Source organism: Vibrio iocasae (genome assembly GCF_042245395.1).
Taxonomy (GTDB): domain Bacteria; phylum Pseudomonadota; class Gammaproteobacteria; order Enterobacterales; family Vibrionaceae; genus Vibrio; species Vibrio iocasae.
Window position 1 is genome coordinate 2,018,500 of sequence record NZ_CP145310.1, and the last position, 115,343, is coordinate 2,133,842.

The window sequence follows — 115,343 nt, forward strand, 5'->3', positions numbered from 1 at the left end:
TTCCTCAACGGCTATCGTTCTACAAACCTTTAATGAAAAAGGTTTAAACAGAACCGATGGAGCTAAGAGTGCCTTCTCGATTCTTCTGTTTCAGGACATAGCGGTTATCCCTATGCTGGCATTCATTCCTTTGCTGGCGTTGCCAGAGTTGGTAGAACAAGCCAGTGCACTGGCAGATGTGGCAGAACACCACGATGAACTCAGCCTTGTCGCCGGACTTCCGGGTTGGGCATACGCTTTGGTTATCGTTGTCTCCATTGCCGTCGTCGTCGTGGGTGGTCACTTCCTTAGCCGTCCATTGTTCCGATTTGTTGCTAAATCCGGACTTCGCGAAATATTTACAGCCACTGCTCTTATGTTAGTCATTGGTATCGCGGCACTAATGAGCCTTGTTGGTCTCTCCCCGGCACTTGGGACCTTCCTTGCTGGTGTTGTATTAGCAAACAGTGAGTTCCGGCACGAGCTGGAATCAAACATTGACCCATTCAAAGGGCTATTGCTAGGCCTGTTCTTTATCACTGTTGGTGCAGGAATAGATTTCTCAATACTGGCGAACGATCTGGTGACCATCCTGTCCCTTACATTCGGCGTTATTGCTCTGAAAGCAATTATCCTGTTTATTTTGGCTTTGGTCTTCAGAGTAAAAGGAAGTGATCGCTGGCTATTAACACTAAGCCTGGCGCAAGCAGGTGAGTTTGGGTTTGTTTTGCTTTCTTTCGCAGTAGCCAATCATGTGCTTCCAACAGACATTGCTCAGACCCTTTCATTGGTCGTTGCACTTTCTATGTTCCTGACACCCGCTCTGTTTATCATATTTGATAAGGTAATTAAGCCGCGCTTTGAAAAGGCCTCAAATGATCGAGAGCACGACGATATTGAAGAGACTGGCACTGTCATTATTGCGGGTGTAGGACGGGTCGGACAAATCATCAACCGTATGCTTGTCGCCAATGGCGTGAAGACTGTTGTTCTGGACCATAAATCGGATCAAGTCGATACGCTGCGTCAGATAGGCACCAAAACCTATTATGGAGATGCGACAAAACCAGACCTGTTGCATACGGCAGGAATTGAACATGCAGCAGCTCTTGTTGTCGCCATAGACAATACAGAATCGAGCGTAGAGCTGGTGAAGTATGTCAAACATACTTACCCTCATGTGAAAATTATTGCCCGTGCTTTCGATAGGGGCCATGGCTACCTGCTACGTAGAGCCGGAGCAGATATTATTGAGTCTGAAACCTACCATACCTCTCTGGAACTTGGCGTCCATACGATGAAAGAGGTCGGTATGCACCCCTTCCACGTTGAGCAGCAAAAAGTGGCTTATAAAAACGTCGAAGATGCGAAATCCGATATGCTTTACGAAGCATGGGCCGGTGGCTCAGAAGAAGAAAGATACGACAACAATTATCGTAAACTGTTTATCCATCTGGAAAACCACATCCGTGAAGCGATGGGCTCTGATAAGCGCGGAATTCATTCCATGGCTGAACGTGAATGGACACCACCTCCAAAAGGGTATGCGGACAAGTTTTCAGAATAAATTGGAGCAGCGTCGTATTTGTCAAACAAGGGCAACCTACTAGAATAAGAAAGTACTAGGATGTAAAAAATATCTATATTTTAATCAGTTAACAGGACGCGCTGATGTTTTTAGACTACCTTGCACTAATACTTCTTATTTTCGTTGCTCTGGTTATCTTCTATGGGATTATAGTGATTCACGATATTCCCTATGAGATAGCGAAGGAGCGAAACCACCCTCATCAGGATGCCATCCACTACTCTGGCTGGGTGAGCCTATTCACCCTTCACGCTATTTGGCCTTTTTTATGGATCTGGGCAACTCTCTGGCGAGATGATCGCGGATGGGGATTCAATAAAATACAGGCGGAACAGCAAGATCTTCACCATCAGCTCAATATGCTAAATGATCAGGTACGAAGCCTTCAGCAAGAGGTTGATAAGCTAAAAAATCAACCTCAACCTATACCTGAACCTCCCGTAGTCGAAGAAGCATTGAATAAAGAGGAGGAAAAGTAATGGATCTACTATTAATACTCACTTATGCCGCTTTGTGTATTGCTGTATTTAAGATTTTTAATATCCCCCTCAACAAGTGGACGGTTCCAACAGCGGTATTAGGCGGCATTGTACTTGTGTCTACGCTTGTTCTTCTAATGAACTACAACCATCCTTTTACTCAGATAGGTGGGCAGGTTTTTAACACTACACCAATTGTTCCAAGCGTACGTGGCAAAGTTATTGAAGTTAACGTTGAGGCCAACCAACCGCTTAGAGAGGGTGATGTTCTGTTCCGAATCGATCCGACTCCGTTTGCAGCGGACGTAGTAAATAAACAGGCACAACTTGCAAAAGCAGAGCAAGCCGTTCTGGAATTGGAAGCTGTTTATAACGCAGCTAAAGCCACCAGCATAGAAGCTCAGGCTGCAAGAGACATTGCGAAACGTGATGCTGACCGATACGAAAGAGGGTTAAAGAAAGGCGCGTTTACAGAGCAACAAGCCGATTCAGCCAGACAGAAATTCAAAGCAGCGGAAGCTGAATATACCGCAGCTAAAGCAAGGGAGAACCAATCGAAACTGGCTTATGAATCAGAAATCAACGGTGAAAACACTGCGGTTGCCAGTGCAAGAGCCCAACTGGAACAGGCACAGTTTAAATTGGATGAAACGGTGGTAAGAGCGCCATCTGATGGCTATGTCAGCCATTTAGCTCTCAGGCCAGGCATGATGTCTGTACCACTTCCGTTTTCGCCCGTAATGACGTTTGTTCATACCCAGGAGCGCTACTTCGTTGGTGCTTTCAGACAAAACTCTTCCCAACGATTAAAGCCTGGATACGAAGCAGAATTTATATTCCGCGCTTTGCCAGGGAAAACTTTCAAAGGTGAAATTGTTGAAATGATTCCCGCCATTGCGGAAGGCCAGATTCAGGCCAGAGGAGCACTGCTTGGAACTGCTGCCATCAACACCAGTGGTCGAATCATGGTTAAAATGATCATCGAAGATGATATGGGTGAGTATAACCTCCCACTGGGTAGTGCCGCAGAAATCGCGGTTTACTCTGATCACTTCCACCATGTTGCGATCATGAGGAAAATACTGATTCGAATGAAGAGCTGGCAAAACTATCTCTATCTAGATCATTAAGTTCAAATTGACTCACAACTACTAAACCTAAAATCCGCTCTCGGGCGGATTTTTCGTTATATAATGCACTCCATAGTGGCCAACTTAACTCACTCACTTATAACCATAAATTTTAGCTCTGCCACAAAAAGAAGGTGAATACCCCACTCCTATACGTTGACAATAAAAAATAAACAGCAAATATGCATTTTATTTGATTATCTATAGGAAACTCTGACAAAAATTCGCTACCATTACCTTATAGCGTCCCAATGAGATGAATAAGTCTAGTCATAAATGAGCAAAGAAGAATTCCAGAAGGCGACAGAAAACCTGAGAAAAGCTGTTCCGCTGATGATAAAGAATCAGGTGCCAACGACTCCGACAAACTATGCGTTATGGTATACCTATGTTGATCAAACCCAACCAGCTTTAAATGAAGAGCTTGATGGGATTATTGATGAATATGGCCTGTGCCTCCCAAGCCATAATGAAACTCTGTATAAGAGATACATAGCGAGCCAAACTGAAGCTGATGTTCAGGAGTTGAAGTCTAATCTTGAGATATTGATAAACGAAGTCTTCCAGTCGATGAAAGATACGATGGAAGATACAAGCTCGTTTGAAAGTATGATCAATAAGAGCTTCGAAACTCTTGAAAACATTGATCGAGAAGGCATTACTTTCGATGAAGTCATGGGTATGCTCAAGGACTTCGTTGCTGAAACTCGCGAAATCAGGGAGTCCACCCACAACTTCAATAGCCAGCTTAATACGGCTAGTAAAGAAATCGCGAACTTAAAAAAGCAGCTTGAAGAAGTACAAAAAGACGCGCTTTACGATAGCTTGTCCAGCTTACTCAATAGAGGTGCTTTCGATAAAGATATCGCTTCCTTCTGTAACACGGAAGAGTCTCAGCCTCTGTGCTTGATCCTGGTAGATATCGACAGATTTAAAGATCTAAACGACAAGTATGGACATGTTTTCGGTGATATGGTGATTAAGGCTATCGCCCGTCGACTACAAATCAACTGCCGGGATGGGATTGCTGCATATCGATATGGTGGTGAAGAGTTCGCACTGCTAGTGCCAAATAAGTCTCTCAGAATCGCAAGGCAATTTGCAGAACAAGTGAGACGATCCATTGAGAAAATTACCGTAAAAGACAAGCGAACTGGCGAAGCCGTTGGTAATATTTCAGCGTCATTTGGTGTTGCAGAGTACAAACCAGGAGAGAGCCCAATTTCACTCATTGATAATGCCGATCAGCAGCTTTACAAAGCTAAGAGTCTTGGCAGAAACCGCGTCCTACCTGTGTAATTTCACTAACAATAGATTTCAAAACAGATCCAGCGTGTAAAATCGCGCGCTGGATCATAAATAGTAAAAAATTCAGAAAAACTAACCCCTTCTTTCCGCTCTAATTTTAATTGTTTGACTAAACTTTCGGTAACTTTCACTAGAAAAGGAGCCGAGAACATCCATGGCAATAAAAAGCTTACTTTTTGTTTTCTTGTTTAGTCTCTTACCAGGAACCGCATTCGCATCCACCTCAGCAGGCCTGCCCATAGAAGGGCTGACCACCTCAACCGTTGGGTATGCATGCCTTATTGTATTTGTTATCGCTTACGCTCTGGTTATGGGCGAAGAATTTCTTCAGCTTAAAAAATCTAAGCCTGTCTTACTGGCAGCGGGTATTATCTGGATAATGATCGGCTTTGTTTATCAGGCCCACGGTAAAACAGAAATTGCCCAGGCAGCAATAGAGCACAACCTTCTTGAATACGCTGAACTACTTTTGTTTTTGCTCGTCGCCATGACTTACATTAACGCCATGGAAGAACGAAGATTGTTCGACTGCCTCCGTGCATGGATGGTCGGAAAGGGTTTCGATTTCAGAATCCTATTTTGGTTAACCGGTATTCTCTCATTTTTCATCTCCCCTATTGCCGATAACTTAACCACCGCTTTGCTTATGTGCGCTGTTGTACTTAAAGTCGGTGGTAACAATGACAAATTTATTGGGTTGGCCTGTATCAACATTGTTGTAGCCGCCAATGCCGGTGGTGCTTTCAGTCCATTTGGAGATATCACGACTCTGATGGTTTGGCAGGCTGGTATTGTCGAGTTTACTCAGTTTCTGGCTCTGTTTCTTCCTTCTGTCGTGAACTATCTGGTTCCTGCGCTGATTATGTCGTTCTTTATTCCAAACGATAAGCCGGAAGTTATTCACGAACACGTGGAATTGAAACGCGGTGGTAAACGAATCGCAGGGTTATTTATCCTGACTATTGCTACCGCGGTCTGTTTTCATGGTCTTTTCCACTTCCCACCCGTGATAGGCATGATGACAGGCTTGGCATATTTACAGATTTTTGGATTTTTCCTGCGCAAAACTCTGCCTGCCTCAATTGCCAAGAAGCGAGCCAAAGCGATTGCAGCTCATGATGAAGCCGCACTTAAGCGTCTAGGTTCTATTATCCCGTTTGATGTATTTAAGAGAGTTTCACATGCCGAGTGGGACACCCTTCTCTTCTTCTACGGTGTTGTAATGTGTGTTGGCGGACTTAGCCTGCTTGGCTATCTGGAACTGGTTTCTGACATCATGTACAACCAATGGGACCCTATTTGGGCGAATGTGATGGTGGGTATCCTGTCGGCGATTGTCGATAACATTCCTGTTATGTTTGCTGTACTGACCATGAACCCTGAAATGTCGATGGGTAACTGGCTGCTTGTTACTTTAACAGCAGGTGTAGGCGGTAGCCTGCTTTCTATCGGCTCTGCGGCAGGTGTGGCGTTAATGGGGGCTGCTCACGGTAAGTATACCTTCTTCGGTCACCTCAAATGGATGCCAGTGATAGCGATTGGATACGCTATCAGTATTGGCATACATTTAATGCTGAATTACGAGCTGTTCTATTAAAAGTAAAATCACCAGAAGCACTTATTTATTAAGTGCTTCTACTTTTTTAAGAAAGCTATCTCGAAGATGTTCCTGATCATACTCAAGATGATAGGTATTGTGGAACCCAACTTTTAGTTCCACACCGCTACCACGCATAAATACGTTGTAACCATCGTAGTCAGAAAATGCTTCTACACCTTCGTAAATCTTACCAAACTCAGTCGGTGTACCACGCTCCATTACCATTTCGTAGGCTCTTAAAACTTTGCCAGGGTCCAGGTCATTTTTCATAACAAGCTCCCAATCGTTTCCATGAACTCATTATAAGTATGGCTATGAGTCTGGATATTTGCCATTTTTTCGCCATTTCACCTCAATAGCCTATTCTTAAATGATAAAGATAATAATAAAGTCAGTTGACTCATAAAAAGAATAAAGGCTGATACACAAAGTTTAAGAGGAAGCACCTATGAACCTTACTATCCGCTCCCGCCTATGGATACTTGCCATAGTCCCGGTATTACTCATTTCTGTCTGCTCTCTATTAGTAACGCGCTATGAGCTTAGCGCTCTGAACTCAGTACAAATAGAAGCATCCAGAACTAAGTTGATGGACTCCAAAAAAGAAGAAGTAAGACAGTATATGGAGATTGTTGATACCGCCCTTGCTCCATTAAAAGCAAGAAATGCAACGATTGATGAGGTTAAAGAAACACTGTCGCAAATCAGTTATGGCGATAGTGGATACATCTTTGGTTACGATTCCAAAGGTATACGAATCGTTCAGGGGAACACGGACAAGGGATTGGGACAAAGTTTCTGGGACCTAAAGGATGTGAATGGATTCTTGCTGCTGCAGGATATTATCAAGCAAGCCAAAGGTGGTGGTGGCTATACAACTTACTATTTTCCAAAACCAGGCGGTGAAGAACCACTTCCGAAGTTGAGCTACTCAGTTTATGAACCCCAGTGGGATCTCATCATAGGTACTGGCTTCTACATCGATGATATAGAAGCGTCATTGGCGAAGATGAATCACGCTTCTCAAGATTCAATGAATCAAAGCATTGTAAACACAGCAATGATCACCGGTATCATCACTCTGATTGTTTTAGTGGTCGCTACTTTAATAAACAAAAGTATCCTACGCCCACTGGCATTGTTTGATGATTCCATTGAGAAGTTCTCTAAAGGTGAAGCCGATCTTACCGCTCGTATAGAGGATTTCAAAACACCAGAGTTCAACAAGCTAGGCCGCAACTTCAACGCCTTTGTCGAAAACCTGCAAAATATCATTGGCAGCGTTTCTCAGGTGAGCAAAAACGTTGCATCTGAAACCAACGATATGGCAGACAGAGCATCAGAAGTTGATGCGCTGGCCAACGGTCAACGAGAAGAGACTGAGCAAGTTGCTACGGCAATGAATGAGATGACAGCAACAGCACAGGAGATCTCAAACAATGCTACACAAGCAGCACAAGCCGCGACTAACGTTGAGAACAGCACCCTACACGCAATGGAAATTGTGACTAACGCTGCGGGTTCTGTTCAGGATCTTGCTTCCGGTGTCGCTCAGGCGGGTAAAGTTATCTCTGAACTAGAGAAAGACGTGCAAAACATCTCTTCTTCTCTAAGCGTTATACAGGAAATAGCCGAGCAAACAAACTTACTCGCTCTCAATGCCGCTATCGAAGCAGCTCGTGCTGGTGAGCAGGGACGAGGCTTTGCTGTTGTTGCTGATGAAGTGAGAAACCTAGCAACCAGAACTCAAGACAGTACCCAGGAAATTCACCAAATGATTGAGCAGCTAAAAGCGGCTTCCGATAGCGCGGTAAGCACGATGGAGCTCAGCCAGACTCAGAGTACAAAAACCGTAGAGGAAGCGAATGCTGCAACTGACGCTCTTCGGGAAATTCAGGATTCAATCAAGGTTATTATGGATATGAGTGATTTGATTGCCACTGCGACGGAGGAGCAGTCTCAGGTTGGTCAGGAGATATCGGAGCGCATTGAGGTTATTTCCGAGCAAAGTAACAAATCTGCTGATTTAGCTCAGGACAATCGAGCTGGTAGCCAGAACCTGAATAGCAAAGCTGATGAACTCTATGGGCTTGTAGATAAGTTTACAGTGTAAAGCTGACCATGAGTTGACTGTTACTTAGCTTTTCAAAAGCAATTAAGAATAGTGGATGTGTAATACATCCACTATTTGATAAAAGCATCACTGTTTTAGTTGCTTGTCTGCTCAAAGCACGGTAACTCTAGTATTTTCATATTCGCGCTAATACATCTACTAACATGTATTTACTAGTTTGAGAGGTTTATTCGAGAATCTGTGCCTATGCCTGAGCTAAAAATCAATGAAACTTATGGAGTCATAATAATAAAGGACTTAGAGCCAGTTTATGTCGATGACAATTATGCTCGAATATATGGTTACAACTCAGCGGGTGAGTTACTGCTGAACATCAATTCTTTCCTAGACCTCATTGACCCCAAAGATCATCAGGCAGCAAAAGATAACTATTTTTATCAAATCAGTGGAATAGAAGTTCCCCGTGGAAGAACCTTCAAAAACAAAGATCGATACGGTCGCGTTTTTACCGTATTTGCAATCGATCATGTAGTTGAGTGGGAAGGAGAACCAGCCCTGCAGGTTACCGTTGTCGATATGTCTATGACAGAGCGCATGCAGAGAAAATTAAGGGAAAATGAGCAAAAATTCAAAAACCTGATTACGAGTTCAGGTCAGGGAATCTGTATTCACAGAGATTTTCAGCCACTACTTGTGAATCAAGCCTGGGTAGATTTGATGCATGCGCCATCCATCGAGTATGTGCTGGAGAATGTCAACGTCATCGACTTTATACCTAAAAAAGATCATGGCATTGCTAAGCAAAGATACGACGACATTATCAATGAAAAACTTAAAAGTGCGCATATCCTAGTAGAAAACATCTGTTTCGATGGTCAAAAACGATATTTCAACGTTTATGACAACAAAATCGACTGGGACGGTGAACCAGCCATGCAAGCCGTTATTGAAGATGTAACAGAGAAAGTAAAGCTGGAAGAAGAGCTCAAACGACTCTCTGTCACCGACCCACTTACCCAGTTATCTAACAGGCGCAAATTAAACACGTTTTTAGAAGAAGAACAACAACGCTTCAACCGTTACTCGGTTCCGTTCTCTATCATACTTATCGACTTAGATCACTTTAAGGAAGTGAATGATACTTGGGGTCATGACTCAGGCGACAGCGTATTAGTTCAGGTGGCCGAGGAACTTAATAAAAGAGTTCGGAAGGTCGACGAAGTTGGTCGGTGGGGAGGTGAAGAGTTTTTAATTGTTTGCCCCAACACAGAGCTTTCAGGTGCACATCACCTAGCGAAGAAGCTCAATAAAGCCATTGAAATACTCCATGTAGACAAACGGTTTTCTGTGACGGCGAGTATGGGAGTGGTTGCGATTCAAAATGGCGAATCAGCTCGCGAACTCATCATCCGCGCAGACAATGCTATGTACGCGGCAAAACACAAGGGTCGCAACCAAGTGATCGTTGAAGGATAAAACTCATACTTCCAGTGCATTAGTTTGATTTAAGAAGGTTGATACTGTTACAAGTACGGTCTCTTTTTCCTTCAATTTTATCAATGTGATGGGCAATGGTTGTTTTTACTTCCTGAGCTTGCTTGATCAGATTATCCATATGCAGCGCTTGTTGCTTCAATATGTCAATCGCTTCCGTGTCGGACATTTCTTCGTTTAAAAACGCATCCAGTAAAGGCTGAATTTGCTTTAAAGACAATCCGATCGTCTTACCTTTTTTGATTAACGAAAGTCGTTCTAAAGTCTGCTCATCAAAGTCACGATAGCTCCTGCTACCAGCCTGAATTTCCGAAGACGAAATCAAACCTAGTGATTCGTAGTGTCTGATAAGTTCTTTGGAAACACCTGCTACAAGACAAAGCTCGCCAATACGCATCATAAACCTCTTGACTGTGTGGTATACCACACAGTTTAAACTCCAAAACTATCAATCTCAAATGTTCGGAGTAGTAAAACATGAATGAAAAGTGGACGGTGAAAGATATACAAAGTCTCAACAGTAAAGTCGCTATTGTTACAGGTGGGAACACAGGGCTAGGATTTCAAAGTGCCTTAACTCTTGCAAAAGCAGGTTGCGATGTGATCATCGGGTGTCGAGATACCCGCAAGGGCACAGAAGCAATGGAACGCGTTTTACAGGTAGTACCTGATGCAAATATTAAGGTTCAGCATCTGGATCTGACCGACTTTTCGTCAATAAGTGCATTCACTAGCTCTTTTACTGATCAGCACCAGAGGCTAGACATACTATTAAACAACGCGGGTGTAGTTAACCTAAGCTCGCTACAACACACAAGCCAGGGCCATGAAATGCATTTTGCCACCAATCACTTAGGCCACTTCTGCCTTACGGGCCATTTACTTCCAACAATAAAAAAGACACCCAATGCCAGAGTCGTTACCGTGAGCAGTGGGGGGTACAAGTTTGGTGAGATTCGATTCGATGATCTCAACTGGCAAATCAGACCTTATCATCGCGTCAAATCTTACGGGGATAGCAAACTTGCGAACATGTTGTTTTATCGTCAACTGCATCACCTGTTTGAATCAAATGACGTGAATGCTAAGTCAATAGCCGCACACCCAGGACTAACTGCTAGTGAACGACAACAAACCGAAGGTATAGGAGGCGTGCTTTCCCGATTTGCGGCATCCCCTATTCAATGCGGTGTTCAACCACTACTGCGAGCATGTTGCGATCCTGAATGCAAAAGCGGTGACTTTATCGGGCCAAGGTTTGGTATTAGAGGAAGGCCAGTAAAAACCTCACTTAACTCTTCAGCGACAGATAGTGAGGTCGCTGAAAAACTATGGGATTACTCAAGTGAGGTGACTGGTGTTCGATATGAGTTTTAGGCCAGCTAGCAAATGGGCTCCACGAGCCCTTTTTGCTTTCAATACGGAAAAATAAGCTAATACTGAAGACGTGGAGTAGGTGAACGGATTCGGACAGAATTAAGCATGCTATCCTCGTTCCCACGCTCTGCGTGGTAATGCATACCGTTGCTGCAAATATCCACGTAACACGCTAAAAAGCTAAAAGATATGCATTCCCACGGTGACCGTGGGAACGAGGTTAACATCAGTCTTGTTCAACAGAGGTGAGTTAACTACCCCGAATTGAGGTTAATCGAGGTACCCTGCTACCGTTTGAATGGGCAAAAATCCATCTTCTTTTGTCAGCCACACCGCCACCGCATCACTGTTTTCTGGCAGTGACTGTAAATTAAATATCCATTGTGACTTCGCAGTTTTCTGCTGTTTTTTCAGTACCACAAAGTCATGTTCCAGCTTCCTGCCCCGGTTTTCACCAGCTTTAACCTCCGTTTCCTCATCCATTGCCAGTATTGCAATATGGGCGATATAACGTTGATCGGAAGGGTAAGAAACTTCAAAACGGTTACCCGACCTCTTTAGCGTCAGCTTTTCTGCTTTCACCTGCTGCGCTTTGGGTAAGTCACTATGATAAAAGTAGCCGCGCCATTCTCTCCCATCGACCATGAACTCAGGTGTATACACCGATGAAGATGCACCGAAACTTTGATATATCCGCTGGCGCTGAGAAAAAGAAGGGTGGGCAAATTTGTCGTTCCAGCCTAAGTAGTTCCAGTAATCAACGTGAAAAGCTAGCGGAATCACCTCGGTCCATAATTCCGGCTCTGACTGAAATTGACTAAGATATTTGTCCGCTGGAGGGCAACTGGAACACCCTTCTGAGGTAAACAGTTCAATTAACTGTGCTGGCTTTCCTTCGTGCTGCCAAATCTGTTCCGCAAGTGCTGGCTGCAGCAACCCAAGCGTAATAAACAGCGATAATGCGGTGTGAAGTTTTGTCTTCATAGAAATATCCGTCTGGTGCTTTGTTCCTATTCAGACCCGCTTTTTCTTGATTTCATTTCAGAGCAGAACATTCACTACTCCGGTTATTTAACAGATATCACCTCTAGTTCCTCGTAAGCTAAAGAAACTTACACTATGATTATTAAATTGTTTCTGGCAGTAGTTTAACGAATAGCTGTTCCTTCATTATTCAGCAGTTATTCAATTAATGGATTGAAAGTGCGACGACTAACAAAACTAAAACTCGGCCTTTTTTCAGCTATTTTACTTTTATCACTAAGTGGGCATGCCAAGGAGACCATCCGGCTAACAAATGGAGAGTGGTTGCCGTTTCTATCTGAAAGCTTAGAGCATAACGGCATATTGAGCCATATCGTATCAGAAGCCTTTGATCAGGTAGGCATAGAGGTTGAGTATGGTTTTTTCCCTTGGAAGCGAGCTATGTACGTGGCTCAACAAGAGGAGTGGGAAGGAAGCATTGGCTGGGTAAAAACACCCGAAAGACTTGAAAATTTTTACTTCAGTGAATCTATATATCATAACACCACGGTGTTTTTCTCACTAAAAGAGACAGGGTTTGATTGGTACCCAAGTGAAAAGTTAGCAGGCCAAACGATTGGGGTTTTAGAAGGGACCTTCATCGAAGGAGAGATGAAAAAATTAAAAGAGTCAGGTGTCGATCTTACTTATCAACCGGTTACAACAGACCTGCAAAATTTCAAAAAACTGAAAACAGGCCGGATTGATGCCCTTATGACTAATAAACAGGTTGGATTATACATTATAAATAACGACTTCCCTGCCGAGTCTGAGAGTGAATTTTCCATCCATCCTAATCCCTATAATTCCAGCGATCTTCACCTTATTTTGGATAGGACATCCAGTCAAGGGAAAGAGCATATAGAGAAATTTAATCAGGGGTTAATGAAACTCAAAAAATCTGGTCGATTGCAACAAATGTGGGAAGATTTTAGACTGGGAAAATACGGAACAATAGTAAACAAATAGATGACAGAAAAAATATCAACCACAGCACTCGCAAAATTACGTGATACCGAGCCGAAACTATTGTTCGGAGAGTTAGCAAAGTATGGATATATCGTTAGACATGAAGATAAGTGGGTTCTGACGGATATCGGTGAGAAGTTTGGGGGAGAATATGCAACTCACCCTAAATATGGTCAGTTTGTCATCTGGCCTGAAAACCTCCTTATTGACACGGCCATCAGCGCTGGAGAGATGTTTACCGCGACTCAGTTGGGCGAAAAACTGGGACTTAACGCAAAAAAGATAAACCAGCTTCTCAATGAACTTGGGTGGATCAACAAAGAAGAGGATGGCTGGCATATCACAGAGCTGGGACTAAAGGCTGGAGGCGAGCAAAGAAAAGCCAAAAGCAGTTCTAGCCTCTACACTGTCTGGCATGACACTGTGCAAAAAAACCGAAACTTACAAAACTCAGTGAAAGAGTTTTTGGGTACCGATTCAGATACGCTCTCTACCGACAAGTCCTTTTCCAGTTTCCGACAGAAATTTGAAGCCAAACACCGTACTGCCGACGGACATTATGTCCGCTCCAGAGGTGAACTGCTTATCGACAACTGGTTATATATGGCAGGCCTTGCCCATGCTTACGAGAGAAAACTGCCTATCGCAGAAGAGAGCTACAGCGACTTTTACCTGCCTGCCGGAAAAGTCTATATCCAATATTGGGGAACCGACAACGGGCCAGTACCGGAGAAAACCAGAGCAGATAAATTAGCCGTCTACGAAAAGCACCATTTCAATCTGATTCAACTAGAAGAAACCGATCTTGATAATCTCGACGACATACTTCCAAAGGCATTGAGAAAATACGGAATCAAGGCTTATTAGCGATTTGATAACCTGCTGTTATTTAAGTAACTAAGTGAAAAAATTAACCATTCTCTAACTCAGGTCTGCAACTTGACCATGAGTTCTCAGCTTATGATCCACCTGTTACTTATATAACCAACAGGTACAAAAGCTATGAAACTCAACAACGCCGCAACTGGCATTTTTTCACTTTTGTTGTTCTGCCTTCCCGCACAAGCATCAGAGCTGCAAGAACTTCAAGACTATACCAATTCGGTGACACAGGAAATTGAGCAAGTAAAGCAAGCTGGGGAGAACGTCACTTCGAGCATCTCCCAAACAATGTTGATGCATCAGCTACAAACGCTAACAAGCGAAAGCACCACATCTGTTCTCACGTACGCAAATTCTGACGATGCAAAGAACCACCGCGAAGAGACGTTAGCCCTTCTGGATAAACAAGAAAAGCTCGTTGACCGTCAACAATCCAAAGCATCAAAAACACTTGCCACTCTTTTTAAAAAATTTGAAAAGGCAAGTATTGATGACCAGCCGATTAAATGGGTTACGGTTTCAAATGCAATAGATTACCGAACAGAGCTTCTTAACCTTGAGCAAGAGCTGATCAATATCCAGGAACAACTTGGAATCGATAAAACACAGAGTAAGAAAGCATTTAGTCGTCATCTGGAATCAATTTCATCCAACCTTTACATTGTTCTTAGCTCAAGCCTTAAACTCACCGAAGTCCTGAATGCCGAGAAAACCAATACTCCTCAGGATCAAAGAGGAGGAATAGACGCCAGGTTGAGAATGCAGGAACGTATGAATCAGACATTCAGTGACAACCTGCGAAATATGATTCCTTTATTGGAAGCGGCAAAAATAGATACCGCCAGATACAACGAGATCACATTCAGTGCAACTGGTGAGCTGAGTGATGCAATGGTGAGCACCGATGCTCTTGTCGCAGTTGCTCATAACCTTGTGCAGAATCTAACCAGCTGGTTAACCGATAATGCAAGCGGTGCTCTTTCTAAGATCGTCATCTTTGTACTGATCATTGTGATATTTAAGTACCTGTCTGGTTTGGTGAAAAAGCTGGTTGATCGTATCGTTCGTTCTCCACAGTCAAAGCTAACAACACTAGTACAAGATTTTGTGGTTTCCATGTCTGGCAAAGCGGTTATGGTTCTGGGTATCTTAATCGCTCTGGCGCAGGTCGGCCTGAACCTTGGCCCTATTCTTACCGGTTTAGGTGTTGCCGGTATCGTGATTGGTTTTGCGCTTCAGGACACATTGTCCAACTTCGCATCGGGCATGATGATCCTGATTTACCGCCCATTCGATGTTGAAGACTTTGTAGAGGCCGGTGGAGTTTCTGGCATGGTAAGCCATATGAGTTTGGTTAATACAACAATCCGAACTTTCGACAATCAGATATTTATTGTTCCAAATAGCCAAATTTGGGGTAACACTATTAAGAATATTACTGCTGAGAAAGTTCGTCGTGTGGATATGACTTTCGGTATCGGTTATGGCGATAATATCGATAAAGCAGAAGAAGTACTTGCAAGTATATTAGAAGAACATGACAAGGTATTAAAATCTCCTGCACCAACAATCAAAGTAATGACTCTAAATGAGTCCTCCGTTGACTTTATTGTAAGGCCTTGGGTTAAGACTGAAGACTACTGGGACGTATATTGGGACGTGACTAAAACAGTGAAAACTCGATTCGACCAAGAGGACATTTCAATCCCGTTCCCACAACGAGATGTCCATGTATATGAAACTAAGTAAATAATAGATTCAACTACTTACTGCTATTATTTATCCCTAAACCTTTCCCTTTATCAGCCGATATGTTGGGAAAGGTTTTCTATTTAGACCTAAATCATAGATAACCTGAATATATACTATAATATCTAGAGTTTCTTATATTAATAATAAAGCTCTTACTTCCTCACATTGAGGCAGACTTGTACACCAGGATGTATCTATGAATTTAACCATCAAAGCAAGACTGTATATTCTTGCCATTATTCCCCTGCTTATTCTCTCTTTAAGCATGATGTTTCTGACCTATAGTGAAATGCACGAAGCAACTCATTCTCAGATGATAAAGATCGAGAACCAGTTGATGGAGCAAAAAAGGTCTGAGCTTAAGTCGTATATGGAAATCGCAGATTCAGCGATTCAGGTATATAAAGATAAAAATGCCACACGTGAAGAAGTACTAGAAGAGCTATCCAACATCAAGTTCGGTTCAGATGGGTATCTATTCGGCTACGATTCAAAAGGTGTTCGCGTTTTACTAGGTAAATCTGATAGTGGTTTAGGTAAAAACTACTGGAACCTTAAGGACGTCAATGGGTTCCTGTTATTGCAGGACATTGTCAAGCAAGCGAAAAGCGGTGGTGGATATACGACCTACTACTTCCCTAAACTTGGTGGTGACCAGCCTCTTCCTAAGATGAGCTACTCAATCTATGTACCGCAATGGGACCTGATTATCGGTACTGGGTTTTACATTGATGATATTAATGAGACCGTTCTGGCAATGGAAAGAGAGATCGAAAGCGATCTGGAAAGCAGCCTCTGGTCTGTTGCGACCGTTACTCTGGTTATCGTTATTATCGTGGCAATTTTCGCTGTTGCAGTTAACCAAAGCATCATGACACCGCTGAATAAATTTAAAACTTCTATTTCCTCCTTTGCTAGCGGTGATGCCGACCTTACGGCCAGAATGGACGAATTTAAAGTTCCGGAATTTAAGCAGTTAGGTACAGATTTCAATACATTCGTTGCAAGCCTGCAATCTATCATTAAGAGCGTCAATGACGTCAGTATGGAAGTGGTATCTGAAACTCAGAATATGGCAGGCAGAGCTGCTCAGGTTGATGAGTTGGCAACAGGCCAGAAGTCAGAAACCGAGCAAGTCGCCACTGCGATGACAGAGATGACGACAACAGCGACTGAAATTTCGAGCAATGCTGTGCAAGCGGCACAATCAGCAACCGAAGCAGAAAACAATACCAATGATGCAATGAGTATCGTTGGAGCTGCTGCCCAGTCGGTACAAGAGCTGGCTTCGGATGTTGCTGAGGCAAATGAGGTTATATCTAAGCTAGAAGCAGACGTTCAAAATATCTCTTCTTCACTGGAAGTGATTGAAGATATCGCGGAACAAACCAACCTACTAGCACTTAATGCTGCTATTGAGGCGGCTCGCGCTGGTGAACAAGGCCGAGGTTTTGCTGTCGTAGCAGATGAAGTTCGTAAGCTTGCTAGCCGTACTCAGGAAAGTACGCTAGAAATTCACGAGATGATTCAGCAACTGAAATCTGCATCTGACAATGCCGTTCAAACCATGGATGTGAGCCAGAATCGCAGTGTTAAAACTGTAGATGAAGCAAACGCAGCAACCGAAGCACTGAATAAGATTCAGGAATCTATCCGGGTAATCATGGATATGAACTCTTTGATTGCAACGGCAACAGAAGAGCAGACGGTCGTTGGCCAGGAGATATCCGAACGCGTTGTTGTAATTTCAGATCAAAGTAATGAATCAGCGCAACTAGCAAATGAAAACCGCGCTGGTAGCCAGCAACTAACCGGAAAGGCTACTGAATTAAACGACCTTGTGAAACGTTTTACAGTGTAAAGCAGGTAAATATATTACGCGGGCAACGTTATCGCGACTTAAGGGAGATAGAGTTTAAGCCACTAAAATATGGTAAGTGCTTTCACTCAATTAAAATATAAAAACAGAGCCCATTTTCCGGAAAAGAAATGGGCTCTTTCACTAAAAAACGCCTCTCATAGGACAGCCCGATGAGAGGTGTTTTAGTTTTCACGGATTATATGTTCTGTTGTGCTTCTTTAAGCTCAACTTGCTGCTCATCTTCTTTGTACGCGAACTTCATGAATGCAACCATCGACAAAATAACTACCGCAATAGCAACTAGACGGATAACTGTTACTTCTTCACCAAGTGCAAATACTGCCAAAACAAATGAAGATAGAGGCATTAGGTTTAGTGCCATACCTGTGCCATCAACACCGACACGCTCCATAGCGTAGATGTATACAAGGTAACTTGTGCCTGAGATACCCACACCTAGAATACAGATACATAGAATACGTAGAGGTGAACTAAATACGTTTAGTGCAGATGAGAAGTCAGCTCCAGAAAGCGCAAGGTACGTACCAAAGCCTAGTGATGCAAAGATAAACTGATGGAACATAGTAGCAACCGAGCCATACTTCTCTGCAAGAATTGCACGGCTATAAGCTGTACATGAGAAGCTAGCAGCACTTAAAAGGCAAATTAGATGGCCAATGTTAAAGCCATTTGTTTCTGCTGTTGGGTCCATAACCAGAATAGCAACACCAGCAAATGCTCCCAAAGCAGCACCAATTTGCATTACAGTGAAGCGGGCATTATGTCGTAGAAAACCAACTGACAAGATAAGAATTGGAATCAATCCCTGAATGACACCGTTTTCTGAGGCAGTAATGTAGTCAAGAGATAGGAATGATAGATAGCTGAATGCACCTTGACCAACAATACCACAAGCTGCTGTCCAGAAAACATCACTTCTGTTCGCCCAGCTAATTTCGAATTTCTTTTTTTTCTCCATCTTGCCACTGGCAAGGCCAATATTGAATACAATACCCAATGTAATAAATGCAACTGTATATCTAACCCACACAAGTACTTGTGCATCCATAACTTCTAGTATTGGCGTTCCCACAATCCATGGAATACCCCATAGTAAACCGATAAAAATTGCCGCAAACCAGCCCTTAAATTGATTACTCATAATTTTAGTTCTCTATTGATTATTAAATTTTGATGCCCCGATCAGGGCACCGTTATATTTATTGATTTAGTAAATAGCCATAACCAGGACAGGAGGCTTTCTTTCCTGTTAAATGCATTGCATGCCAGAACATTGCTGAGTTACTACACACAACCGGGATATCAAATTTGTCTTCGATTTCCTGAATATGATCAAGTACACGCAGGTTTGTACACGACATAAAGACCAGATCAGCACCTGAATCCGGCAGTATCTTTTCTAACGCAGAAAGCATTGAATCTTTTGAAACTGTTGTGATGTCAGTATCTTTTTCGATACCAAGTGAACCAAGCACAACAACCTCAAACCCTGCATTAGTTAGCTGCTCATAAAGAGGGAAATTCACATCTGTTGGGTAGGGAGAAAACACAGCGATTTTCTTAGCTCTCAAGTGTTTAAAAGATGCTTGAGCTGCTGTCCAAGGGTTTGTTGCAGGGATATCTCCTCGATTTTGAGTCAGAAGCTGAGAGACTCTTTCTTCGCCAATAATAATAGAAGCGGAAGTACACCCAAAAGCCATAACATCCATTGGTAATCCAGTGGCAATCAGATCTGACGCATCACTAATACCCGTAGCTATTTTATCTAAAGCTTCTGGGGTCATTTCACTACTGTAATAAACACGTGAACTAAACACACCAGCTTGAGTGCCCAATAATTTAGCCCAGTCCATCTCTAACGAATGGTCAGTACTTAGCTGTACCAATCCAATATGAACTCGGTCAATTCTTGATGCTTGCACATGCTCTAGAGGCACTTCAAACTCTTTAAATTCTTCTATGTTTTTCATAAATTCACTCGAATTAAAGCGTCATGCCATAGTTTTGGCATAGTTATGGCACGACGAAAAAAGGGCTAGCCAATGACAATTAGTTCAGGTTCAGCGCGCTCACTTAGCCACTCTGCACCATCTTCAGTGATTACAATGTTCTCTTCATGAACCATTGACTTACCTGGTGCGTACACCATGCCTGGTTCAAGGGTCATTACCATACCCGGCTTAAGAACTGTGTTGTCTGTTGCTGTGTTAGAAGGACGCTCTGTCAGCTCCATACCAAGACCATGGCCTAGACGACCAACGTCGTTGCCTAGTGCGCCATTTGCTTCAAGTACTTTCCACATTGCGTTGTAGATATCAGTTGTTGTCGCGCCTGGTTTCGCCGCTTCAAAACCTTTCGTAGTCGCCTCATACGTTGCACGGTATGCTGCTTTTGTCTCTTCGCTCGCATGACCAAATGCCCAGTTACGGTCGAAGTCTGAGAAGTAACCATCACGTACTGCACCTGTATCGATGATTAACACATCACCCGGTTCAATAATGCGGTCTGTTGGACCCATGATGATGCTGTCATAACCGTCAGGGCCAGAGCCTGCGATGATGTACGGACATTCATCTGCACCTTCAAGTAGCATATCGACACGGAACTGCTTACAGATTTCACGCTCTGTCATACCTGCTTTTGCATACTCAGGAATCTTTGCGAAACCAACATTAGTAATACGGCAGATTTCACGAGTTTTCTCGATTTCAGCTTGAGATTTGATTTGACGTAACTCATGAACAGCAAGTGAAACATCTACAAACTCTTTCTTAACCATAGTTGTAAGAGCTAAGTAGTTGTTTACCGGCATACGTAGGTGAGATTCAATACCCAGCGTAGCACCTACACGGCCATGCTTACATGGAAGTGAGTTCAGAGCGCTTGCTACTAGGCTAATACCATCATCTTCCGGACGAGGTGAAGGCCAGGTAATGATGTTGTCTACCCAAGTACCTGCCATACCGCTTGCACCAATTTCTGGGATGATCGCGATAGGCTTGCCTTCCGCAGGAACCACTACAAACCATGGGCGAGTTGGGCTGTGCCAGAACTGGGTGTGGAAACCAGTGAAGTAACGCACATTTGGTTCTGTTGTAAAAATCATCGCATCCAACTTCATGTCGTGCATGATTTTTTGTGCTCTTTGCGTTCTGTTTTCGAATTCGGCTTCTGTGAAGCCTCTGTTCATGAAGTTTGTCATTACAACCTCTTCTTTTCGTAATGTAGGGCTTATGTAGCCAATCCACTTTATAGTTAAATTTTGTTTACCGAACAGGCACCATCTTAATGATGATTCCTATAATTAATGTGATCGAACCTTCATAGTTAACTATAGTTAACCAAAATAACTACCTTTTCTATAAAACAGTAAGTTAGATCACACAAAGGTTACAATAGTTAACTAACAATAAATGTGTAAGCTATAGAACTATCATTTACAAGTAGTAAAAATCGAACGAACTTATAGGTGACGTGTAAAATAAAAGTATCTAAATGCTCAAAAAGTTAACATAAGTGAACCGTATTCCACATTAGACTGAAAGCATTTAGGGGCTTAGCCAGTGGGCTTCCCAATACAAACATCAATAACAAGCCTATAGTCGGAATAAAAAAAGAGCCCGTATCCCTGAAAAGGGATGGGCTCTTTTTGAGAGGAAATGTTTTTTAGTTAAACGCTGGCTTATTTAACCAAGGCTTGTTTCTACCAGTTTGCACCAGTAACTAGCACCAATTTCTAGTGCTGCATCATTAAAGTCGTATTGTGGGTTGTGAAGCATCATACCGTGGTTGCCCTCTACTCCATTCCCAATAAACACGTAGCAAGCCGGTACTTTTTGCGCTAGAAAGGCAAAGTCTTCAGAGAAGCTCTTAGGTATACAACCTGTGATGACGTTCTTGTCACCAACAACGGCTTTCGCTGCACGTTCTGCTATCTCAGTCTGCTCTTCTGCGTTATAAGAAACCGGGAATTCCGTTACTGTAGAAACTTCACCTTCCATACCAAACGCAGCACAAGTACCTTCTACAATTTCCCTCATTCGCTTTTCTACTAAAGCAATGTTTTCATTACTAAAGGTACGAGAGTCACCCTTAATAGTGATATTTGAAGGGATTACGTTTCTTGCGCCGTCAGTAAGAACTTCCGTAATGGAAACAACAGTTGCCTCTAGCGGGTTAACTGCACGAGACACAATAGCTTGTATGCTGGACATAATCTGCGAAGCAGGAACAATAGGGTCATTGATTCTGTGAGGTGATGACGCGTGTCCACCCAGCCCTTTTACCTTAATCTCAAACAAGGTTTCACTGGCCATAGTGCCACCAGTTCGCATTTCAATCTTGCCAAGCTCAAGTCCAGGAAGGTTATGCATTCCATATACTTCCTGAGCAGGAAATCTTTCGAATAAACCATCTTCCAACATAGAGAGTGCGCCCGTGCCATACTCTTCATCCGGCTGGAATATAAAGTAAACCGTACCTTCAAAATCACCGTGCTTTGCTAAATGATGTGCTGCGCCAAGTAGCATGGTCGTATGACCATCATGTCCGCAAGCGTGCATTTTATTCGCATGGCATGAGCGATATTCAAAGTCATTCTCTTCTTCAATGGCTATGGCATCCAAATCAGCACGAAGTGCTATTGCTTTACGCTCTGGATTCTCACCCATACGTAAAACACCAACCACGCCAGTCTTGCCAATGCCTTCATGAACCTCAAGGCCAGCACTTTTCAGTGACGAAGCGACAAATGCAGCCGTTTCATGAACATCTAGTGCGATTTCTGGGTACTGATGAATATGATGTCTCCACGAAATCATATCTTTTAATAGTTCTGCTGATAATTTGTTCATTCGATAGTTTCCTAAAAAGCCTCTCTCCGCTGTGCGGGGAGAGGCTTATGATGTGACTTTAGTTTTCTAAGGATTATTGATTAAGCTTCTTGTTCTGCAGCTTTGTATTCAACGGTTTCCTCTTCTTTTTTTTCCTCTGCTACTGCAGCTGGCTTTTCTTCAAACTCTTCGCGGAACATCTTGAATGTACTCCAGATACATAGGAAGAGTACGAACATTAGCGGTAGAGCGAATATCAGACTGATGCTCTGTAGCATGTCGATACCAGTCTTAGTAGTCATCATTAGAGTAAGAGCCATTGCACACTGTGCGATTACCCAGATGATCTTCATCTTGTTACTTGGGTTTTCAGAACCGTCTTCACACATACTTGCCAGAGTGAACGTTGAGCTGTTCAGTGACGTGATGAAACATGTGAACAGAGCAATTACCACACCGATTGAGATCACAGTACCCATTGGGTAGTCCTGCAGTACAATAAATGTAGCGGCTTTAGATGATGCTGCAGCTGCTTTCAGTACTTCAGGTTCAGACTGGATACCGATTGTGCCGAAGAACGCAACCCAGATAAAGATACCAATACATGGGATAATCATTGAGCCTAGTACGAATTCACGAACAGTACGACCCTTAGATACACGTGCAATGAACGGACCTACAAACGGTGCCCATGCAATAGCCCAAGCGTAGTAGTAGATAGGCCAGCCACGGATCCAGCCAGCTTCTTCATCAGCTGCAAACGTTGGCAGCATCAGACCGTCCTGGAAGAAGTCGTTCAGGTAGTTACCAATAGAATCAAAGTAAACGTTGATCATAGTGGTAGTAGGGCCAACAATAGCTACAAGAATAATCAGACCAACCAACAGGTATGCGTTGTAGTCAGACAACATCTTGATGCCTTTCTCAAGGCCAGTTGTTGTACACAGAATAGTGATTAACGCTATAACACCAACAAGTGCAAAGATAACCCATGGTGCATCAGGCGTACCAAACAGGTAAGAGAAGCTGATACCCAGAGACAGACCACTTTGACCAAGAGATGTAGAGATACCTGCAATCGCACCAAACACACAGATCAGGTTGATGATTTTACCCATGTTACCGTTCGCTTTGCCGCGACCCCATGGAATAAGAATGTTACTGATAAGACCGCTTTCGTTCTTACGGTACATCAAGTAACCAAGAACCAGACCAACCACTGAGAATGCAGACCATGCCTGAATACCCTGGTGGATAAAGCTCTGCTTCATCGCGAACTCTGCCGCTTCTGCTGTTTGTGGATCAATACCTGTTGTAGATAGTGGGTTCATATAGTGGTAAACAGGTTCTGCAACACCCCAGTAAAGCATTACGGTACCCATACCAGCAGAGAACAGTAAAGCAATCCAAGAGAATGTACTAAATTCTGGCTTCGCATCATCGGCGCCGAACTTGATGTCGCCGTATTTACTGAATGCAAAGAAGAACATTAGCATTACATAGGCAAATGAGCCCGCCATATATATCCAACCAAAAGTATCAGTCAGATAGTTCATAGTGCCGATACCAACGGCGTATAGTGCATCCGGGAACAAAATCCCCGAAGCTACAACAAGAATGATAAAACCGATAGTTGCGGTAAATAGCATCTTGCCTTGTTTTAGTTGTGGTTGATTCGCTGACATAGTGAGTCTCCCCTGCGAATTAGTCGATTACAATTAGTTCAGGTTCAGCGCGCTCACTTAGCCACTCTGCACCATCTTCAGTGATTACAATGTTCTCTTCATGAACCATTGACTTACCTGGTGCGTACACCATGCCTGGTTCAAGGGTCATTACCATACCCGGCTTAAGAACTGTGTTGTCTGTTGCTGTGTTAGAAGGACGCTCTGTCAGCTCCATACCAAGACCATGGCCTAGACGACCAACGTCGTTGCCTAGTGCGCCATTTGCTTCAAGTACTTTCCACATTGCGTTGTAGATATCAGTTGTTGTCGCGCCTGGTTTCGCCGCTTCAAAACCTTTGGTAGTTGCTTCATACGTTGCACGGTATGCCGCTTTTGTTTCTTCGCTCGCGTGACCAAATGCCCAGTTACGGTCGAAGTCTGAGAAGTAACCATCGCGTACTGCACCTGTATCGATGATTAGCACATCGCCAGGCTCAATAATGCGGTCAGTTGGACCCATGATGATGCTGTCATAACCGTCAGGACCAGAGCCTGCGATGATGTACGGACACTCATCTGCACCTTCAAGTAGCATATCGATACGGAACTGCTTACAGATTTCACGCTCTGTCATTCCTGCTTTTGCATACTCAGGGATTTTTGCAAAGCCAACATTGGTAATGCGGCAGATTTCGCGAGTTTTCTCGATTTCAGCTTGAGATTTGATTTGACGTAGCTCATGAACAGCAAGTGAAACATCTACAAACTCTTTCTTAACCATAGTTGTAAGAGCTAAGTAGTTGTTTACCGGCATACGTAGGTGAGATTCAATACCCAGCGTAGCACCTACACGGCCATGCTTACATGGAAGTGAGTTCAGAGCGCTTGCTACTAGGCTAATACCATCATCTTCCGGACGAGGTGAAGGCCAGGTAATGATGTTGTCTACCCATGTACCAGCCATACCGCTTGCACCAATTTCTGGGATGATCGCGATAGGCTTGCCTTCCGCAGGAACAACAACAAACCATGGGCGAGTTGGGCTGTGCCAGAACTGGGTGTGGAAACCAGTGAAGTAACGCACATTTGGTTCTGTTGTAAAAATCATCGCATCCAACTTCATGTCGTGCATGATTTTTTGCGCTCTTTGCGTTCTGTTTTCGAATTCGGCTTCTGTGAAGCCTCTGTTCAGGAAGTTTGTCATTACAACCTCTTCTTTTCGTAAGCTAGGGCTTATGCAGCTAAGCAATACGTTCCGTTAAATTTAATTTACTTTACGGTGCTCATCTTAATGATAATTTCGCCAATTAATGTGACCCAGCGCATCAAAGTTAACTTTGGTTAACTTTGATGGTGATTTTATCAAAAAAACGCTGGTTTAGATCACATTAAGGCCACTATAGTTAACTTTGCTATTGCATACATAGTGCAAATGCGGTTTCATAGACAGTAAGAGTTGATCGATTGTTTGCATTTAATGCGTAAAATGAAGACAATACAGAGCATTTACAGTTAACAATAGTGGCCTGAAATGAACGCTTCCGCTTACAAATCATTCAATATAGATTTCACTGATAAGGATAGAGAACATCTGGAATCAAATTTTCGCCTAGCAGAGACCATTGCAGAGTTTATTGGTCCACACTGTGAGGTGGTCATCCATTCGTTCGAAAGTTTTGACAAATCTGTAGTGAAGATAGTGAACGGTCACCACACAGGACGTGAAGTTGGTTCTCCTATCACGGATATGGGACTCAGAATGCTAAGTGAATTTGAACAGACTGGTAATGTAACGCCAGAAAGTTACTTCACTACGGCGAAAGATGGCTCATTGTTAAAATCAACAACCTGTGTATTGGCAGGAGAAAATAGCAAACCTATCGGACTATTTTGTATCAACATGAATTTGTCTCACCCATTCCCGGAGATCATTAAGACCTTAATGCCGGATATGGTGGATACAAAGGTTGGAGTGCACGAGAACTTTAGTGCCTCTCCAAGTGAGTTGATAGAAAAAGCGTTAGATAATGCCATTCTCGACATTGAAAATGACACATCGATCAACTTAAAGGGAAAAAATAAAGCGATTACCAAGCAACTGTTTGATAACGGTATTTTTGAACTAAAAGAGGCAACGGCTCTTGTTTCCGAAAGCCTCGGTATTACTCGGCATGCAATATATAAATATTTGCGCGAGTTTCGATCTTAGTCATCAAATCAGAGAGAAAAGCGATGAAAACGACAATCCACACAGACTCAGCTCCAGCAGCAATTGGCCCTTATTCACAAGCGCAAGCATTTCAGGAGCTCATTTTCACATCTGGTCAGCTACCATTAGTACCTGAAACAATGGCTTTCCCTGAAGGTGGAATTAAAGAGCAGTCTCGTCAGTCTCTTGAAAACCTGAAAGCGATTCTTGAAGAAAGTGGCGCGTCTATTGAAACAGTAATCAAGACAACTTGCTTCCTGTCTGATATGGAAAACTTTGTTGCATTTAATGAAGTTTACACAGAAGTATTTGGTACAGAAAACGCGCCAGCACGTTCATGTGTACAGGCTGCACGCTTGCCAAAAGACGCACTGGTAGAAGTAGAAGCAATCGCTTATATCGCCTACCCAAAGAAATAGCGACAAATCTGTCTGAGAGTATTCACTATGTTGAAAACAGCAAAAAATAATTTCTATACCGGTCAGTTATCTCCTCTATTTAACAAGACGGTTGCACAAGAAACTCGTAATTTTCACAAGCAGATTGAGGGTTACATACCAACACCACTAACCTCATTGCCTCAACTGGCAAAAAAACTGGGTGTAAAGTCTGTACTAGTAAAAGACGAGTCTAAGCGTTTTGGACTGAATGCTTTCAAAGTATTGGGTGGTTCATACGCACTCGGGAAACTACTTGCGGACCACCTTGGCGAAGATATCTCCGAGATCAATCTAAAGACTGTCTCTGAAAAGCTGGACAAGCCACTGGTATTCACAACTGCAACTGCCGGTAACCACGGAACCGGCGTTGCATGGGCTGCGCGCGAAATGGGTCAAAAAGCCGTTGTTTACATGCCGAAAGGCTCTGCTCAGGCAAGTGTTAAGCGTATTCAGGGCTTGGGTGCAGAATGTATTGTGACTGACGTTAACTATGACGACACCGTACGTCTGGCTAACAAAACAGCGCAGGACAATGGTTGGATGCTTGTGCAAGACACTGCATGGGAAGGATATGAGCAAATCCCAACCTGGATCTCTCAAGGCTATATGACAATGGCAGCCGAAGCCGTTGATCAGCTAGAAGAGCAAGGCGAGAAACCAACTCATGTAATGCTTCAGGCTGGTGTTGGTGCAATGGCAGGTGGTGTTCTTGGTTGTCTTGTTGACGTGCTTGGCACTGATAGCTTTAAAACCATCATTGCAGAACCAGCGGCGGCAGATTGTATCTACCGTTCAGGTACCAGTGAAGACGGTAGCATGGTCAACGTTACTGGCGAACTGAACTCTATTATGGCAGGTCTTGCCTGTGGTGAGCCAAACCCTGTTACCTGGCCAATACTGAAAGATTGCAGCAATCTCTTTGCATCAGTTGAAGACAATGTGTCTGCAACTGGCATGAGAATGTTGGGTAATCCTCTCGCTGGCGATCCGGCAATCACCAGCGGTGAATCCGGTGCAATTACTGCAGGCCTTCTGTATATGATGGCGAATGATCCGAAAGGTATTGAAGCAGCTAAAGAAATTGGTCTAAATCAGGATTCAGTCGTGCTTCTGTTTAACACAGAAGGTGATACTAACCCTGATCGTTATAATAAAATTGTCTGGGAAGGTATGTTGTCACTGTAACAACACTATTTGCAGGCAGACTCCTACCTGCCTGCAACTCCACAACCACATTAACTCAGACAAAGTTCTCCCCCGATTTAGCAGCTATTTAGCTGCTTTTTTTTGCCTATCAAACCCTGTAACCATCTTCATCAATCCTCAATTTCATTCTTACTATTTCGTGGCTGACAATGTCACTGAAGCTATCTTCAAAACAAAATATTTCAAAACAATAACAACAACTTAACAATCAATATACCGCAGTCAACCTACCTGCAATTTCATACAAGAAACTAATTTCTCTATCCGTAACATGCTTCGACATAAACAAATGTAAGCAAATGTTTTAGCGATAAGAAGAACCTGATGAACACCTATAGAAAACCAACAACATTAGCTCTGATATTTTCGGGGCTTATTATTGGGTTGCTAGTTACCCTGGCGACAAAAATCACCTTAGAGAAAACCTCTGATACTGAATTCTGCATCTCATGCCACTCCATGGAAAACGCATACGAGGAGTATAAAAAATCCGCTCATTTTAATAATACACACGGTGTTTCGGCCGAGTGCTCAGATTGTCATATTCCACAAGACACTGTGGAGTATTTGGTAACGAAAGTCAGAGCATCGAAAGATCTCTATCACGAGTTCATTACCGGAAAGATAGATACGCAGGAAAAGTATGATGCTCACAAACTTTCGATGGCGGAGACCGTGTGGGCACAGATGAAGGCCAACGACTCTTCTACATGCCGTTCTTGCCACGATTTTGAACGCATGACCACCTCTTCACAAAAGCCTGAAGCTGTCACAGCCCACAACTCAGCCAGAGCCAATAATCAAACATGTATTGATTGTCACAAAGGCATTGCTCACTCACTGCCGAAGCCAAAATCTTCAACCGTTTCTGTTTTAGAAGCTAACACGGATGAAGTTGTTTATACCACTGCGATGATTCCTCTGCACAACAGTCCTGAACTGGAAAAGAGTCGGGCAAAGATCCTGCCTCTAACTCAACTGAATATTTTAAAAAAACAAGATAACAAGGTTCAGGTCGAGCTGACAGGTTGGCAAGAAGCAAAGAAAAAAGTGCTTTATAGCGAAAAAGGAATGCGCATAGCCGCCTCTACACTCCGTGGTGTTAAGGATGTTCAGCCGAGCGGCAACACTTATCAGGATCCAATCACCAAAAAGCAATGGAAACAAATCCAAATAAGAGGCTGGATATCAGATACCGATATCACTCAAGACCTCAACTCTAGCTGGAACAACCTCAAGTTTGAGTACGAAAGCAAATGCGGACAATGCCACCTGAAAGTAGAGGAAGGCCATTTCGCCGCAAATGACTGGCCAGCGCAATTTATGGGAATGGCAAAGCAGGCAAAGCTCGGCAAGGATGAAACACAAGCCATGCTGAAGTACCTGCAGTATCACTCCTCTTCATTTATAGAACATCATTAAAACTAAAACCCTAGGAGTTACAATGACTTTTACTAGACGTGATTTTTTGAAAACCGCAGGTTTAACTGGCACAGCAGCTCTTGCGACTCAGCTAAGCCCTCTGGCAATGGCCGCACAATATGATCCTTCATTGAAGAAAATGCTTAGTGCCTCCAAATTCGGAGCCTTTGAAGCCACAGTAAAAAATGGAGAAGTTCAGAGCGTTATACCTTTCGCCAAAGATAACCACCCAGTTGATATGGTAGAACACGCTTTTCGTATTCTCGACAACCCGTCTCGCATCAAGAAGCCTATGGTGCGAAAAGGGTTCCTGACCGGAGATAAAACCACGCGAGGCGATAATGAGTTTGTAGAAATCAGCTGGGATCAAGCTATCGATATCCTCTACAAGCAGCTAGAGCATACTCAAATCAACTACGGCCCATCAGGTATTTATGCTCACGCCTCCTGGGGACCTGTTGGTCAGCTTGGGAGTTGTAGTACAACAATGAAAAGAGCACTCAACCTTCACGGCAAGGTTTTAGGCTCTTCTGGCTTCTACTCAACAGCAGCTGCCCAATCCATTCTTCCTGAAGTAGTTGGAGATATCGAAGTTTACTCGATGCAAACCAGTCTGGATTATGTCGCTGAAGAGACCGAAATTCTTGTACTTTGGGCTTGTGACCCTCTGAAGAACCTGAAGATTGGCTTTAGCGTACCGGATCATTCGCCATATGGGCACTGGGATAAGATCAAAGAGAAAGTTGAATCTGGCAAGATGCGGGTTATTTCCATCGATCCTGTCGAGTCACACACTCAGAAGCACCTGGGCGGTGAGCAGTTATCTATTAAGCCGCAAACAGACGTGGCACTGATGATGGGGCTCTGCCACACCCTGCTCGAAACAGAAGCTGTCGATCAGGAGTTTATTGAACTCTATACCGAGGGAAGTGACGAGTTCTTTGCCTACCTTACAGGAGAGAAAGACGGCGTTGCCAAATCTGCTGAGTGGGCTGCGGCTATTTGCGGCATTGAAGCTAGCGAAATTAAATTACTGGCAAAACAGATGGCATCAAGCCGAACATTAATCTCATCTGGCTGGGCTGGTCAACGAGCAGATCATGGTGAGCAATACTGCTGGTCTATTGTTGCATTGGCATCAATGCTTGGAGACATAGGCTTACCTGGAGGTGGCTTCTCATTCGGCTATATCTACAACGATGCTGGTGCACCATACTCGAATGGAGCACGCATGGGCTCTCTGTCCGCTTCTATTAAAGGAACTAAACCTGTTCACAAGAAGAAGTACACCAGCTCTCCATATTTCCCGACATCACGTATCGTCGATGTGATTGAAAACCCAGGACTGCAAACCACATACAAAGGAAAGGATATCACCTACCCTGACCTGAAAACGCTGATTGTTTCCGGTGCTAACCCATTCTCAACACACCAAGATATCAACCGTCTGGTCACCGCAATAAACAACTTAGATTTTCTGGTCACCATTGATAATCAGTGGACAGCGACATGCCGATATTCTGACCTTGTTCTTCCATGTACAACTATTTACGAACGCGATGAACTTGTCTCATACGGTAACGCAACAAACCGCGGCGTTATCGGCCTCAAAAAGCTGGTAGAACCTATGTATGACGCAAAAGATGATTATGATATCTGGCGCATGTTTGCAGCCAAAATGGGCCGTGAGCAGGAATATACTGGTGGAAAATCTAAGCTGCAATGGTTACAGCAGTTCTATAACAAAGCTCGAGATGAGAACAAGAAGAATGGCATCGAGATGCCTATATTCGAAAGCTTCTGGGTACAAGATGCCGCTTTCTTCGAATATCCGGGAGAAAATACGTTCGTTCGCCATGCTGCTTTCCGTGAAGATCCTGATCTTAACGGGCTATCCACTGACTCTGGCTTGATTCAGCTATTCTCTGAGAAAGTAGCCAATGCAGGTCTGGCTGACTGTACTCCATACCCTAGTTGGATTCCACCTAAAGACTGGGCAGAACGCCAATCTGGCAAGTATCTACATCTGGTTACCTTACACCCTCAAAATCGACTGCACTCACAACTTTGTGGTGTGAAAGAGCTTCGTGACGCGACAAATTCAAATGAGCATGAACCACTATGGATCAACCCTGTTGATGCAAAAGCTCACGGAATACAGCAGGGAGACGTCGTAGAAACCTTTAATGGCAAAGGGAAGGTATATCTTGGGGCTATCGTTTCTGAAAAAGTCAGCCCAGGTGTTGTCGCAAGCCAGGAAGGAGGTTGGTACAGCCCTGAAGGAGATACATGTAACTATGGTAATGCTAACGTATTGACCCCTGACCGTGGTACTTCTTCGTGGGGACAGGGGCCAACGGCTCAGACCTGCTTAGTTTCAATCAAAAAGTATCAGGGCAAAAAACGAAACATTGATTGTTTTGAAGGTCCGAAGGTGGTTAAGGGATAACAGCTGTAAGCTAAACTGCTCTTAACAATGAGCTCTGACTCGATTACGTCAGAGCTCTTTTTTATGCGTTATACAGAAGAAGTGGCATAGCGCTTCGGAGTGATGCCGAAAGCACGTTTGAAGTTTCTGGTTAGATGGCTTTGATCAAAAAAACCGCACTCTAAAGCGGTATCAGCGCAACTATCCCCTTCAACAAGCATCCGTTTTGCACTGTTGATTTTCAGTACTAATAAAAACTGATGTGGTGTTAATCCATACTGAGAGTTAAAACTTCTGATAACTTGAAATTTACTAAGACCGCTCAACTCTTCAAGCTCTTCAATAGAAACATTACACTTCCAGTTTTCCAGAAGATATTCCCTCATTGCAGCATTCTTCTGTCTGTCCCGAATCGCTTTCGATGTTAGCTTTGCGTGATCACCATGCCTGCCAAAGAGCGTTTCAAAGCAAATCGTCAATAAGGATTCCTTTGTAATATCAAAAGCTGGCTCTTCTAAAGCAATATGCAACTGGCGAAGCAGACTAAAGAGTTCGGGGTCGTTCAGTATCGGAGATTTGATAAAGGGCAAAACATCCTGATCCGACTGCTCAAAATGACGTTGTATCATTTCAGGATCGAAATAAAACATTCTGTACTTCCAACCAGTATGACAGCCGGCAAAACCAGTATGAACTTCAGCGGGGTTTATGGTCACGATCTGGTTTTCTGGAATAACAATATTGTTACCACGATAATAAAGGCCTTCAGCCCCCTTTTCGATAACACCAATAGCAAGATCATCATGCCAATGCTTAGAAAACTCAAATTGTTGAAAAGATGCTTTCAGCAGTTCAATGCCTTCTAATGTGCCACTTTGCCAAACCTTGGAGAACTCCATCTGTGTAACCACTTACTGTTTTGTCAGTAAATAGAGTTTACCGTCACATATAGTCAAATAAAAGTAACTATTGCTTGAAGTGATAATTCAGATGTAGTTTTATACACACTCCAACAGCACATTTTTCATAATACAACATACCCATAACAAAAAAAGTCCCAAAACCATTACGATACAACCATCCAGACGGATGATTGGCAAAGACTACATCGGAAGATAGTAGTCAAAAAAGCCGCTGAAAAATAGCGCTGTTGATAGGTAGGCCAAACGATTTCAGTTAGATCTCAGGTCTGGATTACCATCTTTAAGTTAATTTTATTTAACTTAAGCTAGCAAAAAGTACCCACATGAACATAAAGAAGAAACTATTGATTGCCCAGGTCATCGGTATACTGATACCTATTACTATCATCTCTATTTTCGTTGCCAATATTCTAAAAAATCTTGCTCTGGATAATTTTGTATCCAGTAGTAACAACGAAATACGTCAGGTTGAAAATGCTGTTTCAATCTACTTTAAAGATATCGGGGAAAACCTGACTTACCTCGCTAAAAGCCCACAACTTGCAAATGCTGACGACAGCATTACAACCTACATGGGCAAGCCAAGCGTAGAAATGACACCGGGCAAGAATGGCCCTGCAGAAAGGGCTATCTACACGCTATTCGATCAAGTAGGCAAGACTCACCCTGAATATGCATATATCTATATGGGAACCGAAGATGGTGGTTTCATACAGTGGCCAACTGGAGGCAGTCCTGAAAATTATGATCCAAGAGTTCGCCCATTCTATAAAACCGCTAATACTTCACCTTCTGATATTGTTCGGGGGCAAGCTTACTATTGGGCTCCAGATGATGCGGTAATCCTCAGCACTACCAGAACGTTTGATTCTTCAAATGGTCGCAAAGGTGGCGTTATTGCTATCGATGTGTCACTAAAAACGCTCACAGACATCATTAAAAATATCAAGCTTGGTGAAAACGGTTATCTAATGATGATCGAAGATTCGGGCAATATTCTGGTCGACGCAGGAAAGCCTGAAAACAGCTTTAAACAAATCGATGAACTTGGTGAAAGCTACCGCACGCTTAACAATACAAAGTCAGGCCTGGTCAACATTGAACTGGACGGACAAAGCTACATGGCTAACGTGTATGAGTCCAAAAAGCTAGGCTGGAAATTCGTTGGCATCATTAGTCAGGATGAAGTAATGAGTTCCCGAAATGAAACTCTTGAGCTCATTGTCTACACTGTTTCTGCCCTTATACTTCTATTTATATTTGTCGCTGCTTTGTTCGCCAATACGATTGCCAAGCCGCTACAGATCGTTTCAGGTAGCCTTAGGGAGATCGCTTCGGGAGAAGGAGATCTCACGAAGACTATCTCTATCGACTCCAAAGATGAAACCGGAAAACTTGCTGGCTACTTCAATCAGTTCCTTGATGCAATAAAACTCATTGTGCTTCAAATAACTGAGTCAGGTAAACAGATGCGCAATACTTCAGAGCAAGCGATCGAAATAGCAGGACAAATGGCTGAAACATCGGATCGTCAGAATCAGGCTCTGGAACAGGTATCAACCGCATTTAATGAAATGGTGGCAACCGCCAATGAAGTATCAACGTCATGCGCAGCTGCTGCAGACTCAGCGACAGATGGGCAAAAGCTTGTTGATGAGGGACGTCAGCACATTGATTTGGCGGTTCAAAGTGTCCATCAACTATCTGAAGCGCTAACTCAGTCTTCAAGCGAACTAAAGAGCCTGGAAAATGATACTCATGGAATCACTCTGATTCTCGACACAATCAGAGATATTGCCGACCAAACTAACCTACTTGCGTTGAATGCCGCTATTGAAGCAGCAAGAGCCGGAGAGCAAGGCCGAGGATTCGCTGTAGTTGCCGACGAAGTTCGCGCGCTCGCGAAGAGGACCGCAGATTCTACTCAGGAGATTGATGAACTAGTAAACAGGCTTCAGGTACAAACCAAAGAAGTAACTCAACATATGGCCCATAGCCTCAATAGTTCTAGCCAAACTGTAGAGATCACTCAAGCAGTACAGAGCAGCTTCCATGGAATTTCAAGCTCGGTTGATGTTATTCATCAAATGAATCTACAGATAGCAACGGCCGCAGAGCAACAACATCAGGTCGCCGAAGACATTAATGGACATATTCATCAAATACACCAAGATGCCTCTGTCGTTAAAGATATTTCTAACAGCGCGAATGACAACGCCAAAGAACTTGATGATATCGCATCGAATCTGAATACCCTTGTTTCCAGATTCAGGACGTGAGGAGATAGGTAAGCTTTACAGTGTAAACTTATCTGTGATAACAAAAAATTCGGTATCAATTAATTGATACCGAATTTTTAATGTCTATTCATTACCGACTACGAATTTTAACCTGATGTCTGTGACAATCAGACGTGTGATGTGAGAATCCTTGTTTGATAGCCTTTGTTCCTTAATAAAAATGGATGTAATACAGTTGCCTTACTTATCCTTTTTAAACTCGCGAATAAACTTATAAATAGTATGTCGCGTAATATTTAGTTTTTCAGCAACAATAAGAACAGATTCTTTGAATTCGAAAATACCATTGTTATATAGGGTTTCACAAATTGACTTGTTTCGACGTTTAGCCGTCACATGACTAGCGTTGTCAACGGTTTCAATTGCTCGGTCTAGTGCATTTTTTATGGTCGAAGTTGGATCTGAGACAAGAATTTCACTCGCTTTTGAACTGTCATTTGGTGTAGTAAAACTTGCGATGAACTCATTAAGTGGTACAGACATGTTAATGTTAATACTGATCAGGCCAATAGGCTTACTATTGTTAGTAATTACCAGTATTGAGGACTTCAGCATAGTGTCACCAACTTCAACAAAGTAAGGTTGAACGTGTTTCTCACCTGTTGATTGATATTCAAATACAACTCGTAACGCTTTGTCTGAAATGGGATCACCTACTTTACGGTTACTAATACCACCGTTCACAATTTTTACTACGGACATTTCAACATCTTCAAGAGAGTGAACGACAACTTCGCAATGTTCACCGTTTACTGATGCCACTAGATCGGCGATATCAAAGTATCTCTCCAATACTTCTTGATCTTCTTTGTTAAAGTCAAAAGAGCGGCTTGCAGATTTGTACATGAAAATCTCCGTTTTTATTTCATTATATTTTTATTTTCACAATCACAAAATTCCAATAAATGTTGGAGTCACGTGGCTTGATTTGTCTAGTAGAGTAGGGACGATTCAGGCATAAGGAATGTTTTTAAGTCCTTAAATTACTGTGTATTAGCAGATGCAACGAATGCGTCTGAAATAGGCCTCATTATTAACAAAAATGCCTCCTGAAGCAATGGCAACTAGATGAGTTAAAGTTACTTGCTCACACAGTGCAAATACGGCGAGAACAAATGAAGATAGTGGCGTTAAGTTAAGGGTCAGATGTAGACTAGGAACTTGTATTGTTAATTACTGATTTAGCAGGCGCCCATAACCTGGACAAGAAGCTTTCTTTCCCGCTAAGTGCATGGCGTGCCAGAACATTGCGGAATTGCTGCACACCACGGGAACATCAAACGTGTCTTCAATTTCCTGAATATGGTCAAGAACACGTAAATTGGTGCACGACATAAAAACAAGATCAGCACCAGATCCAGGCAGTATTTTTTCTAAAGCCGCCAGCATTGATTCTTTAGATACGGTAGTGATATCGGTGTCTTTTTCGATTCCTAGAGAGCCAAGAACAACTACTTCAAACCCCACATTGGTTAACTGTTCATATAATGGAAAATTAACACTTGTTGGATAAGGGGAAAGAACGGCGATTTTCTTAGCGCCCAAATGCTTGAATGACGCCTGCGCAGCCGTCCAAGGGTTGGTGGCAGGGATATCATCCCGGTTTTTTGTCAGTAGCTGAGATACTTTTTCTTCACCAATAATGATCGAGGCAGAAGTACACCCGAAAGCCATTACATCCATTGGTAATCCAGTTGCAATTAAGTCTGACGCATCACTGATACCTGTCGTGATTTTATCTAGTGCTTCTGGTGTCATTTCACTGCTGTAATAAACACGAGAGCTAAATACACCAGCTTGTGTGCCTAAAAGCTTCGCCCAGTCCATCTCTAAAGAATGGTCGGTGCTTAGCTGAACTAAGCCAATATGCACACGGTCAATTCTTGGTGCTTTTACATGCTCTAATGGCACTTCAAACTCTTTAAACTCTTCAAATGATTTCATAAATACACTCAAATTTGGGTGTCATCTCGGGGGGATGATATGACCAATTATAGCGGTTTAAGCAAAGATTCTATTGTAATGCTATTTAACACCGAAGGGGATATTAACCCTCTCCGTTACCATCAAATTGTTTGGGAAGGCACTATAAGATTAACTTTCCACCATGAAGTGCGGAAGATTATCTAGGTTCATCATCTCTCTGGCCTTAAAACTCAATTAAGCACTTTCAGCAGAAATATTCTCTTTATCTACACCTAACTGGTTCAACGTTTCAGTAGCAACTTCAACCATTGCCTTGGGACCACACATATACACCTTGTACTCGTGAATATCTTCTATTTTTTCAAGGTAGTCTGTGACAAATCCGGTTTCACCACCCCAGTTGGAATCGTTCGCTACAACAGGAACAAACGTGAACCCAGTATTATCTTGAGCCAATTGTTTAAAATCCTCTTCATAGAGCATCTCATCCGAGTGATTCACACCATAAATCAAGGTCATCTGTTGCTTAGATTGGCGCTGAGCCATTTCCTGCGCGATTGCTCTGAAAGGTGTAATACCGATCCCACCTCCGATAAGCAAGATTTTATCAGCGCCCTCATCCACCAGCAGTTCATGACCTAATGGCCCCTCTAGCACAACCTCTATTCCCTGCTCGAACTTCTCAAAGACAATCTCTCCGCCATAACCATGAGGCGCCTTCTTCACCGTTACACTAAGGGTACGGCTATCCTGATCAAATGATGAGATAGAGTAGGCTCGAAACATCTCATTTGGGTGCTGTTGAACACGTACTAAAATAAATTGCCCCACTTTGTAATCACATCGCTCAGGAGTTTCAAACGTCAGTTCACGCACATCATCCTTGAGCTGATGAATTTTTATCAACTTGGCAGTCATACGCTGACGGTTATTCTCCTTATCAGTTGCTCGGCATTTTGCTATTAGGTTGTCATTTATAAACTGCGCAGTGCGTTCCGTTGACAACGTTAGTAACCCGGCAGGACAGTTTTCAATACAGGTTGAGCATCGAATGCAATTAGAAGCATCAAGCTGATTGTTGGAAGAAAACTCGGTATAAGGTGAGAGCTGCATAGGACAAACCCGTGCACATTTACCACATTTGTGACACTGTTCCGGATCAACAATGGTCACCTTTTCATCGGTATAGCTCGTCACACCAGTTGCTTTACCTAGTTTGTATGAGGCTCTCTGCATCGTCCCCATCGGGCAGAACTGGCACCATGTTCTGGGAGCGAAAAATAATCCTGTAGTGCTTCCGATTATTGTTACCGTTAAGTATGTTGCAGCAAAAACAAATCCCACCTGATCCCAAAAAGCAACGGTATTGGCTTCATACGTAAGAAATGCATTCAGCATTCCCCCACCCCAGTTATACATAAACCATCCGAAGAACAGGGCGATAAAAATCTTAGATTTGAAGAAAGCAGGAATGTCACCATTACGGCTGAATGGCATCAGAACAGCATCATATAAGCTGCCATGAGAGCAAATATTTCCGCACCAGTACCGGCCTTTAAAGAAAGCGAACAATATAAGGCCAAGCATAATCACAATGACACTTAAGCCGAGTTTTGGAAAATACAGCCCACCAAATGCCACGATGAATGTATAAATATAGAAATACTTTCTAAATGCGGTAAAAGTTCGATTGGTCTTAATATGATAGTTCTTCGTTGACATATACTTCACCCACACCTAAATTAGCGCTTGCTTATATTGTGTAATTTTTAACAGTGTGAAGCATTGATCACTGTCAATTAACTAAGTTGAACAGTTAAAAATGGGTAAGCGATTACTGATATACCTAGATATGACTCAGATATTCCCCACACAGGAAGAATTAGACTGAAAACGATAACTTATCGTGAGGTTTGAATAGATTTTACAGTGTAAATAGACCAAAGGAGCCTGTGGCTCCTTTGTTATATCTGCTCTGGGTTGATACCAAAGCTGATTTTGTGCTCTTGGATAACAACTTCACTTCGTGTTTGTATAACCCCTGGGAGGGAGCCAAGCTTAGTAGACATAAAGCTTTGGTAAGCTTTCATATCTTTCACTCTCACCTTAATCATGGCATCAAAGTCTCCCGACAATGAGTAGCACTCTTCAATCTCAGGCATTAAATCGACTTCTTTTGCGAACTTATCAAAGATCGAGAAGCTTGATTGATCAAGTCGAATATGGATAAAAACCTGAACATCTAAGCCAAGTTTTTCTGCGTTGAGCTCTGCGTGATACCCCTTAATATATCCTTCTTTCTCCAATCTCTTAACTCTATCGGAGCAAGGAGAAGTAGTAAGGTGAACCTGCTTCGCAAGCTCTACCATCGAAATACGTCCTTTCGAGTGAAGCACTCTCAGTATTTCTAAGTCTGTCCTATCTAATGTTGATGTCATGATAACGGCCATGTCCATATGCTATACGGCTGAGTATATATAAGCTCCTCGCATAAAAAAACTCCCTGCTATTTAAGCAGAGAGTTTTTAAATAATTTCGTTCGTCAGCCTAGAGTTGCGCGCCGATGTTATTCGTTGTGTTTAGTATGGCGCTATTCTTTGTTGGTTCTAAAATTACGTTTTGACAGTTGCAAGTTCTACAATAGTGCTTCGGTTCCATTTTGTAGTATTGCTTGCCTGTTACTATCTGCCCAAAAAATTCTGTACATTTTTTTGTGAAAGTCATGGACTCTTCTACGTTGCGGCGCATAACAGATTTGTGAGGGGTGATCTGTTTGCACGACTGGCAATATAGCTCAGACATTTTGTGGAACCTCGTCAATATTACTGGTTAGACGTTAAAGAATGAGCCTGATAATAATGTAAATAGGACAAGAGTTTGTCGGCTTTGTGCAAAAAAAAGACAAAAGTACGAATTAAGATCTCAAAATCAAATCTATATCACAAAAAATAAGCCCCTGGTCTAACCAGAGGCTTATTGGTTGTTTTAACAACAGAAATAGGTGAGTAATTACTCTAGTTCTTCAAGTTTACGTTCAAACTCTTCATGCTGAGCCAGAACCTCTTTGTCAGGAGAACCAGTCAGTGTGCTTACTGCCACGATAGCGATTGTTGAGAAGATGATCCCCGGTACAATCTCATAAACGTCAAACCAACCACCTGATAGCTGTTTCCAGACAACGATAGTGATACCACCAACCAAGATACCAGCTAGAGCACCGTTACGGTTCATCTTAGACCAGTAAAGGCTCAGAAGCATTGCTGGGCCAAACGCAGCACCAAAACCAGCCCACGCATAGGATACAAGCCCTAACACTGAACTATCAGGGTTCGCTGCCAGTATCGCTGCGATGATAGAAAGAACAACTACACCAATACGACCAACCTGAACGACCTGCTCAGAAGACGCTTCTTTGTTGATAAGTTGCTTGTAGAAATCCTCTGCCAATGCAGATGAAGAAACCAATAGCTGAGAATCGGCAGTACTCATAATCGCAGCAAGAATAGCAGCAAGCAGAATACCTGCGATTACTGGATGGAACATCGCGTTCACCAGAACCATAAAGATCTTCTCACCATCGGCTAATCCTTCAGGAGCAGTATTGGTAATGTAAACAAGACCAACAACACCTACTAGCATTGCACCAAGCATACTGATACCAGACCAAACAACGGCAATACGACGTGCAGTAGTCAGATCTTTGTTGGAACGTGCCGCTTTAAATCGAGCCAGGATATGAGGCTGTCCGAAGTAACCTAATCCCCATGCAGCCAGAGAGATAATTGCAATAACCGTTAATGGTTCACCTTTGGAGTCATTCCAAAGAGTCAACAACTCAGGGTTAATGGTTTCAAGGTCTGTCATTAGCTGACCAAAACCACCTTGCATTGCCGCAATTGGAACAATCAGAAGCGCAGCCGCCATCAACAATCCCTGTACAAGGTCGGTCCATGACACCGCCAGGAACCCGCCAAATAGCGTGTAAGAAACCACACACACTGTACCGATGATAAGCGCTGTCGTGTAATCCAAACCAAATACTGTTTCAAACAATTTACCCCCTGCCACTAAACCTGAGCTGGTATAGAACAGGAAGAAAAGGAGTATGAAAAAGGCTGAAATTGTCTGAATCAGCTTGGAATTATCATTAAAACGACGAGACAGGAACTCTGGAACTGTCAAAGCGTTCGTCGTGATACTGTAGGTTCTTAAGCGCTTGGCACTGAATGCCCAGTTCGCCCAGGTACCTAATAGCAGACCACCTGCTAGCCAAAAGGCTTCAATACCAGCAGCATATGCGTAACCTGGAAGACCAAGAAGCAGCCAACCACTCATATCAGACGCGCCAGCGGAAAGCGCTGCTGGCCATGGCCCTAAAGATCGGCCACCCAAAAAGTAATCGCTTGAGCTGGACGTTCTCTTATAAGCAACGTAGCCAATGACAAGCATCATGATTAAATAAGCAACAAAGGTTGCTGTAATAGCAAAGCTATTTACACTCATTAAAATTTTCCTCTATTTTTTATTCTTCCATGCCCCTCTTAAAAAGAGGGGAATGAGCTAGAAAAGGAGGGATTTAGTTCGCCCGAGAAGTCGTTAGTTTCCGCCTAACTCCAACAACGATGCGTTACCGCCCACCGCGGTAATATTGATGGTGCGAGTCCGCTCTGTAACAAAACGAAGCACCAGGTTAGGATCCTGAGAAACAGGTAACGTTTCCGAATCCGTTTCAGACACAAGCGCCACAATGGCACCCGAACGAATGGCAAGCTGCTTATGAACTTCCTGTTCAGCCTGCTTATTTCCTACCAACGCAGCGGCTCTGATATCCATCTGTAACAAGCTCTTATAGCTGTCAAATGGACATATCTGCACTAGGTTGGCAGGTAATTGAGATGCCTCGACAGACGAACTCACCTTACGGTTAAGCTCGTCAGAATCGCTGCATAAAATAACGCTGTTTCCAGCACTTAAGATGGCACTTAATAAAGCACCCGTCGCTTTCTTACTTTGACTGCCACCAGATTCAACTATCAGAACCGCTACGCCACGACCCGAAAGATAAAGCTCGTTAGTCTCACCAGTCGGTCCCGGCATAAGACTCACTTCACCACAACGAGGTAATGCCTGGTTGAGTTGGTAGTTAAATCCCAACTGAAGGTGCCCGGTAAGTTGCCCGGCAAACACATTCAATTGCTGGCTAACAATTTCATGTTCTGAAAGGTTCCAGTTTTTCCACGCTGCTACTGCATCAGAAAAACACGTTGCCAAATGATTCATTACGCTTCTCCTTCTGAATAAACAGTTTGTGTAAACCGGTAAAGATAGTTAGGGCCACCAGCTTTTGGACCAGTACCCGACAAACCTTGTCCACCAAACGGCTGCACACCTACCACGGCACCAACTTGATCTCGGTTGATATAACAGTTGCCCACTTGTGCGTGCTTTTCTATCCAGCGATAGGTCGTCTCATTTCGGCTATGAACACCCATGGTTAAACCAAACCCTGTATCATTGATTGCCTGAACAACGCTTGAGATCTCTTGCGCTTTAAAACGAACTATGTGCAGGATTGGCCCAAACTGCTCTTCTTTAAGGCAAGAAATATCATCAATTTCAAATGCAGTTGGCGCAATAAAGTCACCGTTTGAGCATTCATCACCAAGAGAGAGTTGTTTAATCAACTTCTGAGATTTTGTCATTTGCTCAATATGGCTTAGCAACTTCGACTTCGCATTTTGATCAATCACAGGGCCAACATCAGTCTGATGCAGATACGGAATACCGACACTCAACTCTTCCATGGCACCCTGAATAAGAGAAATCACTCGTTCAGCAATATCTTCTTGCACAAACAGAACTCTCAAAGCAGAACAACGCTGCCCTGCAGAAGCAAAAGCCGAACGAAGTACATCCCTCACCACTTGTTCTGGAAGAGCTGTACTGTCGACAATCATTGCATTCTGACCACCTGTTTCAGCGATGAGAGGAACAGGTTCTATATTCCTGTCAGCAAGAGCCTGATTGATCTTCTGAGCGGTACCCGTTGAGCCCGTAAAGGCAACACCTGAAACTGCCGGATGAGAAGTCAATGCTGCACCGATATCACTGCCTTTGCCTGGCAATAGCTGCGCCACACCATCTGGGAAGCCCGCTTTCTTTATAAGCTCAAAAGCTTTAGCCGCAATTAGACAAGTTTGCTCTGCGGGTTTGGCAATCACCGTGTTTCCGGTAATAAGAGCCGCAGAAATCTGCCCTAAGAAAATGGCCAGCGGGAAGTTCCATGGGCTAATACAAACAAACACACCTCGGCCTTTTTGAACAACTCGAAGAGGTTGTTCATTAAGTCCTATTAGCGCTTGTTCTGCGAATACATGATCTTGCTTGGCATAGAAGCGGCAAAAGTCGATCGCTTCACGAACTTCATCAATGCTGTCGTGGATCGTTTTTCCGGCCTCGTGGTGACAAAGGGCCACCAGTTCAGCCAGATTCTCCTGCATCAGATCCGCAAGCTTCTTCAGACACTCCGCACGTTGATCAACAGGTGTATTGTTCCAAGAAGCAAACTTCTCTTGAGCAATAGTCATTGCTTCGGAAACATGATCAAGGGATGCGTAACTCACCTTTCCGACGATTTTAGTTCGATCATATGGAGCAAAGATCGTTTCTGAACTATCTTCATCCTTGATCATCGTTCCGGCTAAAGAGTCTCCATTGATTACCGGTGCAGCAACCCAGTTACTATCTAAGTAAGTATTTACTTCCTTTTCAAATGTTTCTAACTCGCTATCAATGTCAATATTCACACCTAGAGAGTTGAGACGATCAGAGAAAATCGCAGGAGGAAGAGGGATCTTATTGTTATGCAAAGTATCCATCGATAACAGCGCATCAACCGGATGCTGCGTTAGGGATTCGACCGGACAGCGAGCATCCACTAGTCGATGAACAAACGAACTATTTGCGCCATTTTCTAGAAGTCTGCGAACCAAATATGGCAGCAAATCTTTGTGATTACCGACCGGTGCGTAGATTCGTACATCGCACTTATAAGCTTCTTTTGCGTGATTGTATAAAGACTCTCCCATGCCATGAAGGCGCTGGAACTCAAAATCGTCATGCGTTGCCATCACAGCAATAGCCGTCACTGTCTGCGCGTTATGACTGGCAAACTGAGGATATAAGTTGCCTTTAACATGATCACTCAGAAGGAATCGGGCACAAGCCAAATAAGAAACATCTGTTGCTTCTTTACGGGTGAAGACAGAATACCTTTCATAGCCTGCCTGCTGAGCCCATTTGACTTCACTATCCCAGTAAGCTCCTTTTACAAGGCGTACTGGAATCAAGTCACCTTGCTCCTTAGCAAGAGCCGTAAGCCAGGTAAGAACAGGTAAAGCACGCTTAGAGTAGGTTTGTACGACCAAACCAAACTTACCCCAGCCTTTTGAAGAGTCGCTGCGATATAGTTTTTCAAATAGTCTTAAAGAGAGCTCAAGCCTATCCATCTCTTCTGCATCGATAGTGATCGCAACATCCAACTCTCTCGCTTTTTCTATTAGCTTTTGGATAGTATTGTGAAGCTCTGACATTACACGGTCTTCACAAGCAACTTCGTATCTGGGATGTAGAGCTGAAAGCTTAATTGAAACAGAAGCGGTTGATTGTAAAGAAGAAGTGCCGATAGCTTCGATTGCAGACAAATAGTCACGGAAATACTTTTCCGCATCTGCGGTGGTTAATGCTGCTTCACCCAGCATATCGTATGAATGCCGGTAGCCAGCTTCGGTATTCTTACGACCATTATCCTGTGCTTCTTTAATAGTTCGGCCTAATACAAACTGGTGCCCCATTATTTTCATCGCCTGATGCATAGCCTGACGAATAACAGGTTCCGACATTTTGTTTACTAGTCGGTTAACTGCTTTTACTGGCGACTGGCTTTTTTCATCAGCAAGGCCAACCACTTTACCCGTTAGCATCAAGCCCCAGGTAGAAGCATTAACAAACACGGAGTCAGAGTTTTGCAGGTGAGATTTCCAGTCTGCGACACTTAACTTGTCTCGGATAAGAGCATCTGCTGTGTGGCTATCTGGAATTCGCATCAGAGCTTCAGCCAAACACATTAGAAGAATGCCTTCCTGAGTATCTAAACTGTACTCAAGCAGCAAAGCATCAATCATTTGAATAGAATTCTTATCCGCTCGAATAGTTTCGATTAACTCTGCTGTCTTTTGTTCGATCTTCTCTTTTTCTACATCGGTTGGGGTTGCTAAAGGTAGTAACTCTTTCAGCCAACTTGTTTCATCCACCATATACAATGGCGAGATCAAAGCCCAAAGTTGTTGAAGCGACTGCTCCGTAAACTCTGGATTCAACACGTTAGTTGCTTTGAACATGTGATCTCCTTAATTCACCTTCGATCCTGAAGGGTTGTGTACATGGTGAGCAGTGTATTTTGCTGATGTAGACAATAGTTGTCAAAAACTCCGGCATTTTTGTCAAAAACCCGTTTTTGTAACAAGTTCAAAACAATATCACAAATTAATGAACACCAAAGTATCTCAAAGTAGTAATTTATCTGAGTAAAAAGGACGCAACTTCCCTGACTGGTTCCTTAGGAACTACGGAAGCATGATCAAGAGAATTGTTTTTTGTACTGAGAGGGAGAGGTACCCGTCAGGCGAGTAAATGCATGAGTAAATGCACTTTGGTTAGAAAATCCGCTCAGTTCTGCAATATGGGCAAGGTTAAATGTCCCTTGCTCAATCAGAGATTTGGAAAGATCGATTCTCTTACCCAAAACATATTGATGAGGCGTCATGCCTGTTTGTTGTTTAAAAAGCAGATGGAACTGACTTTCCCCTAGAAATACACTGCCAGCTAGCTGAGCAATAGAGATCTTGCGGCTAAGGTGGCTGTCAATGTACTGATCAATCACATCCATATCTAACCGTTGTGGCTTGGACGTGAGTTGGAAACCAGAGGTGTGTCGGCAGATCAAGGCCATCACAGTATCATTACAAGCGCGACTAAGAATCTGATCTTCCGGGCTTGCCTGCATTTCTAAAACCAGCATATGAATAAGCTGCCTGATCTGTGAATCAAGCTGGAAGTAAATATCTGAACGGGATAACTCATTGATACGCTCAAGAAAAGTAGAATGAATATCGAGTTTAGAATGTAAATTCAACACCAGAATATCTGAACGACCAACCACACCACCGAAAGCATGATCAAGGCCTGCAGTAACAACACATCCCTGCCCGGGACCGATATAGTTTCCTACACCACTAATATCAAACTCTGCTTTACCATTCAGACCAATAACCACCTGAGCATAGTCATGATCATGACAATCCATATAGGAAGGCAGAGTCAATATTTCTGCGGGTTTAGGTAGTTGGTTATCGATATCTTTCATGAAAAAAGTAGGCCTATAATACTGGTCGGCTTTTGCAACAGCGATAGTGTAATGCTCAAGCTCCTCAAGAGTCAAAAAAAGCCAATAACACCAATCGATTTACTCTCTGTCACTCACCGGAACAATGATCAAGTGCACATTAATTACGGTCAATGCTTGCTCAATTTTTTATATCGACAAAGATAGCGTTGTATAACTATTTTAAATAGCTCAAAAATTGAGATATTTTTTTATATCTATATGGCAAAGGTGGTATGCTCTTGTCGTTATGGAAAATTAGAGTGATAGCTGTATTAATATGGACTATCTATATAGTTATCAGATAAGCTCACGGGAATGTTCCTCGATGGATTACCAGAGGAATTGATTTTTTGAATTGTAATTTGTAATTGCAGGAACCTATGATCACACGCCGTATCCCAGCGCTTCTACTGGCGCTAACACCTTTTTGGTCAGCGGTATCAATTGCAGCAGACGATGTACAACAAGTAGATCCTGTTGTCGCTATTGACGCGAAACTAGACCAGAAGAAAGCAGATATAGATGCTGTTAACAAAGAGTATGAAGCTGAGTCAGACAATCTGAAGCGCCTGAAGAACGAGGGAGACACCCTTAAGCGTGAAGGCACAGAACTGCAAGCAAAAAGAAATCGTAGTAAATCTGCTCTGGACAAACAGTACTCTCGCCTACTAGATGATCCTGATACCGATTTAACCAGCTTCCAGAAAGAATATCAGCAAGCTTGGGCTTCTGTTAAAGAGAACCAATCACGACAGTTGAACAACAGTCAGGAAATCACAGAGACTGAAATGCGTCTTTCTCAGGTTAAGCAGAAGAAAGCACGCTACGCGAACGAATACGAGAACCTTAAAGAGTCTCGCATTGAAGCACGTGTAAAACGTCTTGCTGCAGAACTTCGTGAAAGTGATGTCCTTGAAACGAGCTACACAACTACTTGTTCTACGACAATGACTTTGGGTGAGTGTGCGAATCAGGGTAAATACCTGACCAAGCAAAAAGCGGTTAAGTCTTTCAAATCCAAACTTCTGGATAGCCTGACCGAGTCAAATGTTGCGAAACAAAATCTGGATGGCGTACAGCTAAATATCCATGTACAGGAAAGCCAGCTAATTAAGAGTGGTTTCTCTGGTAACAACTCTTACGCGACTCAAATGCAGGCTCAGCTACAAGCTAAACCTGAAGCAACGGCAGCTTGTAAACTACTGAATGTTGAGTCTCGCTACTGTTTGAAAGGCAAGTCAAACACGTCTTCTAATAAAGATAAGCAGTGGGCAAACGTAACGGTTCGTTCTGATCAGTACAATGACTCTGTAACGATCAACGGTGTTAAATATGGCAGCACTCCGGTAGAACTTGTTCTTCCTGCGGGTCGCCATCAGGTAACCGTATCGAAAGAGGGTTACGAGACTTATAACCGTGTTATCACTATAAACGGTAACGATACAGTTTGGGTTAAGTTGCTACCGAGCAAAAAAGGCTAACTCGCGATTATTTAAGGTAAAAATCGATTGAATATATGCCTTAACTCACAATCCTGATCTTTAAACACCATTTTGTTGATTATCAATTAATGATAATTTCTGACAAAATGGTGTTTTCGTATAGAATGGGCAGATTGCCCGATTAATCAACAAAGTAGTATTACAACGATGCGACAAGGTTTACATGGATTACTGTTAGCACTTGCGCCCTGTCTAATCACCCCTGGTGTGTTAGCAGCGGATGAGCCAACAACAGTGGTGAGCATAGAAAGTGCGCTATTTTCGAAACAGAGTGAGATGGATGCGTCTTCAAAGCGAGTAGCCGAGAAGAAAGCAGAAGTCAGAGCCGCTCAAGATGAACAATCTCTGCTAGAGAAGCAGGCTGCTCATCTAGACAAGAAGCTCGAAGAATCGAAAGCTGCACTAAACCGAGACTATGACCGACTGGTTGATGAACCACAATTCGACCTCCGTCCTAGCCAGGGTGCTTATCAGGATGCATGGGCAAGCGTTAAGCAAAACCAAAAAGAGCGATTAGAGAAAGAACAGTCTATTCAGGAGCTATACGCTGAGCTCTCGCTGATAGAGGCTGAGCAGAAAAAGCTAAAATCTGACGTCGAAGCACTTGAAGAAGATCGTGTCCGTGCTCGCGTAGAGCGACTAAGAGCAGAACTCGAATCGGACATGACGCTTGCGGTTAGCTTTACAAACGTATGTAGCGACGATATGACGCTCGCAGCGTGTAACGACCAAACTAAGAACCTTGGCCTGCAAAAAGCCGTTAATCAATTCCAGAACAAGCTTGTAGAAGAGACGACCGAATCAAAAACTGTTAACCGACACCTCTCTTCCACCACACTTAACATTCATGTTGTAGGGCAAAACGTAACCAAGTCAGGTTTCTACGACGGACTTCGTTACCAAACGATCATGGACGTTACTCTCGAAGCAAGACCTGCTAAAAACGTTCCATGTAAACTGCTTAATGTTGAGTCTAAATATTGCTTCGATCAGGGTGAAGAACCTTCTGACGGTGTTCAACAGAAAGAAGTTCAGTGGATTACTCTGACAGTACGCTCTAACCAGTATCAGGATAACGTAGCGATTGATGGCGTGAATTACGGCAGTACACCTGTCGATATTATGCTACCTGTAGGCTCACACATGGTTACAGTGGAAAAAGAGGGATACCGCTCTTTCCACCAGGAATTAAAGATCAACTCGGATCACAACCTAAGAGCTGTTCTAAGAGAAAAAGACAACCTTCCTCATTCTGGTCGTGTGTTTGCTGACGCGTTAGCAAACAAGACCAAAGCGCCAGAAATGGTCGTGATCGGTTCAGGCCAATACCTGATCGGGGAACACGGTTCTACACAGGTAAATGTAAACAAAGCCTATGCAGTATCTTCTACACCAATTACCGTTGGCCAGTTTGAACGCTTTGTGAACACAACCAACTACCAGACTGATGCTGAACTGAAGAAAATCTGTATCACTGTAGAAAACTCGCAAATCATCCCTATCACTGATAGCTACTGGAGAAACCCTGGCTTTAAACAAGGCTCAGACTCTCCGGCAGTGTGTATCAGCAAGGCAGATGCAACCGCCTACACTCGATGGCTTTCAAGACAGACGGGTTACAAGTATCGATTACCAAGTGAAACTGAGTGGGAAATAGCCTCTCGCGCAGGAACCAAGACAGCTTACTGGTGGGGGAACTCATTTGGTGCAGGTCAGGCCAACACCGGCTGGGGTGGAACCAAATGGTCAAATGTGAGTACTTCACCTGTTCGTACTTTTGCTCCTAATAGCTTCGGTCTTTACGATATGGTAGGTAACATTTGGGAATGGACAAATGACGCTCGCGGAGTAACCAAAGGTGGCGCATGGAGCTTCTCTCCAAATCAGGCATCAGCGCACAGCAGACTATTTGTTGCACCTAATACCTCAGCGAACTATGTAGGCTTCCGTATTCTCAGAGAGCTATAAAAGTTCTGTAAGAATAATTCCGAAAACTAGATACAAGAACGCACTGCCAAGGCAGTGCGTTTTTTTTATTTCTTGTTAATAAAGAGCCTCAAATACCTTTAGCGGCCTCACGGCTAATCACCGTTCTTGTTACTTTACGATTTCTAAATGTAATAGAGTAAATAAAGGTACAAACAAAGAGTAAAGCCTGAGTAAGTACGATACATGCGCTTGTAGCACCATCGATATGGAAGCTCACAACAATACCAATGAAGGTTGAAACTACGGAGATAAGAAGCGCAACTGTCACCATTTGTTCGAACTTTCTTGATAGCAGAGAAGCCGTCATCCCGGGTCCAATAAGCATAGCAACAACCAAAATCACACCAACAATCTGAATAGAGGCGACGATGGTCAACGCAATCATACTCAGCAATAAATAGTGGAGCAGCGATACATTAAGGCCAGAGACCTTCGCATGACTCTGGTCAAAGCAGTACAGAAGTAGATCTTTGAACTTAATACCCACAACGAAAAGCACCAAAGCAGATACTACAATCACTTGCCACATGCCCTGTTCAGAGACACCCAACATATTGCCGAACAAGATGTGCATCAGGTGCTCTCCCGAATCGGTCTTTGCGAACATCACTAGTCCAAGTGCAAACATACTCGAAAAGACAATTCCCATAATGGTGTCTTCTTTAATTCTGCTGTGCTCTTTAATATATCCGGTCAACAATGCACACCCCATCCCAGAAATGAATGCGCCCAGAATAAGCGGTAGTGAAAACAGATGAGCAACCACCACGCCAGGTAATACAGCGTGAGAAATCGCATCACCCATCAAAGCCCAGCGTTTTAGTACCATATAACAAGATAAAACAGCGCATATCACACTAACAGCTAAACCTGCAATCAAGGCTCTCTGCATAAACAGATACTGAAAAGGTTCTACAAAGTAATCAAGCATGAGACTGCTCCTTACTCAGTAGCCTGACTTTAAACTGCCTCAGCAACCCATACTTCGGAGCCAAAGCGAGTACACTGAAGAACACCAAAGCCTGAAGCAATACAATAACACCTCCGGTAACGCCATCCAGGAAGTAACTCAAATATGCGCCCGCTAATGAAGTTGTGCCTCCAATGACGCATGAGATAACAATCATCTTCCCAAAACGGTCTGTCAGCTGATACGCGGTTGCTCCCGGTATAATCACTAATGCAATAACCAGTACAGCCCCCACGGCCTGCAATGAGGCTACCGTTGATGCGCTCAGAAGAGCAAAGAATAGAATCTTAAGTTTGTTGGTTGAGATACCAACAGAAGCCGCCTGATTTTCATCAAAAAAGGTTAACGCTAAATCTTTCCAGAACAGACCTAGTAACACCATAGAAACAAGGCCTATCAAAAAGATTTGAAACAACTCTGAATCACCTAACATCAAAATGTTCCCCAAAATGACAGATTCAATATTAATTGATGTCGGATAGAGGGAAATCATCAGGATTCCCGCAGAAAAGAAAGTGGTAAATACAAATCCGATAATGGCGTCCTCTCTCAGTGACGAGACTTGCTTTACGAACAAAATCGCCCCTGCTGCCAGAAAGCCAGAGAAAAAAGCCCCTACTGAAAAAGGCAGGCCAAGTATATAAGCGCCAGCCACTCCGGGAACGACTGCGTGGGACAGCGCATCGCCAATTAAAGACCAACCTTTAAGGACTAAAAAGGCAGAGAGAAAAGCACAAACCGTTCCTACTAACGCACTCGCATAAAGCGCATTTCTCATATATTCGTATTGCAGAGGTTCGACTAGCATCTCAAACATATTTGTTACTCCCCTGTTCCATCCCGGACAATCACTGCGTCATTATCAGGGTTCCCATAAAACACCGCTGGCTTATCGTGATCAGACAAGATAACGACACTTCGATCATCATTGTCCTTGTGTAAGGTCTGCCCTTTGATGCCCACCTGCTTAAGCACACCACCAAATGTCGCCATCAGATTTTCCTGAGTAAAGGTGGTTTCTATCGGGCCGGCAGCAACAATTGTGCGGTTAATAAACAACACTTGATCGCAGTAATCAGGAACACTACCCAGGTTGTGGGTAGAGACCAGAATAAGGTGCCCATCGAGCTGCAACTCTCGCAATAAACTCATGATGGCATTCTCGGTGGTGAAATCGACTCCGGTAAACGGCTCATCTAACAGAATGATCTTGCTCTTTTGTGCAAGCGCTCTTGCCAAAAAAACTCGCTTCTTCTGCCCTCCGGAAAGTTCACCAATTTGTCTGTCTGCAAGCGCCAGAATCCCCATTTTTTCCATTGCAGAGTGGACGGCAGCATGATCCTTGTCAGAGGGTTTTCTAAAAAAGCCCATATATCCATAGCGGCCTTGCATCACAACATCTTTTGTCAGAATCGGAAAGTCCCAATCGATGTCTTCTGACTGTGGCACATACGCCACCATATTGCTCTTTAGAGCCTGTTTGGTGCTAACACCTGACAGTTTAATATCGCCTTCAGTCAGCTTGACCAACCCCATGATGCTTTTAAATAGCGTCGACTTACCGCCACCATTAATACCTACCAGAGCGCAAATAGTGCCCGCATTGAGCTCGAAACTCACATCATGAATGGCTGTGAAGCCGTTTTTATAGACAACACTTAATCCACTGGCTTCGATTTTAGGGAGCGTTTGGTTCATAGTCCGAATCCTTTCGCCATGGTATCCGTGGTCACTCGAATAAGATCAAGATAGGTTGGTACTTTGCCATTCTTTTGAGAAAGAGAGTCTACATACAGTACACCACCGTAACTGGCACCAGACTCCTTTGCTACACGTTGAGCTGGCTTAGGTGAAATCGTACTCTCACTAAACACTACTGGTAGCTGGTTTTCGCGAACTTTATCTATTAAGTCTTTAATCTGCTTAGGCGAACCTTGCTGATCTGCGTTAATAGGCCAAAGGTAAGCTTCTTTAAAGCCGTAGTCTTTTGCCAAATAACTGAATGCTCCTTCACTGGTGACCAACCACCTTTTGTCTTTTGGAATAGAATCGAACTTGTGACGGTTGTTCTGATCAAGCTGTCGTATTTTCTCTGAATAGTTCTGAGCGTTAACGTTATATGCATCCGCATTAGAAGGGTCGTATTTCACAAGCGCTGCTCGTATGTTCTCTACATAAACAAGAGCATTGCTGGTAGACATCCAGGCATGTGGATTAGGCTTGCCCTGATACTCACCAGAATAGATCGAGATGGGCTCAACTCCTTCAGTCACCGTTACTGAAGGCACATCTTCAAGATTCGAAAAAAACTTTTTGAACCAGCACTCCAGATTCATTCCATTCCATAGAATGAGATCGGCAGATTGCGCCTTTACAATATCTTTAGGTGTAGGCTGATAATCATGAATTTCAGAACCTGGCTTAGTTATAGAAACAACTTCAGCAGCATCACCCGCAACATTTTGAGCGATATCTTGAATAATGGTGAAAGTGGTAACGACTTTAAACTCAGCATTTGCTACGGAAGGAAAAGTGAAAAGCAAGGGAAGCACAAAGGCTGCCCTTTTCGCGAACTTGATCATCTCATCTCCATGTATAACGGATTAATACACAGATCTTAGATGATAATAATTATCATTTCAATTTAATGATCGTTCTATTTTTGTGGTTTTTATCTCGTTCTATGGCGCTAAACGATCAATAGACCATTTCTCATCAGACTCTTTGGTGTAAACAAACCTATCATGCAGACGATGTTCCCCACCCTGCCAGAATTCGATATTTTGTGGTCGAACACGAAAGCCACCCCAGAAGGTCGGTACCGGAATTTCGCCTTTAGCAAACTTCTGCTTTAATTCCAGAAACTTACCCTCAAGCATACCACGAGTTGAAATACGGCTACTTTGCTTACTTGCCCACGCAGCAAGCTGGCTCTCTTTAGGACGAGATGAAAAGTATTTGATGTTTTCAGCAGCCGTCAGCTTTTCAGCAACACCGTTAATATGAACCTGACGCTCAATAGAATGCCATGGAAAATGGAGGCTGATATTACTGTTCTCGCCTAAGTCACTCGCCTTTCTGCTACCAAGGTTGGTGTAAAAAACAAACCCTTCACGATCGACATTCTTCAGTAAGACGATTCGTTGTGATGGCTGACCCAAAGCATTCACTGTAGCAACCGTCATGGCAGTGGGATCTGGTAAGTTCGCGTCCACCGCTTGTTTTAACCATGCATTAAACTGCTCTATTGGGTTGTCATTCAGATCTTTTCGGCGAAGTCCACCACGAGTGTATTCCCGACGAATATCAGCAAGTTCCATATTCTGCTCCTCAAATTTTTTGTTGATTGTGCTCCGATAACCGAACGAAAACAAGAAGTGAAATAGAAGGAGTTAGTGAAGATGTATAACTAACTGAGAAATTTAGTAAAATTTTTGGTACCTTAACATTTATAAAAACTACACATACAATAGACTTCATTGCCGCATCGAATAGTTGGGATGATTGATGAGCAAAAATAAGTACCAAAAGCTTGATGATGTTGAGCTGGATTATTTAGACGACAAAACCGCAGCCTTACTTCTTAAAACACCAAAGAATGCCCGTATTCTGCTATGGGTAATGGTGCTGTTTTTTGCCTTTGCGGTTGGTTGGGCATCTTGGGCTCAAATCGACAAAGTTACTGTCGGTGAAGGGAAAATCATTCCTTCATCTCAACTTCAGGTAGTTCAAAACCTGGAAGGCGGGCTGGTAAAACAGATTCTGGTGAGAGAAGGCCAGCAAGTAGAAGAAGGGCAACAGCTCATTCTTATCGATGACACCCGCTTTCGTTCGGATTTTCGTGAGCGTGAACAACAGGTACTTAACCTGACAGCAAGCGTGCTTCAGCTCTCTGCCTCTATCAACAGCGTACAAATAAACGAAAATGTCGCGGACAGCGAATGGGAAAAGAGTGTTCAGCTCGACTTCAATAAACTCGCTTTTCCTCCGCAGCTTGAAGAGTCACGGCTTCAGCTTGTACAACGACAAAAAGCGGAATACAAACAAGATCTGGAAAATCTCCAGAACCAGCTTTCAGTACTAAATCAACAAGTAAAACAGAAACAACAAGATCTGGTTGAACTTCGTGCCCGAGCCAAAAACCTGAGGCAAAGCTACAACTTTGCTCAACGCGAACTAGAAATCACTGAGCCGCTGGCATTGGAAGGCGTTGTACCTAAGATTGAGCTTCTAAAGCTCGAACGGCAGGTAAACGACACTCGCAGAGAAATGACCTCCACCGAGTTAAAGATCCCGACTCTGACTTCAGCAATTGAAGAAGCAAAGCTAAGCCGAATCGATGCAGCCCTTAAATTCCGTTCCGAGCAGCAAGAAAAACTCAATCAGGCTCAAGATCAGCTTTCTGCATTGACTGAATCTACCGTTGGCCTTGAAGACAGGGTAAACCGAACCATCGTTGTGTCACCTGTTAAGGGAACCATCAAAAAGCTTCATATCAATACGGTTGGCGGTGTTATTCAACCCGGAATGGATATTGTAGAAGTGGTTCCTTCAGAGGATACGCTTCTGGTTGAGGCGAAGATTGCGCCAAAAGATATCGCCTTCCTGCGTCCGGGATTGCATGCCATTGTGAAGTTCAGTGCGTATGACTTTACCCGTTATGGTGGTATGGATGGAACGCTGGAACATATCAGTGCCGATACCATTCAGGATGAAGAAGGAAACAGTTTTTATCTGGTCCGCGTTAGAACCGATGAAACAAAGTTTGGCGGAACTGAAGAGCTTCCTATTATTCCGGGTATGACCGCATCGGTTGACATCATTACTGGTAAACGAACGGTATTGGACTACATTCTAAAACCAATCATCTCTGCTCAAAAAACAGCACTAAGAGAATAGAGAACGATAGATGCGACGACCTTCAAAGACAGCAAATGTAAGATTTAAGCGTTGGTTAATACCAACGCTGCTGTCTGTCACATCTATAACCGCTACAGCGTTAAACAAAGATGAACAGTTTTGGGTAAGTGCGGTCTCCCAAACATACGGAGAACGAGCCGGAAAACGGGTTGAAACATGGCGTTCAAAACTGGCGCATCTCAGTAGTGAATCAGAAAAAACCAAGATGACAGAAGTAAACAACTTCTTTAATCAGCTTTACTTCGTCAACGATATCGATCTGTGGGGAAAAAATGACTACTGGGCGACACCGTTAGAATTTCTTGGCTCCAATGCCGGGGACTGTGAAGATTTTACTATCGCAAAATACTTCTCTCTGCTTGAGCTTGGCGTTCCTGACAACAAGCTTAGGCTGGTTTACGTTAAGGCTCTGGAGTTAAATCAATTCCACATGGTTCTTGCTTACTACGAAAAACCAAGTTCAGTCCCTTTGATTCTCGACAATATTAACCCCGTAATTAAGCCAGCAACAAAACGCAGAGATTTGTTACCGATTTACAGCTTCAACGGTAAAAACCTTTGGCTGATGAAAGAAAAGGCAAGCGGCACTCTCGCTGGAAAATCGTCGCGCTTGAGCCTTTGGAACGAATTACGCTCCCGCAAAGATGCGGTGAAGCTAAATAAACCAATAAGAAACTATGATGAGTAAGCACCATGACACTATATAGACAACTTGTCGCGGGTATGTTGGCAGTATTTATCATACTCATTGGCGCAGTGTTCGCTATCGAGTTCAATACCACTCGCAACTTCTTAGAGCAGCAACAACGCTCTGAAATGAACAACACCATTAATACAGTGGGATTAGCACTGGCGCCTTATCTCGAACAGGACGATAAAGTTGCTGTTGAATCTGTCATCAATGCGCTCTTTGATGGAAGCTCTTACTCTGCGGTCAAGCTCAGTTTTCTAGACTCCAATGAAGAAATCGTTCGTAGCTACGATGTAGCAGCAAATGGTGTACCAGAGTGGTTTGTTAACCTTCACCTATTGGAAGCACTTCACGATCGTCGTGTCGTCACCAGTGGCTGGTTACAGCTTGCAGAAGTAGAGATAATCAGCCATCCGGGAGATGCCTACGAGCAGCTCTGGCAAGCGATGGTTAAACTATCTACCGCTTTTTTCGCGATATTCATCATTGGGTTACTCGCTATTGCATTTCTATTAAGACGAGCATTAGAGCCCCTACGTCTGATAACAAACAAAATGCAAGAGATTGCAGAGAATCAGTTTGGTAAACCTCTTGAGCGCCCTGGAACAAAAGATCTTGTTGCTGTGGTCGATGGTATTAACGCAATGTCACAACAAGTTGAAAAAAGCTTCAAAGCACAGGCTCAGGAAGCTCAGCAACTGCGTGAAAGAGCGTACATGGATCCCGTATCTCAATTGGGTAACCGTTCATTCTTTATGAGCCAGCTTAGTCAGTGGTTAAACGAAGCGCCTAAAGGTGGTATTGCACTTCTACAAGCTCAGTTCATTAAAGAGACTTACGATGAGTCAGGTTACGAAGCCGGAGACAATCTGGTTAAAGAACTGGCTGATCAACTGAAGCTAACGACGTCCATAGACAATGTCACCATCGCCAGAATTAAGACTGATGAGTTTGCTTTCATTCTTCCGGGGTTAGATGAAGATGAACTGAAAGAAGTCGGTACTAACATCGTCAGCAGTGTACGAAATGTTAAGCCAGATCCAACGGGTATGAGCCCGGAAAACGCGTTCCTAGGCTTGGTTTACAATGAGTTAAACAAAGCTTCTACTGATGTACTAGCGCTGGTGGATAACGCATTAACCAAAGCGCGCTCGGAGCCTGAACTGGACTTTGGCCTGATCACCGAGAAATCTCAACAGCTGACACTTGGTAAGCAGCAGTGGCGCTCACTTGTCGAAGAAGCACTGAGCAACAATGCTGTTGAATTTAAGTTCCAGTCGGCCGTCAACAAAGAGAAAGCGATTTTCCACAAAGAGGTATTCTCTGCGATTGAGATGAATGGTGAACGATACTCAGCGAACCAGTATCTGTTTGCACTAGAGCAGCTTAATGCGGGCCATGTATTTGATGAGTACGTCATTGAACAGATGATCGCTCGCCTGGCAACGGGTGAGTTAAATGAACCACTGGCTATCAACCTGACGGTAAGTAGTGTCAGTGAGCCTAGCTTTATCCGCTGGTTGACGAAGGAACTGAGTAGACACAAAGATATCGCACATCTACTTCATTTCGAGATTCCGGAAATATGCTTTGTCAATCATCAGCACCACACTGCACTGCTTTGCCATGCCATTAAGACCTCTGGCGCACTGTTTGGCGTCGATAACTACGGCCGTAACTTCCACTCGTTAGATTACATCAACGAGTTCAGACCAAACTACGTGAAGCTCGATTATCTGTACACGCACCAGATTGAAGATGAAAAACAGCGCTATACGCTGACTTCTATCTCGCGTACCGCTCACGATCTTGGCATCACCACTATCGCATCACGAGTGGAAACTCAAACTCAGCTGGAATTCTTGTCAGAGCATTACATAGAAGCATTCCAGGGCTTTATCGTTGGAAAATAAGAAAGGTTAGATTGCATGCGCGATCCATTATTAAACTCACTCGTATACATCAGCCGATACTACGGCTTGTCTAACTCACCAGAAGCACTGGTGAGTGGCCTGCCACTATCGGATGGTCGCCTGACACCTTTTCTTTTTCCTCGCTCAGCTGAAAGAGCCGGGTTAGTCGCAAAGGAAAACAGAACGTCCCTTTCAGACATCTCAGAGCTGGTTTTGCCTGTCGTCTTGATGCTGAAAGATGGTGACGCTTGCGTACTGGTTAGTGTCAATGAAAGCACTCAGGAAGCCGAAGTTGTCACTATCGACTCTCACCTGATTCCGGTAGCGATTCCTTTAGAAGAGTTAAATCAGCAATACACTGGCCGATATTTTTTAGTAAAAAAACAATTCAGATACGATGAACGTTCACCAGAAATACTAAAAACCCGTGATGGTCATTGGTTCTGGAGCACTATCTTCGAGTCTAAACACATCTACCGAGACGTACTCATTGCCTCGCTGCTGGTCAATATTTTTGCCATTGCAGCACCAATGTTCACCCGACTTGTCTATGACAAAGTGGTCCCTAACCTTGCATTTGAAACGCTCTGGGTACTGGCATCCGGTATCTTAGTTGTCTTTGTCTTTGACCTAATACTCAAGTTGCTTCGAAGCTACTTTATCGATGTTGCAGGTAAGAAGTCGGACATACTGATCTCATCAAAGCTATTTAGCAAAGTGATGGGAATACGAATGGAAAGTAAGCCACCTTCTGTTGGTGCGTTTGCCCGACACCTTCAGGAGTTCGAATCGATACGAGAGTTCTTCACATCTGCCACAATCAGTGCGCTCATCGATCTCCCTTTTGCCTTGATGTTCCTTGGAATCATTTGGCTTCTGGCCGGGAACCTGGTCATTATTCCAATCGTTGGTGTTTGTATTCTGATTATCCACTCACTGTTAATTCAGGGACCACTGCGAAAGAGTATTGAAGAAGGTTCCCGTCTTGCTTCTCAGAAGTATGCAAACCTGATTGAAAGCTTAGCCGGTTTGGAATCTGTAAAGTTATTCGGTGCACAAAGCCAGTTCCAGTATCGCTGGGAAGAAGCTGTAACCCACATGTCCAACTGGAGCATCAAGAGCCGCAGGATCACCGACTCAATTCAGAACATGGCAGGCTTCGTTCAACAGTCTAGCAATGTTGGGATGATCATTTTGGGTGTCTACCTTATCGCAGAGGGTGAACTCACCATGGGTGGCTTGATCGCAGCGACCATGTTGAGCGGTCGCGCAATTGGACCTCTTGTTCAATTGTCACTACTTTCAACCCGTTACAATCAGGCTAAATCTTCTATGAGCATTATCAATCAGGTCATGGAGATGCCAGACGAGCAGGAAGAAGGTAAGCGTTACATTCACCGTCCAATTATTCAGGGCAAAATTGAGCTGGAAAAAGTGACATTCCACTACCCGGATTCGCCTGTTGCAGCAGTTCGGGATCTAAGTCTTACCATTAATCCGGGTGAAAAAGTGGCCATCATAGGCCGCATTGGCTCCGGTAAAACAACCCTTGAGAGGCTCATAATGGGCCTGTATCAGCCTACAGAGGGTTATGTTCGTATAGATGACACGGACATCAACCAGCTTCATCACGTGGATGTTAGACGCAATATAGGCTGTGTACCTCAAGATAGTATTCTGTTCTTCGGCTCTATCCGGGACAACATCACTCTAGGGCAACCTCTGGTTGATGACAGAGAAGTGATGGACGCGGCTAACCGTGCAGGTGTTACGGCATTTACACAACAAGACCCAGCAGGTCTGGAACGTCAGGTTGGTGAGGGCGGAGCCTTGCTCTCTGGAGGTCAGAGGCAAGCAGTCTCGATTGCACGAGCCATGCTTGGCAGGCCACCGGTACTACTGCTTGATGAACCTACCAGTGCCATGGATAACCGTTCAGAAATGCTGATAAAACATCAGTTAAATCAGATGAAAAGTGATGAGACTCTGATACTGATTACCCACAAAACAACCATGCTTGATGTGGTAGACAGGATTATCGTCATGGAAAGAGGCACTGTGATTGCTGACGGTCCAAAAGAACAGGTCCTGTCCGATCTCAAACAAGGAAAAGTAAGAGCAGCTTCATAGCTGCTCTTTTTCATCATTTATATTTTGCTGCGGTAATAAACTCACCGAAGGTTTCACACCAAACAATGACACTGTTGAAGTCCTCTGGATTTACATCGCCTGGAACATCAACAACAAAGTTCTCGAATGTTTTCACTTCACCGACACGAACCATACTTGCTTTAAGTCGATTAAAATCATCTTCCGTTTCCACAAATTCAGGAGAAAGGTAAAGCTTATAATCCGGACCAGGCGCAAGTTCTCCCATAAATGATATCGACTCAGTACCAACGCTAACCGTACCCTCTCCCCAGTGGAAAGAATCGCTATCTTTCAAATCTTTTTGAAATACTGCTGAGTATTGAGCTTTTGAAGAGGCCATCTGAACTTCGGATTCGCTCGGAGCAGGAGGAGCAATAAGAATTGGTAAAGCATAGATACCTAGCCCAAAACCTAACCCTCCCACAGCGAGGTGCGTTGCTAACAAAATTCCTATCGTACTTTTTCTCATATCCTTATTACCTATCTCAGGCTTTTTTCACAAACTTGGCTGTCACCATCATTTCACCCGCACCATCAACTTTACAATCCAATTGATGATCCTTCCCATCAACAATACGTTTTATGATTGCCTTGGTACCAATCTTAAGCACCAGAGAGCTTCCCTTCACTTTCAGGTCTTTTGCCAAAGTGACTTTGTCACCTTCACTCAATAGTGTGCCATTGGCATCTTTGATACTGATAGATTCATCAACCTCGGAAGGATTCCATTCATAAGCACATTCCGGGCAAACAAGATTATTCTGATCCTGGTACACATACTCAGATTGACAGTTAGGGCACGGTGGAAATGACATTGACGACTTCTCGATTAATTACACTAAGCTCTATGATATTTGTCATAGGCATATTTCGCGAGCTAATTATTGATTAGTCTGCTTCAATAGAAGATAAGACTCGCCATCTTGGTTGCGAATAGGTTCATTGGCATCATCGATAAGAAGCAGTCGATTCTCTTGCACACGGAAAATCATGTCGTCAACCAAAATTCCACTTCCTGATTCATTCCAAACGGCTTTCCCTTCTTCCATCACAGTGATGCTCATTTTTCCGATATGACTTCGACTCATCATGTATGAGCTATCTTTCTTTAGATCAAGAAAAATATTGGTACCATCACAGTCACTACAAGGTACCATTCCTTTATAGGTGCCAAACCAATCAAGTGAATTACGAGAGTTATGAGCCGTATCAGCGACCGGGGTAGATACTTGTGAAGATTCAGAACTCGCATTCTGCACTGACTGACATCCCATTAACGTTATGCAGCCGCACAGTGTCACCGTTAGAAGTCTATTCATCAAAAAACACCTGTTCTTTTTAATTGTTTGAAAACATTTCAAGAATACAGTTTAGACCATATGATGAATCAACGGTTCTTTCTTTGCGTTAACTAATTCACTTGTCTGTTTTTTTTAGCTTACTGAACAGACCTTCCAGCAAATCTGTTGGCATTGGGAACAATATAGTTGAGTTCTTCTCACCAGCAATTTCTGTCAAAGTTTGCAGATAGCGAAGCAATATCGCATTGGGCTCTTGCGCTAGTTTGGTCGCAGCCTCAACCAGCTTATCTGATGCTTCCATTTCACCGGAAGCATGAATAACTTTCGCTCTACGCGCTCGCTCGGCTTCTGCCTGGCGCGCAATAGCACGTACCATGCTCTCATTTAAATCAACGTGCTTAATCTCAACATTTGATACCTTGATTCCCCATCCATCGGTTCTGGCATCAAGAATGGCTTGGATGTCATCGTTGAGCATTTCCCGGTTGGAAAGCATCTCATCGAGTTCGTGCTGCCCGAGAACGGACCTTAAAGTCGTCTGAGCAAGTTGAGAGGTTGCTTGCAAATAATCCTCAACATTAATTATCGCTTTTTGCGCATCAACCACTCGGAAGTAGATAACGGCATTAACTCTCACAGAAACGTTATCCCGGCTAATCACATCCTGGCTAGGTACATCCATAACAACAGTTCTTAAGTCCACCCGAACGATCTGCTGGATGATCGGAATAACAACGATCAGGCCGGGACCTTTTACTTCCTGAAAACGACCTAAGAAAAAGATCACGCCGCGTTCATACTCTCTGAGCACATGAAATAAACTAAAGGCAATTAGAACAACCAAAATCACCGCTAAGATGGGAGTCAACATTCCGCTAGCTATCACTGTTTCCAACATGATCTTCTACCCTCTGATTCTTTGTAACCAATAAGGTTAATCCTTCAATTTTTTGAATCGTTACAGACTCATTCTGCTCTACCGGTTTATCACTACGCGCAGCCCATCGTTCGCCTCTAACCAGTACGAAGCCTTCACTTGAAAATGCTCTATCAACGACACCGACAACACCAATGAGAGATTCCGCACCGCTAACTTTTTTCTTGTGTCTAATCGTCCATAGTCGTCGAAAGATAAAAACTAGAAACGCAACTGAAATGGCTGTTAACATATAAATTAAAGGCATTGAGACTTTTAACTCAGGTATATCACTATCGATGAGAAACAGTGAACCTAAGATGAAAGCAACTACGCCTCCCCCTCCTAAAACTCCAAAGCTTGGCACCATTGATTCAGCAAGCAATAGTGCTAAACCAACGATGATTAAACCTAACCCAACATAATTAACGGGTAACAACTGAAAAGCATACATCGCAATTAGAAGACATATCGCTCCTGTAATACCAGCGATACCAAAACTAGGGCTATAGAATTCCAAAATGATGCCGTATACGCCAATCAGCATAAGAATGTAAGCAACATTAGGGTTGGTAATTGTGGCCAGAAACTGATCTCTCCAATCTGGTTTCTCTTCTACCAGTTTCGCTTCACCTAAATCTAGAGTCTGTTTTTTGTCGTTGATGGTGACCTCTATTCCCTCAACTTTAGTTGCAAAGTCTTCAGGATCATTCGCGATCAGATTAATGACGTTCAACTCCAACGCTTCATCGGATGATAAAGTTGCGGCTTCGCGAACGGCCTTCTCTGCCCACTCAACATTCCTTCCTCTTAGTTTTGCCAACGACCGAATGTAAGCGATAGAGTCATTAAGAATTTTCTTCTCCATAGCGCTTGGTTCATCACCGGAAGGCTCATCCGATTTATCATTTCCTCCGGTTCCACCCATTTGTACCGGAGTTGCTGCACCTAACGTTGTCGCAGGAGCCATTGCTGCTACATGGCAGGCATACAGAATGTACGTACCAGCACTAGCGGCACGAGCGCCAGACGGATGCACCAAACATAAGATAGGAATCTCTGAGGCAAGTATGTGTTGATTGATATCTCTTAGGCTAGTTACCAACCCACCAGGGGTATCAATGGTGATAATAATCGCGGGGGTAGAAGAGGATTGATTGGACTTTTGAATTTCTTTGATGACATAGCTACCTACTGCGGGGCCGATAGCTCCACTGATAGATAACACAGGTACCGTCCGTAAAGACTCTGCTTCAGGTTTTGATGTGTCTGCTCCGGACGGGTTGATAATGCAAATAAGACAAGCTAAGACGACGCTCAGCAGCCAAGGACGCATCCGACTTCCCCCTTTGAGACATACTAAAAGTGTAGTTCAAAAGTGAAAGTTAGACCTCTATTTGTCGCGATGCTCCCTATAACTCTTCTTCATCCTGTTCTACACCTTCAACCATCAGGCTACAGTGTATAGAGTATTGATCAAAAGAAAACTTAGCGGCGTTATGCTCTCGCTTGGTGATAACAACTTCATCACCATATTGAACGGTTACCCTAGTAAACACTTTCTCTTTTACCGTAACAGTGTTTTCTTTTAACAAGCGCTCAAGCTCAGATTCAGCCCACTCTCTTTTGTTCTTTGCTTTGGTAAGCAAATCGTTATTCTTCTGCTTGAGAGCTTCAATCTTTTCAAGCCCTTCTGGATCGCGTTCCGCTTTTGGAATTTTTTTGTACTCCATTTCCTGGCGGATCACATCCATGGTCTTGTTCTGAATTGTGGTATAGCGCTCTTTCAACTCATTTAAGCCTTGCTTATATTTGTTGAACCGAACAAATGGTTGGATAAAAGTTGCGGTATCACCTTCGACGCCAAGGTTGGCACACACAATCTTGCCACCGACTTTAGCATGACCACCGCTCAATGTTCCTTTTCTCTCAGAGGAATCAAGAACGGTTAAGTCTCCGGTACACATAACGGTGTTGTTCAGACTATGTAGTTCCAGCTCTATATCACCCATCGCTTGCAGGAAGGCAAACTGTGCATACTTGCTCTTGATGTTGCTGTTGGTCTTCACGATACAAGCTTTGTCTTCATCTTCGTCAACCGCATGACCGATTATGCCCTGGCCTACAACAATGTCCTCTTGAGCTTGAACATCAGCAGACTCTATAAAGCCGCCCACAGTGATAGAGCCGGTTGCTCTCACTATCATACCGGGTTCGATATTGCCTGAAACAACAATACTCCCCTTGAACTTAACATGCCCGGTCGATACATCGATATTCTTGAGTGATAAAGCAGGATCAACTTCCACACTGCTTTTCTTAATGATAGGCATACCGGAAATAGCAGCTCTAAGAAGGTTAGGATTAGATTTATCTACTTCTGTTCCTTTACTCGCTTTCAGTGCAGCATCCTTACCAGCAGTTGGCTTGATAATAGCCCCAAGAACGGTGAAACCCGGTGTACCTCTCGTTGCGGGAATACGCTTAAGAACCTCTTCTCCGGCTTCAACCGTTATTGTCTCTCCAAGGTCCCTCATATCAACCTGGTCAGTCTTATCACCGGTAGTCTGTGGTTTTAGCACTCGTTCGTTGGCATCATCTACGAGAGGGATAAACTGAACATCTTTACCATGTTTGGCATCAACACCAGCAGCAACAGGCTGAGTAAATTCTTCTCCCGGACCAAGCTCATTGCTTACGGTAAGAACCTTTTTCAATGCGAGTTTGTTAATTCCTTTAATCACTTTTGCCTGAGAAAGCATATGAAGGAGTTCAGGCCCGTTAATTCCACGTCCTCCGTAAGCACCTGTTACAACAACTGATGCAAGCAGGTCGTGGTTTTCTAGAATCACTTTAGCTTGAGCATTTTTTTTGCAAGCGACAACTATGCCATCGTATGCGGCTTTTTTGGTTTCACGCGCAGCAACAACAAACTGGTTAACCGCTTCTTCATCATAGAAAAAATCTGCTGCGCCTAATTCTTCGAGAACACGATCCAGGCCGGAAGCACTAAAGGTCGGACCCACTTCCTCTTTAGTAGGCAGTTGAGCGATAACGCTATTCTGGTCATCTGAAAGGCGAGTTAGTTCATTCCACATGGTTGCTCATATCCGTATATTGGGCCACAAACAGTCTATCCAATAAATGAAACTGTTGTATAAAAAATTGCCTGAAAACCCGTTACAAGTCACTTTTTGATTTACAGTGTAAATTCAATTGATCGATTTACACTGTAAACTCAAGACCATGCCAACTTAACAGCCACCTTTTATTTGGTTTTACACTGTAAATCCAAATAAATTGCAGCTTCTTTTTTTAATTGCTCTTCTACTTGTTTTCGACCAATATGCCCAAAACTTGATACTAGTCTCTTCCAACTCATCCTCTGGAATAACTTCGCAAGCAAAATGGGTGGGATTTTCTTATTACTCTTAATTACTTGTAGGCAAATCGCTTTGTACAATTCCCAAAAAATACTTTCATAACTCACCGCACCAAAGCAATAATTCTGTATCAATTTTACATTATGCGTCGGTTGATAACTGTGATTTGCGGACGAGCTTGCAAGAATGTCTGAGAGCAAAGCTGATTCTGTTTCCGAGAATACTTCCGGCATAAGCGAGATCAGTTGTTCAGGAAATTGCGCTGCTACTTCATTTATCCAAGGTTGTTCAGTTGAAGCTCTGACCATAATCAACGAGTGTGTGCCACTCGCCTGATCTCTTTTAGCACCGAGTCGAACTGGAAGAAACTCTGAACTGCGCCAGAAGTTAATAAGCTCCGAAGTCACTCCAAAGCTGGTGGCCACGTAATCAAACTCTAGCTCTTGAATATCGTCTAATTTTGAAAGGGCCTTTGAACCAATACCTGAACGATGAAGATCGGGATGAACTGCAACTCGCATAATTCTAAGACATTTATCCAATGCCGCTTGCTCAATGCCTAACTGCGTAGCCAGTGTTGATGCGATTAGATGTCCTCGAGGCCTTCTTGTTCCAGAAAGAACATCCTCAAGCAGTGCTCTACTCATACCTCCTTCTAAATGAACAAGCAGACATCCCAATAACTTGTCGCCCTTATTAATGGTTATGAGATGAGTAGACTCGTCTTCTAGCAGCTGGAGTAAGTCATTTGGTGAAGTCTGATAGTGAGCAGAAACCAAAAGAGCAAAACTGTCTCGAACAACATCTTTGCTTTCGAACATCTCTGATTTTGAAATAAGCTTGACCGAGAGATCTGCATCCTGAACGCAGAGTTCTCGGTTTACTGGTTCAATCTCAGCATCCAATAAAAAGGTATCAAACAACCAATTTTCCAGTGGATCATTTGTCCCCCATCGAATTGGAGTTTTGAGCTCAAAAGAGTTCCAGCCGGGGCGATTCTTATCTAACCACTCACTAAATTTAATGGTAAAGCCTCTCCCACACCCTTCGTAACCATGCACGGTAGTAGAGAAAACGACGCGATGATAAATCTCAACACTCGCTTTCAGCATCGGCAAAGGTATTGCTGAAGCTTCATCAACAAACAAGATATCGCAATCAGGTTTTGTCAGTAACAACTCGTCGGGCGAAATAAAGCTCAAGCTAGCTTCGCCCATAACTATCCGATTTTTGTTTTTTTCAAAAGAATTAGTGAGTAAACGCTCTGCGTGTTCAAATACAGGCTCGACAGACTTCCTAGCTGGAGCAGTGACGAGAACCTTCTTTCCTTTTTGACTCATTAACTTCGCCGCTGCAATGCCGAGAGCAGAACTTTTACCCCTTCCTCGGTCAGCAGTCAGAACCAACGGGCGCTTTCTGTGGCCATCTAATACGCGAAGTATTTTATCAACCGCTAAGCCCTGTTCTGCATACTGATCTTCATAGCTTGGAATTGACTCTTGAACTGTCTCATTTAATTTCGAGCTTTGCACAATCGAGCCATCTTCAGATATTGTCGTTAGCTCTGAAAATGCATCTACCAACCAAGGTAACTGAGCCGCTCCATGATCATTAACAAATAAGAACACGATGCCGCCACCAACCAAACATCCAATAGCAGCAGTAAAACTATTGGCGTCAAAACCATCGCTATCATCATAAATCAGCAAATCTCTTTCTCTACCGAGTAACTGATGTCCGCTCTTATAACCGAGTAATTCGATGTTATGGATTCCCTCCCCTCCCAACTTAGTCGCACCTGCGACATCTGTTGTGGAAAGGTATTTTTTTACAATACTAATTCTCCACTCGTAGCACCCGTCGAGAATCACGGCTTCTCTGTGCCTAGACGATTTTAGTCGAGAGTGAAGCTGAGCAAGATATTCAATTGGATCTGACATGAGATTGGGTCTGGTTAGTTTTATTAGATAAGGTCTCTTAACTAAAGATAGTATCACAAGGCACAAAAAAAGCCGCAATGGCTAATTGCGGCTTTGAGTGAAGAGTAAACTGAGCTTAAGAAAGCTTAGACTCAATAAACTGAAGGATATCTTCCATCATGGAATCATCGACTTTCTTAAGGTTGATCGCTAAACTGCTTCCTTTTCTTGTAAAGCTAGCACGACCTTTAACCAGCTCTTTCTTAGCAGGCGCTGCTTTTTTAGCAGGAGCGACTTCGCTTATCCACTGCTCAATATGCTCTGAGACTTCTTTAGTAACTCTTGCTACTCCCTGTTTCTCGCTCTCTTGCCAAACAGTTTTACCTTCTGTCTTACATTTTTCGAGCACAGTTTGTTGCCCTTCATTACTAAGCTCACTGAATAGCTTATGCAGTTTTACAATTGTTGGGCGACCAATATCGACAACATTCGGATATGCCTGAAGCAGTTCTAACGGCAAAGATGCAGCCTTCAGAGCACCACTCACTAACGCTTCACTACACTGGAAGATTTTTGCCAGTGCTTTTTGATCTTCAGCTTCACCGGAATCAAGCTTAGCCTGCATTTCCTTACCACGCTCATAAAGAGATAATGGCTTATGAGCATTAGCAACATCAGATAAGAACTTAGCATGCTCGGTGTTGATGCTTTCAGCTACATAAATCAGGAAGTCTTTTTCAGCAAGAATACAGGACATTCTTCGACGACTACCATCAAGAACCTCAATTTTACCTTGCTCATTTCGACGACCGACAGCTGGGTATTGCTGACCTCTCTCTTTAAGAGTGACTAAAACATCCGAAAGCGCATGCTCATTCAAAAACGACTGCTCACGAGCATTTTCTTCAAATACAGTTGTCTCTGATTCAATCTCTGATGCCGGAATCTTTACGAGTTCAAACTCGACAACCTGCTGACCTGCGACTGCCAGTTCGATAATCTGGGCTTTTTCTTTTGCGGCTGTCTGAGCTTCCTGAGGCGTTGTCGCTCTTCTTTTGTTTGCTTTTCCAAATAACTTCGCATTTAGCTCAGAAGTTTTTATTGCTGCCATTTATTTCTACTCCTGATTAAGTGAAGACCAGTTACTGTGTAATACACGCTCTAACTCCAGAGCACTTTTTTGAACAGAGTCTTGTGCATTTAGAAGGGTCTTTTTGCCCCCTTCAAAATCACCAACAGTCAAGTCAAAAACCGTGCTATAAGTATCAGCACAAGTTTCAAATGCCCTACTCCTTGGCATGGTCGCCATCATAACCTGGTCATTCAACAGATAGTTCATTTCCGTCAATACAGAAACCTGCTTCTTGTTGTCATCTTCAAACATAGTCGGAATTAGACGAACAAACTCTAGTCCTTTCCAGTCATCCGGGAACATTTCATATACCGTAGGCAAATGCTGGAAAAAGTTAACCGTCGAAGCCCAGTCCAGACGTTTCGCTGCGCATGGGATCAACAACGCGTTAGACGCATACATTGCATTCCAAACCAACGGATCAACGTGCGGACCAGTATCAATCATTATGATATCGAACTCATCACCAATCTTATCGATCAGCTTTTCTTTCAACAAACGAACAATATCTAGAGATTGGTTCTGAGATAGATTCTGCCAAGCTTCAGCATTAAACATAGCATCTTCTGGGAAAGCTGAAATAGTTTTCAGGTTAGGATACTGTGTTGGAAGCAATACATTTTTATTCAGGAATTCTCTATCTACCTCAACATCTTCAGGGACGTTGTCCAACATAATATCGACAGCAGAGTAGATATTGTCGTGCTCTTCCACACTGATTTGTGGATTCAGGAATAGACGCAAAGAGCCTTGTGGATCAAGGTCAATCAAACAAATGCGGTATCTTTTATCTAAATTCAGAGCCAGGCATGCAGCAAGGTGAACCGCCGTCATGGATTTACCAGTACCGCCCTTCTGGTTCTGTACGTTAATAACCCAAGGTTTTTTACCCGCATTTCCCTTTCTTTCATGAAACTTAGCAACGCCAGCGGCATCCATAAGCATGTGCGCTTCCTGAAGAGAAATGGAATAATGGTTCGCGTTATTCTTAGTAAATTGATGACCTTCACTCTCTAACTTACTGATCGCGTCATCTAGCTTACGGCGAGTTAAACCTGAACGGGTTTCCATAGAGGCTTTAGACATAGGTGGAAAGTGATCATCACTTCGCTCTTCAAGCACTATTTCAATGCGATCTGCTTGAACCTGTTTTGTCAGTTCTGCCAACTGATATAAGTTGTCTATCGTTTGTTCTCTTTTCATGCCATTTTCCATTTCGAGACTCAATTTTCACATTGTACAGCACTTCAAACTTTAAACAATAAAAAGCTGAACATACAACAGGGAGTAATATCACATATATATTTATACCTGTTATCAAAAAGCAAATAATTAGCGATAAATAGGCTAAAAAATGGACTGTAAAGTTGATTACTAAGACTCAACTTCGACTCTAGATTTTAAATATTACGTTGTCACTTATTTACAATGTAAATTGATATTAGTTCGGAAGAATGCTTATCGGTGTGTAAATTACGGCCAGTGGTATTTGGAATAATAAATCGATGAATAGATGTAAAGATTCTAAAATACTGAATACGATGGGTAGGAACGATGATCAAGGAACTCTCTTGATCATTCTTCCGAAGCAGCATGTAAATCAGGAAGCATGATCAAGGCATTAATTTGATTACTTTATCTCCAATCGGCCTATTTGAAAAAGATCCAACCATCGGATCGATGATCAAGGGATGTTTTCGCCGGAAGCATGTAAATTCCGATTCAAATTACGGGCAATGTCCCGTGGAATAAAGGCATGAGTCAATTAGAGTGGGATTTAACTTGTTTTACGCGGGCAATCAAACGACATACTAGTTGTCTTGATCATGCTTTCGAACTCACATTGAGTTGAAGTCTACGTACAGCATGTAACAACGTATCTAAAACTGCTAGCAAATTTTCCAGATTAACGGAAAGATGCAAATCAATGCTTCCTTGATCATTCTTTCGGATAGGTAATAGAGCCTGAAATACAGTATTAATCCTTGAAATTTCGATTTGGCTTGTGGATAACATGTGCTTTTACGATGATCATTCTTCCTAGCGATCCATGATCAAACTTTCAGACATTACATGATCATTGTTTCAGGCGTTTTTGATCATCGTTCTGTAATAGCGTTGATCAGGCTTCCAGAGATGCCTTGATCATGCTTCTGAAAGACAATTTCACAATAACCTTAATATACAAAGACTTAAGAAGGAAAAAATTCCCGGATCATTAGATCACTTAATCAATATAGATCAATATAAACAATAAGATCAGTTTAAAAAGAACAATAAGTTTTTCTTTATTTATGATCTCTTTTTCTTTAGTCTTTCGGAACTATAGCGACATTACGGCTTATTAATACTGGATAACGAATGAAATCAGAAGAAAAGGTACTGATCAAAGCGCCTAGAAGTCACAAGGATGGACACCTTTTTGAAGTCTCTGAAAATGCGGTGGATTGGATCGAGCAATACCAGCATTTTAAAGGCGTCACAAAAAGCATTATAGAGCTACTTAATTTGATTTCATTACGAAGCTTTAGTAGTAAAGATGGTTTTGTTTCTACCACTGAACTTGTAGAAGCAACAGATCGCCATCTCACCAGAGCCGCTATTCAGCAACGTTTACGAGCAGCAGTCAATGTGGGACTATTTTCGCAAATACCAGTGAAGTTTGAAGAAGGGCTTGCTGGAAAAACCATGTTGCACAGATTTGTAAATCCGGCACAGCTTGTATCTGTAATGGGTGCAACCAGTTTGATGACAGAGTCGACAAAGAAAACCGAAAAGCAGAAACGTTCGAAAGCGTTAGCTCAAAATCAGGTAAACAGACAACTGCTCAACGAGTTTGGCTTGCAAACGCCACCAGCAATGAAAGATGAGTCTGAACAGTTTGTCGTATCACCAGCCAACTGGGCGGGGATCATCGATCAGGCTCTTGCTCCCCCAAGAACTAGAAAAAATTACCAAAAATCAATGGTGTCCATTTCTGGATCCAGAGCGGTAATCGAAACAAGATCTTCTAAAAATATTATGACCGTTGACGATCTTATGACGTTATTTGCGTTGTTCACGCTGACCGTTCAGTACCACGATCATCATCAGGAAGATTATCAGATCAATGCAAAGTTAGTGCCTAACAAGACGCCTTTGTATATCACTGATATCCTGTCTATGAGGGGGAAAAAAGACAGTGGTCCGGCACGTGATGGCATACGAGAAAGTATTGATCGTATCGAGTTTACGGATTTCCAATTACATGAGTTAACAGGCCAATGGCTTAGTGAAAACATGCCTGAAGGCTTTAAGAGTGATCGATTCCGCTTTCTGGCCAGAACGATTACTGCGTCAGAAGAGGCGCCTTCTGAAGATGCTGCGGGCGAAATCAGGATCAAACCTAATTTATATATTTTGGTGTGGGAGCCTTCTTTTTACGAAGAGCTTCTAACAAAAGATTACTTTTTCTTGTTCCCACCCGAGATCCTGAAACAGCACACACTTGTGTTCCAGTTGTATTCCTACTTCCGTAGCCGTATGTCCCGCAGACTAACGGATAGCATGCTGCTTAGTGATCTAAACCAGAAGCTTGCCAGAAATATTGAGTGGCGACGTTTCTCTAATGAGTTGATCAGAGAACTTAAGAAGCTTTCTGAGGGAGAAAAAAACGATCAATATTTTGAAGTGAATCTATGGGGTTACCATTTGGCTTTGACGCTTGAAGAAGACAAAGGGAAAACCCGAGATTACCGCGTTGATATCAAGTGTAACGTAGAAGAGGTCCTTCGTTATTCGAGAGCCAGAACGACTAATGCAGGTAAACGTAACATGGCTCCTACGTTGCCAAACCCGCTTCGTAACGAAATGCTTTCTAAACAGAAGTTGGAAGAGCTGTCTGAAATTATTGATGGTGAGTTTGAGCCAATTCAGCGTAAACAGGCGTCACCAAAGGGGCGATTAGGCCGAAGAGTTAAGCTTAGAAAGCATCTGGTAGAGATCAATGCAGATGAGCTGACGATCACCTTGTCTAAGTATACCTCTCCAGAGGCCCTAGAACGCAGTATAACCGCTCTTTCTGCAATGACTGGTCATCCTCATAGTTCAATCCAAAACGAGTGTCAGGAGCTATTAGAGAAGCTTGACTGGCTAAAAGTGGGCGAGGATATTGTCCCTTATGAAACTCTGAGTAAAACGATCGAACTGTTTAACAGTCAGGCTCAAAGTAAACACTTATCGATCGAGAAGCTGATCTCAGGGCTTGCTGTAAGGAAAAAGATCTGTAAACAGATCCATGAAGGGCACATCAATGAAGAAGTGATCCGAACGTTGGATGAAGTCGCGAACGGAATATAAACACAATTCAGACCTAACGTTGACATTAAGCTGACATCAGAAGGGCCGGTTATCAATAGAATTATTAGCGAATAGACAACCTTTTGTCCTTTCTAATGAAATTGATAGATTGGCTCATATTGTTAGATTCATATTGTTATGGATTATTTGGCGGAGTAACTTATTACTTCGCCATTTTTTTATCTGCCACCCATATCAAGCCTTGATCATGCTTCCGGTAAAATGCTTTTTTTGAGGAATCGCGCAGGCTTTTCTTAAGAGAAGGTTGTTTAGAAATGAGATCTGAATCTTGCTGTTTTCCTACAGCGTAATCTTTTAAGAATATAAGTGAATCGACGACAGTGCAAAGGCACAATTGATAAATTTATAAGTCATCATTCAGAAACAAACCCCAGCTCACATTCCTGATCGAATTTCCTTAACAAGGATATTTCCCTTTGCTACATAAACCTTGTCCCTACATGGTTTTAATCGGAGGTTCAAATGTCCATTAATTCTATTGACCATGATGAAATAACCAAAGTTGCATCGAACTGGGACTTCAAGGAAGAAGACTCCAAGCAATCTACAAAACAGGTTAAATCTGCAGAAGCTCGCCGTCGGATCGAGATGTTGAGAGAAATTAAGGAAAGCGGATTAACGATGGAAGAGGCTGAGGAATTAGGTCTGTTACATCACTGATGATTGCTAAACCAATGCAAAATTACCAGGGGGCGACATTCTGTCGCCCTTAATTTTATTACTCTCCACCACAGTTAGCTTTAGAATTCTTGAGCTACCGTCTGTATATGATATATTGCTGCACCACCAATGAATGCCGACTGGAAACCACCAATGTCTATAAACTTATCGCTCTTGCCACCGGAAGAAAAAAACAAAGTGGAACTCGATAAGCAAGCCTCATTTTTGGTCTGGAAGCTCAAGCAGGCGAAGGCCGGGCCAGAAGAGATTGTTTCTGAAATGAACAAGATCAAGAGTGAAAATGAACGCGAGTGGTTTGCACAGTCAGTTGAAAAGTATAAGCGAGTAATGGGAGTAGGGTGATTCCCACAAACTGAACCAAGTACTGGTGTGAATCATTGAATTGCCCCTTTATTTTGTTAAAATCCGCCTGTTGAATTGAATCAGAGAGAACATCCCGATGGGAAGAAGTTTTGAAGTGCGCAAAGCCTCTATGGCGAAAACTCAAGGCGCAAAAATTAAAGTTTATTCTAAGTACGGTAAAGAAATTTACATGGCTGCCAAGAACGGTGGAGCCGATCCAGATTCTAACCTGTCTCTAAAGCACCTAATCGCGAAAGCTAAAAAAGATCAGGTACCTGGCCACGTTATTGATAAAGCAATAGATAAAGCGACCGGTGGCGGTGGTGAAGACTATCAACCAGCGCGTTATGAAGGTTTTGCTCCTGGCGGCGCTAGCGTTATCGTTGACTGCCTGACAGACAATGGCAACCGTACTTTCCAGGATGTTCGTCAGTGTTTCGTGAAAACGGGTGCTAAGATTGGTAGCCCAGGTGCGGTTTCGCACATGTTTGATCATCAGGCTGTTTTCCAGTTTAAAGGTGATGATGAAGAAGCGGTACTTGAAGCTCTTATGATGCAGGACGTTGATGTTTCTGACATTGAGCTCGAAGATGGTGTCATCACAGTATTTGCTCCGCACACGGAGTTTTTCAAAGTGAAGACTGCTCTTGGTGAAGAATTCCCTGACGTGACAATTGATGTAGAGGAAATCACTTTTGTTCCTCAAACAAATACTCCAGTAACAGGTGATGATGCCGAGAAGTTCCAGAAGTTCCTTGATCTTCTGGATGATTGTGATGATGTTCAGCAGGTTTATCACAACGCAGAGCTGTAATCGCTTAGTCGATACCGACAAGTACTCAGAAAAGCCGGACATGATGTCCGGTTTTTTTTGTTCTGACTCTATGTATACTACACTGTGCGGTTTACATTTTGGTGTCGATTAGAATGAAGAGTTACAGCAAGAAAATTAGTGCATTGCTTGTCTCGTTAGCCTTAGTTGGCTGCAGTAATGCAGAGAAAAAAGATTACAGTCATCTGGACTACTATTCTGATGGGAAGTTCCAGAACGAGAATCAGATGAAAGATACTGAAACATCGAAGTTTTTCCGCGCTATGTGGGCGATGATGTTTGAAACCGATCCGCTGGCCGAGCCTGAAGTTGAGATCCCTGTTAAGGCCATGACCTTACAAGGCCTGGAATATGACATACAGAGCAACGATCTTGTTCTCTATCGATTGGGACATTCGACAATCCTGATGGCTTTGGATGGTCGATTCTGGCTGTTTGATCCAATGTTTTCTGAACGCGCTTCTCCTATGCAATGGATCGGCCCCAAACGCTTCCACCAGCCACCGCTAAGTATTGAAGATCTACCTCCTCTTGCTGGCGTTATCATTTCTCACAACCATTACGATCATCTTGACGAAGACAGTATTCGGCAACTTGCTGAAAAAACAGAGCGCTTCTACCTTCCACTCGGTAACACGGGTTTGTTGGGAGAGTGGGGTATTCCTCAAGAAAAAATAACCGAATTAGGTTGGTGGGAGAGCGTTAGTAGCGGTGATGTCGAAATTGTATCAACACCGGCACAACATTTTTCTGGTCGCTCTCTCACAGACAGAAACGAAACTCTCTGGACATCCTGGGTTATCAGAACCAGTAGTTATTCGACTTACTTTAGTGGTGACAGCGGTTACTTTTCTGGGTTTAGCAAAATAGGTGAGAAATACGGACCGTTTGACGTCACTATGATGGAAAATGGAGCGTACAACTTACTTTGGCCTGATGTGCATATGCTGCCTAAGGAGACGGTACAGGCTCATCTCGATTTAAAAGGAAAGGTGTTATTACCAATCCACAACGGTACTTTTAGTCTGAGCACTCATTCATGGCGTGATCCGTTGATCAAGGTACGCATGTATTCGGATGAAATGGGTGTAAATCTGGCAACTCCTATTGCTGGTGAGCGAGTGGTAATAACTCAAGAAAAGACAGCAAAAGGTAAATATGCTAATGCGTGGTGGGAGGCGACTAGTGATGAAAAGTAAATACATCTTGGGTGCGTTACTCACAGCGTCACTTTTTGCTCCGGCATTTGTTATTGCTGAGAATCATTCAGAAAGTATTCAAGATATGGAAATCAACCATATACTGAATCACCTGAAGGCTTCTGACTGCATCTTCATTCGCAACGGGAATCGTTACAGTGGTGAGAAGGCTGCCGATCATCTGGCGGGCAAATATGATTATGCCCGCGATAAAATCAAATCTGCTGAATCATTCATCGAAAACATTGCATCTGAAAGCTACTTTTCAGGTAAACCTTACCAAGTGGAATGTCCGGATAAACCCACAGTCAAATCTCAGGATTGGCTGACGAGCTTATTAATAGATTATCGCTCTAGATAGCACTCCTAGTATTCGGTATGCTGCGGACATATATAACAAACACAAAAGGAAGTTGAAATGAAAGTAAGTTTTGTCGGTCTTGGCGTAATGGGTTATCCGATGGCAGGGCACCTTCAGAAAGCAGGTTTTGATGTTACGGTTTATAACCGTACCGCAGAGAAAGCGAAACAGTGGGTATCCGAGTTTGGTGGCCAAATGGGTGAAACTGTTCCTGAGTGCGTTCAAGATGCTGATGTAGTGCTTACCTGTGTTGGTAACGACAATGACGTGAGAAGTGTCACCACGAGCGATACAGGCGCTCTGGCAGCGATGAAACCGGGTAGTATTCTGATTGACCATACAACCACCTCTGCAGAACTAGCTGAAGAGTTAAAAACGGCATGTGATGGGAAAGAGATCCGTTTTATGGACGCGCCAGTATCTGGCGGCCAGGCAGGTGCTGAAAATGGCGTGCTAACCATTATGTGTGGTGGCGAGAAATCAGACTTCGATGATGTCCAATCTGTGTTTGATGCTTATGGTAAATCTTCTGTACTTATGGGAAGAGTAGGGCAGGGGCAACGTGCGAAGATGGTAAACCAAATCTGTATAGCTGGCGTGCTGACAGGTCTGTCTGAAGGTTTGGTGCTTGCTGAAAAATCTGGTTTAGATATCCCGACATTGGTTGATTGCCTGAAAAATGGTGCAGCAGGCTCCTGGCAAATGGAAAATCGCGCTGTAACTATGGCTGAAGATAAATTCGATTTCGGATTTGCCATAGACTGGATGATCAAAGACCTGGGTTTCTGTCTAGACGAAGCAGAAAGACAAGGTGTGAAGTTACCTCTGACAGAGAAAACGACAGCTTCATATAAAGAGCTGGCTGCAGAAGGGCTAAGCCGGATGGATACATCGGTGCTTCTGAAAGCAGTTCAGAAAGAGTCCAAAGAATAGATACAGTAGCCCAGTTAATCGCTGGGCTTTTAATTATTTACAGTGTAAAGCCACCTCCAAACCATCCTGAATAGCCCCAACCAAACCCGATACTGAATCCAGTGATGTGTATCAATACAAGATGAACTATAAATTTTAAGTAGCCCAAAAATGTAATCGCTAATAAAAAAGATAGGTCTGTAAATAAAAATTATTAATTTTATTATGAGCTCAATTTGGGGGTGACTAAGTTCTCGTTTTGACATTTACAACAACAATTATTCTCAATATGTTATTTTGAACTTCACCCAAAAATGATAACTTTCGTTGATTGTAAGAGTGATTTTTATACAAAAAAACGAAACTCAGGTTGTCTAGGTGAAAAAATACGTCCATACGCAGTTCAGCGGATTGGTAGTGGTGTTGGTTTCTGTGCTTTCCTCTGTGGCTCATTCTGAACCTGCGGGTAGACTTGCTCCTTCCACTCAGTCTGATATTGAAAACCAGCAGGCTCAGCGTCTTCAGGATATAGAAGATGCCAAACAATCCTTAGAAACCCTCGTACCCACTCAAACCTTGCCCCAGTCGGTTGTTGATGATGAGGAGCAGTGCTTTCAGGTTGAGCGTATCGAGCTTGAAGGCAACACCGTTTTTACCTCTGACACGCTTTTAGATTTGCTGGACTTTGAACCAGCCTGTATTGGCCTTACCCGCATCAATGACTATCTTCGCATCATCACCAATGGCTACGTCGAAGCTGGTTACGTCACTTCCCGTGCCTTTCTGGTACCACAGGACTTATCGTCTGGCGCTCTGAAGGTGGTGGTCCTAGAAGGCCGGCTGGAGGCATTGCTGTTTAACGGAGAGCCTCAGACATTTTTGAGTCAGGCCTTTCCGGGCATGGAAGGCGGGTTACTTAACCTGCGCGACATTGAGCAGGGGCTTGACCAGATAAATCGCTTAAGACGATACAACGCTCAGATTCAATTGCTGCCAGGCAGCAAGCAGGGATACAGCGTGGTGGATATCAAGACTGGAACCGGCACCTTTGGCAGTTTTGGGGTTGGTTTTAACAATTCCGGACAGGCGTCCACAGGCGAAGAGTTGTTGTCGTATACCCTCAGTGGGGAAAACTGGCTGGGGCTGCTGGATAAATGGACGTTAAATGGCAGCAAAAGCGCGGAGTTCATTGACAGTCGGGATGCAGAAAGCCTCTATTTCAGTTTGGATGTGCCAGTGGGGTACTGGAACATCGGCTACGCCACCTCTTACAGCACCTATAAGACCAGCATCAATAGCCGGGGGATGACCATTACCTCGAACGGTAAAACCAACAGCCACGATGTGTCATTGCGCTGGCTCTTTCACCGTGACGGGCTGGGTAAGTCCGCGCTGAGTGCCAAAGTGAATCATCGGCGGGAAAAGAACTATCTGCTTGGCAATCTGATTGAAACCAGCTCCCGCAACTTAAGCTCGGCCTCAATGACTCTGGAGCTCAGTCGCCGGATGTGGGGCGGCTTTTTTGCCCTCTCTCCTTCTCTAGTGGTGGGGACCGACTGGTTCGGTGGGGAAGAAGACGGAGAAACCGGTAAGGTACCCTCTGCGCAGTTTTATAAAAGCACCTTAACCGCCAGCGTGACTTACCCACTGCCTGCACAGCTCAGTTACACCAGCACCGTGTTTTCCCAGTGGAGCAACGACACGCTGTATGGCAGTCAGCGCCTGAGTATCGGGGGAGAGTATTCGGTCCGGGGGTTTAAGGATGTCTCTATTTCCGGGGATGAAGGGTATTACTGGCGTAATGACCTGACGTACCCATTGGGTGAGGTGCCTTATCTGGGGCATGTTCGCACTCAGTGGGCAATGGATACCGGGACCATTGTCCCCGACAGCACCGATGCATTTGAACGGGGCTCACTCTGGGGCACCAGTTTTAGCCTGTCGACGGCCAACCCAACCCTCTCTACCGGTCTCACCGTCGGCTTTCCGATGGCTGCCCCTTCCAGGCTGAAGGTGGATGACTATGTGCTCTATTACCGCCTCAACCTCACGTACTGATAAAAGGAGAGTCCTATGAAAGCGATGAACACCGACAAACCGGTCTCCTTGGTTCAGAGAGTGCTGACTTATGGGGTGCTGACCCTCTTTACGGTGCAGCCTGTGATGGCCAATGTGGTGGTCAGTGGTGGCGCTACCAGTGTGGAAACCGCGGCTAATGGGGTGGAGGTGGTGAACATTGCTACCCCGAACAGTCAGGGTTTATCCCACAACAAATATCAGCGGTTTGATGTTGACCCGTCAGGGTTGGTCCTCAACAACTCCACTGAGCAGTTCAAACAATCTCAGCTGGCTGGTCTGTTACAAAACAACCCCAACTTGAATGGTCAGTCCGCATCGGTCATCTTAAATGAAGTGACCGGTGCCAACCGGAGTCAGTTGCAGGGCTATACCGAAGTACTGGGGCCTTCTGCTAATGTCATCCTGACCAACCCTTATGGCATCACCTGTGATGGCTGTGGTTTCATCAATACGCCCAGGGTGACACTCTCAACCGGCGCGGCACAAATTCAAAACGGAATGGTGTCGGGGTTTGAAGTGGCGGAAGGTTCGGTCACCGTGGAAGGATTAGGGCTGGATGCCACCCGGCAAAGCTACTTTGACATCATCGCCCGCACCGCCGAAATCAATGCCCAGATAAACGCGAAGGCGTTGACGGTCATCACCGGTAAGAACCGGGTGGATTATGAGAGTAATGCGGTGACCAAAAGAGCCAGTGAGGGCACAAGGCCGGCACTGGCGATCGACTCTTCCTCGCTGGGCGGGATGTATGCCGGACGCATTGCCCTGATAGCCACTGAAGATGGGGTGGGGGTCAATGTCGGGAGTCTGGCTGCGTCTCAGGGCAGTTTGCAGATAACCGCTGATGGCAAGATTGTTCTGGGTGATGCCAGTGCAACGCAAAACATCGAGCTGGTGACGCAACATGACCTGGCCTTGTCGGGGACGCACAGTGCAGGCAATGACGTATCGGTCTCTGCGGCTCAGGTGACGGCCACAGGCAGTCAGAGTGTGGCAGGGGGCGAGTTAAGCCTCAGTACCCAGTCGGCCACGTTAACTAATGCTTCTCTGGAAGCAGGCACACTGACTTCAAACGCCGCACAGGTTACTTTAGACAGTCAAAGCAGTCTGAAGAGCCAAACGGCGAACCTGACCGGGCTAACCACACTGGATAATGAGGGGACGGTGTCTGCCAATACCGCACTGAGTGTGAGCGGTAATCAGGTAACTTTATCTGGCAGTGGCCGTGTTGAAGCCAATCAGGTCGATATCACCAGTGATGCGCTGACGCTCGATACCACACTGCGTGCTCAACACCTGAACGCAGACAGCAAAGGCGCACTGAATCTGACTGCTCAGGCAACAGTCAGCGCCAGTGATACGGCGAGCCTGACCGCGCAAAGCCTGACTCAGAGCGGTGAGTTATCAACGACCAATGCATTGAACTTGAAGACCAGCCAAGCGATATCCAATACAGGGAACATTCAAGCGGGGTCGATGATTGTCGAGGCGGCGAGCATAGATAGTACGGGGACATTAGCCGCTAATCAGACCATGGTGCTCAAAGCGGACGATGTCACTCTGGCTGGTGAGGTCGGCGCTGCGGATATCACGGTAACATCAGAACAGTTGGCTATAAATGGAGCGATCTCCGCCACAGGGCAAAGCGCCCTCACCGCCAACCGCAGTCTGACCGTATCCACCAGTGCAAAGGTTACCTCTGGCAATGCCATGACCATCAACACCGCCAGCCTCACGTCACAAGGTGTGGTTCAATCCAATGATTCGCTAGGAGTAACCGCCAACACCGCCAATGTGCAAGGTACCCTCAGTAGTCAAAACGCCATGACCTTGTCGGGTGGCACGTTAGAGCAATCTGGTACTCTGTACTCCGGTAGCAACCTGACGCTCACTCAGACAGACTCGGCGACCCTCAAAGGCAATGTGGATGCAAAAGGGGCAGTCGTGATAAACGCAAAATCACTGGATTCGCAAACCCGATTGGTTTCAGAGCAATCCGTCACTGTCACAGCCGATAATACCACAACCGCTGGACTGCTTAGCGCTACACAAGCACTAACCATCAACGCAGATACATTGAATCAGTCCGGTGAGATGCTTACCGAAGACAACCTCAACATTCATGCCAGACAAGTGACGCTGGGTGGTAAAGCTGCGGCAGACAAGGTATTAAGCGTTCAGTCGACCGGCAACATCACCACCTCAGCGCCAGCGTCCGTTTATGGTGCAAACAGTGTTGATGTGGATGCCGTTTCCCTAACACATCAGGGATCATTGCTGCACTCCGGTGGCAACCTCAGTTTGACGCTTGGCTCTGGGCTGATAACCAATCAGGACATCACCGCAGATGGTGACCTTAACCTGACGGCCACCTCGCTAAACAACAGCGCGGAAATCAGTGCCGATGGGCAAACCAATATTACGGTCACCGGCGCGTTAACCAACCAAAGTTCTGGCATGATATCGGGGCAGACCACAGCGCTTCAAGCGAATAGTGTGACCAACCATGGCCGGTTGCAGGCGCTCGACGCACTGGGGCTCACCGCCAGTTCGCTGAGCAATCATGGCGCGGTTGTCGCTCTGGGGGACGCTACCACAACGCTAACAGGAACGCTCACTAACCGGGGCGTGATTTACGCAGGCAACCACGGTTATCTCTACGCCTATGCGCTCAACAACTACAGCGATATCTTGACCCAAAAGAATCTGACCATTGCACGAAATGGCTCAAACGCCAGAAGTGCCAGTCTTTTAAACAGCTCAGCCACCATAGAATCACTGGGTGGGGACATCAATATCTATGCAGATACGGTGACCAACAAGCGCACCACGGTTAGTATCCAGTCTACGTCTCAAAATATGAACTTGTCGTCCACTCTAAGTGGCGGTGCAAGCTGGTTTGAGGTCGACAGTGACTCTGAACATGCTCCTGTTTTTACTGTGTATGATTATTGCTCCAGCAGTTGCGGCAGTCACCATACTGGTGCTGAGCAGACAACTTATGTAACTACTGTAGCGAGTGGGGATACGCATTCTGAACTGGTGAGGCGAGATAGTCAGGTGTTAAGAAGTGCAAGCTCAGCTTCCCGACTCGTAGCAAAAAACAATGTTTCAATCACAGGTCAAACGGTTACTAACGAAGCCAGTCAGATAAGTGGTAGCGGGGTGACCATAAATGCATCAACTTTAACGAACAAAGGTTATCAACTTTCCTCAGAGAATGTCTACTACGACTATAAGCTCGACACGAACGACTATGAGCAGAGAACGAGTCGGAACCCGATATATGGTGGTGTTTCATTTCGGTTTAATCGAACGGGTGTAAGAAGTGTTGGTTCAGGTGTAACCGAAGCTCTAAACGCCTCCATCTCTGCCACTGGCAACGTCACCCTGAATGTGGCCAACAAGGTGAACAACTCCACCATTCAATCGAGAGCGTCCCGAGTCGCGCCAACTGGCAATAGTAAAACAGCGCAAAACACCAGTGCAGCATCCGGTCATGTTGGTGCCGCTGATGTGGTAGCCATCGGTGAAGCCGCGATTACCCTGCCTACTTTCAACACTGTGCCCTACCCGGACTATCGACTGCCGACCGGACCAAACGGCCTGTTCATCTACTCGACAGGTCCCAAAAGCAAGTACCTGATTGAGACCAACCCGCTATTGACGGATTTGGGGAGCTATCTAGGCTCAGACTACTTTCAGAACAAGGTGGGGATTTCACCAGAACAAGATGTCACCTTCTTAGGTGATGCGTTCTACGATACCCGCGTCATTACACAGGCCATCTTTGAACAAACCGGTAAGCGCTACCTAAGCCAAGATGTTGGGTCCGATTTAGGTCAGATGCAGTCATTGATGGACGCTGCGGCTAAAGAAAAAACGTCGCTGGACCTAACGGTGGGGGTTTCACTGACGCAAGAGCAGATAGCGCAGCTCAGTAGCAATATTCTCTGGTATGAACAAATAGAGGTGAATGGCCAACAAGTACTGGCACCAAAACTCTATCTGGCGCAGGTGACTAAAGACGATGTATCAAACGGTGCGCTCATAGCGGGCAGTAACGTCACCGTTCAGGGTGGCGAGATTGAAAACATCGGCCAGATTCTGGCAGACAACACCCTGAGCCTGACCAGTGACGGTAAAATCACCAATGATACCGGCACCATAAAAGCCGGTGGGGATGCCACACTCAAAGCCGAAGAGGACATCACCAATCTCAGTGGCACGATATCGGGTGATAAGGTCAGTGTGGTGTCGACGAAGGGTTCGGTGGTGAACAAAACCCTGAGTGAGCAGGTTGAGTACGACAAGGATGCAACCCGAACTTATCGAGGGAAAACAGCGAGCATTACCGCCTCAGATACCATGACGGTTTCTGCTGGAAAAGACATCATCAGTCAGGGGGCAGACATGCGTTCTGGCGGTGATATGGGCCTGGAAGCGGGTGACAATGTTGTCTTATCCGTGAACGAAGCGAAGTATCACAACCGCACCTATGGTCATAATGCTGTAAACGACGCTCTGACGGTTAAAAATCAAGGCTCCAGTATCACCACAAATGGAAACCTGACGGTGAAAGCGGGTAAGGACATCAAGCTCACCAACGCAGCGATTTCCAGTGGTGGTGATACCCGTGTGGATGCCGGGCAAGCGCTGACCATGGATACCATTCAAGATGAATCCTACTCCTACAACCAAAAAGGTGGTCGAACTGACATTCGTCACACCAAGACACATCAGGGCAGCACATTAACTGGTGATGAGGTCCACCTGACCGCAGGTGATGACCTCTCGCTGATAGGCAGCGACATTGATGCTAAAAACAATGCTTCTCTGACCGCCTCGGGCGATGTGTCCGTGCTGGCCGTGAATGACAGTGACTATCGCTACTTCAAAGAGACCAAGAAAAAGTCGTTCGGACGCTCAAAAACCACCATCAAAGAATCGCTTCATGAAACCGTGAAAGGTTCAGAGGTTAATGCCGGGGGCAATATCGCCATCACCGCTCAGGCGAACAAGTATGCCAGAGTAGCCGGCGGTGACAGCGACATACAGGTGATTGGCTCAGAGCTGAATGCAGGCGAGGGGGTGACGCTTTCGGCTGATGGTGATGTCGTACTGGCTTCTCAGCAATACAAGGAATACTCGCGAGAAGAAACCATCAAAAAAGGCTTTGGTGGATTGAGTGGCAAACACAAGGGCAGCATTGATGATGCGACGTTACTGGAAGGCAGCTATACCATAGCTGCCAATGACATCGATATTACCTCGGGCAGAGATATCGGGGTTTTGGCCAGTGAAGTGACGGCCGGTGGTGATGTAAACCTTGATGCGTTGGATGAAGTGCTCATCAGCTCACAAGAGGCCCTTAAGCAAAGTAAGGAGTGGAGCGAAGAGTTTAGTTTCCTTAAGGGCGGCAACCTGTTTGAGATGGAAAATCAGCGAGACGGCGTACAGACAGCAACGCAACAAGCCAGTCGTATCCATTCTGACGGGAGCCTATCGATAAACAGCGGCAGCATGGCAGTGGTGGGCTCTGAGCTCACTGCAGGCGACAATGTGTCACTGGTCGCGGACACGGGCTCTATTGAGATTTTGAGCGCTGAAAATACATCCGAGACCTACAGTGACCACGAGAAACTGACGGTTGGTTTTGGGGATATGGGAGAACTGGTTAGTGTTGAAGAGGGTCAGATTCGTATCAACCTTGGGCAGGCAACGTACGACAAGGTCGACACCAAAACGAATCAAACCACTCAGACCGGTAGTACCCTTTCAGCAGGTAATCACCTTTCAGTGAATGCCGAAAGTGATGTTACGGTTTCGGGCTCTGACCTGATAGCAAACAGCAATCAAAATACCACCGGGGACCTCACCTTAGCGGGAGAAAATGTCACCATCAAGGAAGCGAAAGAGACCAGGCAGACACAAACGAAGGAAATGCATGGCAGCGCTAAAGTCAGCCTGGTGATACAACATCAGGCGGCTGAGGTGGTAAAAGCCGCGCAAGCACTGGAAAAATCCACCAAAGCGCTGAAACAGGCTGAAAAAGACTATAAGCAGTACAAAAAGCAACTGGACTCTTTAGAAAATACTTTGGCCACCTTATCAGAAGAGCTTGAGCAAGATAAACCCGGTGTCAACTTTGAAGACGTCGAAGAGCTCAACGACCTGATTGCCGACGTGAAGAGCGATGAAGCCTGGTATGTGACAGGCATTGCTCTGGCTTCTGCGGATGTGGCGTCTAAAACTACGTTGCTTTATCAACAGACGGCGGCTGCGGGTCAAAGTAGTGGCTCCTACGGTTTTAATGCTGGTCTGCATTTGGATATGGACGTATCTAAAACTGATGCATCGGACAATCAGGTCAGTTCAGTAGCGTCAAACCTGTCGGCGCAGAACATCACGATTAAAGCCGGTTCAAACAAGGGAGACTCCGCCACGATTCAGGGCTCACATTTGGCGGCTAAGGATACGGTTCAGATACAAGCAAATGAAGTGAACATTCTGGCTTCACAAGAGACTCAGAACAGCCGTTCAAATACGGAGTCAGGTAGTGTTAGTGCTTCATTAACTGTCTATGGAGCAAGCTCTGGCATTAACTTAAACACCAGTCTGAGCCGCAATGAATCGACATCCGCTTCCACGACACATACCAATAGTACGCTCCATGCCAACAACGTGGAGATAACATCGGAGAGTGATACCAACGTCAAAGGTGCAACCGTTCGGGCGGATGATACGTTAAAGCTGGATGTCGGTGGAGACCTGAATGTGGCTTCAGTTCAGGACCGACATACCTCCAGTCAAAAAGGTGCGGGTATCAGTGCGGGGCTGAGTCTTTCTGGCGGAGAGGTACCGGTTGGTGCGAATGGCCAAAAAGGTGGGGTCATTGACTACTCAAAAGGTAATCCAGGTGAACACAAGGGTTCTAGCGGCGGTTTCAATGTGTCGAATGGCAGAACCAGTAAAAAAGAAACGGTGCTCACCAGTCTGACCGGAAACCAGGTGGATATCAATGTTGCTCAGAATACCGACATCAAGGGTGCGTTAATTGCCGCGACGGATAGTGAGGGTGCCGATACCGGAGACTTGAGCCTTACGACGGATACATTCAGTTACAACGACCTCTCCAACACCAGTTACACCCAAAGTCAGAGTGGAGGCATTAATACCAGTGTGGGGACGAACGATGGCGAGATTGATGCCACTTACAACACCACCAGCATCCAATACAAAAATGAGTCGGGTTACAGCAAGAGCAAAACACTGGCTACCATTGGTCAGGGTGAGCTAACCATCGCGGACTCAGAAAACTCCGACGACACCACTTCCCTAAATCGCGACACCGAACATACAGAAAAGGACCTGTTCACTGTTGACCGTAAGCAGGGGGATTTTGATGTTACGGTTGATCACCGGCTGCTGACCGAAGAGGGAAGGGCGCAGATAAAAGAGGATGTTAAGCGGACGGAGTTAATGGGTAAATCATTAGCTGATGTTGCGCTTGAGGACTCCGTTAAGTTGGCTGATACCTTCGAGCATATGGATGTGGTGCAGAAGGAGTTGGATGTACAACTGCTTATTGCTCAGAAGAAGGGTGATGCAGCGGTCAACATTAATAATCTTGAAAATGCTACCGCTCAACAGAAGCAAGATGCGATTAATGATTACGCTGCAGCTTACTCCGAAGTATTCGGTATCTCTATCGAGAGTGCCTTGGTTATCGCGGTTAATAAATCGATTGGTGGTGCGCACTATACAGGCGACAAGGGCAGTAACATTGTTCTGAATGATAAGGCAATGAAAAATGCCCAAGACTATATGAAGACTTTGGCTCATGAAGTTACTCACGGGTTAGAGAAGCAAGGCATTATCGGAAAGAAAGGAGAACAAGGGGAAAACTACGCTGAGCTGATTGGAGGTTATGCCGAAGGTAACTATGAGTTCGCACTAGAGAACAGCGGTCTTGGCAAGGTTAATAAAGGCAATACTAACTCTCATATTGGAAATGATTCTAAAGCCGTTGTGGATGCCAGTGAGCAGTTTAAAACAGTACAGAAGTCAGGAACGGAAATTGATTATTACCTTACTCAGCCTGAGGCAAGAAGAAAAGCGGAGCTTACAGAATTTCTGTTAAATTGTACCGACTCCAGTTGCAGAGACACTGAGGAGTTTAAATCAAAACAGAAAGAACTTGTTGCTCTTAATAAGAAAGATGAGGAGCGAGACTTAGCTTACAAAAAAGCGTGTTATTCAGGTAGAGGAGAAGAGTGTAATAGTGAATCTGCAAAAGTTGTAGCCGCTCACGATACTTGGGATAAAGAAACAGCCGTAAAAGATAGCTCTCTTACTTCAGAATACATTGATATTACGTCTAAGAATGCTGAAGCAGAAGCTCGCCCTTGGGAATTAGCAGCAGGTAGTGCTCTGGCAGAAATGCCGACTGATGCGTTAATAGGTGCTATTAGTGCAGTTCCTGAAATGGTAGATCTTGCAACAACAGCATCTGCCGCTATGCAAGGTGATGAGGGGGCGCAGCAACAGCTTAAAACGATGTATGAATCAGCAGTTGAGACGATGTCTGATCCTAATGGTGCTGCTGACAAATATATTGCTGATATTCAGGCTAAGGAAGCGAGTGGCGAGATTTCATCGTTTGAGGCTAAGAAGCAGATATCTAAGTTCTATATATCTGTTGCAGCTGCTGCAACGGGCTCAGCACATGGGGTCGTTAAACTTGGAGATACTAGTTTAAATGCTATAGCGAAAGCGGGAGATTCTGTAAAAGATATTGTTCGAGGGGATAGTAGTAAAGTTGCAAAGATTACTCATAGTAGTGAGAATGGGTCCCCATCAACAGAAAACTTTCACCAAGAAAACAATTTTGATTTATCAAAAGTAGAAGTTCTAAGCATAAAAGATGCTAGAAAAATGACAGGTGAAAATTCTGGATTGATATTTGTACAGGAGCCACAGGGTAATTTTGATAAGAACTTTGTGCAATTTGAATCTGGGACTAAAGGCGCTTTCTCGGATGTGCCATCAGAGAGAAAAGCTGTTCCCGCAATTCGATTCGATAATCCTAACCCAAGGGGGAACAACTTTGTTAAGTTTGATGGTATCGAAGATGATGGAACAACTTTAATTGATCGTAAAACGGCACTAACGACATTTGATAAGCAATTACAAAGTATTCAAAGAGTATCCTATGCCTTAAAACAAAACCCTGGGTTTAAAGGTGTCTTTGAGTTTCCAAATCAAAAGGCAGCTGATAAGGCAATGGATATACTGATTAGAGAGAATATAACTAATATTACAGTGAGGGTAGCGAAATAATGGTTAAACTTAACTTGGAGCTACGTCATAGGGCAAAACCCAATGAATCTTATGATGAAAAGCACATTAGGTTTTTAGAAAGTATTGCGGACTTAGGTACGCCTTGGAACCTAGAAGGGTTAATGCCCCTTCCAGATATTGGTTCTGAACTTGTGATAAGCGTTTCTTTAGATAAGCTCTTAGGCGCAGGCGTTAAAGGCAATATTACTTATAAGTACCGAAGTGAAAAATACCTTGAAGACAATGCTCAGTTCGATGACCACATACAAATTGACTTTAATGAAGGGAAAATCTCGCTAAATGAGATCATAAGAATTCTAAAGTCATATATCCCAGCATTTGATTGCTATAGAGCAACCTTGCGAAACTGGAACATCACGAAAAGTGATTGGGCTAAGATAGTTGAAGAAAGTAATAATACGGGCAAGGATGTTAATGGAAGAGATGGAGTGTATCGAATAAATCCAATTAACTACTTTGACCGAGAACTATGCCTCAGGGCATTTGGGTTATCTCCTGAGCAGATTATTCAGCGTCTTGAAGGTAAAGTAGAATCGGTTAGCCTGCTTCACGGTGGTGTTCTTTTAATTTACAGCACACTTCCTGTAGAACAAGGCAATTTTGATAATATTGATGAAGAAGTTAAACGCCTTCTTCAATGATTAATTATTACCGTGCAATTAGCCACTCATCCGAGTGGCGTCCCTCTTCCCAGAACCACCCACCACAACCACAGAACCCTCTCTCGCCACCAGAAACGGCAAATCCCTACGGTATCAGCCACGGGAATATATTGTTAAACCCTGCGGTATTGGCGCTGTGAATCGGGGTGTTTTGGTTCTGGGTGGGAACTGGGTTAACGGGTAAGGTATGGGACTTACAGGGTGGATATGAGGGGAATTCGGTAAAGGGGGGCAAGATGCCAGAGAATCTTTATATCTTGTCCAGTATCATTGGTACACCTAAAGGTATAACAATATATACAGAGAAATTGATGTTAATTGATCACGCTACAGGGTAGGCCGTGCCAGTTGATGAGACTGGCACGAAGTATTACCGCAATTATGATCAGTTCCTTTTTCTAACTTTTCCCTGAAGTTCATCTAAGTAATTGCTTAGCTGTTTCAGATCCGCCTCAATTTCTTCAACTGTAGGGTAAGGATCACCCACAGCAGGAGCGCTATCATGTCCTGTAAAATAAGTGCTGCATTTGGTCATGGCAGTATCAACCATTGCGATATCAGCATCTGTAATATCAGTCAATCGTCTTAGTCTCTGTGTTTGGATGCCACGCTCAAACCTATTTACAACTCGGTTTAGTAGCTTTTCTTCAATCAACCTTTCCCAACTTTCTCGTAATCGACCATAGAACTCACGTGAAGCCTTCCTAAACTCAGCTTCTGTTCCCTTTTTATCAATCTTTTTTATATCCTGTAACTCGACATTAAGGGCTTTCAAACGCTTACTAGTTGTTAAAGCTTCCCACGGAGCATTTTTACTTACTATTCCGGCTAGATTTTGCCGTGAACGTTCCAATGCGGAAGTGTCATGATTAGCGTTTAGCCTTTCAGCCGCTTCAAGTAAGAGTTTGTAGAATACAATATCATGTGTAAAGACAATTACTTGCCTTTCAAGCGACTCTGAAACCAACCTTTCAGCAACACGACTTCGCCATTGATGGCTAAGCGAATTAACAGGATCATCAAAGATTACAGCAGACTTTCTGTTATCGGCTTTCATCTCCGCTAGAAAAGCAGCTATTGCAATACAGCGTTGCTCTCCTTCACTGGCAATTGTTGATACTAAAGGCTCGCCACCGTCTTCAACCACAAGTTTAAGTTGTTGATTTCCTGCCCTGTTTCTGGTCTTTGCTTTGATTGAAAAACGGATAAACCCAAATTGCTTCAACTCATTCGTGAAAGCCGCCAACAATGGGGTTACCGCACTATCTTGATAGATTTGAGATGCTAAAGTAGAGACAGCCCTTGTATTGCACTCTCTCCCAAGAGCTTCCAACTTGGCAATAGCTTTGTATCTGCGAATGTTACTTTCGATTGATTCGCGATTGTCTAATACAAATTTCTTATCTTCCAGTAACTGTAGTTTTATTTCTTTTGTTTGAATTAATGTTAATAGATCAGCGTCTGATTTGATGTTTGAGTGTTGTGACGTAATGGTTTCAATCAATCGCTCAAGATCACTCAGCACCGTCGTATCCAGAGTATCAACCGACTCAGGGAGGTTCGTGGTGTTGAGGAACTGGGGTTTTCTTGTGCTCAGTTGTTGAAACAAAAATTCAAACCGTTTTTCTGACCCTGGTAAAAGTTTCTCAAGTTCTATTAAAGCAGCTTTGTGCGCTTTGAATCGACCAGCCTCCTGTAGCCACTAATTTGAATTACAATTAGTAGTCCACAGGAGGGCAAATGAATAAGCAGTTTACCGAAGAATTTAAAATCCAAGCCGTAAAACAAGTCACCGAACAAGGCTACACGGTAGCAAGTGTGTCAGAACGCCTTGGAGTCTCCACCAATAGTCTCTACAACTGGATGAAGAAGTACGGGTCAGACAGCAAGCACTACCAGCAAGCAAATGAGCAAGAAGCGAAAATACGAGAGCTGGAAAAAGAGCTGAAACGAGTGACACAGGAACGTGACATCCTAAAGGAAGCAACTGTATTTTTCGCCAGCGAGTCAAAGAAAAATACGCGTTTATAAAATCCCGACTCAACAAATATCCCGTACGTTTAATGTGTCAGGTCTTGAATATTCAACGCAGTGGTTTCTACGCATGGATAAGGAAGCCAAAATCTGCCAGAGCTATTGAGGACGAGCGCTTACTGGGCTTGATTAAGCACTCTTGGCTTGAAAGTGGTTGTGTCTATGGTTACCGCAAGGTTCAAAGTGATCTACGGGATTTAGGGGAGACATGCAGCAGGCACCGAGTCGCCCGCCTGATGCGACAAGAGGGACTGAAAGCTCAAGTTGGATATAAGAAGCGTCGTGGCATGTATAGTGGTCAGCCAGCACTTATTGCTGAAAACATATTAGACCGTGAATTCTCGCCATCTGAGCCGAATCAATCTTGGGTAACAGACATCACTTATATCAGAACACACGAAGGTTGGTTGTATCTAGCAGTCGTGCTCGACCTTTATTCGAGAGCGGTGGTCGGTTGGTCAATGAGTTCAAGGATGGAATCAGAGTTGGTAACACAAGCGCTTCTCGCTGCGGTATGGCGTCGAAAGCCTAAAAGTACAGTGCTAATCCATTCTGATCAGGGAAGTCAGTTCACGGGCTATGAATGGCAGGCGTTCTTAAAAGAGCATAACCTGATACCTAGTATGAGTCGCAGGGGAAACTGTCATGACAACGCAGTAGCAGAAAGCTTCTTCCAGCTTCTAAAACGTGAACGGATTAAGAAAAAGATCTACCAAACAAGAGAAAAAGCACGTTCAGATATTTTCGATTACATTGAGATGTTTTATAACTCTAAACGTAAGCACAGCCACGCTGAGAATATGCCTCCACTGGTGTATGAAAAGCTTGGAATTTACAACTAGTCGCTGGTATACAGGAGGCTGGTCGATTCAATAAGCCCTTCGGAAACTAACCCATATTAATCGAGGTACTCATGGAAAAGGACAAAAACACTATCCAATGGCTAAACTTAGTTTCTTCATCTCCAATGTTCGTAATTAAAGTAGGAAAAGAACATGAAGCTTCAAAAGTGGTTGCGGTCGCATTAATACCTAAGAATGATGGGGAATACTGGGTTGCGGGAGAGACTGTATTCAAAAATGGGATGAAGGTTCCGTCAGTATTTAGAGTGGATACGGATGCAGGGGGAAGCTTAATGGATGTTTACTGGAAAATTAATAGTGATTGGTGGGATTACCAAAACAGACCATATGTTTATGATGCTCTAGAGTTACCCGAAAGCGAGTTGTTTCCATTTGATTGGAGTTACGCGGTTAATTTGGAGGACGATAATTTTCACCCTTCTCATTAGATACAAGTCAGAAAGACAACTAAAGAGGAATCATAAGGTCGGAATCTTGAATCAATTAGAAGTAATGGCGAACCCAACTGAAGCAACTAAAACGCTAAATAGTTATGTCACACAGTCAAGAGCAGGTCTAGAAACTAGGTCTGGAAATTTCCGATGGGAAAAATAATGAAATGGGATGAAAGTAGTGATAGTGGTACGAAACTATACCAAGCAGAAGTGAGTAAACTCGAAGAGGACATTACTGTAAAGGTTTGGTCGCAATTTCTAGACGTACTTTCCAAGCAGAAGCTCAAAAAATGGGATGCCGTTAGAATCGAGTTTTGGTCTGATTCTGGGAGAATAATTATGTTTCCGGCAGCAGCATCTAAAGAAGATAGAAATGAAGCGTTTTGCTTAGAACTCTACACTAGGGAGTACTATGAGTTTTGGGAAGAGTTATGTGACAGCGAACTGGAGGATGAAGAGTTTGACAATAAAGTAAGTATACGAATTAACGATCTTATTCGTACTTTCAACCTTGCTTTAACGAAGGCTATCGGTTCGAGAGTAGGAAGCGATGAGTTTAAGGACTTAATGATACTTTATTGCGATGCAGATGAAGTAGTAGCTAAAACTAAAATATGAATTACATCACATCAAGAGTAAGAGAAAGTGCCACTCAACCAAGGGAAAGATCTGAGAAGAGTAGTGAAGACATTTCAGTAATTAAAGAAGCACTATCAGCATGTCAGAAGCGAATTAAAAAGTACCCAAGCTTTTCGCTGCTTCTATCTATTGAAAGGCAAATTGTCTATGTAAGGGCGGTTGTAGAAGGTTCGGAAAAAGACAAAAGTAGACTCAATGAGCTTACCTTGGGGGTATACGCTGTTAGAGAGTTTTTCGATACCGATAGGGAGTTTGCAGAGCTACTCGTGGACGTGAACGATATTGCCAATAGGCTAAAATTTGACAGAAATAAATAGGGGACAAGTGTGAACTCTTGGGGATATACAAATTATTTGATTTCGATAAAGCAAGATATGAATTTAGCTATGGACGAATTAGGAATGTCACCTATTCAGTCCTTTGGCTTCGCGCACAACGAACTAACATACCGACTAGAGATCTTTCCAAATGAAGTACCGTTGGCGTTAATAGCTTTGTCAGTTTGTCTACTCGAGTTTCATCATTTAAATGAATTAGATCCTGATATTGGATTCATTCCTGAACTTATGGAGAATATGGTTGATTCTCGAATTGACGTAGCAGTACGAGATTTAGACAAATCTGATATGAAAGAATTCGATGCTGCACTTGCGAAAGTAAAGCTGGAGATATCCTCTGAAACACCTCTATAGTTAAAACTACTTCAAAACGCCACTCATCCGAGTGGCGTCCCTTCCCAGAACCCCCAATCCACCCACAGAACCCTCTCTCGCCACCAGAAACAGCAAATTCCAACGGTATCAGACACGGGAATATATTGTTTAGCCCTGCGGTATTAGAGCTGTGATTTGGGGTGTTCTGATTCTGGGTTGGAATCGGCTGAACGGGCAAGGTATGACTCCGACAGGATAGATATAAGAGCGGTTTGGTACGAAGAAAACCTGACTCTAGTGGGTATAAGCGGGCGGTTTCGGGTTTCTTCCAGCTATTTTTTCGCCGGATAGCGAGTTTAAAAAGCCATATCTTGCATTTGATTTTCCAACTTACTTTTGGACTAAAGCTTCTTACGATTTCTGACAGATTGCGAGTCTTCGGATAAGATCCGTTAGGGATAATAAGTAGCTCAGGCGATAGCCCAACTAGGCACCATCGCACATTTTTCATAAATAAGTGGCTTCGAGTTTGCTCAACGCCTAGGCTTCAGAATTGGCCGGTGTTTTTTGCCTTATTCATCAGTTCTCATAATGCAATTATGAGACATTACGTACAAACTCCCTATATCACTCTTAACCTATTGTAACGCTTATCAAAAGAGGAAACTAAAGGGACAGGCACCTTATGAAAATTGAGAAAACGACAGCTTCATATAAAGAGCTGGCTGCAGACGGGCTAAACCGGATGGACACATCGGTGCTTCTGAAAGCAGTTCAGAAAGAGTCCAAAGAATAGATACAGTAGCCCAGTTAATCGCTGGGCTTTTTCTTTTTACACTGTAAATAATTGCTATTTTTCAAACAGATAATCCCCATCCTTTTGTTATAGGCTTACTTTTCTTAGCAAATCACAAATCTTTTTCTATTCATCATTAATGACCATTTGTATTAATTCGAAATACGAGGGTGAGTACTGTTATTCGCATAGACATTACATTTGACGCGTTAGCGATTAACCAACTTATCTAAGTGAGATGAATTATGAAAAAGACTCTTCTGGCAACCGCAATTGCACTTACAGCATTTGGTGCTCAGGCCGCAAAAGTAACATTCCATACCGAGGATAAGGCAATGCTTGAGAGAACGGCTCAAGTTGGAATTACTCAGGCTAATTGGGACTCAAATGAGTTTGCATCAATGTTCTTTATTGAGCCGCAACGTGTAAGTGAACATGCTGTGATGGCGAAGAGCTCAAACCCACGTACGTTTGATCAATCGGATAAGTCGTTGGATCTCTCATCTATCATGGTTCAGGATGTCGATGGTTTTGAACTGCCGCTATATGACTTGCTTCGTGACCGTATGCACAACCGCTCTATGGTAGTTTTACAAGATGGCAAGCTAGTGCATGAACATTACTGGTCCGGTACAAACAAAGATACAAAACAGTTAACCATGTCAGCAGGTAAGTCGTTTACGTCTTCTCTGGCGGGAATCGCTCAAGCTGAAGGTTACTTTAACTTCAGTGATAATGTGGAAAAATGGTTACCTGAAGCAAAAGGTACCGTAATCGGTGCTTATCCAATACAGTATGTGTCTGATATGCGTTCTGGTTTTGCTCTTATTGATGATGTGAAAAATGTTTACGGAGACGATTGGGACACTTCGATGGAGCATGCAATTTCATGGAAAGGGCATACTGATTCAGAGTGGGTCGGCATTAAAGACTACACTTCACATCTGACAGAGCTCTCTTATGAGCAGGGTAAAAAGTACGAGTATCACTCATATAATACGGAAGCTCTGGCGCTTGTTACCCAGCGTGCAGTAGGTAAACACTGGACGGAATATTTCCAGGAAAAGCTTTGGGAAAAAGGTCAGTTCACCTCGGACACCACAATAATGGTTGATAAAGAGCAGACTGTTATCGCTTGTGGCTCTATGGGGATGACGACACGCGACTTTGCCAACATGGGAGATATCTGGGCGCACGATGGTAAATCACAGAATGGTGCTCAGGTTGTTCCTAAAGAATGGCTGGATGACGTGTGGGCGGGTAATGAAGAAGTTCGAGCTGCATTCCTAAAAGGTAAAGAAGCTGCACTTGCTGAAGGATTTTACAAAGATCAGTTCCGAGTCTTAGATCTTGGTGGTGAGCAATGGTTACTTGCTATCGGTGTTAACGGTCAGGTTATTGCTGTAGAAAAAGAATCTAAGACAGTGATTGCAATGTTTGGTAACTACAACCTTCCATCAGATGCTCGTTGGGCCGTAAACACGCTTCATACGGCAATACCTGCGATAAAAGCGGCAATAAACTAAGACTCACTTCTCAAGGCCAGGCTCTCCTGGCCTTTTCAGATCTTATACATACTCCGTATTTTAAGTATTGCGTTCACATTTTGATAACATCCAACTTCCCCACAAAAGTAAATTCGCTAGAGTAGAAGCACTAACTTAAGCAATATCGTCAGAGAAGGCAGACATGTATCCGTTTTTCAGGTTTATAAAAACGACTATCCAAGCGAAGAAAAGAAGCAAAATCAGTTTTACCGATCAAAGTGCCATCCGTTTCTTATGTCATCCATGGGATATCGATTTGTGGGGTGAGATGAACAATGGTCGTGTACTCACGTTATACGATATCGGTCGGATGGATGTGGCTATTCGTTGTGGGCTGGACAAAGCACTGTTAAAAAATAAGTGGGCGCTGGTGGTTGCTGGTAGCTCAGTCAGGTATCGAAAGCGAATTAAGATGTTCGATAAAATCACGATGAAGACGCAGTGTGTCGGTGTTGATGACAAATGGTTTTATCTTGAACAGTCTATGTGGGTTAAGGACAAACCATGTTCTTCTGTTCTGATAAGGGCTGGAATTACCTCTAGAGATGGCTTGGTTCATCCATCATCGGTTGCGAGCGCAATAGGCGCGGATTATGTCGAAGGGGAACTGCCGCTTTGGGTAAAAGAATGGGTGGACTCAGAGCAACATAGACCGTGGCCGCCTACAAGCAACTGAATTTAGTGTTTTCTTAATATTTACACTGTAAAACACTTTTGGTGCACGTTGGTTGTGTTTGTATTCCCTTTATCTGCAGCTATGATGAATAGTTCTAGCGAAGCGATATACAAAGGGACCAACTATGCCTGAACCATTTAAAAACCTTCTAGGACCTGCACTTGTTAATGGTATAGCTAAAAACCTTATAAGGGTGCATCCACATTTTGATTCTGATGGGTTTGTTCAGGCAATTATTCCAAAGCTGGATGACTTGGAGCTTAAGCAGCGAAGTGATCTTATCTGCGAGCAGTTGTCAGTATTTCTACCAAAGGAGTTTCCAGAAGCGGGAGATATACTCCTGAAATCACTAGGAACATCTCTTACTGGTGAATCTATGGAGAGCAAAACGGACGAAAATGGAATTGCTGGCTGGGCTATTATGCCTGTCGCAGACTTTGTCGCTCGCAATGGGCAAGAGCACTTTGAGTTATCTATGACGCTGCTAAAAGAGATGACGCGTCGATTCAGTTCTGAATTTGCTATTCGTCCTTTTCTGGATACTCAAACCGAAGCAACGTTGGAAGTGGTTCATCACTGGGCTGTCGATGAAGATCAACACGTTCGGCGCTTAGCCAGTGAAGGAACCAGACCAAGGCTTCCATGGGGAATGAGATTGGGTAAGTTTGTTAAAGATCCCAGCCAGATAATCCCTGTATTGGAAAAACTCAAAGATGATGAAAGTGAATACGTTCGTCGTTCCGTTGCCAACAACCTGAATGATATAAGTAAAGATCACCCAGATCTTGTGGCCGAAGTTGTTGAGGAGTGGCTTGTCGATGCAAGTGAAAATCGAAAAAAGCTTGTTCGACATGCGTGCAGAACGCTTATAAAGTCGGGCCATCCTGCTACATTGAGCATACTTGGTTTTAAGAATCCTAAGCTTGCTTCCTGCACACTTAACTCTTCCTCAAATCAATTGATATACGGTGGCTCAGTGGATCTAAATGCTCTGATAGAGTCTGATTCAGATGTTGCTCAACCACTAATGATTGATTACGTGGTGCATCACCAGAAAGCAAATGGAACAACATCTCCGAAAGTGTTTAAGTGGAAGAGCGTTGATTTGCTTCCGGGGAAAAAACTGGCGATAAAGAAAAAACACAGCATCAAACCCGTTACTACAAGGGTTTACTATCCCGGCCTCCATAAAGTGGAGTTACAGATCAACGGTGAAGTGGTCGCTGAAACAGGGTTTGAGCTGATCATGCCTGATAAGTAGCTAGTAGGAATGACTAGTTTCAGCGTCTTAAGTCACGGGCTAGAATCAGTGCGAGTCCAAAGATCTGCAGGAAGATGGATAGGTTCTTGTATGTATCATTAGCGGTATCCAGGCTGTGTACTGTCTCCATCAATGAAATATTGTTCAGGTAGATATCGTCTATTCGTTCACGTTGTTCCGTCTGAGCCTTATTGATAATCCCTGTCAGGGCATCAAGATTTTCGGGAAGTACATCTGGAATGTCCGACTGAGTCCAGATCGATAGCTGTTCTTGAATACTCTTGCTTACTTCAGTGTTATGCGGATTACTCTGACCGATATGCAGTACGAGCAACTCCTTTTTACGTTCGAGAGTCGCGATCTGATGAGAAGCTAGTTCAATCGAGCGGTTTTGATTTCTGATCTCTTCGTTGAGCAATGTAATTTGCTCTTCATTTTTGTCGATAACCAGGCTAGATAAAAGAATCGCCAAAATGTTCAGCAGCAACCCGGAAAGAACCAGAACCCAAGGTTTTGGATAGAGAGTTTTCAACCTCCTTTTACCTCCATATCTCAATATTCAGTAGTACTAAGCTTAGTAAATAATGGGTAGGGGGAAAGAAACGGTCGTTTTTGATGATGTGCAGTTTCTGATAATAGGGCCAATTAGGGTCTTTTAGCAGAGGATGTAAAGACGAAACTGGCCCTGACAATGGTTTACTGGGTGATCAGCGCTGAGATCACCCCAATTAATCCACCAAATACACCGCCCCAGACAACAAGCCAGCCCAGGTGCTGTTTAATCATATCCTGAACCATCTGCTTCACGAGCTTAGGAGTTAGTTCATTCAGACGCTGGTCGATGATGTTTTCAATGTTCTCTTGAATCTCATTCATCATTTGAGGCTGTTCAAGCTGATCTTTTAACGCTTCTTTTACGCTTTCACTCTGGCTGATCTCAACCACAGACTCTTTCATCTTTTCAACAAACGGTTCTTTCAGTGGTTGCAGAGCATCTGTACCACCGAACATGGCAAGCATTCCGCCAAATGAAGAGTTTGCAATCACTTCAACCAGAGAGTCGAAAGTTGGAGCAAAGTCGATGCGACTGATGACGGGTTCCAGTTCAAGTTTCACACCGCCTGACATCTCATTACTTAAGAACTTGTCGATGTTTTCGTTTGTGAAGAACTGATTCATCATCAGGTGCTTAATCGCTGCTTTAAACTCTTCGAAGCGAGCTGGGATAACACCGGACCCATACAATCCTGGAACTTTTTCGAAAAGCATGTGGATTGCCAGTGAGTTAGTGATGGCACCGGAGAAAGCGAAAAGCCCTGCATAAAGCACCAAGGTATTGGAAGTTTGATAGCCGATGGCTAGAACCATCAAAGCAATCAGGTTAGTAGCAATGTTTTTGTTCATTTTACTGCCTACAAGAAACGAGTTTGGCGGGATTTTAGAGAATCTGGCTGAAGAATGAAAGTGTGAGTAAAAACACAATAAATAATACAATACTATGTTAGATTTCTCGTATTGGTAGTAACTTTGGATATATATCACACTAACCCAAGTAGTTCAGAGTTTCTGGCTGAGATCTGTCTGGGTAATAGCTATATTTGACCCGTTTTGAGTAAGTATCTCTTGTATTATTGTTACTATAAAATAAGATAGCTCTCAGCAAATAGAGAATACTTTGGTGACCTCAGGGTACAGAGTTCAGATCTGTATTTTTAGAGGGATAGAGTATATTTATAATAATGACAATATTAGGAGCGATACATTGAATAGTTTCGGAGCGATATCTGGCTCGAAACGCAGCCTGCATGTTCAGGTAGCGAGAGAGATTGCCAGAAGCATAATTTCAGGGGATCTGCCGGAAGGCAGTGTTATTCCTGGTGAGATGGCACTTTGCGAGCAATTCGGCGTGAGCCGAACCGCTTTGCGTGAAGCAGTTAAGCTACTTACTTCGAAAGGGCTTTTAGAGTCTCGTCCTAAAATTGGTACTAAGGTTGTGGAACGCGCCAATTGGAACTTCCTTGATTCTCAGTTGATTGAGTGGATGGAAGGGCTGATGGATATCGACGAATTCTGTATCCGTTTCCTTGGCCTTCGTCGTGCAATTGAGCCGGAAGCTTGTGCATTGGCTGCAAGGAATGCTACTGCGGAACAGAGAATGGAGCTTTCCAGTGTATTCCAGCAGATGGTTGAAGTTGCTAACGCAGAAGAGTTTGACTCGGAAGCCTGGACTGACATAGATATCAAATTCCACAGATTGATTTTCTCAGCGACTGGAAACGACTTCTATCTTCCATTCGGTAATATCCTGACGACGATGTTCGTTAACTTCATTAAGTACTCTTCAGAAGAAGGCAGCACTTGTATTAAAGAGCATCAGGACATCTATAACGCCATTATGGCTGGTGATGCAGACAAAGCGCGTGAAGCATCTGCCTGCCATCTACAAGCGACTAAGCACCGTTTGCCAGAAGAAGCAGCCTGATAGTGTAAAGGTAGCTTTCTATAGAGGCTTTCAGCCTTAAGAATTAAAAACCAATGCTTCGGCATTGGTTTTTTTAGGGAAAAATTATGTCCGAAACTCTATTGCCTAATATTATTCAGTTTATTTCGTCCACTGATCCTTTCGATAAACTTCCCAAACCGCTCCTCCGCGAACTTTCTGCAACGATAAAAATTGCTTATAAAGCATCGGGTTCCGTTATTGATCCTTGCGAGGTTGAAGAAAAATATCTCTACATAATCCGTACTGGTGCAATAGAGCAAAGAAAACCAGATGGCGTTTTACGGGCGCGTCTTGGTCCTGAAGATATCTTTGGATTCTCTTTTATCGGTTCTGTTGAAGATCTTTCCGAGAACAAAATGTACCGAGCGGTGGCTCTCGAAAACTCGATTCTTTACCAGATCCCCCACAGTGCCATTACCAAGGTAATGGAGAGTCATCCTGAGTACGCGGAACATTTTGCCTCTCAGGCTCAAAAGAGAATGCGTTCAGCTCTGAATGTTGTCTGGTCGGATAAAGAAAAAGGTCTTTTCGTAAAGAAAGTATCGGAAGTTGCCTCTGACAGAGTGGCGGTTGTAGAGTCTGACATGTCCATCAAAGAGGTCGCGATGGAGATGGGGATGATTCAACGATCCTCATGTGCAGTGATAACCAAAAATGAAAAAATAGTCGGTCTGATGACAGATAAAGATATGACTAAGCGCGTGATTGCAAAAGGCATAGATGTCGAAAGCCCTATTTCAGAAGTGATGACCCCTCAACCCATCACGGTTAAGCCGGATGATTTGGTTCTGCAGGCCGCATCGCTAATGATGCAGAATAATATCCGAAACATTCCGGTAGTCGAAGAAGGTGTTGTTAAGGGGCTTATTACGACTACGCATTTGGTTAGGAATAATCGAATTCAGGCGATATTTCTGATTGAAAAGATCAACTATGCCAGAAGCATTGAAGGGCTGGCTCAGCTGTCTTCAGAGCGACAGGCAATATTTGAAGCGCTGGTGGAAGGCAAGGTTGCCATAGATAACATCGGAAAAATGATGAGCCTTATCTATGACGCCTATACCCGACGTATTCTGGAAATTGCGATTGATAAGTTCGGGTCACCCCCGTGTGAGTTTACCTGGATGGTCGCGGGTTCCCATGCAAGAAATGAAATCCACATGCTGTCGGATCAAGACAATGCGTTGATCTTGTCGGACGATGCAACAGCAAGCGATAAGATCTATTTTCGTCATTTAGCCGCTTATGTAGTTAACGCTTTGCATACGTGTGGCTATCCATTGTGCTCCGGCAACTACATGGCAGCAGTAGATAAATGGTGTCAGCCGCTCTCCACCTGGAAACAGTATTACAAAAAGTGGTTCAGAAATCCTGAGTACGAAAAACTACTGAACATTACCGTTTTTCTTGAGATTCGAGCGGCATATGGCAACACACGGTTTGTAAAAGAGTTGCAGGACTCAATAAGACAGCACACAGGCGAGAATAGAGAGTTCTTAGGCATACTGGTAAGGGAAGCAACGTCGGTTCATCCGCCACTCAGCATATTCAATAACATTGTGTTGGAGAAAAGCGGTAAAGGGCGCAAGACGCTGAATGTAAAGCGGTATGCTCTGAACCCGATTATCGATCTGGCTCGTATTTATGGTCTTGCGAGTGGCGAGTTTGCTGAAAACGGGACCGAAGAGCGTTTTCGTAAAGCGAATGAAAAAGGGCTGCTGAGTGACGATTACTATAAAGACATCATAGGAGCTTATCAGTTCATCTCCCAGTTCCGGCTAAAGCATCAGCTATGGGCACTAAAAAATGGCGAAGAGCCTGGCAATGATATCGAACCAAATCAGTTTGGCAGCTTTGAGCGTAAACACTTAAAGGATGCGTTTAAAATCATCGATAACCTGCAAGAAGCGGTCAAGATAAGGTTCTCAGGGATTGAGTAAACAGAATGATTAAGTACTTTCATCCATTATCTAGGCTTTTAAGGCAGCAGAACAAGTTTTTGTCACGGGATCTTCCTGACGCTATCAGACAATGCCTGAACACTCCGGTTATTGAGAAAACGACTGTGATGGAGTCTCTTTCTTTTCTTGTATTGGATATTGAAACGACGGGGCTGGATGCTGACAGAGACCAAATTCTGAGTATTGGATGGGTTGAAGTAAATAATCTGCTTGTCGATCTTTCTACGTGTAAGCACTTTTATATTCGTGGCGCTACTGGAATAAACAGTGAATCTGCTGTTATCAACCACATCACACCAGAACAATTGGAATCGGGTATCTCATTAGATGAGGCTTTTTCAATGCTGCTGCAAGATATGCAGGGAAAAATCATGGTTGCCCATGGCAGTATGATTGAGAAGTCGTTTTTAGAGCGATTTGTTCGGGATAAATACGCGCTTTCTTCATTGCCTATAGTTTGGGTCGATACTCTCTCTCTTGAAAAGAATTTTGCTCATTTTCGTGGGGCAGAAGCATCTGCAGACTTTCGATTGAGTTCAGTAAGAGAGCAGTATGGACTGCCCGAGTATGCGACTCATGATGCCTTAACCGATGCGGTGTCTTGTGCTGAGTTACTTTTGGCTCAGGTTGAACGCTATTTTGCTCAGGATGCCAGGTTCTTCTACTCTCTCTATCCTCTAACGCAAAACCGACATCAATAGAACGCGATACTGTTTCATGTCTCTCATCTGATACTCTTATTTGAATTGTACAAGATGGTGGAATACGCTTATTAAACACAATAATAAGAGGATAGCGCCATGGGTTCGTTAAGTTCTGATCAGAAACGTTTTATTCAAGATTTGCCTAAAGTAGAGTTACATCTTCATATAGAAGGCAGCTTAGAGCCTGAGTTGATGTTTGAGCTGGCGTCCAGAAACAAGATAGACATTCCCTTCAGCTCACCGGAAGAGGTAAGAGCCGCTTACCAGTTTACTAACCTGCAATCTTTTTTGGATATCTATTATCAAGGTGCAAATGTGCTGGTGCATGAGCAGGACTTTTTTGACCTGACCTGGGCTTACCTACTTCGTTGCAAACAAGACAACGTTATGCACACCGAAATCTTTTTTGACCCTCAAACCCATACCGATCGTGGTATCAGCTTCGAACTGGTATGCGACGGAATCTATAAAGCGCTACAGAAAGCCGAATCAGAGTTGGGCATAACCAGCAAACTGATTATGTGCTTTTTACGCCATTTAAGTGAAGACGAAGCATTTAAGACGTTAGAACAAGCGTTGCCTTTCAAAGATAAGATCATTGGTGTCGGGCTTGACTCTTCTGAGCAGGGGCACCCACCAGAAAAGTTTGCCAGAGTATTTAAACAGGCTGAAGAGGCTGGCTTTAAGCTCGTAGCTCATGCCGGGGAAGAGGGGCCCGCTCAGAATATATATGATGCGCTTGATATCCTGAATGTCGATCGTATTGATCATGGTGTGCGCTGTACTGAGAGTGAAGAGCTGGTGGAAAGGCTAATCAGCAGCCAAATGGCGCTTACGGTATGCCCTCTATCAAATACCAAGTTAAAGGTGTTTGAAGAGATGCATCAGCATAACATTGTCGACATGTTGAGAAAGGGCGTATGTGTCACGATCAACTCAGATGATCCCGCTTATTTTGGTGGATACGTGACAGATAACTTCATTGCGGTTGCCGAAGCCTTTGATATGAGCAAAGAAGAAATTGCTCAGTTTAGTCTTAATGCGGTTGAGGCATCATTTGTTTCGCAAGATGAGAAGCAAAAGATGAAGGACACAATACTGACTTATAGCCGGTTGTAGAGTTTGAGAAGAGCTATATCTAATACGTGTATATTTTGTAGTATAAAATTATCAAGAATGTAAACAAAAACTAAATATACTCAGAACCAATCTTTGTTTGTAAAAATCCGGCTTGTAACAACAAGCCGGATTTTTTTCGTCTCTACACCTTCCTTAGTACCCTTAAATCAAAGGATATCTGCCTTTGATCACATATATCGACTCTAATTTCGCTTTGATCTCTTCTAATGATTGCGTTGCTGCAGGTAGAAGTATATGCTATCCATCATAAAGTAATACAATATGACGTTAGAGGAATGAAAAATGACTAAGCCTGTAATCGGTTTTATCGGTCTCGGCCTTATGGGCGGGAATATGGTTGAGAACCTGCAAAATAGAGGTTATCAGCTTAATGTTATGGATCTGAACGAAGAGGCAGTTGCAAAATGCGTTGAGCGTGGCGCTAAAACACCTGCTACAGCGAAAGAGCTGGCTGAAAACTCAGACATAGTAATGCTATGCCTGACAACATCTGCCGTAGTGGAAAAAGTCGTATACGGTGATGAAGGTATTCTTGCGGGTATCAAAGAAGGTGCAACGCTTATCGACTTTGGTACTTCTATCCCTGCTTCGACTCGCCAAATTGGTGCTGCTCTGGCAGAAAAAGGCGCAGGCATGATTGACGCTCCTCTTGGACGTACTCCTGCTCATGCTAAAGATGGTCTGTTAAACATCATGGCTGCAGGTGATATCGAGACTTTCAACAAGGTTAAACCTGTTCTTGATGAGCAAGGCGAAAACGTGTTCCACCTGGGCGCTCTGGGTTCTGGTCACGTAACTAAGCTTGTGAACAACTTTATGGGGATGACAACAGTCGCGACTATGTCTCAGGCATTTGCCGTTGCTAAGCTGGCTGGTGTTGATGGACAGCAACTGTTCGACATCATGTCTGCAGGTCCGTCTAACTCTCCATTTATGCAATTCTGTAAGTTCTATGCAGTAGACGGCGAAGAGAAGCTTGGTTTCTCAATCGCTAATGCTAATAAGGATCTCGGTTACTTCCTGGAAATGGTTTCAGATCTGGGTACCGAATCTCTAATCGCTGAAGGTACGTCTAAGAGCTTACGGGCTGCTGTTGAAGCTGGCCTGGCACAAAACGATGTACCAGTGATGTTCGACTACTTCACCGATCTTAAGAAGTAAGTTCGAAACGAATATTACCTTACTACGGTATTTCGCTGTGGGGGCTTTAGCCGTAGTAAGGTTGTTTACTCTTGATGTTACACTTTGAACTTCTGAACCTTCTCTTTCAGCTCAACTGATGAGCTCGCCAGATTCTCTGCTGATTTTAAACTTTGTTCCGAGCTGTTCGCAGTTTGTAGTGCAATATCGTTAATGCTGTTTATATTGGCATTTATCTGTTCTGCAACCACACTCTGTTCCTGTACGGCACTTGAAATCGTGTTGCTGTAATCACCTATTTGAGCAATGGACGCAGAAATTGTCTCAAAGGCTTCTCTGGTCTGAACTGCGTAATCTACCGTTGCTTTTGCGTTATTCCGGCTTTCATCCATTGCTTCAACCATGTTGACTGTGCCCTCTCGCAACTTCCCAACCGTGTTTTCAATTTGTTCGATAGAGTCCTGAGTTCGCTGAGCGAGCCCTCGAACCTCATCTGCGACAACGGCAAAGCCTCGGCCCATTTCTCCTGCCCGGGCAGCTTCTATGGCTGCATTTAGTGCCAGTAAGTTTGTTTGTTCTGAGATGTCTTTAATCACATCTGCGATTGAGCTGATGTTTTCCCCTTCACTCGCCAACTTATTTGCATTGTCAGTACATGACTCCAGTTTTTGAGAGAGTTTATCTATCGCTGTCGAAGACTTCTCAACAACCGCCTTCCCTTCATCAGCGTGGGCGATTGATGCAGTGGCCAGATTCGCGGCTTCCTCTGTGTGTCTGGCAACCTCTTTTATCGTTATTGCCATTTGATTCATGGCTGCGGCTACCTGCTCTGTTTCTGCTTTTTGTTGCTCTATAGCCGTCATATTCTGATTGGAGCTGACAGACATCTCGTTTGAAGCATTTGATACAGATTCTGTGGACTTGTTTACATCGCGTATTAATCCGGTGAAATTTTCGAGCATGGAGTTTAGTGCAACGGCCATGTTTCCAAGCTCATCTTTTGTTTTCACCTTACTGCGGTGCAGCAAGTTGTTTTCGTTATCTACCCGAACGAGCAAGCCACTGAGTTCGATGATTGGGTTGGTGACGGTACGTGATATCAACATACCTAAGATAACAACCAGAATAGCGATCGAGAGCAAAACAATGGCAGCCTGAGTGTAAATAGTGTTCTCTAGAGTTCTGGCGCCGGAGAAGGCTTCATCCTCGTCTATTTCACTCAATATCACCCACTTCAAGCCTTGAATATTGACAGGTGTGAATGCGGAAAGAACACTAATGCCTCGATAGTCCGGAAAGATATCGAATCCTGTAGAACCAGAAACTGCAGCGCTGACACCGGGGGAGTTGATCTCTTGCAATCCTATATTACTTCCTCTGCTGATAATCTCTTCAGCAACTGATGGGTTAGTACCAGACTCGATTAGGATATCCTTGTATCCATTTGGATCCTCAAGCAGAAATCTACTGATGCTTTTTGCTTTCATATCCTGTCCTACAAGATAGGTTTCACCGCTTAAACCTAGCCCGTTTTTCTCCCATTCACCGCCACTGGTCATCAGGTGGTTTATTTTTTCTATAGGCATCTGGAACACTAATACACCTGAGATGCTTCCTGTATTGTCTGCAATCGGAGAAGCAATAAATGAAGCCTGAGCACTGTAAGAGGGCACATAGGGCGCAAAGTCAGTAAGCGCTATAGCGTCAGGGTTTCTGCTGTTGGCTACTTGGTTGAAGGCGTTAGCTAAGCCGGAGTTTGAGTATGGGCCGTTCTTTAATGAAGTCGCAAAATCCAACTCTTTAAAAACGGAGTAAACCACATCCCCAGTCGCATAATCGACAAGGAAAATATCATAGAAACCAAACTTCTCCAGAAAGTCGACGAACTGATGATGATACAACTCATGGGTTTGATTATAGGTATTGTTTCCGCTGGCTTTGTTGAGTTCATGCTTGGAACCGAGTGGGTGCTTGTTCTCACCAATATACTGCCATTGCCAGTACAACCCTGTATCAGAAACCTGATTGAGTAAGGTGGTTGTGGATATGCTGTTTCCTAGGTTCTGGTTTGTATATTGAGCACCAAACTGGTTGCTGTAATAGTCGTTGAGATTTTCTCTCAAAGCGCTGGTTGATTGGTTATGATTTATTTCATGGAATGAGCTGGAAAAGGCGCTCATTGCATCAGCGACCATTTTGTTTTGGGACATGGTCAGAATCTGATTGCGGATAGTTTGGAAGTAATCTTCTATCTGAGTTTTCCGGGCGTCGCGTAAAGCGACAAGCTGATTTTTATTGGTTTCTCTTAGGGCTTCACTTGCAAGTTTAGATGATGAAGTGCTTATTAATGCCATAGAGGCAACAAGTGGAACAATGGATGCAGCAACCATCCAAAAGGTTATTTTTTGCCTGATCTTCATACTAATAACCCCAATAATTTGGTTTTTTTTAGTTGAACGTCATTTTGATAAAATTATCACTTACATTAACCCTAATACATATCACAGAAATTGGTAGGTTAAGACCTGTCTCAAAGCTCGGCTCTGTTTGAGATAAAGTGGACTTATTAGTTTAAAGACAAAGCAAAAGTCAGAATTAAGGGAAGGGTGAAAATGGCAAAGAAGTTACCAAACAAAACCATAGAGGCGACGTTTTCAGGCTCAACTCTAAATCGCTCTGCGAAAAGGTAGTTCATGACAGCTGGTGGCAACATAGCGTAGAGAACCACCATCTGCATATGCAGAGTTGGGAGAGGGATAAAAAAGTACACCACGGCAAAAGCAATGGCACCGGTGATAAGTGAGAAGAGAGTACAGGTTACCCCCATTTTGAGTCCGCTCAGTCGTAAGTTACACATCTGACTACCCAGAGAAAGCAACATTACGGGTACAGCAGCTTGTCCAAGCAATGCTGTCGCTTCATAGAGTGGATTCCATACTCCAATACCCGATAAGTTAAGCATTAAGGCCTGGCTGGCGGCGATAAAAATAGGCATTCGAACAATCTGTTTAACAGGATTTCCTTCGCTAAGAAGGCTTAAACCCACGCTGATATGGATGCAGGCTGAAACCACGAATAACAATACGGCAGGAGCAAGAGCAGTATCACCAAAAGTATACGTAAAAAGCGGAATAGCCAGATTTCCACTGTTACGAAACATTTGAGGGGGAGCCCATGCCTTGAAGTTCAACTTAAGCAGGTAGCAGATCGGAAGCATTAGAATGCCAGGTAACAATAGAGCAATGAGAGCTGCGCTTATCAAAGGTACCTGAGTTACATCTAGTGGCATTGCCACTAAAGAGGAAAACACCAGAGCAGGGGTAAATGTGTCCATATTTATGCGGTTGATAGGCCCAAAGTCCGGTTTAAACCGGCGAGCGACCACATACCCCACTAGGGTCAGTGAAAACACTGGAAACAGTATTCCAACTATCTGCTCTAACATGTTGTTCCTTAGTAAATTTTATTACAACAACTATAAAGGAGATGGCTTCTAATAATTGAGAGCATTCGCTTGTTCTTCACCAAACTCTTTTACTGTTTTACGGGCCAGATGCCTGAATGGCAGCGCCTTTATAAGTTCTTCAAAAGGCTGGATGGCAAATGCCCAAAATATTGAGCCGTCGAAATGGAAAATAATCAGCGCAAGCAAGGGCAGAGAAATAACCCACTGGCCTGTGAAGTTTATCTTAAACACCTCTTTTGTTTTACCGACGGCTCTTAAGATATTGCCATGTACGGTGTTGTAACCCCGGACCAGAGGCAGAAAAATATAGAGCGGGGCAATCACAGCCATAGCGGCATAAGTTTCTTGCGCGAGGTTAGGGTAGACATATGGAAACGCAAAATGCAGACCCACAAACAATACGCATGAAATCAGTGAGATCACCACTGCTGCATCTATACTTTTGTTTACGCTACTTTCAAGCTTGTCGAGGCTTTTTGAGCCAATATCCTGACTAATAAGGATTGCAGCTGAATGAGACCATGCAGTAATAAACTGGCCTCCGACCCGAATCCAGGGGTAGAGCAGGGTAATCGCTACATACTCATTGATGCTGAGTTGAGAAAATAGTAACTGATATACCGTAATCCCTATCGCTAAAATGGTGATATTAGCAGCAAAAGGGAATATTTCAGACATATGTTTTTTTATAGACTGACTAAAAAGCGTCCTGTTTTCCGGTAAAGCCAGAGCGATACCAGCATCGCTTTTCAGGCATAACGTTAGATACAGCGTGCGAACCATGATTGCCGTCAGGCTTCCTAAGGCTGCACCGCTGACCCCCAAATCGAAAACGTAGATATAAATGTAAGAGGCTGCGCAGTTTAAAGGCAGTTCGATCAGGTAACCCTTCAATGGAATACGGGTTTTGGCAAATCCGTTAAACAACGCGGTAATTGTCTGCGTGATTGCGGTAAAGACAATCAGGTAGATAGAGATATTTAAGTACTCTTGTACTTTGGCGCGCAAGCTAATGGAGTCAGTAAGAAAAGAGATGATGAAATCGTCTGACGAAACAAGCAGGAGCCAAAACAGCGATGCGGTAGTAAGGCTTATTGTGAGTCCGCCAAAAAAGTTGTTACTAACCGTGCTGATATTCCCTGAACCGTAAGCACGGCTGAGAATCATTTGGGTGCCATTTGCCAGCGCCATCTGGATACCCAGGAAGAAAGCAATAATTGCTGATGCAATACCCATAGCAGCAACAGACTCTTCTCCTAGCGGGGAAACCAAAAAAGTGTCTATCATTAACATAGACTGCATTAACAATGCGTTTAAGGCCAATGGCCAGGCGACTGCGAGGTTACGTTTAAAGAAAGGGCTGGTTGAAAACACAAGGATACCTCCGTTACTTGCGTGAATTGTATTACAATAATCTTGTGTTATGTACTTTTATTTGAATCGATGGCATGACTTTGCTTCTGAGTTTGTAGTGTATTACTGGTGTTAAACCTAGTGTTTAAAGGCTATGTGGCTATTTTTGGTACGAGTTTGGAGTAAGTGGATACGCATATGTAAAAATATCTGATGGGTCATGTTTGTATGATTAATTTAAATAATTTAATAGATCCCAATCACGCAATTGGCATATTGTAGTACAAATATAAGGGGTGGAATGTATAGTTACTGTCGACACGATTAGAATGTTTGACAAAAAGGTTAATACTAATGGAACTCAATACTCTTATAGTGCTCATCTATTTCCTGTTCCTTATCGCGATAGGATGGATGTTCCGCACGTTTACAAATACGACCAGTGATTACTTCCGCGGGGGCGGTAGCATGCTTTGGTGGATGGTTGGCGCGACAGCCTTTATGACACAGTTTTCCGCGTGGACATTTACCGGTGCTGCGGGTAAGGCATACAACGATGGTTTCGCTGTTGCTGTTATCTTCCTTGCAAACGCATTTGGTTACTTTATGAACTACGCATACTTTGCGCCTAAGTTCAGACAGCTACGAGTTGTAACGGTTATCGAAGCTATTCGTATGCGTTTTGGTACAACCAACGAGCAGGTCTTTACCTGGTCTGGCATGCCTAACTCCATTGTATCTGCAGGCGTTTGGCTGAATGCTCTGGCAATTATAGCGTCTGGCATCTTCGGCTTTGATATGAACACAACGATAGTCGTTACAGGACTTGTGGTTCTGGCGATGTCTGTAACCGGTGGTTCATGGGCGGTAATTGCATCTGACTTTATGCAGATGGTTATCATCATGGCGGTGACAATCACTTGTGCTGTGTTTGCAATCATGCAGGGCGGTGGTGTTGGTGAAATCGTTGCTAACTTCCCGGTGCAAGAAGACGCATCTTTTGTTTCTGGTAACAACCTGAACTACCTGAGCATCTTCGGTATCTGGGCATTCTTTATCTTTGTTAAGCAATTCTCTATTACAAACAACATGCTTAACTCATACCGTTACCTTGCAGCAAAAGACTCTAAGAACGCTAAGAAAGCCGCACTACTCGCGTGCTTCCTGATGACCTTAGGTCCAATGATCTGGTTTATGCCTTCTTGGTATGTAGCGGGTCAGGGTGTGGATCTGTTCGCAGCGTATCCTGAAGCAGGTAAAAAAGCGGCTGACTTCGCTTACTTATACTTCGTACAAGAGTATATGCCAGCGGGTATGGTTGGCCTGCTAGTTGCGGCAATGTTCGCAGCGACAATGTCTTCTATGGACTCTGGTCTGAACCGTAACTCTGGTATTTTTGTTAAAAACTTCTACGAGCCAGTTGTACGTAAGCACAACGCTTCTGAGAAAGAGCTGGTATTTGTATCTAAGATCACTTCGACAGTCTTCGGTGTGCTGATCATCCTTGTGGCCATGTTCATCAACTCACTGAAAGGTCTTAGCCTGTTCGACACAATGATGTACGTTGGTGCCCTAATCGGCTTCCCAATGACAATCCCTGCTTTCCTTGGCTTCTTCATTAAGAAGACTCCGGACTGGGCTGGCTGGGGTACGCTGTTAGTTGGTGCAGGTGTATCTTACATCGTTGGCTTCGTTATCAACGCAGAAATGATTCAGGCGTGGTTTGGCCTTGAAGAGCTGACTAAGCGTGAATGGTCTGACATTAAGGTTGCGATTGGTCTGATTGGTCACATCTCTCTGACTGGTGGTTTCTTCCTACTGTCTACTCTGTTCTATAAGCCTCTTTCTGAAGAGCGTCAGAAGAACGTAGATAAGTTCTTCGAGAACCTGGACACGCCACTGATAGCAGAATCAGTTGCACAGAAGAAGTTAGACAACAAACAGCGCCAGATGCTTGGCAAACTTATCGCAACAGCGGGTGTTGGTATTGCACTAATGTCTCTGTTACCGAACCCACTAACTGGTCGATTCATCTTTATCCTATGTGGTGCAATCGTTGGTGGTGTTGGTCTGCTACTGATAAAAGCAGTCGACAAGAGTGTGGAAGAAGGCGTTACCGACTCAAGTGCAGCAGAAAGCACATCTTAAAATTCTTATAAACAGAAAATAAGCAAGCAGACCACTGCTTGCTTTTTTTTGTCCCTACAAAACATTCAGGAAATAAATGTCATGAAAAAAATCATTTTAACTTCAGTCGCGGTCGCTGTTTTGTCTGCGTGTGCATCAAATAAAGATCAACAACAAGAGAGCGCAAATAGCGAAAGTCAGCTTACGCCATACACTCAGTCACTTATTGCTAACCTGGACCCAAACAAACTTCCGGGTGAAAACTTTGATATGACGAACTGGAAAATAAACCTTCCTATTCTGACTACTGAAGGGCCACGCAAAGGGAAAACGGTAGAAATTCCAAAGACCGAACTAAGTAGTTTTGAAGATCCTAAATATTTTTATACTGACAAAGAAACGGGTGCATTGGTATTTATGTCGCCAAACACCGCCCCAACAACCCCTAACAGTAAAAATGCCCGGAGTGAGTTAAGGGCAATGCTTGCTGAAGATTATGGTGAGCCCGCGAACAACTTTGTGGTTTCATCCCACCCAAATGCACAAGATTATGGAGCGATTGGTGGCCGTTTAGCAGCAACATTGTCTGTAGATTGGGTAAGCACCAGCGGTAATTATGATAAGAACGGTGCATTTGCGACGGTTATTGGTCAGATTCATGGCTCAGATAACGAGCCGCTGAAGATCATTTATCGCAAGCTGCCAGAACATGAACATGGTTCTCTATCCTGGAACTACGAACTTAACCCACCAAAAGAGTTGCAGAAAACTAAGTTGCGAAAAGACATCAAACACGATGTTTTCGGCAAAAACAATTTGCGTAAAGGTTCGGAAGACCCAGCTGATGGTATTAAGTTAGGCGAAGTGTTCTCATATGAGGTTGATGTTGTTGGCGACATGATGAACCTGACATTCACTAAAAACCCGGGTGAAGTGAACGAAGAGATTAAGACCTATGCAGTGAATCTGGCTGCGGGTAAATATGAGGGGCATGAGGTTGATTTAGGGTATGGCAGTGATTGGATGTACTTCAAAGCTGGGGCATACAACCAGTGCAATACAAAACCAACATCTTCTGCATGTGAATATCGTGGAGAAGGCTCTGAAGATTACACTCAGTCCTCTTTCTACCAATTGGAACTGATTCAATAGAAGCCGTTATTCATCCGGTTAATTTCAGAAGGGAGCATGACTGCTCCCTTTTTATGTCTTTGATTTATAGGAAGTTATCTACAACCTGATGAGCATGTTTTTGTCAGGTTTATGTCAGGAAATTTGTGTACGGATCTTGTTCACAGAATCAAGTTTATATGTGTGTCAATATTATTGTAAGACAATTAAGAGTGCTTAGCTGTCTAATACAGGGCTTACTAAAAAGCCTGTTTATAAACAATATTGATTAGATGCGAACATAAAAAATGATGAAGAAAACAATTTTAGCAGCCATTGTTGCTGTTACTGCGACCAGCGTTTCCGCTGCTTCCCTGGACTTTCGTCAGGAATACAAACATGACTCAGAAGATTATGCCAGCCGTGTGAAAATTGGTGGCAGTGTTGATAACCATTACTTTGGTGTAGAAGCCAAGCAGAAGGGTAAACCGTTTTCTGAGTGGGAAGCGGGTGACAACGAATTTGAATATGGCTACCGCTTCAAGATTACTGACCAATTTATGCTTATCCCAGCTATGCCAGTAACGTTTGGTAGCGACTCTGTAACCTATAAGCCACAGCTTCGTGCTCAGTACAAGTTTGATAGTGGTATTACGGCAAAACTGCGTTACCGTCATGAACTTCGTAACTTCAATAGTGACTCCGGCAAAGATGATATCGACCGTTCAAAAGTAACGGCAAACCTGGACTATAACTGGAATAACTTCCAGTTTGGCTTTGAAGCTAACTACGAGGATAACTGGACCAATATTCTCGGAGACTGGTACGAAGGCAGCAGCTCAGATTATGGCTGGGACTACAACTTGAAGATTGGCTACAAAGAGAGTGACTGGGCATGGCGCCCATATGTTGAGTTCGGCAACGTCTCTTCAGGTGGCCCGGATAAAGGTCAGGACACCCGCCAATTACGAAGCCGTATTGGTGTAACGTACAGCTTCTGATTCAATCGCCATTTTACGTAGTA

The 115,343-nt window shown here is 43.8% G+C and carries 88 protein-coding genes (1 of these 88 running past the window's edge); 50 read left to right on the forward strand and 38 right to left on the reverse strand.

Annotated elements, in window-relative coordinates:
* From SNR28_RS08995 to nhaD, 5 genes are all read left to right on the forward strand, one after another.
* A protein-coding gene (locus SNR28_RS08995; RefSeq protein ID WP_375748871.1) for a monovalent cation:proton antiporter-2 (CPA2) family protein crosses the window boundary here: on the forward strand, nt 1–1,546 show its 3' portion. 368 nt of this gene lie to the left of the window's left edge; 1,546 of the gene's 1,914 nt are visible here — the last part of the coding sequence; its start codon lies off the left edge, out of view; it ends in the stop codon at nt 1,544–1,546.
* Nucleotides 1,547–1,650: 104 nt separating this feature from the next.
* Nucleotides 1,651–2,046: a DUF3302 domain-containing protein gene (locus SNR28_RS09000; RefSeq protein WP_375748872.1), complete on the forward strand. Its 396-nt coding sequence runs from the start codon at nt 1,651–1,653 to the stop codon at nt 2,044–2,046.
* A complete protein-coding gene (locus SNR28_RS09005; RefSeq protein ID WP_375748873.1) occupies nt 2,046–3,176 on the forward strand; it encodes an HlyD family secretion protein in 1,131 nt (376 codons plus the stop codon). The genes SNR28_RS09000 and SNR28_RS09005 overlap by 1 nt, the downstream gene beginning before the upstream one ends.
* Nucleotides 3,177–3,452: 276 nt before the next feature.
* Nucleotides 3,453–4,475: a GGDEF domain-containing protein gene (locus SNR28_RS09010; protein ID WP_375748874.1), complete on the forward strand. Its 1,023-nt coding sequence runs from the start codon at nt 3,453–3,455 to the stop codon at nt 4,473–4,475.
* A gap of 163 nt (nt 4,476–4,638) precedes the next feature.
* Nucleotides 4,639–6,081, forward strand: coding sequence for a sodium:proton antiporter NhaD (gene nhaD, locus SNR28_RS09015; protein ID WP_375748875.1), 1,443 nt, complete (start codon nt 4,639–4,641; stop codon nt 6,079–6,081).
* A gap of 21 nt (nt 6,082–6,102) precedes the next feature.
* On the opposite strand, the gene SNR28_RS09020 is transcribed toward nhaD, so the two are convergent.
* Nucleotides 6,103–6,354, reverse strand: a complete 252-nt coding sequence (locus SNR28_RS09020) for a DUF3081 domain-containing protein (protein ID WP_375748876.1) — start codon at nt 6,352–6,354, stop codon at nt 6,103–6,105.
* 178 nt (nt 6,355–6,532) lie between these two features.
* Here SNR28_RS09020 and SNR28_RS09025 point away from each other — a divergent pair, with 178 nt between their 5' ends.
* Both SNR28_RS09025 and SNR28_RS09030 read left to right on the forward strand, forming a co-directional pair.
* Nucleotides 6,533–8,197 carry a methyl-accepting chemotaxis protein gene (locus SNR28_RS09025; protein WP_375748877.1) on the forward strand — a complete coding sequence of 555 codons (1,665 nt, stop codon included), beginning with the start codon at nt 6,533–6,535 and terminating at the stop codon, nt 8,195–8,197.
* Nucleotides 8,198–8,404: 207 nt separating this feature from the next.
* Entirely contained in the window at nt 8,405–9,634 is a 1,230-nt protein-coding gene (locus SNR28_RS09030; protein WP_375748878.1) for a diguanylate cyclase, read from the forward strand.
* 19 nt (nt 9,635–9,653) lie between these two features.
* Here SNR28_RS09030 and SNR28_RS09035 read toward each other — a convergent pair whose 3' ends face one another.
* On the reverse strand, nt 9,654–10,052 hold the full coding sequence (locus tag SNR28_RS09035; RefSeq protein WP_375748879.1) for a MerR family transcriptional regulator: 399 nt from the start codon (nt 10,050–10,052) through the stop codon (nt 9,654–9,656).
* Between the two features lie 77 nt (nt 10,053–10,129).
* On the opposite strand from SNR28_RS09035, the gene SNR28_RS09040 reads away from it, so the two are divergent.
* Entirely contained in the window at nt 10,130–11,029 is a 900-nt protein-coding gene (locus SNR28_RS09040) for an oxidoreductase (RefSeq protein ID WP_375748880.1), read from the forward strand.
* A 270-nt stretch (nt 11,030–11,299) separates the two neighbouring features.
* Here the strand turns inward: SNR28_RS09040 and SNR28_RS09045 are convergent, their stop codons facing one another.
* Complete coding sequence (locus SNR28_RS09045) at nt 11,300–12,013, reverse strand: DUF1223 domain-containing protein (protein WP_375748881.1); 714 nt, start codon at nt 12,011–12,013, stop codon at nt 11,300–11,302.
* Between the two features lie 219 nt (nt 12,014–12,232).
* Between SNR28_RS09045 and SNR28_RS09050 the strand changes: the two genes are divergently transcribed.
* The 4 genes from SNR28_RS09050 (at nt 12,233) to SNR28_RS09065 (ending at nt 17,516) form a co-directional block, all read left to right on the forward strand.
* The gene (locus SNR28_RS09050) at nt 12,233–13,021 is read left to right on the forward strand and encodes a substrate-binding periplasmic protein (protein WP_375748882.1); all 789 of its coding nucleotides are present in this window, start codon (nt 12,233–12,235) and stop codon (nt 13,019–13,021) included.
* Nucleotides 13,022–13,888 (forward strand): glycerol kinase, encoded by an 867-nt coding sequence (locus SNR28_RS09055; protein ID WP_375748883.1) that lies wholly within the window; start codon nt 13,022–13,024, stop codon nt 13,886–13,888. It abuts the gene before it with no gap.
* 135 nt (nt 13,889–14,023) lie between these two features.
* Nucleotides 14,024–15,652, forward strand: coding sequence for a mechanosensitive ion channel family protein (locus SNR28_RS09060; protein WP_375748884.1), 1,629 nt, complete (start codon nt 14,024–14,026; stop codon nt 15,650–15,652).
* A 199-nt stretch (nt 15,653–15,851) separates the two neighbouring features.
* Complete coding sequence (locus SNR28_RS09065) at nt 15,852–17,516, forward strand: methyl-accepting chemotaxis protein (RefSeq protein ID WP_375748885.1); 1,665 nt, start codon at nt 15,852–15,854, stop codon at nt 17,514–17,516.
* A 196-nt stretch (nt 17,517–17,712) separates the two neighbouring features.
* Here the strand turns inward: SNR28_RS09065 and SNR28_RS09070 are convergent, their stop codons facing one another.
* The 6 genes from SNR28_RS09070 to SNR28_RS09095 all read right to left on the reverse strand — a co-directional run bounded on the left by SNR28_RS09070 (nt 17,713) and on the right by SNR28_RS09095 (nt 25,240).
* The gene (locus SNR28_RS09070) at nt 17,713–18,678 is read right to left on the reverse strand and encodes a DMT family transporter (protein WP_375748886.1); all 966 of its coding nucleotides are present in this window, start codon (nt 18,676–18,678) and stop codon (nt 17,713–17,715) included.
* A 58-nt stretch (nt 18,679–18,736) separates the two neighbouring features.
* Nucleotides 18,737–19,507: an aspartate/glutamate racemase family protein gene (locus tag SNR28_RS09075; RefSeq protein ID WP_375748887.1), complete on the reverse strand. Its 771-nt coding sequence runs from the start codon at nt 19,505–19,507 to the stop codon at nt 18,737–18,739.
* Between the two features lie 65 nt (nt 19,508–19,572).
* On the reverse strand, nt 19,573–20,739 hold the full coding sequence (locus SNR28_RS09080; RefSeq protein WP_375748888.1) for a M24 family metallopeptidase: 1,167 nt from the start codon (nt 20,737–20,739) through the stop codon (nt 19,573–19,575).
* A 484-nt stretch (nt 20,740–21,223) separates the two neighbouring features.
* Nucleotides 21,224–22,390: a M20 aminoacylase family protein gene (locus SNR28_RS09085; RefSeq protein WP_375748889.1), complete on the reverse strand. Its 1,167-nt coding sequence runs from the start codon at nt 22,388–22,390 to the stop codon at nt 21,224–21,226.
* An 80-nt stretch (nt 22,391–22,470) separates the two neighbouring features.
* On the reverse strand, nt 22,471–24,054 hold the full coding sequence (locus tag SNR28_RS09090; RefSeq protein ID WP_375748890.1) for a BCCT family transporter: 1,584 nt from the start codon (nt 24,052–24,054) through the stop codon (nt 22,471–22,473).
* A 19-nt stretch (nt 24,055–24,073) separates the two neighbouring features.
* On the reverse strand, nt 24,074–25,240 hold the full coding sequence (locus SNR28_RS09095) for a M24 family metallopeptidase (RefSeq protein ID WP_375748891.1): 1,167 nt from the start codon (nt 25,238–25,240) through the stop codon (nt 24,074–24,076).
* A 327-nt stretch (nt 25,241–25,567) separates the two neighbouring features.
* Here SNR28_RS09095 and SNR28_RS09100 point away from each other — a divergent pair, with 327 nt between their 5' ends.
* From SNR28_RS09100 to torA, 5 genes are all read left to right on the forward strand, one after another.
* On the forward strand, nt 25,568–26,245 hold the full coding sequence (locus SNR28_RS09100; protein ID WP_375748892.1) for a transcriptional regulator: 678 nt from the start codon (nt 25,568–25,570) through the stop codon (nt 26,243–26,245).
* Between the two features lie 23 nt (nt 26,246–26,268).
* Nucleotides 26,269–26,664 (forward strand): RidA family protein, encoded by a 396-nt coding sequence (locus SNR28_RS09105; protein WP_375748893.1) that lies wholly within the window; start codon nt 26,269–26,271, stop codon nt 26,662–26,664.
* A gap of 27 nt (nt 26,665–26,691) precedes the next feature.
* A complete protein-coding gene (dpaL, locus tag SNR28_RS09110; RefSeq protein WP_375748894.1) occupies nt 26,692–27,870 on the forward strand; it encodes a diaminopropionate ammonia-lyase in 1,179 nt (392 codons plus the stop codon).
* A gap of 345 nt (nt 27,871–28,215) precedes the next feature.
* Complete coding sequence (locus tag SNR28_RS09115; protein WP_375748895.1) at nt 28,216–29,313, forward strand: NapC/NirT family cytochrome c; 1,098 nt, start codon at nt 28,216–28,218, stop codon at nt 29,311–29,313.
* Between the two features lie 22 nt (nt 29,314–29,335).
* Nucleotides 29,336–31,762 carry a trimethylamine-N-oxide reductase TorA gene (torA, locus tag SNR28_RS09120; RefSeq protein ID WP_375748896.1) on the forward strand — a complete coding sequence of 809 codons (2,427 nt, stop codon included), beginning with the start codon at nt 29,336–29,338 and terminating at the stop codon, nt 31,760–31,762.
* A 68-nt stretch (nt 31,763–31,830) separates the two neighbouring features.
* On the opposite strand, the gene SNR28_RS09125 is transcribed toward torA, so the two are convergent.
* A complete protein-coding gene (locus SNR28_RS09125; RefSeq protein ID WP_375748897.1) occupies nt 31,831–32,640 on the reverse strand; it encodes an AraC family transcriptional regulator in 810 nt (269 codons plus the stop codon).
* 347 nt (nt 32,641–32,987) lie between these two features.
* Between SNR28_RS09125 and SNR28_RS09130 the strand changes: the two genes are divergently transcribed.
* Nucleotides 32,988–34,943: a methyl-accepting chemotaxis protein gene (locus SNR28_RS09130; RefSeq protein ID WP_375748898.1), complete on the forward strand. Its 1,956-nt coding sequence runs from the start codon at nt 32,988–32,990 to the stop codon at nt 34,941–34,943.
* Between the two features lie 201 nt (nt 34,944–35,144).
* Here SNR28_RS09130 and SNR28_RS09135 read toward each other — a convergent pair whose 3' ends face one another.
* From SNR28_RS09135 to SNR28_RS09170, 8 genes are all read right to left on the reverse strand, one after another.
* Entirely contained in the window at nt 35,145–35,810 is a 666-nt protein-coding gene (locus SNR28_RS09135; protein ID WP_375748899.1) for a transcriptional regulator, read from the reverse strand.
* Between the two features lie 327 nt (nt 35,811–36,137).
* Nucleotides 36,138–36,908, reverse strand: a complete 771-nt coding sequence (locus SNR28_RS09140; protein ID WP_375748900.1) for an aspartate/glutamate racemase family protein — start codon at nt 36,906–36,908, stop codon at nt 36,138–36,140.
* A gap of 216 nt (nt 36,909–37,124) precedes the next feature.
* Nucleotides 37,125–38,612, reverse strand: coding sequence for a 4Fe-4S binding protein (locus tag SNR28_RS09145; protein WP_375748901.1), 1,488 nt, complete (start codon nt 38,610–38,612; stop codon nt 37,125–37,127).
* Between the two features lie 242 nt (nt 38,613–38,854).
* Nucleotides 38,855–39,328, reverse strand: coding sequence for an Lrp/AsnC family transcriptional regulator (locus tag SNR28_RS09150; protein ID WP_375748902.1), 474 nt, complete (start codon nt 39,326–39,328; stop codon nt 38,855–38,857).
* Between the two features lie 571 nt (nt 39,329–39,899).
* A complete protein-coding gene (gene putP / locus SNR28_RS09155) occupies nt 39,900–41,393 on the reverse strand; it encodes a sodium/proline symporter PutP (protein ID WP_375748903.1) in 1,494 nt (497 codons plus the stop codon).
* A 93-nt stretch (nt 41,394–41,486) separates the two neighbouring features.
* The gene (locus SNR28_RS09160; RefSeq protein ID WP_375748904.1) at nt 41,487–42,170 is read right to left on the reverse strand and encodes a 1-pyrroline-5-carboxylate dehydrogenase; all 684 of its coding nucleotides are present in this window, start codon (nt 42,168–42,170) and stop codon (nt 41,487–41,489) included.
* On the reverse strand, nt 42,170–45,289 hold the full coding sequence (gene putA, locus SNR28_RS09165; protein ID WP_375748905.1) for a bifunctional proline dehydrogenase/L-glutamate gamma-semialdehyde dehydrogenase PutA: 3,120 nt from the start codon (nt 45,287–45,289) through the stop codon (nt 42,170–42,172). The genes SNR28_RS09160 and putA overlap by 1 nt, the downstream gene beginning before the upstream one ends.
* Before the next feature lie 239 nt (nt 45,290–45,528).
* Nucleotides 45,529–46,314 carry a helix-turn-helix domain-containing protein gene (locus SNR28_RS09170; RefSeq protein WP_375748906.1) on the reverse strand — a complete coding sequence of 262 codons (786 nt, stop codon included), beginning with the start codon at nt 46,312–46,314 and terminating at the stop codon, nt 45,529–45,531.
* Nucleotides 46,315–46,715: 401 nt separating this feature from the next.
* Here SNR28_RS09170 and SNR28_RS09175 point away from each other — a divergent pair, with 401 nt between their 5' ends.
* Both SNR28_RS09175 and SNR28_RS09180 read left to right on the forward strand, forming a co-directional pair.
* Nucleotides 46,716–47,816, forward strand: coding sequence for a PEGA domain-containing protein (locus SNR28_RS09175; RefSeq protein ID WP_375748907.1), 1,101 nt, complete (start codon nt 46,716–46,718; stop codon nt 47,814–47,816).
* 168 nt (nt 47,817–47,984) lie between these two features.
* The gene (locus SNR28_RS09180) at nt 47,985–49,805 is read left to right on the forward strand and encodes an SUMF1/EgtB/PvdO family nonheme iron enzyme (RefSeq protein WP_375748908.1); all 1,821 of its coding nucleotides are present in this window, start codon (nt 47,985–47,987) and stop codon (nt 49,803–49,805) included.
* Nucleotides 49,806–49,893: 88 nt separating this feature from the next.
* On the opposite strand, the gene SNR28_RS09185 is transcribed toward SNR28_RS09180, so the two are convergent.
* The 5 genes from SNR28_RS09185 to pdxH all read right to left on the reverse strand — a co-directional run bounded on the left by SNR28_RS09185 (nt 49,894) and on the right by pdxH (nt 54,116).
* A complete protein-coding gene (locus SNR28_RS09185; protein ID WP_375748909.1) occupies nt 49,894–50,757 on the reverse strand; it encodes a metal ABC transporter permease in 864 nt (287 codons plus the stop codon).
* Nucleotides 50,750–51,613, reverse strand: coding sequence for a metal ABC transporter permease (locus SNR28_RS09190; RefSeq protein WP_375748910.1), 864 nt, complete (start codon nt 51,611–51,613; stop codon nt 50,750–50,752). Before SNR28_RS09190 ends, SNR28_RS09185 begins: the two co-directional genes overlap by 8 nt.
* A gap of 5 nt (nt 51,614–51,618) precedes the next feature.
* Nucleotides 51,619–52,494: a metal ABC transporter ATP-binding protein gene (locus SNR28_RS09195; protein ID WP_375748911.1), complete on the reverse strand. Its 876-nt coding sequence runs from the start codon at nt 52,492–52,494 to the stop codon at nt 51,619–51,621.
* Nucleotides 52,491–53,378 carry a metal ABC transporter substrate-binding protein gene (locus SNR28_RS09200; RefSeq protein WP_375748912.1) on the reverse strand — a complete coding sequence of 296 codons (888 nt, stop codon included), beginning with the start codon at nt 53,376–53,378 and terminating at the stop codon, nt 52,491–52,493. The genes SNR28_RS09195 and SNR28_RS09200 overlap by 4 nt, the downstream gene beginning before the upstream one ends.
* 99 nt (nt 53,379–53,477) lie before the next feature.
* A complete protein-coding gene (gene pdxH / locus SNR28_RS09205) occupies nt 53,478–54,116 on the reverse strand; it encodes a pyridoxamine 5'-phosphate oxidase (protein ID WP_375748913.1) in 639 nt (212 codons plus the stop codon).
* Nucleotides 54,117–54,303: 187 nt separating this feature from the next.
* Between pdxH and SNR28_RS09210 the strand changes: the two genes are divergently transcribed.
* Genes SNR28_RS09210 through SNR28_RS09225 form a run of 4 tightly spaced genes read left to right on the forward strand, consistent with a single transcriptional unit; the run spans nt 54,304 to nt 60,450 of the window.
* A complete protein-coding gene (locus tag SNR28_RS09210) occupies nt 54,304–55,695 on the forward strand; it encodes an HlyD family type I secretion periplasmic adaptor subunit (protein WP_375748914.1) in 1,392 nt (463 codons plus the stop codon).
* Nucleotides 55,696–55,705: 10 nt separating this feature from the next.
* Nucleotides 55,706–56,404 (forward strand): transglutaminase-like cysteine peptidase, encoded by a 699-nt coding sequence (locus SNR28_RS09215; RefSeq protein ID WP_375748915.1) that lies wholly within the window; start codon nt 55,706–55,708, stop codon nt 56,402–56,404.
* 5 nt (nt 56,405–56,409) lie between these two features.
* A complete protein-coding gene (locus tag SNR28_RS09220; protein WP_375748916.1) occupies nt 56,410–58,320 on the forward strand; it encodes an EAL domain-containing protein in 1,911 nt (636 codons plus the stop codon).
* A 15-nt stretch (nt 58,321–58,335) separates the two neighbouring features.
* Nucleotides 58,336–60,450 carry a type I secretion system permease/ATPase gene (locus tag SNR28_RS09225; RefSeq protein ID WP_375748917.1) on the forward strand — a complete coding sequence of 705 codons (2,115 nt, stop codon included), beginning with the start codon at nt 58,336–58,338 and terminating at the stop codon, nt 60,448–60,450.
* Nucleotides 60,451–60,463: 13 nt separating this feature from the next.
* Here the strand turns inward: SNR28_RS09225 and SNR28_RS09230 are convergent, their stop codons facing one another.
* The 9 genes from SNR28_RS09230 to SNR28_RS09270 all read right to left on the reverse strand — a co-directional run bounded on the left by SNR28_RS09230 (nt 60,464) and on the right by SNR28_RS09270 (nt 70,325).
* Complete coding sequence (locus SNR28_RS09230) at nt 60,464–60,940, reverse strand: DM13 domain-containing protein (protein ID WP_375748918.1); 477 nt, start codon at nt 60,938–60,940, stop codon at nt 60,464–60,466.
* 16 nt (nt 60,941–60,956) lie between these two features.
* A complete protein-coding gene (locus tag SNR28_RS09235) occupies nt 60,957–61,286 on the reverse strand; it encodes a zinc ribbon domain-containing protein YjdM (protein WP_375748919.1) in 330 nt (109 codons plus the stop codon).
* 66 nt (nt 61,287–61,352) lie between these two features.
* Nucleotides 61,353–61,790, reverse strand: a complete 438-nt coding sequence (locus SNR28_RS09240) for a copper resistance protein NlpE (protein WP_375748920.1) — start codon at nt 61,788–61,790, stop codon at nt 61,353–61,355.
* A gap of 97 nt (nt 61,791–61,887) precedes the next feature.
* Nucleotides 61,888–62,643, reverse strand: coding sequence for a slipin family protein (locus SNR28_RS09245; RefSeq protein ID WP_375749925.1), 756 nt, complete (start codon nt 62,641–62,643; stop codon nt 61,888–61,890).
* 4 nt (nt 62,644–62,647) lie between these two features.
* Nucleotides 62,648–64,024, reverse strand: coding sequence for a nodulation protein NfeD (locus SNR28_RS09250; protein WP_375748921.1), 1,377 nt, complete (start codon nt 64,022–64,024; stop codon nt 62,648–62,650).
* Nucleotides 64,025–64,100: 76 nt separating this feature from the next.
* Nucleotides 64,101–65,786, reverse strand: coding sequence for a DUF342 domain-containing protein (locus SNR28_RS09255; RefSeq protein WP_375748922.1), 1,686 nt, complete (start codon nt 65,784–65,786; stop codon nt 64,101–64,103).
* A gap of 170 nt (nt 65,787–65,956) precedes the next feature.
* The gene (locus SNR28_RS09260; RefSeq protein ID WP_375748923.1) at nt 65,957–68,011 is read right to left on the reverse strand and encodes a GNAT family N-acetyltransferase; all 2,055 of its coding nucleotides are present in this window, start codon (nt 68,009–68,011) and stop codon (nt 65,957–65,959) included.
* A gap of 115 nt (nt 68,012–68,126) precedes the next feature.
* Nucleotides 68,127–69,101, reverse strand: a complete 975-nt coding sequence (locus SNR28_RS09265) for a ParB/RepB/Spo0J family partition protein (protein ID WP_375748924.1) — start codon at nt 69,099–69,101, stop codon at nt 68,127–68,129.
* 6 nt (nt 69,102–69,107) lie between these two features.
* Entirely contained in the window at nt 69,108–70,325 is a 1,218-nt protein-coding gene (locus SNR28_RS09270) for a ParA family protein (protein ID WP_375748925.1), read from the reverse strand.
* A gap of 1,158 nt (nt 70,326–71,483) precedes the next feature.
* On the opposite strand from SNR28_RS09270, the gene SNR28_RS09275 reads away from it, so the two are divergent.
* From SNR28_RS09275 to SNR28_RS09320, 10 genes are all read left to right on the forward strand, one after another.
* Nucleotides 71,484–73,460: a replication initiator protein RctB domain-containing protein gene (locus tag SNR28_RS09275; RefSeq protein WP_375748926.1), complete on the forward strand. Its 1,977-nt coding sequence runs from the start codon at nt 71,484–71,486 to the stop codon at nt 73,458–73,460.
* 483 nt (nt 73,461–73,943) lie between these two features.
* The gene (locus SNR28_RS09280; RefSeq protein ID WP_375748927.1) at nt 73,944–74,141 is read left to right on the forward strand and encodes a PA3496 family putative envelope integrity protein; all 198 of its coding nucleotides are present in this window, start codon (nt 73,944–73,946) and stop codon (nt 74,139–74,141) included.
* Nucleotides 74,142–74,294: 153 nt separating this feature from the next.
* Nucleotides 74,295–74,504 (forward strand): DUF3283 family protein, encoded by a 210-nt coding sequence (locus tag SNR28_RS09285; protein ID WP_375748928.1) that lies wholly within the window; start codon nt 74,295–74,297, stop codon nt 74,502–74,504.
* Nucleotides 74,505–74,601: 97 nt separating this feature from the next.
* Entirely contained in the window at nt 74,602–75,318 is a 717-nt protein-coding gene (locus tag SNR28_RS09290) for a YebC/PmpR family DNA-binding transcriptional regulator (protein WP_375748929.1), read from the forward strand.
* Nucleotides 75,319–75,431: 113 nt separating this feature from the next.
* Entirely contained in the window at nt 75,432–76,535 is a 1,104-nt protein-coding gene (locus tag SNR28_RS09295) for an MBL fold metallo-hydrolase (protein ID WP_375748930.1), read from the forward strand.
* Nucleotides 76,525–76,896 (forward strand): DUF5329 domain-containing protein, encoded by a 372-nt coding sequence (locus tag SNR28_RS09300; protein WP_375748931.1) that lies wholly within the window; start codon nt 76,525–76,527, stop codon nt 76,894–76,896. The genes SNR28_RS09295 and SNR28_RS09300 overlap by 11 nt, the downstream gene beginning before the upstream one ends.
* A 57-nt stretch (nt 76,897–76,953) precedes the next feature.
* Nucleotides 76,954–77,829, forward strand: a complete 876-nt coding sequence (locus SNR28_RS09305) for an NAD(P)-dependent oxidoreductase (protein WP_375748932.1) — start codon at nt 76,954–76,956, stop codon at nt 77,827–77,829.
* Between the two features lie 357 nt (nt 77,830–78,186).
* The gene (locus SNR28_RS09310) at nt 78,187–79,866 is read left to right on the forward strand and encodes a ShlB/FhaC/HecB family hemolysin secretion/activation protein (protein ID WP_375748933.1); all 1,680 of its coding nucleotides are present in this window, start codon (nt 78,187–78,189) and stop codon (nt 79,864–79,866) included.
* A gap of 15 nt (nt 79,867–79,881) precedes the next feature.
* Complete coding sequence (locus SNR28_RS09315; protein WP_375748934.1) at nt 79,882–89,229, forward strand: hemagglutinin repeat-containing protein; 9,348 nt, start codon at nt 79,882–79,884, stop codon at nt 89,227–89,229.
* A complete protein-coding gene (locus SNR28_RS09320; RefSeq protein ID WP_375748935.1) occupies nt 89,229–89,891 on the forward strand; it encodes a hypothetical protein in 663 nt (220 codons plus the stop codon). The genes SNR28_RS09315 and SNR28_RS09320 overlap by 1 nt, the downstream gene beginning before the upstream one ends.
* Before the next feature lie 406 nt (nt 89,892–90,297).
* Here the strand turns inward: SNR28_RS09320 and SNR28_RS09325 are convergent, their stop codons facing one another.
* On the reverse strand, nt 90,298–91,569 hold the full coding sequence (locus SNR28_RS09325) for an AAA family ATPase (protein WP_375749926.1): 1,272 nt from the start codon (nt 91,567–91,569) through the stop codon (nt 90,298–90,300).
* An 83-nt stretch (nt 91,570–91,652) separates the two neighbouring features.
* Here SNR28_RS09325 and SNR28_RS09330 point away from each other — a divergent pair.
* The 8 genes from SNR28_RS09330 to SNR28_RS09365 all read left to right on the forward strand — a co-directional run bounded on the left by SNR28_RS09330 (nt 91,653) and on the right by SNR28_RS09365 (nt 98,815).
* Nucleotides 91,653–92,788, forward strand: a protein-coding gene (locus SNR28_RS09330) for an IS3 family transposase (RefSeq protein ID WP_375748130.1) whose coding sequence is annotated in 2 segments (ribosomal slippage) — nt 91,653–91,902 and nt 91,902–92,788 — 1,137 coding nt in all. Because the reading frame shifts where the segments join, the coding sequence is not laid out codon by codon here.
* 71 nt (nt 92,789–92,859) lie between these two features.
* Nucleotides 92,860–93,237 (forward strand): hypothetical protein, encoded by a 378-nt coding sequence (locus SNR28_RS09335; RefSeq protein WP_375748936.1) that lies wholly within the window; start codon nt 92,860–92,862, stop codon nt 93,235–93,237.
* A gap of 165 nt (nt 93,238–93,402) precedes the next feature.
* Nucleotides 93,403–93,861: a hypothetical protein gene (locus SNR28_RS09340; protein ID WP_375748937.1), complete on the forward strand. Its 459-nt coding sequence runs from the start codon at nt 93,403–93,405 to the stop codon at nt 93,859–93,861.
* Nucleotides 93,858–94,199, forward strand: a complete 342-nt coding sequence (locus SNR28_RS09345; RefSeq protein ID WP_375748938.1) for an immunity protein Tsi6 family protein — start codon at nt 93,858–93,860, stop codon at nt 94,197–94,199. Before SNR28_RS09340 ends, SNR28_RS09345 begins: the two co-directional genes overlap by 4 nt.
* 69 nt (nt 94,200–94,268) lie before the next feature.
* On the forward strand, nt 94,269–94,574 hold the full coding sequence (locus SNR28_RS09350) for a hypothetical protein (protein WP_375748939.1): 306 nt from the start codon (nt 94,269–94,271) through the stop codon (nt 94,572–94,574).
* Nucleotides 94,575–95,576: 1,002 nt separating this feature from the next.
* Nucleotides 95,577–96,857, forward strand: a complete 1,281-nt coding sequence (locus SNR28_RS09355) for a serine hydrolase domain-containing protein (protein ID WP_375748940.1) — start codon at nt 95,577–95,579, stop codon at nt 96,855–96,857.
* 163 nt (nt 96,858–97,020) lie between these two features.
* A complete protein-coding gene (locus SNR28_RS09360; RefSeq protein ID WP_375748941.1) occupies nt 97,021–97,554 on the forward strand; it encodes an acyl-CoA thioesterase in 534 nt (177 codons plus the stop codon).
* 124 nt (nt 97,555–97,678) lie between these two features.
* Nucleotides 97,679–98,815, forward strand: a complete 1,137-nt coding sequence (locus tag SNR28_RS09365) for a DNA alkylation repair protein (protein ID WP_375748942.1) — start codon at nt 97,679–97,681, stop codon at nt 98,813–98,815.
* A 19-nt stretch (nt 98,816–98,834) separates the two neighbouring features.
* Here SNR28_RS09365 and SNR28_RS09370 read toward each other — a convergent pair whose 3' ends face one another.
* On the reverse strand, nt 98,835–99,347 hold the full coding sequence (locus SNR28_RS09370; protein ID WP_375748943.1) for a DNA mismatch repair protein: 513 nt from the start codon (nt 99,345–99,347) through the stop codon (nt 98,835–98,837).
* Nucleotides 99,348–99,511: 164 nt separating this feature from the next.
* Nucleotides 99,512–100,219: a DUF445 family protein gene (locus tag SNR28_RS09375; RefSeq protein ID WP_375748944.1), complete on the reverse strand. Its 708-nt coding sequence runs from the start codon at nt 100,217–100,219 to the stop codon at nt 99,512–99,514.
* A 358-nt stretch (nt 100,220–100,577) separates the two neighbouring features.
* Between SNR28_RS09375 and SNR28_RS09380 the strand changes: the two genes are divergently transcribed.
* The 5 genes from SNR28_RS09380 (at nt 100,578) to SNR28_RS09400 (ending at nt 106,284) form a co-directional block, all read left to right on the forward strand.
* Nucleotides 100,578–101,297, forward strand: a complete 720-nt coding sequence (locus tag SNR28_RS09380) for a FadR/GntR family transcriptional regulator (RefSeq protein WP_375748945.1) — start codon at nt 100,578–100,580, stop codon at nt 101,295–101,297.
* An 86-nt stretch (nt 101,298–101,383) separates the two neighbouring features.
* Nucleotides 101,384–103,258, forward strand: a complete 1,875-nt coding sequence (locus SNR28_RS09385) for a DUF294 nucleotidyltransferase-like domain-containing protein (RefSeq protein WP_375748946.1) — start codon at nt 101,384–101,386, stop codon at nt 103,256–103,258.
* Between the two features lie 5 nt (nt 103,259–103,263).
* Nucleotides 103,264–103,980 (forward strand): exonuclease domain-containing protein, encoded by a 717-nt coding sequence (locus tag SNR28_RS09390; RefSeq protein ID WP_375748947.1) that lies wholly within the window; start codon nt 103,264–103,266, stop codon nt 103,978–103,980.
* A gap of 99 nt (nt 103,981–104,079) precedes the next feature.
* Nucleotides 104,080–105,102 (forward strand): adenosine deaminase, encoded by a 1,023-nt coding sequence (locus SNR28_RS09395; protein WP_375748948.1) that lies wholly within the window; start codon nt 104,080–104,082, stop codon nt 105,100–105,102.
* A 303-nt stretch (nt 105,103–105,405) separates the two neighbouring features.
* On the forward strand, nt 105,406–106,284 hold the full coding sequence (locus tag SNR28_RS09400) for an NAD(P)-dependent oxidoreductase (protein WP_375748949.1): 879 nt from the start codon (nt 105,406–105,408) through the stop codon (nt 106,282–106,284).
* Between the two features lie 77 nt (nt 106,285–106,361).
* Here the strand turns inward: SNR28_RS09400 and SNR28_RS09405 are convergent, their stop codons facing one another.
* From SNR28_RS09405 to SNR28_RS09415, 3 genes are all read right to left on the reverse strand, one after another.
* Complete coding sequence (locus SNR28_RS09405; protein WP_375748950.1) at nt 106,362–108,683, reverse strand: methyl-accepting chemotaxis protein; 2,322 nt, start codon at nt 108,681–108,683, stop codon at nt 106,362–106,364.
* Between the two features lie 146 nt (nt 108,684–108,829).
* On the reverse strand, nt 108,830–109,708 hold the full coding sequence (locus SNR28_RS09410) for an AEC family transporter (protein ID WP_375748951.1): 879 nt from the start codon (nt 109,706–109,708) through the stop codon (nt 108,830–108,832).
* Between the two features lie 48 nt (nt 109,709–109,756).
* Nucleotides 109,757–111,109: an MATE family efflux transporter gene (locus tag SNR28_RS09415; protein ID WP_375749927.1), complete on the reverse strand. Its 1,353-nt coding sequence runs from the start codon at nt 111,107–111,109 to the stop codon at nt 109,757–109,759.
* Between the two features lie 327 nt (nt 111,110–111,436).
* Here SNR28_RS09415 and SNR28_RS09420 point away from each other — a divergent pair, with 327 nt between their 5' ends.
* From SNR28_RS09420 to SNR28_RS09430, 3 genes are all read left to right on the forward strand, one after another.
* Entirely contained in the window at nt 111,437–113,230 is a 1,794-nt protein-coding gene (locus tag SNR28_RS09420; RefSeq protein WP_375748952.1) for a sodium:solute symporter family protein, read from the forward strand.
* An 81-nt stretch (nt 113,231–113,311) separates the two neighbouring features.
* A complete protein-coding gene (locus SNR28_RS09425; protein WP_375748953.1) occupies nt 113,312–114,361 on the forward strand; it encodes a polysaccharide lyase family 7 protein in 1,050 nt (349 codons plus the stop codon).
* Between the two features lie 266 nt (nt 114,362–114,627).
* Nucleotides 114,628–115,320: an oligogalacturonate-specific porin KdgM family protein gene (locus SNR28_RS09430; protein ID WP_375748954.1), complete on the forward strand. Its 693-nt coding sequence runs from the start codon at nt 114,628–114,630 to the stop codon at nt 115,318–115,320.
* Nucleotides 115,321–115,343: the final 23 nt, after the last annotated feature.

Excerpts from the sequence above, each read along its gene's own strand:
- SNR28_RS09065 (WP_375748885.1), top strand. The coding sequence starts at position 15,852 with ATGAATTTAACCATCAAAGCAAGACTGTATATTCTTGCCATTATTCCC.
- SNR28_RS09230 (WP_375748918.1), bottom strand. The coding sequence starts at position 60,940 with ATGAGAAAAAGTACGATAGGAATTTTGTTAGCAACGCACCTCGCTGTG.
- SNR28_RS09210 (WP_375748914.1), top strand. The coding sequence starts at position 54,304 with ATGAGCAAAAATAAGTACCAAAAGCTTGATGATGTTGAGCTGGATTAT.
- SNR28_RS09035 (WP_375748879.1), bottom strand. The coding sequence starts at position 10,052 with ATGATGCGTATTGGCGAGCTTTGTCTTGTAGCAGGTGTTTCCAAAGAA.
- SNR28_RS09260 (WP_375748923.1), bottom strand. The coding sequence starts at position 68,011 with ATGTCAGATCCAATTGAATATCTTGCTCAGCTTCACTCTCGACTAAAA.
- SNR28_RS09245 (WP_375749925.1), bottom strand. The coding sequence starts at position 62,643 with ATGTTGACTCCCATCTTAGCGGTGATTTTGGTTGTTCTAATTGCCTTT.
- dpaL (WP_375748894.1), top strand. The coding sequence starts at position 26,692 with ATGTTGAAAACAGCAAAAAATAATTTCTATACCGGTCAGTTATCTCCT.
- SNR28_RS09215 (WP_375748915.1), top strand. The coding sequence starts at position 55,706 with ATGCGACGACCTTCAAAGACAGCAAATGTAAGATTTAAGCGTTGGTTA.
- SNR28_RS09150 (WP_375748902.1), bottom strand. The coding sequence starts at position 39,328 with ATGACATCAACATTAGATAGGACAGACTTAGAAATACTGAGAGTGCTT.
- SNR28_RS09140 (WP_375748900.1), bottom strand. The coding sequence starts at position 36,908 with ATGAAATCATTTGAAGAGTTTAAAGAGTTTGAAGTGCCATTAGAGCAT.
- SNR28_RS09060 (WP_375748884.1), top strand. The coding sequence starts at position 14,024 with ATGAAACTCAACAACGCCGCAACTGGCATTTTTTCACTTTTGTTGTTC.
- SNR28_RS09295 (WP_375748930.1), top strand. The coding sequence starts at position 75,432 with ATGAAGAGTTACAGCAAGAAAATTAGTGCATTGCTTGTCTCGTTAGCC.
- SNR28_RS09080 (WP_375748888.1), bottom strand. The coding sequence starts at position 20,739 with ATGACAAACTTCATGAACAGAGGCTTCACAGAAGCCGAATTCGAAAAC.
- SNR28_RS09320 (WP_375748935.1), top strand. The coding sequence starts at position 89,229 with ATGGTTAAACTTAACTTGGAGCTACGTCATAGGGCAAAACCCAATGAA.
- SNR28_RS09350 (WP_375748939.1), top strand. The coding sequence starts at position 94,269 with ATGGACGAATTAGGAATGTCACCTATTCAGTCCTTTGGCTTCGCGCAC.
- putA (WP_375748905.1), bottom strand. The coding sequence starts at position 45,289 with ATGTTCAAAGCAACTAACGTGTTGAATCCAGAGTTTACGGAGCAGTCG.
- SNR28_RS09160 (WP_375748904.1), bottom strand. The coding sequence starts at position 42,170 with ATGAATCATTTGGCAACGTGTTTTTCTGATGCAGTAGCAGCGTGGAAA.
- SNR28_RS09045 (WP_375748881.1), bottom strand. The coding sequence starts at position 12,013 with ATGAAGACAAAACTTCACACCGCATTATCGCTGTTTATTACGCTTGGG.
- SNR28_RS09315 (WP_375748934.1), top strand. The coding sequence starts at position 79,882 with ATGAAAGCGATGAACACCGACAAACCGGTCTCCTTGGTTCAGAGAGTG.
- SNR28_RS09020 (WP_375748876.1), bottom strand. The coding sequence starts at position 6,354 with ATGAAAAATGACCTGGACCCTGGCAAAGTTTTAAGAGCCTACGAAATG.
- SNR28_RS09275 (WP_375748926.1), top strand. The coding sequence starts at position 71,484 with ATGAAATCAGAAGAAAAGGTACTGATCAAAGCGCCTAGAAGTCACAAG.
- SNR28_RS09365 (WP_375748942.1), top strand. The coding sequence starts at position 97,679 with ATGCCTGAACCATTTAAAAACCTTCTAGGACCTGCACTTGTTAATGGT.
- SNR28_RS09255 (WP_375748922.1), bottom strand. The coding sequence starts at position 65,786 with ATGTGGAATGAACTAACTCGCCTTTCAGATGACCAGAATAGCGTTATC.
- SNR28_RS09220 (WP_375748916.1), top strand. The coding sequence starts at position 56,410 with ATGACACTATATAGACAACTTGTCGCGGGTATGTTGGCAGTATTTATC.
- SNR28_RS09235 (WP_375748919.1), bottom strand. The coding sequence starts at position 61,286 with ATGTCATTTCCACCGTGCCCTAACTGTCAATCTGAGTATGTGTACCAG.
- SNR28_RS09095 (WP_375748891.1), bottom strand. The coding sequence starts at position 25,240 with ATGACAAACTTCCTGAACAGAGGCTTCACAGAAGCCGAATTCGAAAAC.
- SNR28_RS09170 (WP_375748906.1), bottom strand. The coding sequence starts at position 46,314 with ATGAAAGATATCGATAACCAACTACCTAAACCCGCAGAAATATTGACT.
- SNR28_RS09030 (WP_375748878.1), top strand. The coding sequence starts at position 8,405 with ATGCCTGAGCTAAAAATCAATGAAACTTATGGAGTCATAATAATAAAG.
- SNR28_RS09005 (WP_375748873.1), top strand. The coding sequence starts at position 2,046 with ATGGATCTACTATTAATACTCACTTATGCCGCTTTGTGTATTGCTGTA.
- SNR28_RS09000 (WP_375748872.1), top strand. The coding sequence starts at position 1,651 with ATGTTTTTAGACTACCTTGCACTAATACTTCTTATTTTCGTTGCTCTG.
- SNR28_RS09265 (WP_375748924.1), bottom strand. The coding sequence starts at position 69,101 with ATGGCAGCAATAAAAACTTCTGAGCTAAATGCGAAGTTATTTGGAAAA.
- SNR28_RS09055 (WP_375748883.1), top strand. The coding sequence starts at position 13,022 with ATGACAGAAAAAATATCAACCACAGCACTCGCAAAATTACGTGATACC.
- SNR28_RS09085 (WP_375748889.1), bottom strand. The coding sequence starts at position 22,390 with ATGAACAAATTATCAGCAGAACTATTAAAAGATATGATTTCGTGGAGA.
- SNR28_RS09290 (WP_375748929.1), top strand. The coding sequence starts at position 74,602 with ATGGGAAGAAGTTTTGAAGTGCGCAAAGCCTCTATGGCGAAAACTCAA.
- SNR28_RS09195 (WP_375748911.1), bottom strand. The coding sequence starts at position 52,494 with ATGAACCAAACGCTCCCTAAAATCGAAGCCAGTGGATTAAGTGTTGTC.
- SNR28_RS09185 (WP_375748909.1), bottom strand. The coding sequence starts at position 50,757 with ATGCTTGATTACTTTGTAGAACCTTTTCAGTATCTGTTTATGCAGAGA.
- SNR28_RS09025 (WP_375748877.1), top strand. The coding sequence starts at position 6,533 with ATGAACCTTACTATCCGCTCCCGCCTATGGATACTTGCCATAGTCCCG.
- SNR28_RS09375 (WP_375748944.1), bottom strand. The coding sequence starts at position 100,219 with ATGAACAAAAACATTGCTACTAACCTGATTGCTTTGATGGTTCTAGCC.
- SNR28_RS09270 (WP_375748925.1), bottom strand. The coding sequence starts at position 70,325 with ATGAAAAGAGAACAAACGATAGACAACTTATATCAGTTGGCAGAACTG.
- SNR28_RS09285 (WP_375748928.1), top strand. The coding sequence starts at position 74,295 with ATGTCTATAAACTTATCGCTCTTGCCACCGGAAGAAAAAAACAAAGTG.
- SNR28_RS09105 (WP_375748893.1), top strand. The coding sequence starts at position 26,269 with ATGAAAACGACAATCCACACAGACTCAGCTCCAGCAGCAATTGGCCCT.
- SNR28_RS09075 (WP_375748887.1), bottom strand. The coding sequence starts at position 19,507 with ATGAAAAACATAGAAGAATTTAAAGAGTTTGAAGTGCCTCTAGAGCAT.
- SNR28_RS09135 (WP_375748899.1), bottom strand. The coding sequence starts at position 35,810 with ATGTACAAATCTGCAAGCCGCTCTTTTGACTTTAACAAAGAAGATCAA.
- pdxH (WP_375748913.1), bottom strand. The coding sequence starts at position 54,116 with ATGGAACTTGCTGATATTCGTCGGGAATACACTCGTGGTGGACTTCGC.
- SNR28_RS09010 (WP_375748874.1), top strand. The coding sequence starts at position 3,453 with ATGAGCAAAGAAGAATTCCAGAAGGCGACAGAAAACCTGAGAAAAGCT.
- SNR28_RS09340 (WP_375748937.1), top strand. The coding sequence starts at position 93,403 with ATGAAATGGGATGAAAGTAGTGATAGTGGTACGAAACTATACCAAGCA.
- SNR28_RS09305 (WP_375748932.1), top strand. The coding sequence starts at position 76,954 with ATGAAAGTAAGTTTTGTCGGTCTTGGCGTAATGGGTTATCCGATGGCA.
- SNR28_RS09355 (WP_375748940.1), top strand. The coding sequence starts at position 95,577 with ATGAAAAAGACTCTTCTGGCAACCGCAATTGCACTTACAGCATTTGGT.
- SNR28_RS09040 (WP_375748880.1), top strand. The coding sequence starts at position 10,130 with ATGAATGAAAAGTGGACGGTGAAAGATATACAAAGTCTCAACAGTAAA.
- SNR28_RS09145 (WP_375748901.1), bottom strand. The coding sequence starts at position 38,612 with ATGTCAACGAAGAACTATCATATTAAGACCAATCGAACTTTTACCGCA.
- SNR28_RS09360 (WP_375748941.1), top strand. The coding sequence starts at position 97,021 with ATGTATCCGTTTTTCAGGTTTATAAAAACGACTATCCAAGCGAAGAAA.
- SNR28_RS09300 (WP_375748931.1), top strand. The coding sequence starts at position 76,525 with ATGAAAAGTAAATACATCTTGGGTGCGTTACTCACAGCGTCACTTTTT.
- SNR28_RS09125 (WP_375748897.1), bottom strand. The coding sequence starts at position 32,640 with ATGGAGTTCTCCAAGGTTTGGCAAAGTGGCACATTAGAAGGCATTGAA.
- SNR28_RS09335 (WP_375748936.1), top strand. The coding sequence starts at position 92,860 with ATGGAAAAGGACAAAAACACTATCCAATGGCTAAACTTAGTTTCTTCA.
- SNR28_RS09200 (WP_375748912.1), bottom strand. The coding sequence starts at position 53,378 with ATGATCAAGTTCGCGAAAAGGGCAGCCTTTGTGCTTCCCTTGCTTTTC.
- SNR28_RS09395 (WP_375748948.1), top strand. The coding sequence starts at position 104,080 with ATGGGTTCGTTAAGTTCTGATCAGAAACGTTTTATTCAAGATTTGCCT.
- torA (WP_375748896.1), top strand. The coding sequence starts at position 29,336 with ATGACTTTTACTAGACGTGATTTTTTGAAAACCGCAGGTTTAACTGGC.
- SNR28_RS09420 (WP_375748952.1), top strand. The coding sequence starts at position 111,437 with ATGGAACTCAATACTCTTATAGTGCTCATCTATTTCCTGTTCCTTATC.
- SNR28_RS09400 (WP_375748949.1), top strand. The coding sequence starts at position 105,406 with ATGACTAAGCCTGTAATCGGTTTTATCGGTCTCGGCCTTATGGGCGGG.
- nhaD (WP_375748875.1), top strand. The coding sequence starts at position 4,639 with ATGGCAATAAAAAGCTTACTTTTTGTTTTCTTGTTTAGTCTCTTACCA.
- SNR28_RS09345 (WP_375748938.1), top strand. The coding sequence starts at position 93,858 with ATGAATTACATCACATCAAGAGTAAGAGAAAGTGCCACTCAACCAAGG.
- SNR28_RS09070 (WP_375748886.1), bottom strand. The coding sequence starts at position 18,678 with ATGAGTAATCAATTTAAGGGCTGGTTTGCGGCAATTTTTATCGGTTTA.
- putP (WP_375748903.1), bottom strand. The coding sequence starts at position 41,393 with ATGAGTGTAAATAGCTTTGCTATTACAGCAACCTTTGTTGCTTATTTA.
- SNR28_RS09090 (WP_375748890.1), bottom strand. The coding sequence starts at position 24,054 with ATGTCAGCGAATCAACCACAACTAAAACAAGGCAAGATGCTATTTACC.
- SNR28_RS09180 (WP_375748908.1), top strand. The coding sequence starts at position 47,985 with ATGCGACAAGGTTTACATGGATTACTGTTAGCACTTGCGCCCTGTCTA.
- SNR28_RS09175 (WP_375748907.1), top strand. The coding sequence starts at position 46,716 with ATGATCACACGCCGTATCCCAGCGCTTCTACTGGCGCTAACACCTTTT.
- SNR28_RS09250 (WP_375748921.1), bottom strand. The coding sequence starts at position 64,024 with ATGCGTCCTTGGCTGCTGAGCGTCGTCTTAGCTTGTCTTATTTGCATT.
- SNR28_RS09240 (WP_375748920.1), bottom strand. The coding sequence starts at position 61,790 with ATGAATAGACTTCTAACGGTGACACTGTGCGGCTGCATAACGTTAATG.
- SNR28_RS09425 (WP_375748953.1), top strand. The coding sequence starts at position 113,312 with ATGAAAAAAATCATTTTAACTTCAGTCGCGGTCGCTGTTTTGTCTGCG.
- SNR28_RS09130 (WP_375748898.1), top strand. The coding sequence starts at position 32,988 with ATGAACATAAAGAAGAAACTATTGATTGCCCAGGTCATCGGTATACTG.
- SNR28_RS09385 (WP_375748946.1), top strand. The coding sequence starts at position 101,384 with ATGTCCGAAACTCTATTGCCTAATATTATTCAGTTTATTTCGTCCACT.
- SNR28_RS09190 (WP_375748910.1), bottom strand. The coding sequence starts at position 51,613 with ATGTTTGAGATGCTAGTCGAACCTCTGCAATACGAATATATGAGAAAT.
- SNR28_RS09410 (WP_375748951.1), bottom strand. The coding sequence starts at position 109,708 with ATGTTAGAGCAGATAGTTGGAATACTGTTTCCAGTGTTTTCACTGACC.
- SNR28_RS09115 (WP_375748895.1), top strand. The coding sequence starts at position 28,216 with ATGAACACCTATAGAAAACCAACAACATTAGCTCTGATATTTTCGGGG.
- SNR28_RS09225 (WP_375748917.1), top strand. The coding sequence starts at position 58,336 with ATGCGCGATCCATTATTAAACTCACTCGTATACATCAGCCGATACTAC.
- SNR28_RS09405 (WP_375748950.1), bottom strand. The coding sequence starts at position 108,683 with ATGAAGATCAGGCAAAAAATAACCTTTTGGATGGTTGCTGCATCCATT.
- SNR28_RS09100 (WP_375748892.1), top strand. The coding sequence starts at position 25,568 with ATGAACGCTTCCGCTTACAAATCATTCAATATAGATTTCACTGATAAG.
- SNR28_RS09390 (WP_375748947.1), top strand. The coding sequence starts at position 103,264 with ATGATTAAGTACTTTCATCCATTATCTAGGCTTTTAAGGCAGCAGAAC.
- SNR28_RS09280 (WP_375748927.1), top strand. The coding sequence starts at position 73,944 with ATGTCCATTAATTCTATTGACCATGATGAAATAACCAAAGTTGCATCG.
- SNR28_RS09430 (WP_375748954.1), top strand. The coding sequence starts at position 114,628 with ATGATGAAGAAAACAATTTTAGCAGCCATTGTTGCTGTTACTGCGACC.